84 protein-coding genes and 15 pseudogenes (1 of these 99 cut by a window edge) are annotated in these 115,343 nt (G+C 70.7%); 43 read left to right on the top strand and 56 right to left on the bottom strand.

What is annotated here, in order from left to right; all coding sequences use genetic code 11:
• Window positions 1–888, top strand: a protein-coding gene (locus FRAQA3DRAFT_RS11145) for an IS3 family transposase (RefSeq protein ID WP_232292108.1) (it extends 281 nt beyond the left edge of the window). Within the gene, window positions 1–888 belong to an annotated coding region that runs on past the window's edge; the region does not span the whole gene.
• A gap of 274 nt (window positions 889–1,162) precedes the next feature.
• Here the strand turns inward: FRAQA3DRAFT_RS11145 and groL are convergent.
• The 4 genes from groL to FRAQA3DRAFT_RS11125 all read right to left on the bottom strand — a co-directional run bounded on the left by groL (window position 1,163) and on the right by FRAQA3DRAFT_RS11125 (window position 4,450).
• Window positions 1,163–2,791: a chaperonin GroEL gene (gene groL / locus FRAQA3DRAFT_RS11140; protein WP_009739146.1), complete on the bottom strand. Its 1,629-nt coding sequence runs from the start codon at window positions 2,789–2,791 to the stop codon at window positions 1,163–1,165.
• Between the two features lie 178 nt (window positions 2,792–2,969).
• The gene (locus FRAQA3DRAFT_RS11135) at window positions 2,970–3,368 is read right to left on the bottom strand and encodes a hypothetical protein (protein ID WP_157467291.1); all 399 of its coding nucleotides are present in this window, start codon (window positions 3,366–3,368) and stop codon (window positions 2,970–2,972) included.
• 27 nt (window positions 3,369–3,395) lie between these two features.
• Complete coding sequence (locus tag FRAQA3DRAFT_RS11130) at window positions 3,396–3,740, bottom strand: hypothetical protein (RefSeq protein ID WP_198287074.1); 345 nt, start codon at window positions 3,738–3,740, stop codon at window positions 3,396–3,398.
• 113 nt (window positions 3,741–3,853) lie between these two features.
• Window positions 3,854–4,450 carry a TetR/AcrR family transcriptional regulator gene (locus FRAQA3DRAFT_RS11125; RefSeq protein ID WP_009739143.1) on the bottom strand — a complete coding sequence of 199 codons (597 nt, stop codon included), beginning with the start codon at window positions 4,448–4,450 and terminating at the stop codon, window positions 3,854–3,856.
• Between the two features lie 128 nt (window positions 4,451–4,578).
• Here FRAQA3DRAFT_RS11125 and FRAQA3DRAFT_RS11120 point away from each other — a divergent pair, with 128 nt between their 5' ends.
• Window positions 4,579–5,367 (top strand): SDR family oxidoreductase, encoded by a 789-nt coding sequence (locus FRAQA3DRAFT_RS11120; protein ID WP_009739142.1) that lies wholly within the window; start codon window positions 4,579–4,581, stop codon window positions 5,365–5,367.
• A gap of 36 nt (window positions 5,368–5,403) precedes the next feature.
• Window positions 5,404–5,676: pseudogene (locus FRAQA3DRAFT_RS11115) on the top strand (transposase family protein); the annotation flags it as partial.
• Window positions 5,677–5,761: 85 nt separating this feature from the next.
• Here FRAQA3DRAFT_RS11115 and FRAQA3DRAFT_RS31515 read toward each other — a convergent pair.
• Window positions 5,762–7,438: a serine/threonine-protein kinase gene (locus FRAQA3DRAFT_RS31515; RefSeq protein WP_009739141.1), complete on the bottom strand. Its 1,677-nt coding sequence runs from the start codon at window positions 7,436–7,438 to the stop codon at window positions 5,762–5,764.
• A gap of 148 nt (window positions 7,439–7,586) precedes the next feature.
• Window positions 7,587–9,278, bottom strand: coding sequence for a serine/threonine-protein kinase (locus FRAQA3DRAFT_RS31510; RefSeq protein WP_009739140.1), 1,692 nt, complete (start codon window positions 9,276–9,278; stop codon window positions 7,587–7,589).
• A gap of 360 nt (window positions 9,279–9,638) precedes the next feature.
• Between FRAQA3DRAFT_RS31510 and FRAQA3DRAFT_RS11100 the strand changes: the two genes are divergently transcribed.
• Window positions 9,639–10,361 carry a hypothetical protein gene (locus FRAQA3DRAFT_RS11100; RefSeq protein WP_009739139.1) on the top strand — a complete coding sequence of 241 codons (723 nt, stop codon included), beginning with the start codon at window positions 9,639–9,641 and terminating at the stop codon, window positions 10,359–10,361.
• 480 nt (window positions 10,362–10,841) lie between these two features.
• Here the strand turns inward: FRAQA3DRAFT_RS11100 and FRAQA3DRAFT_RS11095 are convergent.
• Window positions 10,842–11,321 (bottom strand): annotated as a pseudogene (locus FRAQA3DRAFT_RS11095) (IS6 family transposase); the annotation flags it as partial.
• A 63-nt stretch (window positions 11,322–11,384) separates the two neighbouring features.
• Window positions 11,385–12,734, bottom strand: coding sequence for an MFS transporter (locus tag FRAQA3DRAFT_RS11090; protein WP_009739138.1), 1,350 nt, complete (start codon window positions 12,732–12,734; stop codon window positions 11,385–11,387).
• Window positions 12,735–12,879: 145 nt separating this feature from the next.
• On the opposite strand from FRAQA3DRAFT_RS11090, the gene FRAQA3DRAFT_RS11085 reads away from it, so the two are divergent.
• The gene (locus tag FRAQA3DRAFT_RS11085) at window positions 12,880–13,200 is read left to right on the top strand and encodes a helix-turn-helix transcriptional regulator (RefSeq protein ID WP_009739137.1); all 321 of its coding nucleotides are present in this window, start codon (window positions 12,880–12,882) and stop codon (window positions 13,198–13,200) included.
• A gap of 7 nt (window positions 13,201–13,207) precedes the next feature.
• Here FRAQA3DRAFT_RS11085 and FRAQA3DRAFT_RS38695 read toward each other — a convergent pair.
• The 4 genes and pseudogenes from FRAQA3DRAFT_RS38695 to FRAQA3DRAFT_RS34905 form a co-directional block, all read right to left on the bottom strand.
• Window positions 13,208–14,233 (bottom strand): annotated as a pseudogene (locus FRAQA3DRAFT_RS38695) (IS630 family transposase).
• Window positions 14,234–14,432: 199 nt separating this feature from the next.
• Entirely contained in the window at window positions 14,433–15,575 is a 1,143-nt protein-coding gene (locus FRAQA3DRAFT_RS32980; RefSeq protein WP_255347008.1) for an aldehyde dehydrogenase family protein, read from the bottom strand.
• Between the two features lie 71 nt (window positions 15,576–15,646).
• Window positions 15,647–16,015: pseudogene (locus FRAQA3DRAFT_RS38060) on the bottom strand (aldehyde dehydrogenase family protein); the annotation flags it as partial.
• Between the two features lie 102 nt (window positions 16,016–16,117).
• Window positions 16,118–16,321 carry a hypothetical protein gene (locus tag FRAQA3DRAFT_RS34905; protein WP_157467289.1) on the bottom strand — a complete coding sequence of 68 codons (204 nt, stop codon included), beginning with the start codon at window positions 16,319–16,321 and terminating at the stop codon, window positions 16,118–16,120.
• A gap of 87 nt (window positions 16,322–16,408) precedes the next feature.
• Between FRAQA3DRAFT_RS34905 and FRAQA3DRAFT_RS38690 the strand changes: the two genes are divergently transcribed.
• A complete protein-coding gene (locus FRAQA3DRAFT_RS38690; protein WP_369809411.1) occupies window positions 16,409–16,978 on the top strand; it encodes an effector-associated domain EAD1-containing protein in 570 nt (189 codons plus the stop codon).
• Here the strand turns inward: FRAQA3DRAFT_RS38690 and FRAQA3DRAFT_RS11065 are convergent.
• The 3 genes and pseudogenes from FRAQA3DRAFT_RS11065 to FRAQA3DRAFT_RS11055 all read right to left on the bottom strand — a co-directional run bounded on the left by FRAQA3DRAFT_RS11065 (window position 16,915) and on the right by FRAQA3DRAFT_RS11055 (window position 19,614).
• Entirely contained in the window at window positions 16,915–17,910 is a 996-nt protein-coding gene (locus tag FRAQA3DRAFT_RS11065) for an HAF repeat-containing protein (protein WP_035920864.1), read from the bottom strand. The genes FRAQA3DRAFT_RS38690 and FRAQA3DRAFT_RS11065 overlap by 64 nt on opposite strands.
• A gap of 1,021 nt (window positions 17,911–18,931) precedes the next feature.
• Window positions 18,932–19,090: pseudogene (locus FRAQA3DRAFT_RS32975) on the bottom strand (IS6 family transposase); the annotation flags it as partial.
• A gap of 47 nt (window positions 19,091–19,137) precedes the next feature.
• Window positions 19,138–19,614 carry a MarR family winged helix-turn-helix transcriptional regulator gene (locus tag FRAQA3DRAFT_RS11055; protein WP_009739134.1) on the bottom strand — a complete coding sequence of 159 codons (477 nt, stop codon included), beginning with the start codon at window positions 19,612–19,614 and terminating at the stop codon, window positions 19,138–19,140.
• 156 nt (window positions 19,615–19,770) lie between these two features.
• Between FRAQA3DRAFT_RS11055 and FRAQA3DRAFT_RS11050 the strand changes: the two genes are divergently transcribed.
• Window positions 19,771–20,025 carry a hypothetical protein gene (locus FRAQA3DRAFT_RS11050; protein ID WP_009739133.1) on the top strand — a complete coding sequence of 85 codons (255 nt, stop codon included), beginning with the start codon at window positions 19,771–19,773 and terminating at the stop codon, window positions 20,023–20,025.
• Window positions 20,026–20,658: 633 nt separating this feature from the next.
• On the opposite strand, the gene FRAQA3DRAFT_RS11045 is transcribed toward FRAQA3DRAFT_RS11050, so the two are convergent.
• Together FRAQA3DRAFT_RS11045 and FRAQA3DRAFT_RS11040 are read right to left on the bottom strand one after the other, a co-directional pair.
• The gene (locus FRAQA3DRAFT_RS11045; protein WP_009739132.1) at window positions 20,659–21,066 is read right to left on the bottom strand and encodes a type II toxin-antitoxin system VapC family toxin; all 408 of its coding nucleotides are present in this window, start codon (window positions 21,064–21,066) and stop codon (window positions 20,659–20,661) included.
• Complete coding sequence (locus FRAQA3DRAFT_RS11040) at window positions 21,063–21,299, bottom strand: AbrB/MazE/SpoVT family DNA-binding domain-containing protein (RefSeq protein WP_035922747.1); 237 nt, start codon at window positions 21,297–21,299, stop codon at window positions 21,063–21,065. Before FRAQA3DRAFT_RS11040 ends, FRAQA3DRAFT_RS11045 begins: the two co-directional genes overlap by 4 nt.
• Before the next feature lie 209 nt (window positions 21,300–21,508).
• Here FRAQA3DRAFT_RS11040 and FRAQA3DRAFT_RS34900 point away from each other — a divergent pair, with 209 nt between their 5' ends.
• On the top strand, window positions 21,509–21,667 hold the full coding sequence (locus FRAQA3DRAFT_RS34900) for a hypothetical protein (protein WP_009739130.1): 159 nt from the start codon (window positions 21,509–21,511) through the stop codon (window positions 21,665–21,667).
• 59 nt (window positions 21,668–21,726) lie between these two features.
• Window positions 21,727–22,194, top strand: a pseudogene (locus FRAQA3DRAFT_RS11035) (IS1380 family transposase); the annotation flags it as partial.
• Between the two features lie 171 nt (window positions 22,195–22,365).
• Here the strand turns inward: FRAQA3DRAFT_RS11035 and FRAQA3DRAFT_RS11030 are convergent.
• Window positions 22,366–23,127, bottom strand: coding sequence for a hypothetical protein (locus FRAQA3DRAFT_RS11030; RefSeq protein ID WP_009739129.1), 762 nt, complete (start codon window positions 23,125–23,127; stop codon window positions 22,366–22,368).
• A 360-nt stretch (window positions 23,128–23,487) separates the two neighbouring features.
• Here FRAQA3DRAFT_RS11030 and FRAQA3DRAFT_RS11025 point away from each other — a divergent pair, with 360 nt between their 5' ends.
• On the top strand, window positions 23,488–24,444 hold the full coding sequence (locus tag FRAQA3DRAFT_RS11025; protein ID WP_198287073.1) for an epimerase: 957 nt from the start codon (window positions 23,488–23,490) through the stop codon (window positions 24,442–24,444).
• Window positions 24,445–24,518: 74 nt separating this feature from the next.
• On the opposite strand, the pseudogene FRAQA3DRAFT_RS35955 reads toward FRAQA3DRAFT_RS11025, so the two are convergent.
• A pseudogene (locus tag FRAQA3DRAFT_RS35955) lies at window positions 24,519–24,605 on the bottom strand (IS6 family transposase); the annotation flags it as partial.
• Here FRAQA3DRAFT_RS35955 and FRAQA3DRAFT_RS31500 point away from each other — a divergent pair.
• The 4 genes from FRAQA3DRAFT_RS31500 to FRAQA3DRAFT_RS31485 all read left to right on the top strand — a co-directional run bounded on the left by FRAQA3DRAFT_RS31500 (window position 24,604) and on the right by FRAQA3DRAFT_RS31485 (window position 33,728).
• Window positions 24,604–29,751 carry an NB-ARC domain-containing protein gene (locus FRAQA3DRAFT_RS31500; RefSeq protein ID WP_083873577.1) on the top strand — a complete coding sequence of 1,716 codons (5,148 nt, stop codon included), beginning with the start codon at window positions 24,604–24,606 and terminating at the stop codon, window positions 29,749–29,751. The pseudogene FRAQA3DRAFT_RS35955 and the gene FRAQA3DRAFT_RS31500 overlap by 2 nt on opposite strands.
• A 362-nt stretch (window positions 29,752–30,113) precedes the next feature.
• Window positions 30,114–30,536: a hypothetical protein gene (locus tag FRAQA3DRAFT_RS31495; RefSeq protein WP_157467287.1), complete on the top strand. Its 423-nt coding sequence runs from the start codon at window positions 30,114–30,116 to the stop codon at window positions 30,534–30,536.
• A gap of 12 nt (window positions 30,537–30,548) precedes the next feature.
• On the top strand, window positions 30,549–31,271 hold the full coding sequence (locus tag FRAQA3DRAFT_RS31490) for a hypothetical protein (RefSeq protein ID WP_009739125.1): 723 nt from the start codon (window positions 30,549–30,551) through the stop codon (window positions 31,269–31,271).
• 504 nt (window positions 31,272–31,775) lie between these two features.
• Window positions 31,776–33,728 (top strand): BTAD domain-containing putative transcriptional regulator, encoded by a 1,953-nt coding sequence (locus FRAQA3DRAFT_RS31485; RefSeq protein ID WP_198287072.1) that lies wholly within the window; start codon window positions 31,776–31,778, stop codon window positions 33,726–33,728.
• A gap of 49 nt (window positions 33,729–33,777) precedes the next feature.
• On the opposite strand, the gene FRAQA3DRAFT_RS11005 is transcribed toward FRAQA3DRAFT_RS31485, so the two are convergent.
• Window positions 33,778–35,307, bottom strand: a complete 1,530-nt coding sequence (locus FRAQA3DRAFT_RS11005; RefSeq protein WP_009739123.1) for an aspartate aminotransferase family protein — start codon at window positions 35,305–35,307, stop codon at window positions 33,778–33,780.
• Window positions 35,308–35,492: 185 nt separating this feature from the next.
• Here FRAQA3DRAFT_RS11005 and FRAQA3DRAFT_RS11000 point away from each other — a divergent pair, with 185 nt between their 5' ends.
• The 11 genes and pseudogenes from FRAQA3DRAFT_RS11000 to FRAQA3DRAFT_RS10955 all read left to right on the top strand — a co-directional run bounded on the left by FRAQA3DRAFT_RS11000 (window position 35,493) and on the right by FRAQA3DRAFT_RS10955 (window position 45,215).
• The gene (locus FRAQA3DRAFT_RS11000) at window positions 35,493–36,020 is read left to right on the top strand and encodes a flavin reductase family protein (RefSeq protein WP_009739122.1); all 528 of its coding nucleotides are present in this window, start codon (window positions 35,493–35,495) and stop codon (window positions 36,018–36,020) included.
• A 37-nt stretch (window positions 36,021–36,057) separates the two neighbouring features.
• Window positions 36,058–36,837: pseudogene (locus FRAQA3DRAFT_RS10995) on the top strand (polyketide synthase); the annotation flags it as partial.
• A complete protein-coding gene (locus tag FRAQA3DRAFT_RS10990; protein WP_232292106.1) occupies window positions 36,824–37,834 on the top strand; it encodes a thioester reductase domain-containing protein in 1,011 nt (336 codons plus the stop codon). The pseudogene FRAQA3DRAFT_RS10995 and the gene FRAQA3DRAFT_RS10990, both read left to right, overlap by 14 nt.
• Window positions 37,835–37,990: 156 nt before the next feature.
• Window positions 37,991–38,755, top strand: a complete 765-nt coding sequence (locus tag FRAQA3DRAFT_RS10985) for an SDR family oxidoreductase (protein WP_009739119.1) — start codon at window positions 37,991–37,993, stop codon at window positions 38,753–38,755.
• A gap of 27 nt (window positions 38,756–38,782) precedes the next feature.
• Window positions 38,783–39,781, top strand: a complete 999-nt coding sequence (locus FRAQA3DRAFT_RS10980) for a cytochrome P450 (RefSeq protein ID WP_009739118.1) — start codon at window positions 38,783–38,785, stop codon at window positions 39,779–39,781.
• A gap of 1 nt (window position 39,782) precedes the next feature.
• A complete protein-coding gene (locus FRAQA3DRAFT_RS10975) occupies window positions 39,783–40,154 on the top strand; it encodes a nuclear transport factor 2 family protein (protein WP_009739117.1) in 372 nt (123 codons plus the stop codon).
• 29 nt (window positions 40,155–40,183) lie between these two features.
• Window positions 40,184–40,378 (top strand): annotated as a pseudogene (locus FRAQA3DRAFT_RS38685) (acyl-CoA dehydrogenase); the annotation flags it as partial.
• Between the two features lie 32 nt (window positions 40,379–40,410).
• On the top strand, window positions 40,411–41,343 hold the full coding sequence (locus FRAQA3DRAFT_RS35945) for an acyl-CoA dehydrogenase family protein (protein WP_232292003.1): 933 nt from the start codon (window positions 40,411–40,413) through the stop codon (window positions 41,341–41,343).
• Window positions 41,344–41,456: 113 nt separating this feature from the next.
• On the top strand, window positions 41,457–43,019 hold the full coding sequence (locus tag FRAQA3DRAFT_RS10965; protein WP_009739116.1) for a GMC family oxidoreductase: 1,563 nt from the start codon (window positions 41,457–41,459) through the stop codon (window positions 43,017–43,019).
• 35 nt (window positions 43,020–43,054) lie between these two features.
• Window positions 43,055–44,239 carry an MFS transporter gene (locus FRAQA3DRAFT_RS10960; RefSeq protein ID WP_198287069.1) on the top strand — a complete coding sequence of 395 codons (1,185 nt, stop codon included), beginning with the start codon at window positions 43,055–43,057 and terminating at the stop codon, window positions 44,237–44,239.
• A 94-nt stretch (window positions 44,240–44,333) separates the two neighbouring features.
• Complete coding sequence (locus FRAQA3DRAFT_RS10955; RefSeq protein ID WP_009739114.1) at window positions 44,334–45,215, top strand: acyl-CoA dehydrogenase family protein; 882 nt, start codon at window positions 44,334–44,336, stop codon at window positions 45,213–45,215.
• A 377-nt stretch (window positions 45,216–45,592) separates the two neighbouring features.
• Here the strand turns inward: FRAQA3DRAFT_RS10955 and FRAQA3DRAFT_RS31480 are convergent, their stop codons facing one another.
• The 3 genes from FRAQA3DRAFT_RS31480 to FRAQA3DRAFT_RS10940 form a co-directional block, all read right to left on the bottom strand.
• Window positions 45,593–46,072: a nuclear transport factor 2 family protein gene (locus FRAQA3DRAFT_RS31480; RefSeq protein WP_009739113.1), complete on the bottom strand. Its 480-nt coding sequence runs from the start codon at window positions 46,070–46,072 to the stop codon at window positions 45,593–45,595.
• A gap of 97 nt (window positions 46,073–46,169) precedes the next feature.
• Window positions 46,170–47,048, bottom strand: a complete 879-nt coding sequence (locus FRAQA3DRAFT_RS10945) for a haloalkane dehalogenase (RefSeq protein ID WP_009739112.1) — start codon at window positions 47,046–47,048, stop codon at window positions 46,170–46,172.
• 33 nt (window positions 47,049–47,081) lie between these two features.
• Complete coding sequence (locus FRAQA3DRAFT_RS10940) at window positions 47,082–47,507, bottom strand: hypothetical protein (RefSeq protein ID WP_009739111.1); 426 nt, start codon at window positions 47,505–47,507, stop codon at window positions 47,082–47,084.
• 109 nt (window positions 47,508–47,616) lie between these two features.
• Here FRAQA3DRAFT_RS10940 and FRAQA3DRAFT_RS10935 point away from each other — a divergent pair, with 109 nt between their 5' ends.
• Both FRAQA3DRAFT_RS10935 and FRAQA3DRAFT_RS37085 read left to right on the top strand, forming a co-directional pair.
• Window positions 47,617–48,102, top strand: coding sequence for a MarR family winged helix-turn-helix transcriptional regulator (locus FRAQA3DRAFT_RS10935; protein WP_035920860.1), 486 nt, complete (start codon window positions 47,617–47,619; stop codon window positions 48,100–48,102).
• Between the two features lie 174 nt (window positions 48,103–48,276).
• Window positions 48,277–48,450, top strand: a pseudogene (locus tag FRAQA3DRAFT_RS37085) (IS6 family transposase); the annotation flags it as partial.
• Between the two features lie 67 nt (window positions 48,451–48,517).
• Here the strand turns inward: FRAQA3DRAFT_RS37085 and FRAQA3DRAFT_RS10930 are convergent.
• The 18 genes from FRAQA3DRAFT_RS10930 to FRAQA3DRAFT_RS31465 form a co-directional block, all read right to left on the bottom strand.
• Window positions 48,518–55,357: a Rhs family protein gene (locus FRAQA3DRAFT_RS10930; RefSeq protein ID WP_009739109.1), complete on the bottom strand. Its 6,840-nt coding sequence runs from the start codon at window positions 55,355–55,357 to the stop codon at window positions 48,518–48,520.
• Complete coding sequence (locus tag FRAQA3DRAFT_RS10925; protein WP_009739108.1) at window positions 55,354–58,656, bottom strand: hypothetical protein; 3,303 nt, start codon at window positions 58,654–58,656, stop codon at window positions 55,354–55,356. Before FRAQA3DRAFT_RS10925 ends, FRAQA3DRAFT_RS10930 begins: the two co-directional genes overlap by 4 nt.
• Window positions 58,656–60,371 (bottom strand): hypothetical protein, encoded by a 1,716-nt coding sequence (locus FRAQA3DRAFT_RS10920; RefSeq protein ID WP_009739107.1) that lies wholly within the window; start codon window positions 60,369–60,371, stop codon window positions 58,656–58,658. Before FRAQA3DRAFT_RS10920 ends, FRAQA3DRAFT_RS10925 begins: the two co-directional genes overlap by 1 nt.
• Complete coding sequence (locus FRAQA3DRAFT_RS10915) at window positions 60,368–61,219, bottom strand: hypothetical protein (RefSeq protein WP_009739106.1); 852 nt, start codon at window positions 61,217–61,219, stop codon at window positions 60,368–60,370. The genes FRAQA3DRAFT_RS10920 and FRAQA3DRAFT_RS10915 overlap by 4 nt, the downstream gene beginning before the upstream one ends.
• Window positions 61,216–62,916 (bottom strand): hypothetical protein, encoded by a 1,701-nt coding sequence (locus FRAQA3DRAFT_RS10910; protein WP_009739105.1) that lies wholly within the window; start codon window positions 62,914–62,916, stop codon window positions 61,216–61,218. The genes FRAQA3DRAFT_RS10915 and FRAQA3DRAFT_RS10910 overlap by 4 nt, the downstream gene beginning before the upstream one ends.
• A 9-nt stretch (window positions 62,917–62,925) precedes the next feature.
• Complete coding sequence (locus FRAQA3DRAFT_RS10905) at window positions 62,926–63,882, bottom strand: hypothetical protein (RefSeq protein WP_009739104.1); 957 nt, start codon at window positions 63,880–63,882, stop codon at window positions 62,926–62,928.
• Between the two features lie 61 nt (window positions 63,883–63,943).
• Complete coding sequence (locus tag FRAQA3DRAFT_RS10900; RefSeq protein WP_009739103.1) at window positions 63,944–64,489, bottom strand: hypothetical protein; 546 nt, start codon at window positions 64,487–64,489, stop codon at window positions 63,944–63,946.
• A gap of 3 nt (window positions 64,490–64,492) precedes the next feature.
• A complete protein-coding gene (locus tag FRAQA3DRAFT_RS10895; RefSeq protein ID WP_009739102.1) occupies window positions 64,493–65,743 on the bottom strand; it encodes a hypothetical protein in 1,251 nt (416 codons plus the stop codon).
• Window positions 65,740–67,449, bottom strand: coding sequence for a baseplate J/gp47 family protein (locus FRAQA3DRAFT_RS10890; RefSeq protein WP_009739101.1), 1,710 nt, complete (start codon window positions 67,447–67,449; stop codon window positions 65,740–65,742). The genes FRAQA3DRAFT_RS10895 and FRAQA3DRAFT_RS10890 overlap by 4 nt, the downstream gene beginning before the upstream one ends.
• Before the next feature lies 1 nt (window position 67,450).
• The gene (locus FRAQA3DRAFT_RS10885) at window positions 67,451–67,963 is read right to left on the bottom strand and encodes a hypothetical protein (RefSeq protein ID WP_009739100.1); all 513 of its coding nucleotides are present in this window, start codon (window positions 67,961–67,963) and stop codon (window positions 67,451–67,453) included.
• The gene (locus FRAQA3DRAFT_RS10880) at window positions 67,960–68,361 is read right to left on the bottom strand and encodes a PAAR domain-containing protein (RefSeq protein WP_009739099.1); all 402 of its coding nucleotides are present in this window, start codon (window positions 68,359–68,361) and stop codon (window positions 67,960–67,962) included. The genes FRAQA3DRAFT_RS10885 and FRAQA3DRAFT_RS10880 overlap by 4 nt, the downstream gene beginning before the upstream one ends.
• Before the next feature lies 1 nt (window position 68,362).
• Window positions 68,363–69,052 carry a phage baseplate assembly protein V gene (locus FRAQA3DRAFT_RS31475; protein WP_009739098.1) on the bottom strand — a complete coding sequence of 230 codons (690 nt, stop codon included), beginning with the start codon at window positions 69,050–69,052 and terminating at the stop codon, window positions 68,363–68,365.
• The gene (locus FRAQA3DRAFT_RS31470; RefSeq protein WP_009739097.1) at window positions 69,049–70,068 is read right to left on the bottom strand and encodes a hypothetical protein; all 1,020 of its coding nucleotides are present in this window, start codon (window positions 70,066–70,068) and stop codon (window positions 69,049–69,051) included. The genes FRAQA3DRAFT_RS31475 and FRAQA3DRAFT_RS31470 overlap by 4 nt, the downstream gene beginning before the upstream one ends.
• Before the next feature lie 12 nt (window positions 70,069–70,080).
• Entirely contained in the window at window positions 70,081–70,770 is a 690-nt protein-coding gene (locus FRAQA3DRAFT_RS10865) for a hypothetical protein (RefSeq protein ID WP_035920856.1), read from the bottom strand.
• Window positions 70,767–71,552, bottom strand: a complete 786-nt coding sequence (locus tag FRAQA3DRAFT_RS10860; RefSeq protein ID WP_009739095.1) for a hypothetical protein — start codon at window positions 71,550–71,552, stop codon at window positions 70,767–70,769. The genes FRAQA3DRAFT_RS10865 and FRAQA3DRAFT_RS10860 overlap by 4 nt, the downstream gene beginning before the upstream one ends.
• A gap of 4 nt (window positions 71,553–71,556) precedes the next feature.
• Window positions 71,557–72,105, bottom strand: coding sequence for a hypothetical protein (locus tag FRAQA3DRAFT_RS10855; protein WP_009739094.1), 549 nt, complete (start codon window positions 72,103–72,105; stop codon window positions 71,557–71,559).
• Entirely contained in the window at window positions 72,102–72,494 is a 393-nt protein-coding gene (locus tag FRAQA3DRAFT_RS10850) for a hypothetical protein (RefSeq protein WP_009739093.1), read from the bottom strand. Before FRAQA3DRAFT_RS10850 ends, FRAQA3DRAFT_RS10855 begins: the two co-directional genes overlap by 4 nt.
• Window positions 72,495–72,508: 14 nt before the next feature.
• Window positions 72,509–74,800, bottom strand: a complete 2,292-nt coding sequence (locus FRAQA3DRAFT_RS31465) for a phage tail sheath C-terminal domain-containing protein (protein ID WP_009739092.1) — start codon at window positions 74,798–74,800, stop codon at window positions 72,509–72,511.
• A gap of 305 nt (window positions 74,801–75,105) precedes the next feature.
• Between FRAQA3DRAFT_RS31465 and FRAQA3DRAFT_RS10840 the strand changes: the two genes are divergently transcribed.
• The 3 genes and pseudogenes from FRAQA3DRAFT_RS10840 (at window position 75,106) to FRAQA3DRAFT_RS10830 (ending at window position 78,140) form a co-directional block, all read left to right on the top strand.
• Entirely contained in the window at window positions 75,106–75,363 is a 258-nt protein-coding gene (locus tag FRAQA3DRAFT_RS10840; RefSeq protein ID WP_009739091.1) for a hypothetical protein, read from the top strand.
• 105 nt (window positions 75,364–75,468) lie between these two features.
• A complete protein-coding gene (locus tag FRAQA3DRAFT_RS10835) occupies window positions 75,469–76,269 on the top strand; it encodes a bacterial transcriptional activator domain-containing protein (protein WP_198287068.1) in 801 nt (266 codons plus the stop codon).
• Window positions 76,270–76,743: 474 nt separating this feature from the next.
• Window positions 76,744–78,140: pseudogene (locus FRAQA3DRAFT_RS10830) on the top strand (NF041680 family putative transposase).
• Window positions 78,141–78,149: 9 nt separating this feature from the next.
• Here FRAQA3DRAFT_RS10830 and FRAQA3DRAFT_RS10825 read toward each other — a convergent pair.
• Window positions 78,150–79,124, bottom strand: coding sequence for a YafY family protein (locus tag FRAQA3DRAFT_RS10825; RefSeq protein ID WP_009739088.1), 975 nt, complete (start codon window positions 79,122–79,124; stop codon window positions 78,150–78,152).
• A gap of 82 nt (window positions 79,125–79,206) precedes the next feature.
• On the opposite strand from FRAQA3DRAFT_RS10825, the gene FRAQA3DRAFT_RS10820 reads away from it, so the two are divergent.
• Window positions 79,207–79,608 (top strand): RidA family protein, encoded by a 402-nt coding sequence (locus FRAQA3DRAFT_RS10820; protein ID WP_009739087.1) that lies wholly within the window; start codon window positions 79,207–79,209, stop codon window positions 79,606–79,608.
• Between the two features lie 554 nt (window positions 79,609–80,162).
• Here FRAQA3DRAFT_RS10820 and FRAQA3DRAFT_RS10815 read toward each other — a convergent pair.
• Window positions 80,163–81,023 (bottom strand): NAD(P)-dependent oxidoreductase, encoded by an 861-nt coding sequence (locus FRAQA3DRAFT_RS10815; protein ID WP_009739086.1) that lies wholly within the window; start codon window positions 81,021–81,023, stop codon window positions 80,163–80,165.
• Between the two features lie 85 nt (window positions 81,024–81,108).
• Here FRAQA3DRAFT_RS10815 and FRAQA3DRAFT_RS10810 point away from each other — a divergent pair, with 85 nt between their 5' ends.
• Window positions 81,109–81,690: a TetR/AcrR family transcriptional regulator gene (locus FRAQA3DRAFT_RS10810; RefSeq protein WP_009739085.1), complete on the top strand. Its 582-nt coding sequence runs from the start codon at window positions 81,109–81,111 to the stop codon at window positions 81,688–81,690.
• 177 nt (window positions 81,691–81,867) lie between these two features.
• Here the strand turns inward: FRAQA3DRAFT_RS10810 and FRAQA3DRAFT_RS10805 are convergent.
• From FRAQA3DRAFT_RS10805 to FRAQA3DRAFT_RS10775, 7 genes and pseudogenes are all read right to left on the bottom strand, one after another.
• Window positions 81,868–82,005 (bottom strand): annotated as a pseudogene (locus FRAQA3DRAFT_RS10805) (IS5/IS1182 family transposase); the annotation flags it as partial.
• A gap of 44 nt (window positions 82,006–82,049) precedes the next feature.
• Window positions 82,050–83,357 carry a hemopexin gene (locus FRAQA3DRAFT_RS10800; RefSeq protein WP_009739084.1) on the bottom strand — a complete coding sequence of 436 codons (1,308 nt, stop codon included), beginning with the start codon at window positions 83,355–83,357 and terminating at the stop codon, window positions 82,050–82,052.
• A gap of 123 nt (window positions 83,358–83,480) precedes the next feature.
• Window positions 83,481–86,567: a hypothetical protein gene (locus tag FRAQA3DRAFT_RS10795; RefSeq protein WP_009739083.1), complete on the bottom strand. Its 3,087-nt coding sequence runs from the start codon at window positions 86,565–86,567 to the stop codon at window positions 83,481–83,483.
• A complete protein-coding gene (locus tag FRAQA3DRAFT_RS10790) occupies window positions 86,564–91,855 on the bottom strand; it encodes a hypothetical protein (protein ID WP_009739082.1) in 5,292 nt (1,763 codons plus the stop codon). Before FRAQA3DRAFT_RS10790 ends, FRAQA3DRAFT_RS10795 begins: the two co-directional genes overlap by 4 nt.
• Window positions 91,856–93,135: 1,280 nt before the next feature.
• Window positions 93,136–94,071, bottom strand: a complete 936-nt coding sequence (locus tag FRAQA3DRAFT_RS10785; RefSeq protein WP_009739081.1) for a hypothetical protein — start codon at window positions 94,069–94,071, stop codon at window positions 93,136–93,138.
• Window positions 94,072–94,075: 4 nt separating this feature from the next.
• The gene (locus FRAQA3DRAFT_RS37080) at window positions 94,076–95,986 is read right to left on the bottom strand and encodes a hypothetical protein (protein ID WP_232292002.1); all 1,911 of its coding nucleotides are present in this window, start codon (window positions 95,984–95,986) and stop codon (window positions 94,076–94,078) included.
• Between the two features lie 154 nt (window positions 95,987–96,140).
• Complete coding sequence (locus FRAQA3DRAFT_RS10775) at window positions 96,141–96,620, bottom strand: hypothetical protein (protein WP_035920847.1); 480 nt, start codon at window positions 96,618–96,620, stop codon at window positions 96,141–96,143.
• Between the two features lie 360 nt (window positions 96,621–96,980).
• Between FRAQA3DRAFT_RS10775 and FRAQA3DRAFT_RS38680 the strand changes: the two genes are divergently transcribed.
• Window positions 96,981–97,355, top strand: coding sequence for an SDR family NAD(P)-dependent oxidoreductase (locus tag FRAQA3DRAFT_RS38680; protein WP_009739078.1), 375 nt, complete (start codon window positions 96,981–96,983; stop codon window positions 97,353–97,355).
• A 131-nt stretch (window positions 97,356–97,486) separates the two neighbouring features.
• Here FRAQA3DRAFT_RS38680 and FRAQA3DRAFT_RS10765 read toward each other — a convergent pair whose 3' ends face one another.
• Entirely contained in the window at window positions 97,487–98,371 is an 885-nt protein-coding gene (locus FRAQA3DRAFT_RS10765) for a LysR family transcriptional regulator (protein WP_009739077.1), read from the bottom strand.
• A gap of 140 nt (window positions 98,372–98,511) precedes the next feature.
• On the opposite strand from FRAQA3DRAFT_RS10765, the gene FRAQA3DRAFT_RS10760 reads away from it, so the two are divergent.
• From FRAQA3DRAFT_RS10760 to FRAQA3DRAFT_RS10720, 8 genes are all read left to right on the top strand, one after another.
• Window positions 98,512–99,480, top strand: coding sequence for a hypothetical protein (locus tag FRAQA3DRAFT_RS10760; protein ID WP_009739076.1), 969 nt, complete (start codon window positions 98,512–98,514; stop codon window positions 99,478–99,480).
• Complete coding sequence (locus FRAQA3DRAFT_RS10755; RefSeq protein WP_009739075.1) at window positions 99,477–100,880, top strand: phosphotransferase family protein; 1,404 nt, start codon at window positions 99,477–99,479, stop codon at window positions 100,878–100,880. Before FRAQA3DRAFT_RS10760 ends, FRAQA3DRAFT_RS10755 begins: the two co-directional genes overlap by 4 nt.
• A 164-nt stretch (window positions 100,881–101,044) precedes the next feature.
• The gene (locus FRAQA3DRAFT_RS10750; protein WP_009739074.1) at window positions 101,045–102,253 is read left to right on the top strand and encodes a cytochrome P450; all 1,209 of its coding nucleotides are present in this window, start codon (window positions 101,045–101,047) and stop codon (window positions 102,251–102,253) included.
• 3 nt (window positions 102,254–102,256) lie between these two features.
• Complete coding sequence (locus FRAQA3DRAFT_RS10745) at window positions 102,257–103,729, top strand: aldehyde dehydrogenase family protein (protein WP_009739073.1); 1,473 nt, start codon at window positions 102,257–102,259, stop codon at window positions 103,727–103,729.
• Window positions 103,730–103,909: 180 nt separating this feature from the next.
• Window positions 103,910–104,176 (top strand): hypothetical protein, encoded by a 267-nt coding sequence (locus tag FRAQA3DRAFT_RS32955; RefSeq protein ID WP_157467285.1) that lies wholly within the window; start codon window positions 103,910–103,912, stop codon window positions 104,174–104,176.
• A 135-nt stretch (window positions 104,177–104,311) separates the two neighbouring features.
• On the top strand, window positions 104,312–104,536 hold the full coding sequence (locus FRAQA3DRAFT_RS35940) for a hypothetical protein (RefSeq protein ID WP_035920841.1): 225 nt from the start codon (window positions 104,312–104,314) through the stop codon (window positions 104,534–104,536).
• 1,143 nt (window positions 104,537–105,679) lie between these two features.
• Window positions 105,680–107,374: a cytochrome c oxidase subunit I gene (gene ctaD / locus FRAQA3DRAFT_RS10730; protein WP_035922727.1), complete on the top strand. Its 1,695-nt coding sequence runs from the start codon at window positions 105,680–105,682 to the stop codon at window positions 107,372–107,374.
• Window positions 107,375–107,774: 400 nt separating this feature from the next.
• Window positions 107,775–108,170, top strand: a complete 396-nt coding sequence (locus FRAQA3DRAFT_RS10720) for an MmcQ/YjbR family DNA-binding protein (RefSeq protein WP_009739070.1) — start codon at window positions 107,775–107,777, stop codon at window positions 108,168–108,170.
• Window positions 108,171–108,410: 240 nt separating this feature from the next.
• Here FRAQA3DRAFT_RS10720 and FRAQA3DRAFT_RS10715 read toward each other — a convergent pair whose 3' ends face one another.
• The 3 genes from FRAQA3DRAFT_RS10715 to FRAQA3DRAFT_RS10705 all read right to left on the bottom strand — a co-directional run bounded on the left by FRAQA3DRAFT_RS10715 (window position 108,411) and on the right by FRAQA3DRAFT_RS10705 (window position 112,182).
• Window positions 108,411–109,361: a glutathione S-transferase C-terminal domain-containing protein gene (locus FRAQA3DRAFT_RS10715; RefSeq protein WP_009739069.1), complete on the bottom strand. Its 951-nt coding sequence runs from the start codon at window positions 109,359–109,361 to the stop codon at window positions 108,411–108,413.
• A gap of 222 nt (window positions 109,362–109,583) precedes the next feature.
• Window positions 109,584–110,372, bottom strand: coding sequence for a TauD/TfdA family dioxygenase (locus FRAQA3DRAFT_RS10710; RefSeq protein ID WP_009739068.1), 789 nt, complete (start codon window positions 110,370–110,372; stop codon window positions 109,584–109,586).
• A gap of 616 nt (window positions 110,373–110,988) precedes the next feature.
• Entirely contained in the window at window positions 110,989–112,182 is a 1,194-nt protein-coding gene (locus FRAQA3DRAFT_RS10705) for an NADH:flavin oxidoreductase (RefSeq protein WP_009739067.1), read from the bottom strand.
• A gap of 322 nt (window positions 112,183–112,504) precedes the next feature.
• Between FRAQA3DRAFT_RS10705 and FRAQA3DRAFT_RS10700 the strand changes: the two are divergent.
• Window positions 112,505–112,690 (top strand): annotated as a pseudogene (locus tag FRAQA3DRAFT_RS10700) (response regulator transcription factor); the annotation flags it as partial.
• Between the two features lie 131 nt (window positions 112,691–112,821).
• On the opposite strand, the gene FRAQA3DRAFT_RS10695 reads toward FRAQA3DRAFT_RS10700, so the two are convergent.
• Together FRAQA3DRAFT_RS10695 and FRAQA3DRAFT_RS10690 are read right to left on the bottom strand one after the other, a co-directional pair.
• Window positions 112,822–113,370: a hypothetical protein gene (locus tag FRAQA3DRAFT_RS10695; protein ID WP_157467281.1), complete on the bottom strand. Its 549-nt coding sequence runs from the start codon at window positions 113,368–113,370 to the stop codon at window positions 112,822–112,824.
• Between the two features lie 304 nt (window positions 113,371–113,674).
• A pseudogene (locus tag FRAQA3DRAFT_RS10690) lies at window positions 113,675–114,792 on the bottom strand (IS4 family transposase).
• A 146-nt stretch (window positions 114,793–114,938) separates the two neighbouring features.
• On the opposite strand from FRAQA3DRAFT_RS10690, the pseudogene FRAQA3DRAFT_RS38675 reads away from it, so the two are divergent.
• Window positions 114,939–115,301, top strand: a pseudogene (locus FRAQA3DRAFT_RS38675) (cytochrome P450).
• Window positions 115,302–115,343: the final 42 nt, after the last annotated feature.

The following is a 115,343-nucleotide window of genomic DNA, read 5'->3' as shown; positions in this document are numbered from 1 at the left end:
CGGTCAGAAATGAAGTTCGCTCTGATCGATGCGGAGAAAACACACCACTCTGTCTCCGTTCTGGCCCGCGTGCTCGGTGTGTCACGCGAGGGCTACTACGCCTGGCGTCGCCGCGGCGGGCAGTCCGCCCGGACCGCGGCCGACCAGACACTGACCACGAAGATCACAGCGGTGCATGCCGCGTCCCGGGCCACCTACGGCGCACCGCGGGTGCGCGCCGACCTGGCCGCCGCCGGCGTGCACGTCAGCCGCAAGAGAGTCGCCCGGCTCATGAAACAGGCTGGCCTGCAAGGAGTTCACCGCCGCCGACGCGTCAGCCTGACCCGGTCCGACCGCGCAGCGCACCTGCCACCCGACCTGGTCAACCGTGACTTCACCGCCCCGGCCCCGAACCAGGTCTGGACCGCCGACGTCACCTACGTCCCGACCGACCAGGGCTGGCTCTACCTGGCGGTCGTCCTCGATCTGTACTCGCGGCGGATCGTGGGCTGGTCGATGTCCGCCGAGCAGAAAACCCCACTCGTCGCCGACGCGCTGAAAATGGCACTGAGCCACCGTCGCCCAGCACCAGGAGTGATCCACCACTCCGATCAAGGAACGCAATATTTGTCTCGGGAGTTCGCAAAGATCTGCCGCCGCCACCAGGTGAAGCGCTCCGTCGGATCCGCCGGCGACTGTTACGACAATGCGGTCACCGAGTCGTTCTTCGCAACTCTCGAATGTGAACTCCTCGATCGCACCACCTTCGCCACACACGATCAGGCCCGGGCCGCCATCTTCGACTTCATCGAGGGCTTCTACAACCGGCGACGCCGTCACTCCACCAACGGATACCTCAGCCCCCACGAGCACGAAGCCCTTTTCTACGAGTACGATAACGCAGCATAATCGTTCAAAGTCCTAGGTGTGAACGAAACCGGGGCAGCTTCAACCCGGCGAACTCCGACACCGGCGCTGGCGGAGTGACCGTACCTCGACCCATTGTTCGATCATGACTGGTCGGCAGCTTCGCGATGGCGGACTTCACCAATGCAACAGTGCCCGCTAATACAACAGTGCCGTGTCGTTTCCTCCGGATGCAACAGCGCCGGTCCCGGTGCGTGGCCCGGACCGCCCGCGGGCCCAACGATGTCAGGGCCTGCGGGCGGTCCGACGCGACGGCTCAGAAACCCTGACTGCGCATGGCGGCGTCCACGTTGGCGGCGTCGGCCGCCGCATATTCCGGGGTGTTCGCCACCACGGCCTCGGTGGTGAGGAACAGGCCGGCGATTGACGCGGCGTTCTGCAGCGCGGAGCGGGTGACCTTGGCCGGGTCGATGATGCCGGTGGCGATCAGGTCGACGTACTCGCCGGTGGCCGCGTTCAGACCGTGGCCGGTCGGGAGGTTGCGGACCTTGTCGACCACGACGCCGCCCTCGAGACCGCTGTTGAAGGCGATCTGCTTGATGGGCGCCTCGAGCGCGAGCCGGACGATGTTCGCCCCGGTCGCCTCGTCACCGGACAGGTCCAGCTTCTCGAAGGCGGTGATCGACGCCTGGAGCAGCGCGACGCCGCCACCGGCGACGATGCCCTCCTCGACGGCGGCCTTCGCGTTGGACACCGCGTCCTCGATGCGGTGCTTCTTCTCCTTGAGCTCGACCTCGGTGGCCGCGCCGACCTTGATGACGGCGACGCCGCCGGCCAGCTTCGCGAGGCGCTCCTGGAGCTTCTCGCGGTCGTAGTCCGAGTCGGACTTCTCGATCTCGTTGCGGATCTGGCTGACCCGACCGGCGATCTGGTCGGGGTCGCCCGAGCCCTCGACGACGGTGGTCTCGTCCTTGGTGACGACGACCTTCCGCGCGCGGCCGAGCAGGTCGAGCGAGGTGCTCTCGAGCTTGAGACCGACGTCCTCGGAGATGACCTGGCCGCCGGTGAGGATGGCGATGTCGCCCAGGATCGCCTTGCGGCGGTCCCCGAAGCCGGGGGCCTTCACCGCGACACTCTTGAAGGTGCCGCGGATCTTGTTGACGACCAGGGTCGCCAGGGCCTCGCCCTCGACGTCCTCGGAGATGATGACCAGCGGCTTGCTGGTCTGCATGACCTTCTCCAGCAGCGGGAGCAGGTCCTTCACCGCGGCGATCTTGCTGTTGACGATCAGGATGTACGGGTCGTCGAGGACGGCCTCCTGACGGTCGGCGTCCGTGACGAAGTACGGCGAGATGTAGCCCTTGTCGAAGCGCATGCCCTCGGTGAGCTCCAGCTCCAGACCGAAGGTGTTGCTCTCCTCGACGGTGACGACGCCTTCCTTGCCGACCTTGTCGAGGGCCTCGGCGATGAGACCGCCGATGGCCGGGTCGCCGGCGGAGATCGACGCCGTGGAGGCGATCTGCTCCTTGGTCTCGACCTCCTTGGCCTGCTTCGACAGCTCCTCGGAGACGCGCTCGACCGCGACCTCGATGCCCTTCTTCAGGCCGAGGGGGTTGGCGCCGGCGGCCACGTTGCGCAGACCCTCGCGCACCAGGGCCTGAGCCAGGATGGTCGCGGTCGTGGTGCCGTCACCCGCGACGTCGTTGGTCTTCTTCGCGACTTCCTTGACGAGCTCCGCACCGATCCGTTCGTAGGAGTTCTCCAGCTCGATCTCTCTGGCGATACTCACACCGTCGTTGGTGATCGTGGGGAGACCGAACTTGTTCGCCAGTACGACGTTGCGACCCTTCGGACCGAGCGTGACCTTGACGGCATCGGCCAGCTGGTTCATGCCGCGCTCCAGGCCGCGCCGAGCCTCCTCATCGAAGGCGATCATCTTTGGCATGCGTGATGGGTCCTCTCAGGGGGGCAAGCCTGCGCGGAGAGGTACCAGTCATCGATGGGGTGCCCGGCACCGCGGACGGTGCTCGGCGTTCATGCAGGCACCCGTCGCACCGAGGATTGGCACTCGACCTCGCTGAGTGCCAGCCACTGTATAGCCCGCAGAACCTCCGAAAACGAGGTCACCACCACGTCGGAGCCGCATCCGCCGTCATTCCACCCTGAAGTGGGGTCCTCGACACCATGACCAGCCAGGCCAACGGCAGCAGTGTGGACCATGCGAGTGTGACGAGGTCGCGGGTGGTTTCGTGGCCGCTGGTGAAGCGGACGATCAGGTGGGCGGCGCCGCCGATGGCGGTCGGCCCGAACCCACGCCCCCATGAGGCGAACCGGCGGTCAGGTGCCTTATGCTCCGGCTCGACCTGGCCCAGGAGCTCCGGCTGCTGGAGATCGAGACCAACACCCGCCAGCGACTCGGGGAGGCCCAGCGAATGCAGTGGCTTGGCGAGGCCGCCGGCCTGCGGGAGAGCTTGAGACACCTCGCCGACAAGAAACAGCAGGCCGAGCGGATGCGAGCCCAAGCCGGTCACAGCGAGGCCGGAGTCGCATCACTCGGCTAAGCGATCCCCCTCGGCGATGATCTTCTGAGCCTTCAGTCGGTCGTACTCGGCCACCGCGGCCGACAGGTGGTCGAAGTACTCCTTCCAGACAACGGGGCGTTGCCACTCCTGAGCTGCCGGCGTCAGCCTGCCCTCGTCCAGCCCGGCCACCCAGCACGTCGGCATCCGCTCGGACACGATCTCGAACATGGCTGCGTCCCACATGCCGGGGGTATCGATGGGCTCTCTGCTTTCAACCCGATCCGGGAGGCGGAACAGCGCCCGAGTTCGTTCGGCGAACACCTCCAGAACCGGGTAGTCCTCGCCCACTCTGATGGCCGGATGCTCGCTCACAACCGCCAACGTCGCAAGATTTATGATCTTGATGCATTGGGCGATCACTTGTGCAGCCTACGCAGGCCCAAACCCCCACTCGGCTCATCGGGGTGCGCAGTGCAAAGAACTCGTCAAGAGCTGAGGAAGCTGCCCTGTCGACCCACGCCACGCAACAATGTGTCGACCACGAGGGTTGCCCGTTCATCGACATCGCCGGCTTCGTCCGAGCGATTCTGGGCGGCCTCGTGAATGAGGGCGTAATAGACGCGGCGAGCCCACGCCAGGTCGGTGTCAGGGCGTAGCACACCGGCTTCCAGTGCGCGCTGGAACAGGCGGTCGCACTGATCGAGCACATCGGCATGTGCTCGTGCCACGTCGGGGTCCTCCGGTGTGGTCCTGCTCATTGCGAACCCCCATCCGATCTTGACCCGGAGAACGTTGGCGGTCGCTTGATAGAGGGCGACCAGTGGTGGAGCGGTGTCGGGATGGGCGCTCGTCACGGCTTCGTGGAACTGCCGCGTTGCCCAGGCTGTCAGGGCGTCCACGAGGGCCTCGCGGCTGGTGAACCGGCGGTGCACGGTCGTTCGAGCGACGCCCGCCGCCTCCGCGATCTGCTCCACAGTGGCCGCCGGATTGGAGCTGAGGACACGCTCGGCGGCTTCCAGGATTGCCCTCACGGTCCGCTCCGCGTCCGCGCGCAGTGGCCGCTGTTGACTCTTCTGATCCACGAGGCTCCCTCTCCAACCCGCCGAGATACTACTGGACGGTCGCCATTCATCCGTAACATGCAACATAAATGTTGCATGTTGTAGTGTTAACGCATCGAGTAAGACTCATCTATGGAGAGGGGTGCTCCGTGGACCTGCAGCTGACCAGCAAGGCCGCTGTCGTGACCGGCGCGAGCCGGGGGATCGGCTTGGCCATCGTCTCCGCACTGGTGAGCGAGGGCATGCGGGTGGTGGCCGCGGCACGGACGATCACACCGGAGCTCAAGGCCACCGGCGCGATCGGCGTGTCCGAGGACCTCTCGAAAGCCGACGGCCCTGCCCGGCTCGTCGCCCAGGCCGAAGCCGAGCTCGGCGGGCTGGATCTCCTGGTCAACAACGTCGGCGGCGGCGATGCCGGGGAGGGCCAGACGGGCGGCTTCCTCACCTTCACTGACCAGCAGTGGTACGACGCGTTCGACCTGAATTTCCTCGCCTCGGTCCGCACTACCCGGGCCGCGCTGCCGCACCTCACCAACAGCCGCGGCGCCATCGTCAATATCTCCTCCAACGGAGCCAGGACCCCGCATGCGGGCCCCATGACCTACACCACCGCCAAGGCTGCACTGACCGCGTTCGGCAAGGCGCTGGCCGAGGAGTTCGGCCCCCAGGGCGTGCGCGTCAACACCGTCTCGCCCGGTCCCGTCCGCACGGACATGTGGGAAAGCCCCGACGGCTACGGAGCCGAGCTGGCCAGGTCGATGGGCCTGGAACAGGAACAGCTCCTGGCCCATCTCCCGACCGCCATGGGCATGGTCACCGGCAGGCTCGTAAGCCCCGACGAGGTCGCCGCCCTCGTCGCCTACCTCGCCTCGCCCCTCGCCGGCAGCACCACCGGGGCGGACCACATCATCGACGGAGGCGCGATAAAGACAGTGTGACCACAGGGGCGGTGCCGGCCAGATCCCGCATGCGGGCTGCCCATCGACCGGATCGCCGCCGACGGGCCGTTCTACTCTGGCAAGCACAAGAAGCATGGGATGAACGTGCAGCTTCTTGCCGACCCCGCCGGCCGGCTGCTGTGGGCCTCACCCGCCCTGCCCGGCGCGGTCCATGACATCCGCGCCGGCGGCCTCGCCGCACTCAAGACCTGGCGCCTGCTACGCAAGATCCGCTGCTCCACCACCCGCATCACCAGCCTCGTCCAGGCCGTCCTCACCCTCCGCCTTGACGCCACAGACCGAGGTTGAAAAAAGGCTTACTGGCTGTTGCATTGAGTAAAGCTCAACGAGATGACTGTAAGTTTTCTCGCGAACAAACTCGCCGGTAGCCCATTCAGGAACGGTCGAGCACGGCCGCGCAGTTGGGGGTGCACAGCATGTCGACCCCGGGGCGGTTGTCCATCAGCGCCTCGGTCGACGGCGTGGTGATGCCGAGGAAGGGCTCGGTCGCGTCATGGCCGTCGAAGATGTTGCTCCCGATCGCGCCGCCGGTCCAGGTACGGGAGTTGATCTGGCGCGGATCATAGGTGAACCAGAAGTAGACGTAGTTGGCCGCGTAGTCGTAGCACTCGCCGACCAGACCGCGGCCGTGGTCGTGGCACCAGTCGGCGAGTGCCCACCAGGCGCCGAGCAGCGGGGCCTGGTAAACGGCGCCGCTGGTCGTCCCGTACTGCAGGTCCTGGATTCTCCACATCCAGCGCTTGGCGCCGGTATCCATCGCGTAGAGGAACATCTGCACGCCTGGTGCGAGCTGGTCGGGGCTGACGGTGGCCGCGGGGGATCGCACGGCGGCGGCCGGAGCGGCCGTGTCTGAGGCCGGCGATGCCGGGGTTGTGGCTGCCGGTTCCCCGGCATCGTGCGCGGCGGTGGTCGTGGTAGGTCGGGTGAGGTGAAGGGTCGTGGCGACCAGAGCCACGGCGATCACGACTGAAATGGCGATCGCGGTAACGGGGCCGGCGACACGCAAGCCAGGCGGCCGTTGCCTGCCGCCACCGGAGGGCGCCGGCGGTGTTGCGGCCATCTCGATGATGGTGGGCGGGGCGGTCTGCTGTGGGATGGTGCCTCCGGGCGCTGGGGCCCGCAGCGGGGTTGCGCCGGCTTCGGTGGGAGCCAGCGCGGGCAGCCAAGGCCGGGAAGCGCCGCGGGTTGGTGCGGGCGTCCAGTTCGTGGCGAGCATTCGGGTGACCGCGGGTTCGAGGTCCTCGTCGGCCGTCAGCTGGGTACGGTCGGTCTCGTCGAGCAGGGCACGCAGCAGGTGGCGGATGTCGGGGCGCTGCTGTGGGTCCTTGGCCAGGGCGGCGGTGAGCGACGGGAGCAGTGTTGTCGGTACGCCGTCGAGGTCAGCCGGGTCGTTGAGGACACGGCTCATCACGGTCTGGGCGCCACCGTTGCCGAATGGTGAGCGTCCGGTGGCCGCGAAGGCGACCGTGGCTGCCCATGCGAATACATCTGTCGCCCCGGTCGCCGTGTCGCCGCGGACCTGTTCGGGACTCATGAACGCGGGGCTGCCGATCGCTTCCCCAAAGCGGGTCAGCACCGTGACATCGGCAGCCGCAGCGATGCCGAAGTCGACGACCTTGGGCCGCAGTGGAGTGAGGAGCACGTTGGACGGCTTCAGGTCACGGTGCACCACGCCGACGCTGTGGATCGCGACCAGCGCCTCGGCGAGCCCGACGGCCAGCGCCCGGACGACCGTCTCGTCCATCGGGCCGTTCCGGCGCACGTGGTCCATCAGGTTCGGGCCGTCGAGGTACTCGGTCGCGAGGTACGGCGGGTCGGCGTCAGCGTCGGCGGCGACGATGCGGGCAGTGCAGGTGCCGGATACCCGGCGCACCAGCTGGATCTCCCGCTTGAACCTGGCGCGGTACTCCGTGTCTGCGGCGTACTCCGGTTTGATGACCTTCACGGCAACCCGGGCACCGTCGAGAACTCCCTCGTAGACGGCGCCCATCCCGCCGGCGCCGATCTGGCGAAGGATCTCAATCGGTCCCAGCCGCGTTGGCGGCTTCATACGTTCTCTTCGCTCCTTATCCTGTCGTGCGGGCTGTCTCCCGTACTCGCGGGCTGCCATCTGGCGCGTAGGGGCAGGATGCCGACGGTGCTCGGCCGCTGGGGACGGCGGCCTGCGCCCGTTCGCCGCCGCTGTGGTGGGGGCGGGGTCAGCCGCGGCTGTAGCTGAAGCCCCCGCAGTCGAAGTAGCTCGGCAGGTTGTCGTCGGTGTGGAGCGCCCAGATCACGGTGTAGCTGCCGACCTCCGGCTCGACCGGTTCGCCGGTGAAATCGGATGGAAAGTAGACCTCGTTCCAGTCGGAGTTCTGAAGCGCGAACTGGTCATAGAAGGCGTGGCCGGATGGGGTGACGATGGTGATGAGGACGGGGGTCGAGCCTGCCCCTGTCGTGGCCTTCGGGTCGCGGGTCTTGATGGGGGCGGCCTGGGCTTCGTCGACCGGCGCGTTGTAGTCGAGGACGCTGGTGAGAATGTCGCTGGTGGTCTTCATGGGGGGCACGTTCGCTGATGTGGGGGCGCAGACGCCTGTGGCATTGTCGTAGTGGTAGGGCGGAGTCACGGGAATACCGTTCGCCTGGGTGGCGACCGCCGTGGGACTTGGCAAGCTGGCGGTCGTGACCTGACCTGCCGGGCCGGTGGGCGCGAACTGCGTGGGTGGCGGCGCGGAGACCTTGGCCACGTGGTTGTTCTGAGCGCGCACCACAACGATGGACACGCTCGCGATCACAGCGATGACGACAATGCTGACGGCGAGTGCCCAGAGCCACCGGCCCGTTGGGGCCGGACGTCCCGGCGCAGGCGGCGAGGTCGGTGGGACGGCCGGGACGAACCTGCTCGGGCCGGGAGCGGCCGTTCCGTAACCCGGGGTCGGGCCGGGGCTGTGGGAGGTGGGATCGGTCAGCGGGGCGGTGGCGAGTGCCGACGTCGCGCCCGCGGCGATGCTGACCAGGGCCGGTTCGGCCGGGGCTACGGCACTGGCGGGCAGCCGCCACGCGTTGGCCAGAATCTGGGTCGCCGCCCGCTCGGGATCGTCGGCGTCGGCGGTGAGCCGCGTGAGCAGGTCGGCGGCGGTGGGACGCGCCGCCGGGTCGCGGTGGAGCGCCGCGGTGACAAGGGGTGCCAGCGTGTCCGGGAGCGCGGAGGTGTCCGGTGTCTCGTGCAGGACCCGGTACAGCAGGGCATCTGGGCGGCCGGTGCCGAACGGTGGCTTGCCCGATGCCGAGTAGAGGACGGTGAGTGCCCAGGCGAACACGTCGGTCGGTGGTCCGACCGGCACGTCGGTGAGGACCTGTTCGGGTGCGAGGTAGCCCGGGCTGCCGACGACGAGGCCGGAGCGGGTCGCGGAGGTGGCATCAACCGCGGCGGCGATGCCGAAGTCGATGACACGTGGTCCGGTCGGGGAGATCAGCACGTTTGCTGGCTTGAGGTCTCGATGGACGAGGCCGGCACGGTGGATCGCGGCCAGTGCTTCGGCGAGCCCGAGCGCGAGCGTCGAGAGCATCTCCGCGGTCAGCGGCCCGTCGCCCCTGACCAGGTCGTGCAGACTCGGGCCGGCAACGTACTCGGTGGCCAGCCACGGCTGGTCGGATTCGGCGTCCCAGGCGACGACGGCGGCGGTGCACTGGCCCTTGACGGCTTGGCAGGCGGCGACCTCGCGGCGAAAGCGGGCCCGGAACTCCGGGTCGCCGGCGATCTCGTCCCGCACGAGCTTCAGGGCGACGGGTCGGCCCGCACCGTCGGCGGCGAGGTAGACGACGCCCATACCGCCGGCGCCGAGACGGGCGGAGATCTTGAACCCGCCGATGTCGGCCGGGTCGGATGGCCGTAGCGGCCCGAGTGCCATGTGTTACCCCCGAGGTTCCCTTGCGCACGCGACAAGCAAACGTATCGGCACACACCGATGGCTTTGCGGCTCGCTGGAACGCACCGTCCCACCACAGTCGTTTATTGCCATCCGGTGGCCTGGGGTTGGGTTGATTCTGGCTTTCCAGGCTGCAGATGGGCGCGCTGTTCCGCCTGCCGACAGTGCGCCGAGCTGGTGCCGCACCCGCACGGTCCGCGTCAATGCCAGCGGCATGTGCTGGCGGAGCGCTGGGCGTTGCGATGTTGCCGGCCCTCGCCTGGTGACGTGACAACGGTATGCGAGGAGGGCCCGTCCTATGGTCGGCGATACGGGGGAAGTGTGGGGAAGTGCGGGGGATGGATGGTGTCGGCGCTGCTGGCGTTCGGGCTGTTGGCGGGCTGTGGTGGGGCTGACGCCGCGAGCTCGTCGCAGTCGCAGCCCGCGCCTGCGGGGACGTCGAGTGGTGCGGCTGGGAAGCTGGTGGCGGGCAGGATCGGTTTCGGGGTTGCCCGCTCCGGTGCTGGTTCTGGGCTGCCGGACTATGTCTGGGCGGTCACGATGGTCAGCAACAACACCGACCTCATCACCGGCCTTACCGCGTCGTTCTCCGTGTATGACCAGGCCGCGGCGGTCATTGGGCAGTCGTCGACGTCGGCTCCGATCATGCGGGCCGGCAGCAGCATGGCGGTGGGGACGTCCATCGAGGTTCCTGCCGGATCGCAGATCAGTCGGGTGGTCGCGACCGTGAGTCCGTTGGAGAATCTGGCGCAGAAGGACGATCATCCGGAGTCGAAGTTCACCGCCGTGGGAGTGCATCTCCAGCAAGGGACGGGATCCGGTAGCAGTCAGGTCCTCGGCGAGATCGTCGGCGGGTATCAACAGCCGGTACATCAGGTCTACGTCAGCGTTGTCTGCAGCGTTGTCTGCTTCGACGCGGCCGGGACCATCATCGGTGGGGGAGAGCACTATGTCGATGCCATCAATCCGGGCCAGCGGGTGGGATTCTCCACCGACGGCCTGATTGTTTCCGGTACGCCAGCACGGTGCGAGGCCTTCCCCTCTCTGTCCGGCGCCTCCGGCTAGGCGCCCGGGCGGTATGGGGATGGTCCAGCCCCACGAGGGGCTGGACCTCGGCGTCGAAGTCCCCCATCAGCCTCTCGCCATCCGCCCGCTGGCCAGTCGCGGATGGATCTGAGCGGCCCGACCGTCCGCATGGTCAAGATAGTCAATCATGTCGACCTAGCCATACGGCAACAATTTGGATCATGAAACGAGGGGCGATGACCTCGCCGCCGGCCGCCGGGTGAAACAAGCGGCTGGACCCGCAGATCTCTGCTGTCTATGCGATGTCCTCCTCGCTCGCGGTCACCGGTCACCTGCCGGCCGAAGGGCGGGAAAGCGCGTGCGCTGGTTAAGGGCGTGTGCATAGTGACCTAGTCCCCCCTCGGACACTCTAGGAAATCAAACAGCTACCTAAGGTGGCTGTTTTTAGTATGAGTTCTTCCGGCGGCGCTGTTGCCTTGCGAGCTGCCGGGGCATGCCGGGCCCTCGAAGGCGCGGTGCTCAGACAGCGTGGGCGAGTTCGGTGAACGCGGCTACCAGCCGTAGGTGCGGGTTGGTGTCGACGGCGAGTTCGTCGTGGCCGCTACGGATGTTCTGGATCAGGGCGTGCCCGGCGCTGATCGTCTGTGCGGAACGCAGCCGTTTCAGCCCTCGCATCGGCCGGAGTCGGGCCTTCAACCGGCTGTGATCGGCTTCGATCCGGTTGTTCTTCCGGGCGGCATCGACGTGGCAGGCTTCGGGAAGCGGTTCGTCGAGGACGCGTGGGTGGACGGGTGCCTTGTCGGTGGTGACTTCGACCGGCCGGCGGCCGTGCGCCAAGGCCCGGCCGAAGAACCGGCGGGCGGCGGCCTGGTCGCGTCGGGCGCTGGCCAGGACGTCGATGACCTGGCCATGCTGGTCCACGGCCCGGTACAGGTAGGTCCACCGGCCGGCGACCTTCACGTAGGTCTCGTCGATGAACCACCTGTCTCCAGGTCGGTTGGAGAGCTGGTACCGGATGCGCGAGCGCCAGCGCGACCGGCTCTCTCGATCACAAGGTCGTCGTCACCGTCCGGACTCACGCTGCCGAGCAGTGCAAGCGGCTGCAGACCCGGCGGCCGTGGAAGGGCTTGAGTCCATCAGCGGTCGCGGCTGCCCGGGCGCTGGTCCTGCTGGCGCTGGTCCTGCTGGCGCTGGGCCCGTAGGCGCTGTGTCCACTGGCGTTGCGGCGGTCCGGGGTCGTCGTTCCGGGGCGGTGGTGGCGATGAGGGCGAGCCCTGCTGCGGCGAGTACGGCGGCCGCGGCCGGAATCGTGGACGCCCCGGCCACGTCGAGGGTCACGCCGCCGAGCGCGGCGCCGAGGGCGCTGCCGATGTAGATCGCTGATCCGTTGAGCCCGAGGGCGACGGTGGCGACGTCCGGGGCGACGACGAAAAGCCGGTGCTGCTGCGGCGTGATCGACAGTCCCTGGAAGGCGCCGACGGCGAGGAGGACGGCCAGCGCCGCGCCGTACTCCTCGCGCGCCGGCACCAGCAGGGCGAACGACACGGCGAGCCCGGCGACGGCGACCAGCAGCACTCCCAGCGCGCCGCGACCGTCGACCAGGCGACCCACCAGCCGGTTGCCAACCAGGCTGCCCAGCCCGAACGCGAGCAGTATCACCACGAGCCGGCCCTCCGTGCCGTCCATGCCCAGGACGACCGGCAGATAGGAGATCAGCAGGAACGGCGGCGCGAGCACCACGATCGTCGCGAGTAGAACCATGAGCACCGCGGGCCGGGTCAGCACGCCCAGCCGGGCGCGCATGCTCGTCGGGGGGACGTGGGCCCGGGGTAGCAGGGGCACGCAGAACGCGGTGAGCGCCGCGAGCGCCGTGATGACCCACAGCACCGCTCGCCAGCCGAACCACTGTCCGGCCAGGACACCGAAGGGAACCCCGAGCACCGTCGAGAGCGAGGTACCCGCGGTGACGGCGGCCAGCGCGCGGCCGCGACGCTCGCTGCCGGCGAGCATGCCGGCCATGACGTAGGCGTTGGACTGGAACGCCGCGGCACCGAGGGCCGCGGCGACCCGACCGGCGGCCATCACGGCGTAGGAGGGGGCGAGCGCCTGGCCGGCCATCCCGAGAAGAAACAACGCCAGCCCGCCGCCGAGCAGCAGGCGCCGGTCCCAGTGGCCGGTGAGGGTCGCGAGCACTGGCGACCCGACCGCGTAGGTGATGGAAAAGATCGTGGTGAGCTGGCCGGCGGTGGACATGCTCACGGACAGGTCGTCGGCAATCGCGGGCAGCAGGCCGGCGAGCACGAACCCGTCGACGCCCAGCGTGAACGTGCCGGCCGCCAGCACACCGAGCTGCCAGCCGCGCAGTCCGCCCTCGCTCCCAGGCTCATAGTTCGATCCTTGTCGAATCGTCACAGCGTGAGGCTAGGGGTAAGTTCGATGGGTGTCAAAGCATCGGGATGGGCGAAGCGCGCTGGGCGGTCGACGAGGTGGTCGGCGAACCGACCGGTTGAGCGGTCGGTTGAGTGGTCGGTTGAGAGGCTGAGCCGGGCAGCACGCCGTGTCTCGACAGCTCCCTCAGCCGAGCCGTGACTCGATCAACCTGGTCACGCTCCTTGCCGCCCTGGCCGATCCGGTCCGGCTCACGCTGATGCAGGCGATGTACTCCCGGACCGGCCCGGTCGACTGCTCCGTGATCGCCGAGGGGGTCGAGGTCGGCGCCCCGACCGTCTCCCACCACTACCGCGTGCTGCGCGAGGCCGGCCTGACCACGACCACGGTCGAGGGTCGCCGCCGCGTCGTCACCATCCGCTACGAAGACCTTGACGTCCGCTTCCCCGGCCTCCTCACCGCCGTCCTCACCCCGACCGCGAACATCTAGTGCCGCATCAGGCTACGTTCGCCCTGGCGACGACGGCGCGTAGTTTCTGGTCGCGTGCGTGGCGGTTCCGCCAGCCGAGGTAGCGGCGGATCATGCTGGCCTGGGCGCGGTGGTTGCGGTGGTCGGTGCCGTCCAACGCGAAGTAACGCAGCGCGGTGAACTGGGCCTCGATGCGGTTGAGTCAGGAACTGTTCGTCGGGGTGTAGGCGATCTCGACGTTGTTCGCCGCCGCCCACGCCCCGACCCGCCCATCGACCCGGGTCGACAGATGGGGTGCGTAGTCGTCGCCGACGATCGCGATCCGCACGTCGGGTGGGTACAGGCCGCGCAGGTAGCGGCAGAAGGTCAGGAACACGGTGCGGTTCTTCGTGGTCCTCACATGCCCGTACATCCAGTCCTTGCCCAGGTCGTAGGCGGCCAGCAGATGCCGCATCCCTGCGTGCGGGTGTACGTCGCCCGCTGCCGGCGCCGCGGACCTCGCTTCGGGTCGGTCTTGACACCCCCGACCCCGGCCCACTGCCGGCCAGGCCGTGGCATCAGGTTGAGTGGCCCGAACTCGTCGACGCCGAACACCACCGTCGGCTCGCCGGGTTCGGGCACGACCTGACCGTCGATGATCGCGTACAGGTGCTCGACGCGGGCCTTCTTCGGCTCGTACTCCGGATCCGAGCTGGTCTTCCACGTCTTCACCCGTTGAAACGACACGCCCTCCTCACGGAGCTCCGACCCGCAGGCCCTCATGGCTGATGTCGTCGACCATCCCCTCCGCGACCAGGAACTCCGCCAGCTTGGACAGGCTCCAGGTCGACAATGGCAGCCCGTGCTCCGAGGGCCGCGACTTCGCGATCTTCTTGATCTCCCGGCGTTCCGCCACGGTGAACTTCCTGGGCCGCCCGCCTGCGTACTTCGGGTAGAGGGAGGTGAACCCGTCGGCGTTGAAGTTATGGATCACGTCGCGGACCCGGTCCTCGGACGTGAACGTCACCTGCGCGATCTTCGCCACCGGTATCCGCTGCGCGGACAGCAGGACCATCTGCGCCCGCCGCCACGTCACCACCGACCCGGTACCGCGACGTACGATCCGTAGCAATCGAGTCCGGTTGTCGGGTCCGTGTTCAGTGGCGGGTCCAGACGACAGCCAGGGCGATGGCAGACACGCCTCCGACCGCGCAGACCAATGCCCACGGGTAGCCACTCCCGCCGCTGGCCAGGTCGATGACCGTGCCACCGCGTCAGAACGTTTCCATCGCCAGAGCGGACAAGGCGGTTGCGCGTAGGTCGAGAGAGCGTTGCCGCTCGTCACCGGCCACTCGCATGAGGGCCGCGACGTCGCTGCGGCCGCCGGACACCACAAATGTGACGACACCGATTACCAAGTAAAAGACAGCCATTGCAAGCGCCAGCGGCCGGTCGCCGCCCAGCCAGGCTCCGAGCGTGATGGCGCCGCCGCCGATGATCAGGACAGCGGTGGTGGCCAGTCGGCCCAGCCGGTTTGTCCGTGTCGGCTGTGGCGTGTGTGTCGGTGGGGTGCTGAAGCCGCCGAAGGGTCCGTGTGGGCTGAGTCCGCCGGTGCCGCCGTTGAGGGACACCATGCCTGCGCGGATCTGGCCCCCGATGCGGTAGGCCCGCGTCGGATCACCTGACCAGACTCCGCCGCCGAGTCCGAAGTCGCTGTCGTTCGCCAGCCGGACAGCCTCGTCGTCGTCCCGGAACGGGATGACGACGGTGACCGGCCCGAAGAACTCGCGCTGCGCGATCGTCATCGAGTTCTCGACCCCGACGAACACGGTCGGTTCGACGAAGAAGCCCGTCGGCGGGTGGGTCGGGCGGCCGCCGCCGTAGGCGAGCTGCGCTCCTTCGTCGAGGCCGGCGCGGATGAGCGTCTCCACCTTGTCCCGCTGTGCGGCGCTGATGAGCGGGCCCATGGTCACCGTCGGGTCGGCCGGGTCGGCCGGGTCGCCGATCTTGACATGGTCCATGGCCCCCTTCAGACCCGCGACGAGGTCGTCGTGGATCGATTCGTGCACGAGGGTCCGGGTCAGCATCGAACAGCCCTGACCGCAGTTCAGCGTGAAGTTCATGACGACGTCGGGAATCACCTTGGTCGGATCGGCGTCCTCGCAGACGATGTTCGCCGACTTGCCGCCCAGTTCGAGCACGACCTTCTTGAGCGTGTCCGCCGCCTGTTTCACGATCTTGCGACCGACCGTGTCGGAGCCGGTGAAACTGACGATGTCCACCGCTGGGTGCGAGGTGAGCAGTTCACCGGCCGCCGGCGTGCCGATGACGACGTTGAACACTCCCGGTGGCAGGCCCGCCTCCTCGGCGATCTCCGCGACCAGGAACGCCGACAGGGGAGTGTAAGGCGACGGCATGAGCACGGCCTCGTGCACCCGGCGGCCAACGCCGGTGCGAGCTTGAACGCGGCCAGGAAGAACGGCGCGTTGTACGGCGTGATGATCGAAGCCACGCCGTAGGGCTCGCGGCGCACGACGCCCTGGCCGACGCCGAGCGGGGTCTCGTAGGGCAGCATCGGCTCGTCGAACTCGAACGAGAGCAGCACCCGCTCGGCCATGTCCTCGAAGTGCTCGATCGGCACGTCGACGAAGACCGACTCGGCGAGCATCCGAGCTCGACCCACCTCGGCGACGTCGAGGTCGACGAGCTCGGCCTGACGTCGCCGCATGACCTCGGCCATCCGCATCAGTAAGCGGGACCGTTCGGACGGTTTCATTCTGGGCCAAGGGCCGTCGTCGAACGCCTCGCGCGCGGCCATGATCGCCCGGGTGACGTCTCCCGCGGACGCCTGTGGCACCACCCCCCATGACCTGTTCGGTCGCGGGGTTGATCGCTGTCAGGGTCTCGGTGGAGTCGCTGTCCACCCAGCGGCCGCCGACGTACAGCCGATCTCGGGTGATCACGAAGAGACCATGGTGGGAAGAACGACAGCGGCCACCTGGGTCTTCGGTCCAGCGGTGATCATCTGGGTGCGGCCGTTGACGCCGATCACCTGCAACGGCACGTAGATCACTCCTTTGAGGGAAGAACCCACCATTTCACTCCGGCGCTGTCCAGCTTGGCGTCGACGGCGTGATCGGGCCAGCCTGACGGAGTCCGCCACCACCGCAATCCTTTGAGGCGGTGGATGATGTCCGTGTCGGCCGGCGGCGGGACGCGACCGGAGTGACGGCGCGCTGGGCGAGACGGGGTGGTGCGGCTGGTGGACGGTTTGTCGGACGGTGAGGTCCGCGCGCTGGCGAGTGCCTTTCCGGACAAGGTCTCGGCCCGGCATGTTCTGGTGGCGGCGGGCCTGGAGGTTGGTCGGCACCCCGTTCTGAACCTGCACACCGCCGAGGAGATGTGGCGGGAGATGTGGCGGGAGGTCTCGGCGCTTCTGGAGAACGGTGCCCTGTTGGACGATCGGCGGGCACTGTTCGTGGCTGTGAGGTGCTGCCCGACCAGCAGCACGCCGGTCCTGCTCTGGCCGCATGCAACAGAGCCCTGTGGGGCGAGAACCGAGGCGAACCCTCCTCCAGCCAGGCCGAATCGTCGACGGGGCGAACCTAGCCTGATGTGGTACCAGCTACAGCGGCAATGTTGCACGGCCGCAGCTCGCCTCGGTCCCGGCCGCTACGTCGAACGGCCGGGACCGAGGGTTCTGTTCGGCTTCTTGCGGCAGCTACCCGGCGGGTCGCTTACGCTGGCAGCCGGCTGTCAGGGGTTCCACCGAGCCGCGTGCCGCTGTCCGTCCGGCAGCAGGGCCGCGCCCACGATCTGACCTCGGTTGTTGACGGCGCTGGCGTAGCTGTCGGCTCCGCCGAGTGCGCCGAGGAACTCGACCCGCCCGTTGTTCCAGCGGAAGCCGCGGGACCGCGTGTTGTCGGACGTGTTCCCAACGACCAGGCCGTCGTCGGTCACGTCGACCGCATCGGACCAGCCCGTGCCGTCAGGGTTGATCTCCGTGAGCCTCCCGCCTTGCCAGTGGAAGGCGTGGCGCTGGTCGGAGCTCTCGAGGTAGCCGATGACGTCCCCGCGGTTGCTGATCGCGGTTGCCTCGCCGGTCCGGTCGCTGATCACGAGGGCCCGACCGCGGCTCCAGATCGTCGGGTTGTACTGGAGGCCGGCGTCGGTACGCCCGACGACGTCGCCGCGGTCATTCACATCGCTGGCGTAGGCCTTGTCGGCTCCGGGCGGCAGCGGCAGCACCGTCCACTGACCGTCGGTCCACAGCGCGGCGCGCGACCCCCCGTTGTCGGCTTCGAGCGTTCCGGCGATCTGACCCCGCTCGTTGACTCCCGTGGCGATCGAGACGGCGTAGCCGGCAGGCGGGGTCAGCGTGCGCAGGTGCCCGCGGAACCAGGTCATGGCCACGGTCCGGAGGTTGGACATGGGATATCTCGTGCCCACGACGAGACCGGACTCGTTCTGGTCGGACGGCAGGAAGGGCAGGCCGACCAGGGCGCCGCCGGGCGGGATCACGAAGCCATTGGTCCTGCTGACGGGCCCCTCGATGCCCGTGATCTGCCCGGCCTGATTGATGGACCTGACGACGTTTGCCCCGTCCGGGAGCCGCTCTATCCGTCCGCCGCGCCAGTGGATCCCGTGGGGCCACGCGCGGTCGGACTCCTGTCCCAGTCCGATGACCTCGCCCCGGCTGTTGATGTCCACCGCACCGGTCGTCGGCAGGTCGGGCAGGGCCCCGAGGTCCACCGCCGGCACCTTCCTCGGCGAGGGCGTCGCGGCCTGGGCGGCAGTGCCCAGGCCTACCGCGCCGGTCGCGACGGCCAGAGCGGCTACGGCTGCAAGACGAGTGGCTGCGCGGACGCGCACAGCGGAGGGTGCTACGGGCATCATTGTCTCCTTCGTCGCGAGACGCCCGGCCCGTCTCAGGGAAGGGAGGTCCCGCATTGGCTGGCAACATTGGCTGGCCAGCATTGTGTGGCGGCCCGGCGCGGGACCCGAGGCCACGTTTGATGTCGGTTCGCTGACACGCCGCACAGCAGTCTCAAAACGTCCGTCAGTGCCCTCGCGCGTATTCGCGTAACGGGCGGTATGCGGCTGACACCGCGCGTTCGCGTAGAGCTGGGACGAGCGCCGGTTTTTGCAGCAGCGGACGCCGGCCGACCCGAGCTGATGACGAATTTGATCGCTTCGTCCCTGTCTTGGATTTTCTGGGTGTCCGGTGTCGCCGGACACTCGCGGGATCACCTCGGGCGGGGGGCTGGGTGAGTAACGGACCGGACCCGCGGCCGGAGTTCGCGGCTGTTTGCCGTGACATTGATCGATCAAGGCGGAGGGCTGGGCCTGACGTGTAGTAACGCCGGCGGACAAGCGCGTACGTCAGCGGCCTTCCACGCACGAAGACGCACGTCTACGGACGCTGAAATGACGGTCAGTTCGGCCTGAAGAACGGACGGTCGGAGGTTCGGCCCCGCAAGTGCTGGCGCACGGCCTCGGCGCTGCTCCCAGCCGATCCGGAGGGGCCGTCACTTGATCGCGATGATCGTATCCGGTGCGGCCGGTGGTGCTCCGCTCAGTAGCGGGCCTCTTCCCGCCGCGCACATTCGAGGAGCGTACCTGGAGCTATGGCGGCGCTGCCCGGGTCGGGCTTGCGCTGCCTGGGAACACCCGCCACGGTTGAACCAGTGCCATTGTCGCCGTCGTCGATGTGCTGTCCGGCAGTGTTGTGTTCGGAGGAAGCGAGGCATGCCAGTAGCCCGGTGATCGGCGGTCAGACGGCGGCGAGTTCGGTGAACGCGGCGGCTGGCCGAAGCTGTGGGTCGATGTCGATGGCAAGTTCGTAATGGCCGCGGCGGATGTTCTGGACCAGAGCGTGCCCGGTGCTGATCGTCTGGACGGACCGCAGCCGTTTCAACACTCTCGTTCGCCGTCAACGAACGGCACGCCAAGTGCCGCTACCAATCCATTCTGTGGGCGTCAGCGGGCCGGTACCTGGCGGGCGGCCTCGATGATCCGGGTGAGTGCGCCGTGCAGGTCCTGCAGATCGGTGACCTCTACGCCCAGCCGATCGACGACGGCGCGGGGGATCTTCAGTGCTTCCTGCCGCAACGCGCTGCCGGCCGGGGTGAGTTCGAGGGTCAGCAAGCGTTCGTCGGTGGCGGCCCGGCGCCGGGTCACGTAGCCGGCCGACTCCAGCCGCTTGAGCAGCGGGGAGAGCGTGGCCGAGTCCAGGAGCAGGGCGGCGCCGAGGTCCTTCACCGAGCGCGGCGAGCGTTCCCAGAGGGCCAGCATCACCAGGTACTGGGGATGGGTGAGACCGAGGGGCTCCAGCAGCGGCCGGTACACCCCGATCACCAGCCGGGACGCGACCGACAGGGCGAAGCACACCTGTCGGTCCAGCGCGAGGGGATCCTCCCCGAGGTCCTCGCCGATGCTTGCGTCGTCCTCGATCACGGGCCGGTCCCTCCCTTCGTGGCGTGCGTCATGGTCCAGGATACCTGGCACGTCAGCGAAGCAATCGCGTACGATTCTTGTGTGCACGAACTAATCGGGCGCCAGGGTTCGGCCGGCTACGCGACACGCGTGGCGGCCGATGAGGGAGGGCGACGGATGAAGCGTCAGGACAGCACCGTCGGCGCGGCGGGTGGGACGGGCGTGGCGGCGGACCGGCCCAGCCGTTTCTACCGTTTCCTGTTGAGCTTCATGGGGCCGGCGCAGCTCGGTTCGCTCGACGCGCCGGCGCGCCCGGTGCCCCCGCGGGTGGACGTCTGCCGCAGCTGCGGGCAGCCCCGGGACGCCCACGAGCTCGAGCGGCTTGCCGACCGCACCGCCTCGCGCTGCCCCGCGGGGCCCGCGCGGTCCTAGGGTGGGGTTGACGACTGTTGCCGATCCAGTGCCTGGTAGCGCCGGATAGTGATCCATGATCATGGTGTGAACCTGAAGGAGTGGGTAGCTGCGAACGGGGCGTGGTGGTGTCGGTGACGACCGGGCGGGGCCTGGTCGATGATGTCCGGGTGGGAGATCGTGAGGGCGGTGGCCGCCGGCCGGACCCGGAGGTCGAGCCGAAGGCGCGGCGGCGGTCGTTCTCGCCGGCGTACAAGCCGCGGATCCTGGCCGAGTATGAGGCGGCGACGTCGCCGGGGGCGAAGGGTACGATCCTGCGCCGGGAGAGGTTGTATGAAGGTCGCCGGCCGCTGGATCTACCTACTCCGGGCCGTCGACCAGCACGGACAGGTCAGCGGCGTCCTTGCTATGAGGCCATAGCGGCGCAATCGATGATCCCCGGCTCCGCTCAGCAGCGCGTACAGCCTGTCGCCGGCCCAGACGTCGCCGGTGCTGGCGCGGGCGAGTAGCTCGCGGATGGTCGGCCGGGCGGCGAGCTGAAGAGCGGTTCCGCCGTCGCCGGCATCGGCCTGAGCGTGCAGGACGGCGTTCGCACCGTCGCGGTCTCCGGCCGCGGTCAAAACGGGGACGAGGCGGGCGGAAGCACGAGGTGCTTCACCCGACCAGAATCACCGTGACTCCGACCGCGTCGTAGGTCCCGCGCGCGCGTGCGTCCCTCGTCGCGAGGGCCAGGCCGTGCTCCTTGGCGGCGAGCGCAACCAGTCCGTCATACACGGCGCCGCCGGCGATGCCGAGTTGGCTCAGGGTCGTGTGGACCTTCTGGACAGGCGAGCCGCTTAACGCCAGCGGCGCCGTGAACCTCGCATCAAGCAGGTGTGCGGCGTCCGGCCCGGACAGCCGCGTGTTGCCCGGCAGTCTGGTGAGTACCGAGTAGGTCTCCGCCAGGGTGTGCCCACTCAGCGTGAGTTCCTGTCCGTCCCACCATCGCACTACGTCCGCGTGATGCTGATGTGAGCGGACAAGGAGAGGAATGGCAACGCTCGTGTCGACCGCGATGGTCACGTGCGACCCGCGTCGATAAGGCCGAACAGCACATCGTCATCGACAGGCGTGTCGCCGGCCGACACGAGCACGCCGTTCTCCTCGACGAGGCGCGCGGTCCTGCCCGTGGGTACGACCTGCACACCAGCCTCGTAAGGCGAGATGTCCATCTTCGTACCCGGGAGCAGGCCCAGGGCGTCCCGGATGGACTTGGGCAGCACGATCCGGCCTGCCTGGTCCACAACAGCTTCCAGGGGAGAGCGATACCATTCTGATCTCATCGACGCGCTTCGCGAGCCGTCCGGCGTGGGGCTCCAGAACCCCGATTCGGGTGATGACCTGCACGTTTGCGGGTGGCAGCGGGGCCTGCGTCAGGCAGGCTGGTGGGTCAACGTGTGGTCCCTGTCCTACGGCCTGGCGCGCGGCGCCTCATGGCGCTCCGGGTGCGTGAACCAGGTGCGGGATGGAGCGCAGCGGCCTGGCCATCTATGACGACCGGCTCGCGGTCGCGGATACCGAAGTCACAGCGATCGACCCGTATGGCAGCTCGCGCCGCCGGTCGTCGGAACGCGGGGCCATCGCGTGGGTGGTACCGACATGCGTCCTCGACCATACCGTGTGACCTGCGCGAATGAGCTCGTCAGACAGGGCGGCCGGTGGTGGGGTAATGGTTCGAGTCTCCCCGGGATACGCGTCATCGCCTGCAAGGAACGCCCCCACCCCGGCGCGCAGCTACGCATCACCGACGTCGACGGCAACCGGATCACCGCGTTCGTCACCAACACCGCCCGCGGCCAGCTCGCCAACCTCGAACTGCGCCACCGCCGCCGTGCCCGCTGCGAGGACTGCATCCGCGGCGCCAAGGACACCGGCCTGACCAACCTGCCGCTGCACGACTTCGCCCAGAACCAGCTCTGGTGCCAGATCGTCGCGCTCGCGCTCGACCTGATCGCCTGGAGCCAGCTGCTCGCCCTACCCGACCACCCGGCGCGACGGTGGGAACCGAAACGGCTACGCCACCGGCTGTTCTGGCTGGCGGGCCGGCTTGCCCACCACGCCCGCACCACCGTCCTGCACCTCGCCGCCCACCACCCCTGGGCCGGGCTGGCCCTCCAGTCGATCACCACACCGCGCGCACTGCCCGCCCCGGATAACCCGCGGCCACAGACCTCCCACCCCGTCAACCAGGAGAATCAGCCTGGACGTGGACCGAGCGCCCATCTCGCGCGACAGCGGGGCACTCCACCACGGCCACCCCCAGACCGAGCGGCACAACTCAACATCAACAAGAGTGGGAGACCGGCCCGCGATCACATCTGATCAAGGCGCGAAAGATCTGGGCCAGGCGCCTGGGTCCCTGAGAACCGCCCGCCCGACAACGAACAGTCCGCGCTGCGGAATGGCGAAATCGCGAAGGAATGCCTGGGCGGGAATCGGTCCCGGTTCGCCAAGGTGCGCACCGCGGACCGTCGCGGTGCTGTCGCTCACGACCCACAGGCGCAATGGATTGGCCACGAATCGCTGCCCGTTCGGTGCGAGACCGGTCAGCCGTACCCGGCCCGCCCCGAGCGCGGCGCCAGCGAGCCGCGACGTGACCTCGAGCAGCGGGCGGGAACGCCAGGCGCGATCCGGCAGGGCGGAACCCAGGGCGCTGAAGAGCCGGGTCACCGGTGTCGCCGCGACCGTCACCGTCCAGTCGAGATCGCCGTCGTCGGCGGTGACACGCAACGTCCGCGGACCTGCCCAGTCGATGTGGATCGGGCCCTCGCGCACATCGTCGACGGCCGAGCCGAAGTAGCGGGTACAGGCCAGCTCGGCGGGCTGGTCCTGGTAGAAGGTCCAGCGGCCGTCGGGGTCGCGATGCCAGACCGACCGATAGCCGGGGCCGACCGAGGACTCCGGAAACCGGCGCAGACCGAGGACGTGCCCGGAACGGAACGGAAGGCCCATGACCCCGTAGCCCGCGAACCGATCCTCGCCCGCCGGATGCCGCGGATCCAGCCGACCCACCGCGTTCGTCCGGTCTGGCCGATCTTCCCTCCGGCGTTCGAGGTCGTCGACGACGTCGCGAGGCTCGCGCATGGCTGGACTCTGCCACGGCGCACGGCGGCCACGTGTGCCGTGACCAAATCAGGACAGCCTAATCAGGACAGCCTACCGCCGAGACTTTCCTGGCCCGCGGGACGAAACCAGGATCTGCTCAGCCTGGTCGGGTGGCCCGGGGGATCGCACCCCCGGGCCACCCGACCAGGGGTCTCTGCCGTGACCACGAAAGTGAGAATTGTCTGCCTGCTTTCCCTTCGGGGGTGCGCTTGCCCTCGGTAAGGATTGGAGCCACCTCGGCATCGGGCCGGAAGGTGGTGGCGGTACGGAGTATCGCGTAGTGGAATGTGTGCCATGAGATTGCTCGTTCTGGGGGGTACCGCCTGGCTCGGTCGGGCTGTGGCCGAGGCGGCGCGCGACGCGGGTGACAGTGTGGTGTGCCTGGCTCGTGGGGAGTCGGGTGACGCCGCCGAGGGTGTGCGGCTGGTTCGTGGTGATCGTCGTGATCCGGCCGTTTACGATCTCCTGCCGGGCGAGTTCGATGCGGCGGTGGATGTGTCTCGCCAGCCTGGGCAGGTGCGTAGCGCGGCTGTGGCGCTGGAGCCGCGCTGCTCGCACTTCATCTTCGTGTCCACCGGCAATGTGTACGCCGACCCGTCCGCACTGCGGAAAACTGTCGACGCGCCCCTGCTGGAGCCGCTTGACGGCGACGTCATGGCCACCATGGCCGACTACGGTCCCGCGAAGGTAGCTTGTGAGCAGGCGGTGACCGACGTGTTCGGGCCGTCCCGTCTGTTGATCGCTCGCTCCGGTCTGATCGGCGGACCGGGTGACTGGTCCGGGCGAACCACCTACTGGCCGGGTCGCTTCGCGGCCCCGTCGAATCCGCAGGGGCGGGTACTCGTCCCCGCCGTCCCGGACCTCATGACGCAGGTCATCGACGTGCGCGATCTCGCGCTCTGGCTTGTCGACTCCGCTCGTCAGCACCGTACCGGCACGGTGAACGCGACCGGCGACGCGATCTCCTTCGAGGCGCACATCGCTCTCACCCGCGAGATCACCGGCCACCGCGGCCCCCTCGTGTGGGCTGAACCCGGCTGGCTCGACGGACACGGTGTGAAAACCTGGTCCGGGCCGAGATCGCTGCCCTTGTGGCTGCGGCAACCCGGCTACTCCGGGTTCAATGATCTCGACAACACCGCGGCGCGCGCTCTGGGTCTGGTCAGCCGGCCGCTGGCGGAAACACTGCTCGACGGACTCCGCGCACTGCCTGCGCAACCGGTAGCTGGTCTCACCGACGACGAAGAACGCTCCCTGCTCGACGCCTGGGACGCTCAGAAGGCCACCCGAGGTTAAGTGGTCTGGCCGGTAAGGACTCTGTCGCGTTCGGAGGGCGCGGCGCAGGCCAATGATCTCGTCGGCCGGGGTCGGACGGCGTGGGCGAGTTCGGTGAACGCGGCTGCCAGCCGCAGCCGCGGGTCGACGTCGGTACCGAGCTCGTAGTGGTCGCGGACGATGGCCGTCGGTCGCCTCGCAGCGCCGGCGCCGCCCGCGGGTGTCCGGCTGGCGACAGGCGCGGCCTGTAATGCTCTGATTACTTCCCAGTCGGTCGAAGGGGATGATGGGAACTGGATGGCTTCGCTGTTTGTGGAGGCATCCGGCGACCTTGACTCGCCGCAGAGCCGCCGGTGTCTGCAGCCGGTAGTCGTGGGTCAGGCTGGTGGGGAGGTGCGGATGAGCCGGGTCGGGGTGCCGGCTGGTCTGCCCCCGCACGCGCAGCCGTTGGATGAGGCGGATCCGCGTCAGCTCGGATCGCATCGTCTGCTGGCGAGGCTGGGGGCCGGCGGCATGGGATCGGTATATCTCGCGAGCGACGGTGGGGCGGGGTGGGTCGCAGTGAAGATGCTGCATCCGCATCTCGCCCGGGACGAACACCGCCGGGCCAGGTTCGCGCGGGAGGTGGAGCTCGCGCGGCGAGTGCGCAGCCCGTACACGCCAGCGGTTCTCGACGCCGACGTGGCGGCCCGTTTGCCCTATCTGGTGACCGTCTTCATCGACGGTCCGACGTTGGCCGACGAGGTGGCCGACCGCGGACCGATGGCGACGGAGGAGTTGACGCAGCTCGCGGTGAACGTGCTGGCCGCGCTGCTCGCGTTCCACCGGGCCGGTGTGGTGCACCGTGACCTGAAACCGGCGAACATCATCCTGTCGCGGACCGGGCCACGCGTCATCGATCTGGGTGTGTCCCGGAGGATGGACGACCCTGCGTCGGGGTCGTTGACGGCAACTGGCCCGCAGCCCGGCACGCCGGTATTGATGGCGCCTGAGCAGTGGTCGGGCGAACAGGTGACGAGAGCGACAGACGTGTTCGCGTGGGCGGGTGTGGTCGTCTACGCGGCGACGGGACGGTATCCGTTCGAGGGGCGGACGCTGAGGGAGCTACGGGAGACGGTACTGCGCGGGGCGCCAGCGCTCGACGACGTGGACGCGACGCTGCGCCGGTTGGTGGCGCCGGCCCTGGCGAAGCGACCGGCGGACCGGCCGACCGTGCCCGAGCTACTTGTCCAGCTGCTGAATCTGCCCGGCCGCGCCAGGGCCGACCAGATCCCGGATGTTCAAGCTGGGGATGACGATGCGGCCGGGGATCAGCCCCGGTATATCCCACCGACCACCATCCCTGTCATCGCAACCGGCCCCGTCCCGACCCGGAGCGCGCAGACTCGCGAGGTACCCCAGCCGCCCGACGCCACGCCGCCGCCACCGCAGCCTCGCCCGTCGCCGCGGTCTGACGTGGGGCAGCAGCCCGCTGGCGGTACACGCTCAGGGGTGTCGGTGGCATGGTCGGGGGTACCGGCAGTGCCGGATCGTTTCGTGGTGCGTTCGACGCTCACGACGGCGGTGGAGTCGGCACTGTGTCGCCCGGCCCGGGACGGGCGGATGCCGGTGGCGGCGTTGGTGGGCATGGCCGGCGCCGGGAAGTCAACGCTGGCGCGGGCGGTGGCCGTAAATCCGGCGGTCCGCGCCCGGTTTCCGGACGGCGCGGTGTGGATCGACGTCGGCCCGGAGGCGGACCTGGTGGCTTGTCTCGCCCAGCTCGCTGAGGCGGTCGGCTGGGCGGAGCCGATCAGCGACATCCGCCGCGCCGGCAGGGCGTTGCGTCGCCTGCTGCACGACAGCGCCCTGCTGATCGTCGCGGATAACGTGTGGGACGCCGATGCAGTTGCCGCGTTGGAGGTCGGTGGGCCGGGCTGCGGCCTGCTGGTCACCAGCCGCAGCGTCGAGGTCGTCGACGACGACGCCGTCACCATCTCGGTGGGCGCCCTGGCCGACGAGGATGCTCGCCGCCTGCTGGCCCGCTATGCCCGCTGCGCGAACGGGGTGCTGCCGGTGCAGGCGGAGCCGGTGCTGTCCGCGTGCGGCGGTCTGGCGTTGGCGTTGGCGGTCGCGGGCGGGATGGTCGCGCAGGGACGGCGGTGGTCCAGTGTGGCCGCCAGGCTCGCCCGCGCGGACCTCGACCGACTGGCGCACCGCTTTGCCGGCTATCCGCACCCGGACCTGCTACGGGCGCTGGACGCCAGTGTCGGCACACTGTCGGCGGCCAGCCGCGACCGCTTCCGGGACCTGGCGGTTTTTGAAGGCCACGGCCGGGTGCCGATCGTGGTGGTGGCCCGGTGGTGGCGGTCCACCGCCGGGATGGACGACCTTGACACCGAAGATCTGATCATCCTGCTGGGTGGCCGGTCATTGGTCCAGTTCGACCCGCACGCCCGCACGCTCACCGTGCACGACCTGCTGTTTGCCTACATCCGAGCCGATGTGGGCGCCGACGGAGTCCGCGCGCTGCACGGCCGGTTTGCCACCATCCTCATGGACACCTGGGGTGGTCTGCCGGCCGGTCTGCCCGGCCTGCGCCAAGGTGAGGCGGCGGTCGAGCCGGTGACGCAGTACGGGTTGACGCACCTCGTCCCCCACCTGGCCGCGGCAGGCCGCGGCGACCTCGTCCACCAGGTTCTCGCCGCCGAACACCGCCAGGTCAACGAACGATCCGAGAATGTCTGGTACACCGCCCACGACCGGGCCGGCCTGGTCCTCGCCTATCTGGCGGACGTCCGGCTGGCGTGGCGGCTGGCCGAACAGACCACCGACGATGTGCTCGCCAGCGGCGTGCCCGCGGCCACGATCGGCCTGGAGTTGCGCTACCTGCTGATCGTCTCTTCGGTCGTCAGCGTGGCCAACCGGGCTTCGCCCCGGCTACTCGCCGCCGCCGTCGCGGAGGGTGTCATATCGCCCAGCCGAGCCCTCGCCCCGCTGCGGGCCATCCCGAACAGTCGGGTGCGATCGCAGGTCCTGGCCGACGCGGTGCAGCATCTGCCCGCCGATCTTCTCCGGGACGTGCTCCCCATCGCCCGTACGATCAGCGATCCGCAGTACCGGGCGCTCGCCCTCGCGGATCTCGCCGCGTATCTGCCGGACGACGATCGGCACGCGGTCCTCGCCGAGGCGCTCGCAGGAATCACCGCGATCAAAAATTCGGCGATCCGTGGCGGCACGATCGCCGGCCTCGCGCCGCGGCTTCCCGCCGATCTCGCCACCGAGGCACTTGCCCTCGCCCATGCCCTGGACGAACCTCAGGCACGGTGGCAGGCCCTCACGGCACTCCTCCCGCGACTGCCCGCGGACACCTGGCGATCAGCCTTTGAACAGGCCCGCACCGCGGCCAGGACGATTGCCGATCCCGATGACCGCGCCCACGCACTCGCCCACATGCTGTCCCGCATTCCCGACGATCTTCCTGGCGATCACGTGGGCACTCTACTCCCCGAGGCACTCACTGCGGCCCGGGCGATCAGGGACCACCGCTATCAGGCGATGGCGGCAGTATCGCTCGCGCCGTATCTACCCGCCGACCAGCGCCGAGCCGCGATCCTCGATGCGCTGGCCATGGCCGTGGAATCCCCGCGGCGCGGCTTCGGGCAGTCCATCGCCTACAGCCTCGCGGAGATGGCACCGCGTTTACCCGCCACCGAAAGGCGGTCGCTGCTGCGCGAGGCGCTGGACAGGATCCTCACCATCGGCTCGTGGGGAGAGCGGTCCTCGGCGCTGGCCGTGTTGGCGCCCGCCCTGCCCGCCGACCTACTCCACGACGCCCACGCCGCAGCCATGACGATGCCCTCGTGGTACAGGAACCGGGCGCTGGCCGGCATCATCGCGTGCCTGCCCGCCGACCGGCTCGCCGCAGCCCTGACCGCCGCGGTCACGCCCGGCCGGGAAAGCATCGATCCTCATCACCTCGCCGAGATCCTGCACGAGGTGGGCGCACGCTTGGCCGACGAGCAGCTCACCACGATCCTGGCCGCCGCCGATTCGATCAGCGACCGAGCCGGACGCGCCGCGGTTCTGGCCGCGCTCGCACCACGCCTCCCCGCCGACCGGCGCGGGCCCGTCCTGGCCGACGCCCTGACCGCCGCCGCGACGATCAACGACTCGTCTGATCAACGCGACACCATCGTCGCGCTCGCGCGACACCTACCCGCAGAGTTGGCCGCGGCCCTCCTGCCCGCCGCCCACGCGATCAGCGGACCGTCCGACCGAGCATCAGCGCTGGCCGCCGTCGCACCACACCTGCCCGCCGGCGACCGGGATCCGATCCTGACCGAGGCGCTGGACGCGATCCGCGCCGACACCGACGCCCCCTACTCCCAAGAGCAGGCACTCACCGCGCTCGCCCCGTCTCTACCTCCCAGCCTGCGTGCCCAAGCCCTCACGATCGCGCATGCGGTGGCCGACTCCACCGATCGCCTGCTGGCACTGGTCGCTCTCACCAAACACGCAGGCACCAATTCCCGGCAGGAGATCCTCGATCAGGCCCTCATCACCGCCAGCATGATCGACAGGCCGAGCGAGCGGGTCTCCGCCCTGGTCACCGTCGCGCGACAGCTTTCCGTCCACGAGGCGCGGCCGGCCTTCACCGCCGCCCTCAGCGCGGCCGAAACAATCGACGACCCGGACCTGCGCGCCATCGCCCTGATGGACCTGGCCCGCTATCTCCCCACCGACTTCCTCGACGACGTGCTGACCATCACCCGTAAACATTGCCTCCCCGCCGCATCCGGCGGCCGCCGCTTCGAGATCCTCGCAGCAATCGCACCACGTCTGTCACCCGAAAAAGCCGGCACGGTCTTCGCCGAAACACTCACCGAAATCCGTGAAGGCGGAAACTTCCCGTTCCTGCAGGCCACCTGCCTAGCAGGACTGGCGCCGCTCCTACCATCACGTCTCCTCGGAGAAGCCGTGGCCGCGGCCCGGTCACTCCACTCGCCGGAAAGCGCGGCCTGGGCGCTGGCTTCCCTCGCACCCCACCTACCCGAGAGCGAACATCACGGCACGTTGGCGGAAGCGATCGAACTGGTCGAGGAAGCCCTGGACATCCATATCGAGGTCTGCCGCGGCGCGGTGGCGGTTGCCTTCTGCGCCGACCGCCTGCTCGCGACCCACTGGCCTGGCCGCTGGCGCCACGCCGCCAACCTCAGCGCTGACGGCGGACGACAGGCCGCACTGCACCTGCTGAAAACCGTCCCAGCACAACTACACAAGTCCGGAGGCTCTGAGGCCGTCCAGCACCTGGCGACCGCACTCCACGACACGTTCCGCTGGTGGCCGTAAGAAGCGGGCCTACGGGGCGATCCCGCGACGGGAGTGCCGTCGTGATCGGGCCTTGGGCCCAGCGGGCGGCGGGCAGCCACCGGCGCCTCGACCCATCACCTGATCATGCCTGGCCATCAGCAGGAAGGCGAGGACGCTCCAGGACCGGGATCGATACTCGGGAGGTGCCCACGATGTCGGCGCCCCGGTCCCGCAGGGTGCGCTGGCTTCTCGTTGCATTGTCGGCGCTGACTGCGATGGTTGTCGCGGTTACGGGGCGTGTTCTGTTCGTGGTCGGTGATGGTTCGCCGGATGACGTCGGCGTGGTGCGGGGTGAGCTTTCTTTTCTGGGTTCGGCGTTGGATCACGGGGCGGGGGAGAGGATGCAGCGTCTTTTCCCCGAGGGGTACTTCTTTTCCAACGTGCTGTATGGGTTGGCGCTGACCGATCTCGCGGCGGGCGGCCACGGCGACCCGGGGAAGGCCCGGGCGGAGGCGGCCCGCGTGCTGGGCCGCCTGGCGTCGCCGGCGGGCACCGCGGTGTTCGAGCGGGGTCTGTCGCCCGAGTACGGCGTCTTCTACGCGGGCTGGTCGCTGCTGCTGCGGGCGCAGTCCGCGGCCCTGGCAGCGCGCGGCGGCGGGGACCTGGCGGTGCCGGCTGGCTGGCCTCCGTCGGCGTCGGGTGGGGGCCTGCCCGGCGGGGAGCGGGCTGGTCTGGCGGCGGCGGACCGGATGGCGGAGGCGGTGCGCGCGGCGCTCGACGCCGGGGCCTCGCCGTTCCTGCCGGCCTATCCGGGGCGCTCGTGACCGGTCGACACCGTGGTGGCCGTGGCGGCGTTGCGGCGCGCCGACCTGGCGACGGGCGCCGACCACAGCGCTCTGATCGCCCGCTGGGTCGACCGGGCGCGGGCGCGAGCGGATCCCGGCACGGGGCTGCTCCCGCACGAGACCGATCCGGTCACCGGCCGGAGGGTGAGCGGTGCGCGGGGCAGTTCCCAGAGCCTGATCCAGAGGTTCTGGCCGCTGCTCGATCCCGCCGGCGCGCCCACGTCGTACCGGCGGTTCCGGTCGGTGTTCGTCACTCGCCGCTTCGGGGTTGTCGGGGTCCGCGAGTATCCGGCCGGTGTGGCGGGTGGTGGGGATGTGGACTCCGGGCCGTTGCTCGCCGGCCTGTCGATGTCGGCGACCGCGGTCGCGATCGGCGCGGCGAGGTCGAACGGTGACGTCGCGGTGGCGGTGTCGTTGACCCATGAGGCCGACGTGTTCGGCGTGCCGGTGCGGTGGTGGGGTACGCGGCGCCATCTCCTGGGCGCGGTCCCCATCGCCGACGCGTTCCTCGCGTGGGCGCGGGCCACGCCGTATCCACCGCCAGGGTCGGCCACCGGTACCAGTGCTGCAGGGTGCGACGCCGCCGGGGCCGCGGGTCGATCGAGACCTGTCCGCCGGCCTTGCCGTCCGGCGCGCCGATCCGCACTATCGCCGCAACCGGTGCATCTCGCGTACCCTGCCCACCCGACAGGTGTCCTCAAGAAGGTGTCCTGAAAGATCAAAGACGCTCACGTGGCATTGGGTCGACGCTGTGAGGATCGGCATGCGCGACGAGGGTCCGCGTTCTCCGCCCGCACCTGCTCGATCATCGCTGCGGCCAACGCCGCGGGCTGCTCCTTACTGCTCCGCGGCGACCCTGGACTCGTCCGGCACTTCGCGATCATCAAGATCAGCCAGTCCAGGTCAAGTCGAAACCCGGATGGGAACTGGCCGGCTACGGGAAGTCCCTCCTTCGTTGGCGGGGTGATATTATGGTAACCATGCCTGATTCTTCGGGCTATCCTTCTTGGGGTGGTGGAGATGCCGTTCCGGGTCTTGGGTCCGCTTGAGTGGAGTCAGAACAACCTGCCGATTCGAGTCGGCGGGATAACGAAGCGCGCGACATTGGGTCTTCTACTGTTGCAGGCAAATCGCGTGGTCTCCGCATCCCGGCTGGTCGACGCATTGTGGTCCGGTCAGGATCCGCCAAATTCCGCGCGTAAGATGATACAGAACGCGGTGTGGAACCTGCGTGGAAGCCTGGCGTCGGCGTACCGGCCGGGGTCCGAGGTGTCGCTGGAGACCCGGTCACCAGGATATGTGCTCAATATCGACCCGGGCGAGATCGACGTGTTCCAGTTCCATGACCTGGCGGCGAGGGGGCACCAGGCGCTCGCCGACCATGCGCCCCGCCAGGCGCTCGAACTGTTGCGCGACGCAGTGGCGTTGTGGCGCGGCCCGGTACTGGCCGACCTCGTCGAGGCCGGCATTGTCTGGCCGGAGCTGGCGCCGATCGAGAGCGCGCGCCTCGTCGCGATGGAGGACCGGTTTGACGCCGAGCTGCAATGCGGTGGGCAGTACACCGTGCTCGGCGACCTGGAGTCGCTGGTCGAAGCCGAGCCGTTCCGGGAACGCCTGGTCGCGCAACTCATGCTCGCGCTCTACCGTTGTGGAAGGCAGGCGGACGCGCTGAGCGTCTACGCACGGTTCCGCGCCGCCTTGGTCGAGCAGTTGGGTCTCGACCCCGGCCGGGAGCTGCAGGTGCTGCAGCAGTCGATCCTTGCGCAGTCCGCGAACCTCGAGTTGCCCGGCCAGCCGTCGGGACCGCCGGTCCGGAGGGAGAGCGCGCTGCTGGAGGCGGGCAGGGCGCGGGCCGCGCCGGCGACAGCGGCCGAGTCGCTGCCCCGGTGGCCGACCGGCGAGTCGGTTGCCGCGGACCCGATCGCGTTGCGACAGGCCAGTGCCCTGATGGTCCAGGTCAAGATACGCCCAACCCTCGGCGCCGACGACGGAAGCGCGGACGACTTGCTGGCGGACGTCGAATGGATCGTCCGCAGCGAGGTGGAGCGGGTCGGCGGCACCATGGCGGCCTCGATCGGCGCGATCCACCTGGCGCTGTTCACCGCCGACAGCCGGCGCGATGTGCACGCCGAGCACGCGGTGCTGGTGGCGATGGCGATCAGGAACCGCGTCGAGGCGGATCCGCGCGGGCACCACATCGTGCTCCAGGCGGCGGTCTCCACCGGTAGGACGATCGCGCGCCCACCGGACGAGCAGGACCTCTACCCCGCGTACTCGAGCGCGGCGCCACCGGTCAACAGCGCGCTGGTGGTGGAGTGCCAGGTCCTGGTCTCGCACGGCGAGGGTGGCGAGATCTTCGTGTGCGACCGGACCCGACTGGCGGCGTCCGGGGTGATCGCGTTCGAGCGCACCCGTGTCCCCCACGTCGGCTGGCGGGTGGCGGGTCTGCGAGGTGCGGTGCTGCACGCGGCTGGGGAGCGGGAGTTCGAGTTCGAGTTGGTGGTGCTGCAGAGCCTGCTGTCACGGGTGATCCACCGGCGCAGGCCGCACCTGGTGTCGGTGCTGGGTTTGCCGCGCAACGGCAAACCCTGCTTCATGGCGACGTTCGAGTCCCGCGTGCGGAGCCAGACCGGGCACGGCCTGAAGCCGTTGCAGGTGCTGCGTACCCGGGCGTTCGCCGGCGTACGAGGGCTGCGCACGGAGATTCTGCTGGCGTGTTGCGGGGTCCAGCCCGCCGATCCGCCGGGGCTGGTCAGGGAGAAGCTGGCCAGGACGGTCCGCGAGGTGATGGACGCCTCCGAGCACCGTATGGAGCGGGCGGTGGCGGGCCTGACCCAGCTGCTGGTGGAGCAGAGCGACGACAGCCAGTGCACGCAGGACCGGGGGGCGGCCACGGTACGCGAGTGGACCGAGGTGGTCACTCGGATCGTGCACGACCAGCCGATGGTGGTGTTCATCGACGAGCTGCACCTGGCCGATGACAACCTGCTGAACTTCGTGGAGGGCCTGCCCGGGGCCCTCGACACGGTGCCGCTGATGGTGGTCGTCACCGCCGGTCGTCCGGAGCTGCTGCAACGCCGTCCGGACTGGGGCGGCGGTGAACCCCACTCGACCACACTCACGCTCGACGTCGAGCCGACCGCGGGCTGCCTCCAGCTCAGCCACCGGTGAGTCCGGCCCGTCCCGGGTCGTGGCGCGCCCGGGACGGGCCGGACGGAGCTCAGAGCGTGGTGAGTTCGTCTCCCCGCTGCTCACGCAGCAGGGCGCAGGGGGTGCGCATCGCCGAGTCCAGCCGGCCGATCTCCGCGTCCGTCAGGTGGATCGAGGGCTCGAACCGCATGGTGTGCGTTGCGCTCGCCGTGGGGAACACCCGAATCCGATGCTGCCGGTACAGGTATCCGGCGATCACGTAGCAGAACACCCCCGCCTGGGCCGCCTCGCGGATCTGGTCGGCCGGTGCGTGCGACTGGTCCTGGAACTCCAGGCCCAGCATCAGGCCCCGGCCGCGGACGTCCTTGACCACATCGGGGAAGTCGACTCGGAGGCCGTCCAGCGCGAGTTTGAGCCGGTCTCCGCGTTCGCGGGCGGTGGCGTAGGCGGCACCACCGTCCGCTTCCAGCATCTCCAGCACGGTGTGGGCGATATGACAGGAGAACGCATCCTTCGCGAACGTGGAGCTGTGCAGGAACTCGAACTCCGGGCGGTAGGTCGACGTGCGCGTCAGCATCACCGCGGTCTTCGCCAGACCACCGCCCAGGCTCTTGCCCTGCGTGTAGTAATCGCCGCGGAGGCCGATCGCGGTACTGGCAAGGAACGTGCCCGTCCGACCCATCCCCGACTGGATCTCGTCGACGATCACCGGGCACCCGATCGTCGCGCAGGTCCGCTGGACCTCGGCCGCGAACTCCTCGGTGACCATCCTGATGCCACCCTCACCCTGGATCGGCTCCACGAGGAACGCGGTGAAGACCGGTAGCGGCCGCTCGGCCACCAACAGCGCGTCCTGCTCGACCACCAGGCTCCGCAGGAAGGCCTGCTCGGCGACGACGATGCGCTTCAGGGCGTCCCCGTCGTTCAGGGGGATGAACCGTGCCGTGCGGCTCAGTGCCTGGAACGGTGTGCGGAAGCCCTCGTTGTGGGTCAGCTGGCTGCTGGCCACGAGCTTCCCGTGGAACGATCCCTCCACCGCCAGCACCACCGGCGGCGTGGCCATCGCCGCGAGGTTGTGTGCGGCGACGTCCGCCGCGAGTCCGTCGAACTCGGCCGGGTCCCCGCGGTACGCCGCGCGAGCCGCGGTGATCTCGGCCGCGATCTGCTCGCCGAGTGTGGCGGCCCTGAGCACCCGATCGAGCTCGGCGTGCTTGATCGCCACCTCTACCGCCTCGGCCCCGCTGTTGGCGAAGATCGCGGAGTACGGCTCGTCGGTGCCGAGCTCGCGGCCGATGATGGTGTTGAGGAGGCGGGCCACGTCGTTGGCGTAAGGATGGCGAGAGAACTGGGCGTGGACCGGGACCTGCTCGGCCAGCAGGGTCTGTGCGCGTGCCACGATCCGCGGGTTGTTGTGCCCGAAGATCAACGAACCGTACCCCCCGACGTAGTCCAGAACCGGGATCTCCTCGGCACCCTCCTGGGCGTAAAGGGTATTGCCCTCGGCCCGGACGTACACGGCGTCCAGTCCGATGGTGGACAGCCAGCCCCGCATGGTCGGTTCAGTGAGCTCGAGCTCGGCTTCGGCGGTGGGTGAACTCATCTGCTGGTCCCATCTCTGCCGGGGTCGGTGTGCCCCGCATATTTTCGGGTTGGGGTCATGGGCCGGTAACCATCCGCCCGGTCCGGCGGGTTACCGGCCGGAGAGTGGGTGTGGCCGGGCCAGGGATAAGGTCGCCCCCGGGCCAGGGGTTGCGAGATTTTGTCGAGAGAATCGGAAGGAATTCAATGACTGACGACTCACCAGTCATGGAACTGCTCGTCGAGCAGGCGGTGACGCCGGCGTCGATGCGTTCTGTGTCGTCCCGGTTTGCCACCGGGGTGATCGTGCTCACCGTGGGTGGCGACCACGTCCACGGGATGACCGCCAACGCGTTCAGCTCGGTCTCGCTCGAACCTCCGACGGTGCTGTGCTGCATCGCCCAGAGCGCGGTGATGCACCGCGCGCTGACCACGGAGCGCCGGTTCGGTGTTTCGATCCTGGCGTCCGGCCAGCGCGATCAGGCCGCGTTCTTCGCCGACAAGTTCCGCCCGCTGGGGCCCACCCAGTTCGATGGCGTGGACTGGCAGGCGGGACCGCGCACAGGCGTGCCCCTCCTCCTGGGCGCCGTGGCCTGGCTTGAATGCGAGGTTGTCGACATGCACGCGGCCTGCGACCACACCGTCTTCCTCGGCTCGGTGGAGAGCCTGAGTCGCGGATCCACCGACGACGCGCTGCTGTACTTCGGCGGCGGCTACCGGCGGATCGCGGCCTGAACGCGACGCGGCGGGTCAGGCTGGCGTGTCGACCGCGATGGCGAGTCTTTACAGCCAGTCAACCGCGGAACCGATTGCGGTCGTGGGGATGTCCTGCAGGTTGCCCGGGACGCCGGATCCGGCCGCGCTCTGGGACCTGCTGGCCGGCGGCGGCCACGTCATCGCACAGGCGTCGCCGCGGGAGTCGGTCTCGCCGCTGCCCGCGGCCGGGACCGGAGCCGCCAGGTGGGGCGGGTTCCTGGCCGAGGCGGGCGACTTCGATGCCGCGTTCTTCGGGATCTCGCCCCGCGAGGCCGTCACGATGGACCCGCAGCAGCGCCTGCTGCTGGAACTGTCCTGGGAGGCGCTCGAGGACGCCGGTATCGTCGCCCGCACGCTGGCGGGTAGCCCGACGGCGGTGTTCGCCGGCACGATGCGGGACGAATACACGAGCCTGGTCTACCGGCACGGCGACGTGATCGGCCAGCACACCAACACCGGTGTGCATCGGGGCATGGTGGCCAACCGGGTGTCGTACGCGTTGGGGCTGACGGGGCCGAGCCTGACCGTCGACACCGCGCAGTCCTCGTCCCTGGTGGCTGTGCACCTGGCGTGCGAGAGCCTGCGCACCGGCGAGTCGACACTGGCGATCGCCGCCGGGGTGAACCTCAATATTCTCGCCGAGGGCGCGCTGACCGGGGAGAGGTTCGGTGGTCTGTCGCCGGACGGCCGGTGCTACACCTTCGACGCCCGCGCCAACGGATACGTGCGCGGCGAGGGCGGCGCCGTGGTGGTCCTCAAGCCACTGGACCGAGCGGTCGCCGATCGGGACCGACTGCCTGGTCCGGGGCGACGGCGAGGCCGCGGCGGCCGACCGGCTGTGGGCCAACCTCCGGTGGTACGGGCTGGATGACGACGTCGACACCACTCGGCTGTCGGTGATCGCGGGCGACCTCGCCGAGCCCGCGCTCGGCCTGTCCGAGGCGGCCTTCGACGCGCTCGCACGGAACATCGACGTGGTCTACCACGCAGGGGCGACGGTGAACTGGCTGCTGCCGTACGCGTCGGTCAGGCCCGCGAACGTCGGTGGCACGCGGGAGATCCTGCGCCTGGCGGCTCGCCACCGCACCGTGCCGGTGCACTACGTGTCCTCCACGGGCGTGTTCCCGCAGGTGCCCACCTCGGCGCCGCTGGCTGTGGCGGACCCGATCGGCCCAGCGGAGGCACTGCTCAACGGCTACGTGCAGAGCAAGTACGTCGCCGAGCACGTCGTCGCGCTGGCGCGGGAGCGTGGGATGCCGGTGTCGGTCTACCGGGTCGACCTGATCGCGGGCGACGCGATCAGGGGAGCCGGGCAGACCAGGGATTTCCTGTGGCTGAGCCTCAAGGGACTGCTGCAGGCCGGCGCGGTGCCCGCCCACCTGCCGGGCACGTTCCACCTGCTGCCGGTGGACTACGTCGGTGCAGCGATCGTCGCCCTGTCCGGTGAGCCCGCCAACGCGGGCCGCACGTTCCACCTCTACAACGACAGCGGGATGCCGTTCGGTGAGTTCGTCCGGCTGCTCCGAGAGCACGGCTACGAGCTCCCGGCGCTGGACAGGGCGGTCTGGAGCGGCCGGGTGCGGGCCGACCGGGACAACGCGCTGATCCCGCTGCTGGACGCGTTCGAGCTGATGTGCTCGGGAGCAGGACAGTTCTACCCGCCCATCGACACCAGCGAGACCCGGACGGCACTTGCCGGCACGGGAATCGCCTGCCCGCCGATGACCGACGATCTCATCCGATCCTATATCCGGTTCTTCGTGCGCACCGGGTACTTTCCGCCACCTCGTTAACACATCGCGGTAATAGCGCGGTCACCGCCGGGTCGGAGCGCGCGATGACCGCCGGGTGCTGGCAGAAAGTAAGGCCCGATTCCGGGTTGGACTAGCGTTCGTCGTGCGGCGCCTCGGGCCATTTCTCGGCCACCATCTTGCTGGGAGGACAAGCGAATGGGCAAGTATTCGGGTAGAAGAGCAGTGGTCACCGGAGGAACGCACGGGATGGGCCGGGCCGTCGTCGACGAGCTGCTCGCCGGCGGCGCCGAGGTGGTGCTCACCGGTCTCAACGCGGACAACATCGACAAGGCCCGGGCCGAGCTCGGTGACGCAGCGCACATGATCCGTTCGGATGCGGCGGACCTGGCGCAGATCGACGAGCTGGCCAAGATCGTGGAGGACCGGCTGGGGACGGTGGACTTCGTGCACGTCAACGTGGGCCACGCGGTACTCGAGCCCTTCGCGCAGGTGACGCCCGAGTCCTACGACAGGACCTTCGACGTGAACGCCAGGGGCGCGTTCTTCACCGTGCAGAGGCTCGCGCCGCTCCTGCGCGACGGTGGTTCGTTCGTGTTCACCACGTCGGTTGCCAACGACACCGGCAACGTCGGCATGACGCACTACGCCGGGGCGAAGGCCGCGGTCCGTGCGTTCGTCAAGGGATTCGCCACGGAGTTGCTACCGCGTGGCATCCGGGTGAACGCCGTCAAACCCGGATTCATCGACACCCCGTCGATGGGTATCGCCGGTATCGCCGAGGCCGACCGTGCCGCTTTCACCGCCGTCGGTGACGCGATCACGCCGATGAAGAGGCACGGAACCATGGCGGAGGTCGCGCAGGCGGTGCTGTTCCTGGGGTTCGACGCCACCTTCACCACCGGCAGCGAGTTCACCGTGGACGGCGGCCTCGGTCACGGCTTGGCCGCGACCCCGAGCTGACGGAGCTATCCGTTGGGAGACAATCAGATGGAAATCCACACCTGCCCGTACGCGATCGACCCGACCGGCCGTGACGTGCACGCCGAGGCCGCCATGCTGCGCGCGCGCGGCCACGCGACCCAGGTACAGCTCCCCGGGGGCGTCATCGCGTGGATGATCACCGGCTACACCCTGATCAAGCGCCTGCTGACCGACCCACGTGTCTCTCGCGACAGCTACCAGCACTGGCCGGCCTGGGAGAACGGCGAGGGCGAGCTGGCGAAGACCTGGTCGCTGGCGATCTGGGTGGCCGACCGCAACATGATGACCGCCTACGGCACGGAGCACTCGCGGCTGCGGAAGCTGGTCGTGAAGGCCTTCAACGCCCGCAGCACCGCCGTCCTGCGCCCGCGTGTCGAACAGATCACCGCCGACCTCCTCGACGACATGGCCGAGGCCGGACGGTACGGCAGGCCGGTCGACCTGCGGGCTTCGTTTGCGTATGCGCTGCCGACCCAGGTGATCAGCGAGTTGCTGGGCATCCCCGAGGACCTGCGTCCCACGCTGCTGCGCCTGGTCCACGGCATCTTCGACACCACGCTGACGCCCGAGGAGGCGGAGGCCAACGTCGTGGCGCTGTACGACACCATGGCCACGCTGCTGGAGATCAAGCGCGCCGACCCCGGCGAGGACCTCACCACGTCACTGATCACCGTCCGGGAGGGCGGGGACGGGCTGACCGAGCGCGAGCTGATCGACACCCTGCTGCTGGCGTTCACCGCCGGGCATGAGACCACGGTCAACCTGCTCGACCACGCCGTCTACGCCATGCTCACCCAGCCTGACCAGCTCGCCATGGTCCGTTCCGGCGAGGCGACCTGGGAGGACGTCACGGAGGAGACCCTGCGCTGGCAGGCGCCGCTGGTCAACATGCCGCTGCGGTTCGCCGTGGAGGACATAGAGATCGACGACGACGTGACCATCCCCGCGGGCGACCCGATCCTGGTGTCGTTCGGCGCCGCCGGCCGTACTGCGAGAAGAGGCTGACATGGACACGTTGGAGCCGTCGACCGATGCGATCGAGACCGTTGCGCTCTACGAACGGGCCTTCAACTCGGGTGACGCCGATGCGGTGAACCTGCTCGACACCCCGGACGCGGTGTCGACCTGGGAGCCGGACAACCCCGTCGCGGGCGCCGAGCGCGCCGCGGAGATGGTCGAGTTCCTTCAGCTGCGGCCGCGGATGACCACGGTCCTCAAGGAGTCGTACGTGACCGACGACGCCGCGCTGATGGTAGTCGACTGGATCATCGAGACCGAGGACCAGAAGTTCCACGGCACCGGCGTGGACGTGCTGCGCAAGATCCCCGACGGGACGTGGCGGTTCGCCATCGACAACCCCAACCGCCGGCTCGGCTGAGCCGCGGATCTCGGACGAACGGAGGAAACATGGTTACCAACGGCGCCGCCGGACAGGTCCTCGACGCGGTCCGGGACCTCGTCCCGCGGCTGCGCGACAACGGGCAGGAAGCCGACAGGCGGGGCTGGGTGCCTGCCGACAACATCGAGCTGTTGACGAAGGCGGGCGCCTTCTCCGTGACCGTGCCGGCCCGGTTCGGTGGACTGGACCTGCCGGTGCCCGACCAGTGCGCGATGATCGCCGAGATCTCCCGCGGGTGCTCGGCGACCGGCTGGCTCGCGGTGGTGTACGTGTCCAACACCTGGGCGCGACGCTCTTTCCCGAAGACGTCCAGAAGGAGGTCTTCACGAGCGACTCGGTGCGGGTCACCGGCGTGTTCTCCCCGACAGGGACGCTGCGTCCCGTCGAGGGTGGCTACCGGCTCGACGGCTCCTGGCGGTTCAACACGGGCTGCCGGGCGGCCGACTGGAACGTCACGGTCGCGATGTTGGAGGGCACCGACGAGGTGCTCGTGGCCATGGTGCCCGCGAACGAGCTGACGGTGCTGGACGACTGGGACACCTCGTCCGCGTCGGGCACCGGCAGTGCGTCCACCGTGGCCGAGGACGTGTTCGTCCCGGCGCACAGGGTGATCCGGTTCGGTGACGCGCTGGGCTCGGCCGTTCCCGGCCGGTTGGCCGCGCCGGAGCGCACCTACGGCCTGATCAGCCTGAGCGTCACCCAGTCCGCGGCGGCCTGCGTCGGCATGGCCAAGGGGGCGCTGGAGCTGTTCCTGGAGCGCCTGCCCGGGCGCGGGATCACCTACACCGGGTGGAGCGAGCAGAGCGAGTCACCGCTGACCCAGATCCAGGTAGCCAGGGCGGAGTCCAGGATCGCCGCTGCGGAAGCGCTGGTGGGCAAGCTCGCCCGGCTGCTGCAGGATCGGGCCGACGCCGGGGAGCTGCCGTCCGTGGCCGAGAGGGCCACCGTCCGCGCCCACGGCTCGTACGCGATCCAGCTCGCCAAGGAGGCTGTCGACGAGCTGTTCGAGGCCAGCGGAGCCTCGGCGATCCAGCGATCGGTGCACATCCAGCGGTTCCACCGGGACCTGCGCGCGTACTCCATGCACGGACTGTTGCTGCTGACCACCAGCCTGGAGGTCCACGGCCGGATGCTCGTCGGTCTGGACGCCGGTACGCCAATCCTCTGAACGAACGAGCGGAATTGTGCGTGATGCACACCTTTGGTACCAGCGCGATTACCGGAGGGTGACCACTGGTTGGTACGCACGGACGTGGGGGCCGGGTGGAGAGGGTGGAAGTGGTGGAAGATGCGTTCGACTTCGTCATCGTCGGGGCCGGCTCGGCCGGGTGCGCTCTTGCCGGGCGGCTTTCCGCCGACCCGGACGTGCGTGTGGCTCTGGTCGAGGCGGGTGGCCCGGACCGCCATCCGGCGATCCAGGCGCCGATGGACCTGTTCGGGCTGTTCGGTTCCGAGCTGGACTGGGCGTTCACCACCGAGCCACAGCGAGGGCTCGGTGGTCGTGCCGTGCCGTGGCCCCGAGGCAGGACGCTCGGCGGCTCGTCGACGATCAACTTCCAGATGTGGGTCCCGGGCCACCGGGAGGACTTCGGCCCGTGGGGCGAGCACTGGACCTGGGAGGCGGTCGAACCGTACTTCCGTGCCGCCGAGCGGTGGGCCGGTGATCCGGCGCAGGGCTACGGCTTCGGCACCGGAGGTCCCCTGTGGATCTCGCCGCCGCGTGACCCGGACCCCCACACCGCGACGTTCCTCGCCGCATGCGCGGAACTAGGGCTGAAGGAGATCGGCGGCGGCCTCGGTGGGGGCGACCCGACCGGCGCGACGGTGACCCCGCTCAACCAGCTGCGTGGAGCGCGCTGGAGTGCGGCGGACGGGTATCTCCGGCCGGTGCTGGACCGGCCCAACCTCCAGGTCGTCACCGGGGCCCAGGTCCACCGGGTGAACATCGAGCGAGGCCGGGCCACCGGGGTGTCTCTCGGTGACCGCACGCTGCACGCCGCCCGGGAGGTCGTGCTGAGCGCCGGTGCCGTCGGCTCCCCGCATCTGCTGCTGTTGTCCGGGATCGGGGCGGCGGACGAGCTCCACGAGGTGGGGATCGACGTGCTGGTCGAGCTGCCCGGTGTGGGCCGCAACCTGCGCGACCACATGTCGGTGTCGCCCACGATGAGCGCCACCGGCGAGTTCCGCCTGGTCGGCGCCGACACCGATGCCAACCGGCTGCGGTACGCCGAGCAGCGTCTCGGCCCGCTGACGTCCAACCTGGCGGAGGCCGTCTGCTTTCTGCGCGCCGACGGCGGTCCCGGCGCGCCGGACGTCGAGATCATCTTCACCCCCGTCGGATTCGGGCCCGAGGGTCCCGTGCCGGGGATCGGGTTCACCGTCATCCCGTTGCAGCCGGAGAGCCACGGCCGCCTCGGGCTGAGGAGCGCCGACCCACTCGACCCGCCGTGGATCGATCCGGCGTATCTCGATGCCGGCGCCGACCTGCGCATGTTCGTTCGTGCCCTGCGGCACGCCGAGCGGCTCTTCGAGACCGACCCGTTCCGGCCGATGGTGGGCGGACCGCTGCCGCCGTGGCCCGGACAGGTCGACGACGACGCACTGGCGAGGGTCGTCCGCGACCAGGCCACGACGATGTTCCACCCGGTCGGCACCTGCCGGCTGGGTCCGGCCGGCGACGAGCAGGCCGTCGTCGACCCGTCTCTGCGGGTCCGCGGGGTCGAGCGTCTGCGGGTGGTCGACGCCTCGGTCATCCCGTCCCTCCCACGTGGCCACACCCATGCGGTCGTGGCCATGCTCGCCGAACGAGCCGCCGGGTTCATCACCGAAGACGCCCGGGCCTGATCCGGACCCCCGGGACACACGGAAGATGTGAGGAATTGACCGCCGAAGGCTTGATGTTCAAGCTACTGCTACCTCTGGCGTTGGGCACCTTCGCGGTGGGAACCGACGGGTTCGTCATCGCGGGCCTCCTGCCGCAGATCTCCGCCGACCTGGGCGTCGGCGTCTCCGCGGCCGGCCAGTTGATCACGGTGTTCGCCCTGGCGTTCGCCGTGTCGGCGCCGATCCTCGGCGCTATGACGAGCTCGATGGACCTGCGCACCGTACTGCTGCTGGCCCTGGCGACCTTCGTGGTCGGCAACGCCGGGACCGCGATCGGCACGACGTACGGCATGGTGGTGGGCGCCAGAATCGTCACGGCCGTCGGCGCCGGACTGATCGGTGCCGCGGCCTTCAGCGCTGCCGCGGCCATCGCGCCCGAGGAACGGCGCGGGCGTGCGCTGGCGTTCGTCATGGGCGGCCTGACGCTGGCGATCGCGTTCGGCCTCCCGGCCGGCACGCTGATCGGCGGAGCGGACTGGCGGCTGACACTGTGGGCCGTCGCCGGGCTCGGTGTCGTGGCGGCTGTGGGCATCGCGATCTCACTGCCGAGGATCTCGCTGCCCGTGGACTCGCTGCGCGCCCGCCTGGCGCCGCTGCGGGAAACGTGGGTGTTCGAGATGTTGATCGTGACCGTGATGACCCTGGCGGGCACCCACGTCCTCTACACCTACATCAGCTCCGCACTGGAGGGCGCCACGGCGGGTTCGGTCGGAGTGCTGACCGTGATCCTGCTCGCCTGGGGTGTCGGCAACATGATCGGCAACATCGCGGCAGGACGCCTGGCCGACCGCTATCCGCCACAGTGGGTCGTGGCCGGCGGCCTGGCGGCGGCGGCGGTCGTGCTCGCCATCAGCCCCCTGGTCATCGGCACGTTCGTGACCGCGACGATCTGGGTGGTCCTGTGGGGCGTCTGCGTGTCGCTGCCGGTCGTCCCGCAGCAGAGCAGGCTGGTGACGCACGCGCCGAGTGCCTCGGCCGTGCTGCTCGGGTTGAACTCGTCGTCGATCTACGTCGGCATCGCGCTCGGAGGCGCGCTGGGCGGGCTGTTGCAGGAGCGGGTGACGCCGGACCGGCTCGGCCTGGTGGCCGCGGGCGTCAGCGTGGTCGCGCTGCTGCTGAACCTCGGCACGATCCGCCACGCCACGTCGGGAGCGCCGTCCGTCTCACGGGCCGCCGGCTGATCCCGCCGGTTACCGCGGCAAGACCGGCGGGAATCCGGGCCGCCGCAAGCTGGGATCAGCCGATGTAAGGCGACCGAGCTCGTAAGGGAGCAGCATGACAACGGCCGAACTCGAGCCCGCCCACGTGGTGGACGCGGTAAAGGACATTGTGCCCACTCTTCGGGAGAACGGGCACCTGGCGGAGGACCAGCGCTGGATACCGGATGAGAATCTGCAGCTGCTGGACAAGGCCGGCGTGTTCCGGATGGCGACGGAACGTCGGCACGGTGGCCTCGACGCCTCGCTGGCCCACCAGAACTCCTTGCTGAAGGAGATCTCCCGGGGCTGCGGCTCCACGGGCTGGGTCAGTTCGGTGTGGCTGGCCAGCTCGTGGGTCGCCCGCGGCCACAACGAGCAGACCAAGCAGGAGGTTTACGCCTCGCCTTCGGTCCGTGTCTCCGGGGTGTTCACCCCCACGGCGACACTCACCCCGGTCGGCGGGGGTTACCTGCTCAACGGGTTCTGGAAGTTCAACACCGGCTGCCGGGGCGCGGACTGGAACGGCGTCAGCGCCCTGCTTACCTTGCCGGACGGAACAACTGAGCAGATGGCGCTGATCGCGCCGATGTCCCAGTTCGAGATCGCCGACGACTGGAAGGTCTCGTCGGTCGCGGCGACCGGTAGCTCCACCACCACCGCGAAGGACATCTTCGTGCCCGCTCACCGGGTGCAGAAGCTGAGCGTGGTGACAGAAGGCGTGGAGAGTCGGTCCGAGCCGGGCACCACCGGGCGGAACTACGGGCTCGGCGAGTTCGTGGTGGCGCAGTCGGTGTCGGTCTACGTCGGGATAGCACAGGACCCGTCGGTGCTCTGCGAGCTGAAGCCGTCGGAGCCGGTGGCGTTGGCGGTGGCCACCTCGGCTGGGGCGCTCGCGGTCCGTCGGTTTGTCTCGATCAGGTGCTCGTCCTGGGAGCCATCGATGATTGGCTTCACGTAAAGATCCTTCCTGTGTGCAGCCAGCCGTGTTCGACTGCCTTTCTCCGTCGGATCACGAGGCGGGGTGTGACCGCCGTGCCGGCTGCCAAGCTCCGGGCCCAGAGCCCGATCACGTCGATGGGCTGGCTTTGTCGCGTCGGCGCGCGAGGGGCATCTGCGAGGAGGAGGCCGGTCGAACGAAGCGTGGCCATGGTCGATGCGGCGCAACGCCGCCGAGCAGGATCGGGCGGCGGCCGGGTATCAGCCGGCCGCCCCAGCCAGGGGACGGCCTTCGACTCGCTCTTTCAGGGTGAGCAGGACGGCAGGCCAGCTGCTGCGTAGCTCGCGCGACGGGTCAGGCGATGGCTGCTTCTGCCGTTGGCACCGACCCTGTGGTGTTCACCCCGCGGGTCGGTTGATCGTCCAGACCGGTGTGCTGGTCAGGTTGGTGAGGCGCCATCCCGCGCGGGTGCGGCGCAGGGCGAGGTCGTAGACCTCCCCGAGGACGAAGGGAGTCGGATCGGCCGGTCCGGTCCGGGCGAAGCTCACCAGTAGGTTCGCCCGGACGACGGCGCGGTCGTGGCCGTGGCGGTCGATCAGAAGGTTCGTGACGATGCGCTGGATCTCCGCATCGACCGAGTGCCGCCGGCGGGCCTGCTCGACGATGGCGTCGTGCCCGGTCGCGGTGCCACCGGGGGTCGTCACGGTCGCGTCCGTGCTGAACAGGTCGCGGAGGCCGTCGAAGTCGCGCGAGTCCAGGCAGCGGGCGAGGCGCGAGATCAGATCCGTGATCCGGGCACGGTCCACGAGTTCATCGACGAGTTCCCGGACGTCGGGCGGATCTGCTCTCTGCCGGGTCGAGTCAAATGTGGCTGGCATGTTGTTTCCCTCCATTCCACGGGTCGCCTGACGCTGGCGGCCGGGTGACGGGCCAGCGCCCCGGGCCGTGGGGGTGCCGCGGGGGGCTGGCCCGATGTCACCGGGTTGTCGGCTGTGGCTTGGTGAGACCGAGTCGAGTCAGCCAGTTGGCGATGGCGTGGCCGATGGCGTCGGGCTGATCTTCCGGGGCGTGGTGGCCGGCGGGCCCGATGCTTTCGACCTCGAGCGCGGCGATGTTGTCGCGGGCCCACTGTTCGATGTCGTCGGTGACCAGGCCGGCGGGTTCGATGGTGAGCAGGAGCTTCGGCACCTCCGGGGTGTCGGCCAGCCACTTGTCGTAAGCGGTGACGCGGTCGTGCACGTCGGCGGGCTCGCCTTCCACGGGGTACTCGCGGCCCCACTGCAGCAGCGGCCGACGGGAGGCGGGGTCCGGGTAGGGCGAGCGATAGACGGCCAGGTCCTCGCCGGAGATGCCGGGGTTGGTGGCGCGCAACGCGACCTCGATGAACCAGTTCTCTTCCAGGACCATCTGCTCGCCGGTACCCGGGGTGCGGATCGCCTGGAACAGCCCGTCGACCGGCGGTGGGTAGTCCGCCCAGGTCAGCGGCCGCAGAAACGTCTCTGACAGCACAATCCCGCGGGTGCGACCGGGATGCCGGGCGGCCCAGTCCTGGGCGAGAGCACCTCCCCAGTCGTGGCCGACCAGCACGAGCTCGTCCAGGCCCAGCGCGTCGATGAAGGCGTCGAGGTAACGGGCGTGGTCGACGAACCGGTAGTCGATGTCGGGCCTGCCGGAAGCGCCCATCCCGATCAGTTCCGGCGCCAGGGTCCGGGCCTGGCCGGCGACGTGCGGGGTCACGTTGCGCCACAGATGGGAGGTGGTCGGGTTGCCGTGCAGGAACAACACGGGCGGCCCGCCGACGCCGCTGTCGTGACAGGCGATGTGGGAGTCGAGAACCTTGACGGTAGGCCTGATCGGTTTCTCCTCGAGTGGTGAGGCGTGCTGGGACTACGCGGCGTTGAGACGGTCTGTGATGATCGTCAGCACGCGGGCCGCTGTGGCCAGGTCCTCGGACGGGATGTCGGCGTAGGCCGGCACGATGACCGCGTCGATCGCGGCGCGGATCTGGCTGTACCGCGACCGCCCGGCCTCGGTGAGCGCGACCCGGGACGCCTCGGCGGCCAGGAGCCCCGCGGCGACCAGCTCGGCGATCGCGTCCCGCGCCACGACCTGGTCGACCTTCAGCGCGCCGGCTATCCGGTCGGCCAACTGATCGGTCTCGACGGCGCCACCGGCTGTGACCGTCATCACCAATGCCACCCACTGGTTCTTCGTGGTGCCCGTGGGAGCCAGGACGCGGGCGAGGACGGGTTTGTGGGCGTTCTCGGCCTGCCCGACGATCTGGGGGGTGAGGATCTGGACGGTGGTGGTCATGACTTCACCCAATTCGTTCGGATGATTAACGTTTAGAAATCTAACGTTAGGGAGGCGAACGATAGACTGTCCATCGTTAGGGCGGCGACGAATTTGTTAGGCTGGTCACATGCGAGCACCGGATGACGCGACGGCTGCGGGCCGGTTCGCCGCTATGCCGAGCTGGTTGATGACGCAGACCGCCCAGCAGGCTCACCGGCTGGTGTCGGACGGCCTGGCCGCGGTCGGTGCCCGCGGCTACCACTACCGGGCGCTGGCCTGGCTGGACGAGCTCGGCCCCACCAGCCAGGCCGACCTGGGCCGCCGCAGCGGCATCCACCTCAGCGACCTGGTGGCAACCATCAACGAACTGGCCGACCAGCAGCTCGTCGAACGCACCCCCGACCCGGCCGACCGGCGACGCAACATCATCACCATCACCCCCGCCGGGCGCCGTCAGCTGCGACGGCTGGAGAAGCAACTGACCCGCGTCCAGGACGAACTACTCGCGGCCCTGACCCCTGACGAACGTGATCAACTGACCCTGCTCCTGCGCCGGGTCCTCGACCACCACACCGACGCACGGCCGAGCACGCCCTTGCTGCCGAACGCCTGACCGCCAGGTCGGCACAGTTGCGTTGGCGAGGTCCGCCGTCTCGGCCAGCGGTCAGTCATGATCGAATGATGCGCCGACGTCGTGTCCGTCCACCGACTCCGACCACGTCACCGTCTACCGGTGGGTGCAGAGGTTCACGCCACTGCTCGTCGATGCCGCCCGACCCTGCCGCCTGAAAGCAGACTCCGGCACCTGCGCGGGCTGAGACGCCTACGCTCCGCCCAGACGATCAGCGCCGGGCCTGCCCTCGTCCAGAACATCCGCCGCGGTCACTGCGAACCTGCCACCGACCCCGACCCGTTGCTGCGGCTGTCGGCGGCCTTCACCGAACTCGCTCTGGCGCTCTGATCACGGCATCAGCCGGGGACCGCCCTGGCCCGTCCCACTCAATGCGACAGTGCCGACCCGCGCCAGGTCAGCCGATCGCCATCGAGGATCGCGCCGGTTGGCCCTTCCATAGGGCCCGGACGAGGAACGGCGTTCCCGGTGGCGCCCCCGCCCCGGCCGCGACCCGCAGCTCACCCGCGGCCGTCACCGACACGGTCACACCTGCCACCGGGACATCCGCCCCCGATGGCAGGGTGACATCGGCGGCGACCAGAGCCGCCCCGTCCGACGGGACGACGGTGAGCAGCACCGTGGCTCCTGGACCCACCAGGGCCGGGCCGGACAGGGTTGCCGCCGGCTGGACGTCGAAGGACGTGACGACGTCCCGCGTCGCCCCGCCGCCCGCCGGGTTCGGGTCGGCGAACCGGAACGTGACCCGCAACGTCACCGACTGCTCCGGCGGCTGCGGATCGACCGCGATCTGATACCGGTTCAGGTTCCCCGCCGGCGACGGCCCGGTGACGACCGGCAGCGGCGGCGCACCGACGGGAGGCGGTCCGGCGAAGGCGACCGTCGGCAGGGCCGACGTCGTCACCGGCAGCAGCGCCGAGAGGGCGGCACCCGGCCGCACGGGCGCACCGGGGCTCGCCACCGGGGACGTCGGGTCGGGACCGTTCCGGAGCGTGATGGTGTCGGTGACGGTGACGCCGAACCGCCGCACCGGGATGGCGATCGGCTGGGCCAGGTACGTGCCGAACCGGGCGAAACAGGGGTCGTCGGGCCGATAAACCCTGACCACCTCGACGGTTTCGGTCGTGCCCGTGATGATGCGGGCCCGCAGGCTGAGGTCCGCGGTCTGGTTGACGACGGTGCCCGCCTGGGGGTCGAGCAGCCGCAACCGGTAGGTCCCGCCGTTCCCGCCGGTCACGTCGACCGGCAGTTCCTGGGTGAGGAACAGCGTGAGCGCCGCGGCCGCACCGGGCGGCTGCCACGGCAGGTTCGTGCCGCCCGCGGTGACGGTCAGCGCGCCGACCTGGACCGTGCGGGTGTGGTACTGGGCGCCTGCCCCCTGCGCGGCGGTGTCGATGCCGGTCGGCTTCGCGACGCCGACCCGCCACGCTCCCGCCTGGCAGGCCACGAAGTAGACACCGCTGTTGCGGGCCACATCGGCCCGGGTGGGAATCTGCAGCAGGGGTGAGGGGCGAAACCCCGCGACCGCGCCGGTGGTCGAGCTCTGCGCCAGTTCCGCCGGGTATTCCAACCCGGTCACCAGCCCGGTCGGGGGCGTGAACCGCCAGCGATCGTCCCACGGCGTGACCGGCGACGCCGCGCTGATCAGTGCCGGGTTCTGCGTCGCCGTGTGCGTGCCCGAGGCGTACACCGGCCTGACCGGCGAACCCCCGATGGCCTCGATGCTGGCGAACACGTCATTCCAGCGCCAGGACTCCCAGGTCCACATCCGCAGCAGCTCGCCTTCGAAAATTCCGTAGCTTCCCGGCTCATCACCATGGCCGCCCTCGGACGCGGCGAACCGCGGGTCGCCGCTGCGGGTGATGGTCGAGTAGAGATCGCCACCGTTCCAGGAGGCGGACTGCTCCAGCCCGCTGTTCGAGTCCCGACCGAAAATGCTTGTCCACCAGACGTATCCGAACAGCGGCGTCCAGGTGCGGTTCGACACCGCGTAGCGGACGCCGCGCGCGATCCAGGCCAGCACGGTCTTGAACGTCGAGCCGTCCGCCGGCTGCGTGAACTCGGTGCCGAGGGTGAAGGCCCGCCATGGGTCGAAGAGGTACCGGGTGACGCGGCGGATCCGGATCGGGGTCTCGTAGAAGCCGGTGTCGAACCATTGCGTGGCGGGGTCGTCGTCGTCACGCAGCCGAGACAGCCGCAGCGTGTCGGGGTCGGCGCCGTCGAGATCGATCGCGTCGGCCAGCCTGTACCGCGGCGGGGCACCGTCGAGCGCGGTGGTCACCCGGGTGGTCAGCGAGTGTCTGGTCCCGGTCGAGCCGGTCCACTTCAGCACCAGGACGTCGAGCGGGCGGAACCCGGGCGCGTCACCGGGAACCGAGATCACGTCCGCGGCACCGGCTTCCAGCGTGGCCGGCCGGTAGGTGCGCAGGTCCCAGACGTCGTCCGGGTCCTTGCCCTGGCCGCGCCACAGCCGGATCCGGGCGCCACCCGGGTAGCGCGGGACGGCGTCGCGCACCGTCACGTCGGCGCCGAGCAGGCCGGTGACGACGGTCCGGGTGGAGTCGTCCCGCGCGGCGTCACTGTCGACGATCACCTCGCCGCCGACGTCCAGGTGCAGCTTGGCCAACGCCGCCTCGTCGGCGGCGTGCAGGGTGACCCGCCCGGCGTCCGTCACCGTGACGTCCACGCTGGAGGTCAGCTTGAAGTCCATGAGGCGCCCGGCCCGCCAGAACAGGCCGATCAGGCCCTCCCAGATCAGACCCGTCGAGAACTCCATGATGTGCGCGTTCGTGAGAAGGTCCAGAATCCTGAAGATCTTGAGCCAGGCATCGCCCTGGGGCTCGGTGTGATGCAGGGTCCGGGCCCGCGCCGTTGCCTCGCCGAGCCCGTCCGGGGGCAGGTTGCGCACCCAGAACTTCCCCCCGTCGCCCTGGTCGACGGCGATGATCACGGTCCGCCACGCCCTGCCGTCGAGCTCGAACTCGACCACCTCGCCGACGCCCAGCCGGAACTGCCCGGTCGGCGCCGTGAGCCGGAAGCCCGCCGGGCGGGGCCGGTCGCCGGTGGTCTCCTCCGGCAGCGGCCTCACCGTCTCGAACGGCGACGACTCGAAGGACCCGGACCCACCGCGCAGGTCCCACAGCGCGTCGCCGACGATGCCAAGCGGCAGGCCGAGGAACATCGGCCCCCACCTCGACGCCTGGATCGTGTGCCGCAACTCGTGCTCGCGCAGGGCCTGCCGGGCGGTGAGGATCCACGCTTCGTTCTCGGGTTCGGCCGGGAGCATGAGGGCTTGTTCCTTGGGCGTGACCGCGCTCTGCGCGATCGGGGCCAGGGCATCGAGGACCACCGTCGGGCCACCCGCCGGGGTCGGCGCGGCCTGGTCGTCGATCCGGATCTCGTCACCGATCAGATGCCAGCGCGCGCTGATCCGATCCGACGCCGACGACGCCGCCAGCCGCACGTAGCCGGCCAGCGGTCCCGGCGGCAGCGTCGAGGAGCGGACCGAGAGCGCGTTCACGGCGTCGACCCGCGCGACGAACACGGTGCCGTTGATCTCCAGCCCGACGGCACCCGTCAGCGCGCCGGTGCCGGTGATCCAGACGTGCTGGGAGACCAGCGTCCCCGGTGCCGCGGGCCGTGGAACCTGCGCGAGCACCGTGGAGATGCGGGCGGGGTCCGTCACCTCGCGGGCCAGGGGCGGCCAGATCGGTGCCAGTCGCCGCACTGTCCCGATCGCGCCGGCGACTCCTGGGATGACGCCCGGCCCGTTGCGCAGCGCCAGCCGCCCGCCGTCCGGGGCGGCGTCGAGGACCCATTCCTGCGTGGTGCCGCCGATCGAGATCTGCACGATGTCGCCGGCCACCCAGTCCGGCAGCAACGCCGGGTTGGTGATGCCTGTCGTGCCGGTGAGCCGGACGGTGGTGTCAACCCGGACGGCGTCGTAGAGCCGTTCCCCGTTCACCAAGGCGCAGACGCGGCGGACGTGGTCCCCGGGCGCGCCGACCAGTCGGTCGAGGGTCACTGTGATCGCGAGATCGGCCACGGACACGACGTCCGTCCGGGTGCCCTGGACGGCGAGCAGGTCGCCGGCGGCCAGCGTGGGGTCCGGTGAGGGCCGGGTGAACTCGTGGTCACCGACCCGGACCAGGCCGGCCACCGCGGGCACCGCCGCCGGAACCGTGACCGCGCGCAGCCGAAGCAGGGCGTCCGACGCGATCGTCGCCGCACCGTCCCCCGCCGTGAACCGGACGATCTCCAGCGGGCCGGACAGCGCGCCGTCGTGCGTGCGGGCGCCGGCCGGGAAGGTGAAGCGCTCGACGTTCCACGGGCCGGCGCCGCCCACCGGGTTCGCGATGGTCAGGTGGAGGGCGCGGGTCTCGGCCCCGGTCACGGTCGCGAGCGCGCCGCCCACGTCGAGACCCACCACGTTGGCGCCGAGCGACGCGTTGACGGCCAGGTTCGTCACGGCGTCACCCGCGCCTGGCGGGACGTTCGCCGCCAGGGTGCCCCGCGATGGCCCGGCGGTCACAATGTCGACCAGGGGGTCGCCGGCGCCCGGCAGGCCGAGGGCCGTCGGGGTTGCGTCGAGGGTGAGCAGATCCTGGTGGTTCAGATCGTCGTCCGCCACCGCCGTCACGCGCGCAAGCCGGACGCCACCACCGCGGGCAAGCAGCAGCACCACACCCTGACCCACGGCGTTGTCGGCGACCCGCAGCCGCTCGTCCGGCTCCAGTGCGGCCGCGACCCGCACCGGCGCCCCCAACGCGACCACGGCCGACCCGGCGGTCAGCGTCACCTGCGCGTTCACCGGCAGATGGCTCTCGACCGCGTCGACCGGCGCCAGGGCGACGCCGTCCAACCGGGCGATGCTGTTCGGCGTCCAGGCCACCGCCGAGTCCGGCAACTGCAGGCGCGTGGTGTCCCCGGACAGGGAGCCGAGGCTCTGCGCGCCGGCCGGATCCAGGCTCGCCCACTGGGCCCGGTAGTCGCCCGGCACCGGCAGGGTGACGGTCTGGTTGCCGGGCTGCACGGACATCTCGGTCGCCGTCCTGGGGGTGCCGGCACCGTTGACCTGGACCGCGGTCACCATCGTCAGCACGCCCCCGAGCCGGATCACGTCGCCGTCCGCCGTCGCCGCGTCCGTGCCGGAGTAGGTGAACACCTGGGCGGTGGTGCGCAGGGTCACCAGCGCGCAGGCCGCCCCGGGAGCGCATTCCTGGACGGCCGTCGCCCGCGAGTGCATCGCGATCGGACCGGCTGCCGGTGCCGCCGGGTCGGTGCCCGGCAGGCTGACGCCGGCGCTCCTGATCTGCCGGAAGACGTGCAGGTTCCCGCCGGTCAGGAGCCGCTCGCGGCCGCTGCCGAGGATCGCCTCGTGGTCGGTACCGCCGGCGACGTCGTACTGCCTGGTCGCCGCCGCTCGCGTGTCGATCCCGTCCGCGACCATCGTCCACGCGTCGACGGCGTCGGCGGCTCTGCTGTCGCCGCGGCTGATCCGCAGCAGCGACCCCGGCCGCTGCTGCGCGTAGGGGGTTGACGGCTGCAGACTCGCGACGTTGCCGAGTGTCTCCCACTCCCGCCTGCGCCCCCAGATCGCGTTCTGGAACGTGAACGTACGGTTGGACGACATCCAGCCGGCCATCAGCTCAGCCCCGATGTCCTGCCGCTTGGACTCCTCGAAGCTGTAGTTCGACGGCAGCCAGAACTCCCACCACGAGTCGTAGGCGCCGCGCGGGTCGAAGCCCGCCGCCGGGAGCCAGGCGAGGATCGACGCGAACGACAGGTTCACGAACGGGTGGATCCAGAGCCAGTTGATCGTGTGTGCCGGAAGATGCCAGGTCAGGCCGCCGAAGATCTGCCACAGCACCGTGCCGGCGGAAATCGCGCCGTTCGGGTCGACACGGCGGACCGGGTCGAACCCGCACACGGCGTACGGCGTCGTCCGGTCGTCGCGCTCGTGCGGCAGCGGGCCGTCCAGACCAAGCAGCAGCCGCCGCCGATCGTCCGCGGCGTCGTCGCCGTGGTACGGATCCGCCGAAAGGAACTGCCAGGTGGCCGGATCCGCGTCCCGCTGGGTCAGGTGCACGTAGCCGGTGCGCTCGTCGGCGAGGTGGAACCACAGCGCCGGGTGGTCGGCCGACCGGTACTCTCCGTACGGCGTGGCCGGCAGGTCGCGCACGTCACCCGCCGCGTCGATCAAGCCCACCGGGACGCCGCTGGGCGCGGTCACGTACACGGCCGCTGGTGGGGCGCCGCTCGCCGGTCCGTCGAACGCCGCCAGGCACCTGTGCCGGTCCCAGACGAAGGTGCGCAGGGCCCGGCCGCCGGCGTCGGTGACGGACCAGAGCCGCCCCTGCAGGTCCCGATGCTCGAGCCGGACGTCGGTGCCGGCGGCTCCCTCCAGCGTCCGCCGCACCCGACGACCGAAGCCGTCGTATCCGTAGCGGACCGTCCATCCCTCGTCGGCGACGGCGACGAGCCGGTCGAGCCCGTCCCACTCCAGGCGGCGGACACCGGACGGTCCGGTCTCGCGCACCCGGCGGCCGGCCTCGTCGTAGCCGTACGTCGTCCGGCCGCTCGTGTCCCGGCGCACCCGGACCCGGCCGTCCGCGCTGTGGTGCAGCTCGACCCGCCCGTCCGGGGTGTCGACCGCGGCCAGCTCCCGGCCGGCGAACGCGTACCGGGTGGCGCCAAGCCAGGGATGGCGGTGCTCGACGACCCGGCCCTCGGCGTCGAACCGATAGCTGTCGCGGCCGAGCGTGAGGGTGCCCCCTTCGGCGCGCGCCGCCCACTCGAGTCGGGACCTCTGGCGCGGCCCGGCGGCGAACAGACCCTCGGGGCCGTGCCCGACGTCCCCACTCGCCCACCGCAGCACCCGGGCCGTGGCGCCGTCCGCGCGCCGAGCGACGACCCGGTCACCGACCAGCACCAGGCAGACCTGGCCCTGCGGGTCCCGTTCGATCCGGACCGGCTGCGGCGTGCCCGGCACCGTCCACTCCTCCGCGTCGCCCGCCCGGCGCTGCGCCAGGAGGTGACCGTCGCGCAGCAGCTCAGTGCGGTACTCGTCCTGCCGCAGGCTGGTCGCACCGGCGGGGTCGTCGATGACGGTCCAGCCACCCTCGTCGTCCCGGCGGTGGTGCCGCACGCCGTCCCCTTCGAGCGCGACAGCGCGGCCATCGCCGTCCCGGACGACGGTGAGCTCCGTGAGCGGTGGGGCCTGGGCGGGGATCGTCATCGGACGGACACCCCCACGTCGATGGTCACCGAGACGTCGGCGCTCGAGCCGAGCGAGCGGAGCAGATCCGCCAGCTTGTCGAGGACGACGTCCACGGCCGCGGACAGCTCCGTGAGGATCTCGGCCGCCGCGTCGGTGATCACCGTGACACTCGCCTCGATGTCGAGGCCGGCGAGCTGCTCACCGAGCTCGCCGAGCTGGTCGGCGAGCGGACGCAGCCGCCGTCCGGGGGCCAGGCCGGCGACGCGCTCGGCGAGGCCGTCGAGATCGGACAGGTCGCCGAGCAGCACCACCGGGTCGAGGGCTCGCAGCGCGTCGGCGACGACCACCAGCGCCTCGGCCACCCGCCCGGCCAGCGCCACCGGTGACCACGCCTCGATCCGGCCGCGGACGGCGAGGAACAGCGGGCGCAGGTCGCGGCCGATCTCGGCCGGGTGCATCCGGTCCAGCTCCTGTCGGAACAGCAGGAGCAGACGGGCCAGCCGCTCCATGATCGCCGACGGGCCGAGGGTGACCAGGCGCGCCTCGATGTCCGCCCGCAGGCTCTCCAGCGCCTGGGCGAGGGCGTCGCCGACGGCGAGCAGTCGTTCGGCCGCCTCCTGCGCCAGGGCGTCGAGGGCGGCGGCCACCGGTTCCGGGTCGAGCTGGGTGAGGAAGGCGTCGATCGGCCCGCGACCGGTGACCTCCTCGGCCAGCGCCCCGGGGATCGCGGCGAGGACACCGGAGCAGAACGCGGACAGCTGCCCGCCGATCGCGACCAGGTCGCCGGTGCAGTCATCCACCCGCGCCCTCAGCGCCCGGGCCGCCGTCGTCCGGGCATCGAAGAGGACGGCCGGGGACAGCGCGACGTCCAGGCCGTGCCGGGCCGACGCGCGGTCCCAGGCCGCACGCAGCCGCACCGCCGGTGGCAGCGATGCCTCCAACCGCGCCGGCGCCAGCGCCCGGTCGAACGCGGTCACGAGGCGGCCGTGCAGGTCCTCGGGCACCGCGCGGACCGCGAGCCCCACGGTCAGCGCGTGCAGCTCCCGGAACACCGGTACCAGGACGGCGTCGTCGACGGGCGCCAACGCGACCCGGACCCGGTCCAGCACGGCCCCGAGAGCGCGGATCCCATCGCCGGGGCGGAACAGCGCCGCCGGCCGGTCGGCGGGCGGCGCCGGGTCGCCCGGCACGGCCGGCGGCGGGGTGCCGCCGGCCGGTGGCGTCTTCGCCTCACTGGCGAGCCGGCGCGCCGCCGTCGTCACGACCTCCTGTAACGGCGCGCCGGCGGCCTCGAACCCGGAGAGCATCCGGTCGCCGACCCCCTGCAGGTCGACGCCGCCGAGCTTGCCGAGCAGATCGTCGTAGACACCGGCCACCGGCGCCAGCAGCCGGATGGGGTCGAGCCGGTCCAGCCGCGCCAGGACCTCCTGGAACACCTCCTCGGCGCCGGACACATGCGGGCGCGGATCGAGCGACTCGACCGTCCCGGCGGCGTCGCTGAGGGCGTGCGAGACCCCCGACAGCAGCGACACCGGGTCGAAGTCCGCCAGCGCCCTCGACACCCGGAGCACGGGCGCGTCCAGCTCGGCGATGAGGGCGAGCGGCAGCGCGTCCCGCAGCAGGGCGGCGACGTCCGCGAGCAGGTCGGTGACGTCGTCCGGCAGCTCGATCCTCAGGTCGGCCACGGCCTGGGACGCGGGCTCCGTCAGGATCGCCTTCAGGTCGACGCTCGCCAGCGCGTCCGCGGCCTGCTCGAGCACGGGCCGCAGCGCGTCCGGGACGACGCCGCCGCCGAGCAGGCCCTGCACGGCATCGGCCAGCTCGGTGACGGCGTCGACGCCGCGTTGCGCGGCCCCGGGCAGGTCGATCTCGCCGCGCAGCCTGACCACCGCGTCGATCTCGCCCGTGAAGCCCGAGACGGCGGCCCGCACCCGGGCGAGCACGGGCGTCACCGCGCCGACCGCGGTGTCGAGCGCCCCGGTGACGTCGTCCAGCAGTCGCTCGAGCTCGCCGACGGCGTCCCGCACGTCGGAGACCACGCCGCCGACGGCGGCCCGCACCCGGCCGACGACGTCCCCCTGCACCACGGAGCGTAGCTGCGCGACCGCGTCCTCGACGGCCCGCGGGACCGCGTCGATGCCGAGGCCGTCGATCCGGTCGATCACGTCGTCCACCGACTGGACCAGCCCGGCCCGGAAGGCATGCGTCGGCAGCTGCGACAACAGCTCCCTGACCCGTTCCTCGGCCGAATCCAGCAGCACCGGAATGCCGCCGAGCGTGGCTTCCACGAACGCGTGCGCCTGGGCGGCGAACCGGCCAACGCCGTCCAGGATCGCCTGGTCGCCGGCCGCTGCCATGATGGCCCGGACCTGGCCGATGTCGGCGGCGAGGTCACGGGTAAGCGCGTCGATCCGGACAGCCGGGACGGCGGGCAGCAGGCCGAGCTGGCGGCGCAGCTCGGCGGTCCAGGTGCCACAGCCGAACCCGTCCAGCCAGGCGTCGAGGCCGGTGACCTGGGCGTCGAGCGCGGCGGAGGCCGCGTCTCGCGCGCGGGCCAGGTCCGCGAGCGCCTGGGGCGTGGGCGTTGCCAGCGAGGCGACGGCGTCCAGCGCGACGGACCAGCCGTCGAGCGCGGCGAGCAACGCATCCGGTGCGGGGACGCGGTCGAGGCGGGCGTCGAACAGGTCCAGGTGCGCGCGTAGCTGCCGCAGCGCCGGCAGCGGCAGGGGAAGCAGCAGCGGGGCGAGTGCCTCGAGGACGGCGGCGGCGTCACCGGTCAGCACCAGCCCGTCGACCGCGTCCACGGCGGCACGCAGTTTCCCGACCGGCGCGAGCCGGTTCGGCAGATCCACGTTGTCCAGCACCAGATTGACGACGTCGCCGAACGACCCGCCGATGATCGAGGGCAGCGGTGAGCCGGTCAGGCCGAACCCGCCGCCGGCCGAGGCCGAGCCGAGGTCGAACGGCGCGACGCCCGGCGCGGTCAGGGCGATGACCCGCTCGGCGACCCGGCCCACGACCTCGAGGGTGTCGAGCAGGTCGCCGAGCTTGCCGAGGGGCCCGAGATCCAGCTCGCCGGCGAGCTGGCTCAACGCCTCCTCCAACGGCCCGAGCAGGGTCTCCGGCGAGGCCAACAGACCGCTGCCGAGGTCCGCCAGCGCGATGCCGAGATCGCCGGTGGCCAGGGTGGCGGCGTCGCCGCTGACGAGAGCGTTGAGCACGGCGTCGGTGTCGAGGTGGGCCAGCAGCGTGCCCTTGGCCGCACCTACGGGCGTGCTCAGGTCGAGGGAGACGCGCACGTCGGCGGCGAGATTCATCAGGCCCTCCCCAGCGACAGCGTGGCGGTCCAGGAGACACGCAGGTCGACGACCTCGAGCCGCAGGTCACGGGCGCAGTCCAGGTGCGCGGCCGCCGCGGTGGGCAGGGCCTGGCGCAGTTCGGCCGGCCAGGTGACGACGGAGTCGAAGGCGGCGCCGGGTTCGGGCAGCAACGCTGAGGTGACGGTGCCGATCCGGGCGAGCAGCGGCGGGACGGCGCCACCCGGATCGTCGACGAACAGCGCCAGGGCGGGGGACCGGCCCTGCGCCGGATACCAGCTGCGCCCGCCGTCCTCGCTCGTCATCGTCTCGCCCGGCGGATCCCCGTCGGCCCACAGCAGACGGCCCGCATTCGTGCGGGCCACGATCCAGCAGCCCGCCGCCGGCACGGCGCCCGGCCGCAACGGCGGGATCTCGACGGTCCACCAGGCGGGCACCGCGTGCGTGTTCACGGCGGTGACCCCGCCCGGGGCGAGCACCGGACCCGGGCCGCCCGCGTCGGCGCGCAGCTCCACCACCAGCTCGCCGGCGACCGCCGCGGCCAGAACCCCGACCCGGACCAGCGGCCGCGCCTCCAGCGCCGTGGCGTCCAGCCGCCGGGCGACGTACCGGGTGTCGGTGACGACGGTGCCCGTGCGGGCTGGGTCGGCCAGCGGCGACGGTGACGCCGCGGTGCGCCGGACCGGGCCGGCGCTGCCCGTCAGCCGTGCGGTCGCGGTGGCGGCGACCGGGTCGCCGACGACGCCCGCGGCCAGGACACCTCCGGCACCGGCCAGCGCGACCCGGGCCGGGTCGTCCTGGTACCGCCCGCGGGTGCGGGCGGCACCGCGAGTGGACAACACCAGCCGCACCTTCGCGGCCACGGCACACGTGAGCGAGGCGTCGACGGTGACAGGCCCGGGAGCGGAAGCCGCCTTGTCCAGCAGGGCGCCGAGCACCGGCACCAGCTCGACCGCGTCCGGGGCCGTGAGCGGCGGGTCGTGCTGCCAGGCGAGGACCGGTGAGCTCGCCGGCCCGACCGTGAGCCGCAGCCCACGCGGCGGCGCCGAGCGCACGACCTCGGCCCGGGCGCTCACCGTGACGGGGGCGAGGTGCAGCGGGTCGTCCCCGGTGCAGAACCGTAGCTCCACCCGGCCGCCACGGACCGGCGCCCCGCAGTCCAGGGTGATCTGAGCCGGGGTGCCCCTGGTACTGCCGCAGGGCAGCTGGTCCCCGTAGAGCCGGGCCGCATCCGGCGGCCCGAAGCCCGGGAACCCGCGCGTCGGCGGCGTGGCCTGGGCACCGCGAGGCCCGGCCGACAGCACCGCCCGGACCGACGTGCGCGCCTGCGGATCACCGTCCTGACGCGGCGTTTCGACCCGCACGTCGCCGTCGGCGAAGGCGTACAGCGTGTCGCCGTGACGGGGCAGGGAGAGGTCGAAGATCCGGACCCGGCGTACCTCCTGGTCGATGTCGAGGTCGGCCGCGAGCACCTTGCCGATCGTCGGCGGGACCGGCACCGCCACCTCGTGATCGAGCGGCTTGATCGTCAGCGACACCAGGTCGAGGTCGACACCGAGCCGGGTCGTGCCGGTGGCGTCGGCGACGGGGGCGGCGGCGGTCAAGGTGAGGCGCAGCGGGACCGTGCCGCCCTCGGCCGGGAACTCCACGTCGACCGGCGCACCTGTCGACAGGGCGGGGAAGCGGCCCGCCGGCGGGAACGTCCGCACCGTCATGGCACCACCTCTACCGGCACGGCGCCCAGGGCCAGCGGCTCCGCGCCGTCCGGGGCGAGGGTGAAGCGCAACTCGTCCCGGCCGCCGGTGGCACCCGCCGTGTAGGTGACGACGGCGCGGTCACCCGTCAGCGGTACCGTCGCGGCCGCCACCGACCCGGCCGCCGCGTCCCCCACCGGGACGACGGTCACGGTGGCCTCTCGCGGCAGCGGCGCCGGGTCGCCCGGCGCGCGCGGGTGCAGGACGAGCGATCGCAGATCGACGTCCACCCCGATCTGCGCCTGCGCGCCGGGACGCACCCTGATCGGTTCCTCGCCGGCCAGCGCGCCGCTCAGCCGGATCAGCACGGGGCCGATCGTGTCCCCGGCCCGCGGTGCGACGGTACGCGGCCAGACCAGCGCGTCGACATCGAGGTCGATCCGGTGGTACTGCCGCTCGTCCGCGGCGGACGACTCGGGCGTCGTCCAGCCGACGGGCCGTACCTCGACCACGCGATAGCCCTCGGTCAGGTCGTCGGCCGGGAACCCGGATCCGGTGGCGACCGGGGCGTCCTCGCAGCGCCACCACAGCACGGTGGCCGCCTCCAGAGCGTCGGCCCGGCCACTGCCCCCAGCCGCGGCGGCGACCGAGAGGACGGCGCGCACGGTCACGCTGCTGACCCGTTGCGGCGTCCTGGGAAGCAACTCGGTCGGCAGGTGGGTGGCGAACTGCGGGCGCGGCGTCACCCCGGACACCGAGACCGCCGCCGCGATCGAATGCCCGCCGACGGTGACCACGCCGGTGCCGACGGTCAACGCGGGCGTCGACAGCAGCGTGGCCAGGCGTTGCTCGATCCGCGCGACACTCACCCGTCACCTCCCGGCCTGATCAAGCCGCCTCCTGGTTCGATCAAGCCACCTCCGGGTTCGATCAGGCCGCCGCCCGCGAGTCCGGGCCGCAGGTGCGTCCCGCCGACGCGCCGGCTCGCGTCGTTCAGCCGGCCGTCCAGGCCGCGCAGCTGCCCACGCAGGTCGACGATGTCGGACTCGACGGCGGCCACGGCGTCTTGCGCGACGACCCGGACCCGAGCCTCCAGCTCGCCGCGGATCGCGGCGGTGCGTGCCTCCACGGCCGAGGCCACCGCGGAGTCCCGCTCGGCCCGCGACGCCTGCGCGGCCAGGTCGATCCGGCTACCGAGATCGGTGGTCACCCGCTGCGCGGCGGCGTCGATCGCGCCTGCGCGCTCGAGCCTTTCGCGGCGGGCCTGCGCGTCGATCAGCCCCTCCAGCCGGCGACTCTCGGCCGCGGCCGCGTCGGCGCGCTCGCGCCGCAGCGTCGCCCCGAGCTCGGCCTGGCCGCGGCGGTTGCTCTCCACCCCGGCGACGACGTCGTCGATCCGGCCGCCGAGATCGACGCGGGCCTGGGTCAGCAGGGTGCCGACCTCGTCCCTGGAGATGCCTGCCGAGCGCGCCGCGTCGACCCGCGTGTCGAGCCGCGCCTCGAGGTCGGCCAGGTCCTGCGGCGCCACCCGGGGGCCGAGCCGCGCGATCCGGCCGTCGACGAGCTGGGCCGTCTGCGCGCGCAGCTCGTCCCGGGTGGCGGCCAGCCGCTCGTCGGCCGCGCGCGCCGCGACGTCCGACAGCTGGGCGGTGAGGCCGGCCACCTGGCTACCGACGACCCGGATGACCTCGGCGTCGAGGCTGCCGCGCAGGTCGGCCAGCGCCCGCGCGACGGAGATCGCCGAGCCGCGGCGGATTTCCTCCTTGGCCGCGAGCACCTCGGCCCGCAAGTCGTTGGTCACCGTGGTGCGGATCGGACCGGGGTCCACGACGAAGGTGTCGAAGCGCGAGTCGAGGATCGTCCGGAGCTCGTCGTCGGTGACCGCACGGTCGGAGATCTCGGTGAGCCGGCGGCTGAACCCGGCGAAGGCCGTCACCTGACCCTCACCGTCGCGCCAGGCGTCCCGGAACGCCGTCAGCTCGGTGACGTTCGCTCGCAGCTGGGCGAGGTCGAGCCCGTTGAGCTGCTGGCGGAGGACGAGCACGTCCGCAACGTCGGCGCGGACGTTGCCGAGCAGGGTCCGCAGGTCGCCGACCTCGGCCCTGAGCCCGGTGGTGCCGGCGACCCGCTGGTCGACCAGCCGCAGGTCGCTCCCCTGGCGGGACACGTCGTTCTCCGTGCGGTGCAGCGAAGCCAGCAGCGCCTCGAGCCGGGCCTCCAGCGCGTCCAGCCGTTCGGTCACGGCCGACAGCCGCCGGTCGAGCGAGAACCGGCCGATGGTCTGCTCCGGGTCCGCGAACGGGCCGGACCGCAGCAGGTTGCGCACGTCCGGCGCGAGCTCCTCCATGCTCACCGAGCCGGGGGGCAGTTCCCCCGCGGCTCCGGCCGCCGGACCCGGCGTCCCGGCGTCCCCGGCGGCGGACAGCCGGACCACCATGCCGAGGGCTGCGACGAGCGCGTTCCAGTCGTCGGCGCGCAGGGGGCTGCCCGGCGCGCGGCCCCCCAACGTCGAAAGCGAGTCGAGGACGGCGGCGATCACAGCCGCGCGCTCCTCCTCGGCGGCCACGGCCGGCCTCTACGCGCCGAAGGCGCGGTAGAGCAGCGCCCCCGACGTCTTGGCGTTGACCTTGCCGTACTGGTCGATCTCGCCGCCGACCGTGCGTGGTGCGGCGACCGAGGCCTCCTCGGTGGCGACCACGAGCGTGCTCTTGAACAGCTCGTTGTCCTCCAGCGGCGTGGGGTCGGGCTGCGCGTCGCGCAGGTCGCCCATCGCCCTGAGGATGGTGGCGTACGCGGTTTTCTTCCGTGCCCCCCAGATCAGGGTGTCCGAATCGGAGTAGGACTTCAGCGTCCCGACGGACTCGGCCACCGCGGCCCGCACGGCGTCGGGCACGGTCCCCGCCGCGGCGAACGTGTCGTTCACCTGGCGCTCGATCGCCAGCGTCTGCAGGGTCCGCTGGATCCGCGCGAGCTGGGCGCCGAACTGGTCGGTGAACCGCCGGACGTTGCCGTTGACCTCGTCGATCTTCTCTTCCAGCTCGTGGTGATCGTGCCCTTGCGGCGCCACCAGCCGGGTCAGCTCCGCGACCGCGCCGGCGAGGTCGCCAAGCGCGCCGACGACGGCGTTCCAGTCCTCGCTTCGGATCGGGTCGCCGGGTTTCTTCCCACCTGCCGGGCCGACGAGGTCGCGGGCCGAGACGGCGGCGTCGCGGACCGGGGTGAGATCTGTATCCGGCGTCCTACGCACCGGGGTGTCGCGGAACAGGTCCTCGGGCAGCGGCAGCGTGATGCGGGTCGGCAGCCCCTCGAACAACCGCACCCGGCGCATGTCGACGAGTTCGCCCACGACGTTCGGGTGCAGCACCCGGACCTGGTAGGCGCCAGTGGGCAGCCCACGCACCATCGCGGACCCGTCGAGGAACGGCGTCACCGTCCGCTTCTCGCCCGTGGTCTCGCTGATGATCTCCAGCGTGACGTCACGCCGGGCCGGCGCGTGTCCGCTGACCTGGATATTGAAGGCACCGGTCGCCATGGTGATCCTTCCGGGGTGGTCGAGGTCGGGGAGATGTCGGGGTGGTCGGGATCGGGGACAGTCAGTCGGGGTCGCCGAACGGGAAGGCAACCTCCCAGTACAGGGAAAGCTCCTGCTCGGGGCGCTTGACGACGGGCTCGAAGGCCACCCGGTTGTAGAGCCGGCGGGTGCCGTCCTCGGCATGGTGCAGCAGGGCCGCCTCCGCCACCGGGCCGCGCAGCGCGGTGCCCGGGTCGCCGGCCGGGAGCACGGCGCGGGCGGTGACGAGGATCCGCCTCCGCTCGGCGTCCAGGGCCACGGTGAACGCCTCGGGGGCCAGCTCGACGTCCCGCGGCCCGGTCAGCTCGCCGGTGTCCGGGGCGGACGGCGACAGCTCGGTGGTCGCGAAGGGCGGCACCTCGGGCGCCGGGTCGGCCCCGACGGTCATCCGGTTCACCGGACCGGCGCCGACGGTGCCGCGAAACAGGTCGGCGACGAGCTGGGCGCCGCCGGCGAGCACCGCGTTGTGCGCCCGGCGCCGGGCGATCGCCGTCCCGGTGGGGTCGTGCAGCTCGACCACCAGCCAGGCGCCGGACCGGAAAACTCGGGGGTTCCCATCTGATCGCATCCCTCACTCCAGTCGCGAGTGATCCATCGGAGTGCCGTCCAGCAGCGCCCCGAACTCCGGAACCGGGCTGCCGGCCGCTGGCGCGCCGTCCACGAGGAGAAGGCCCTCGCCGACCGTCACCCGGTCCCGCAACGGCATGACCTCGCGCAGCGGGACCAGGTCCGTGCGCGCCCGCACGCCCGCCGCGCGCAGCTCCTCCACACCCTGCGCGGCCAGCAGGCCGAGCCGCTCCCGGGCCTGCTCGCGGTCGGGCCACAGCGGCCGGTCCGCGGCGAGCACACCCGCGGGGACGTGGACGTCGAAACTCGCCGGGGCAGGGGAGGTCCAGAAGAACTCGCCCCACAGCGGCGGCGGCTGGTACATCAGTGCGTCGTCCCACCCGTCCTGGTCGAACCGACCCTGGCGGAGCGCCTCGCGCGCCACCGCGAACATCACCGCGTCCAGCTCCGGCCGGTCGAACAGGCCGGCAGTCACGTACCACACCGTGGTCGTCCCGACCGGCAGCCTCAACGGTTCCGCCGGGCGTCGCAGCTGCGCCGCGGTCAGGCTCTTCCCCGGCTCGAAGTCCGCGACGCTGAACAGCATGGCGGTGCGGTCCGCGCCATCGAGGTCGGCGGTCAGCGCCTTCGCCTCGGCGTCCCAGCGCAGGTGCAGCCGCGACCCGGCCGGGATCACTCCCGCCCAGCCCAGCAGGTAGCCGGTGCCCGGGACGGCGAGCACGGGCGTAGCCGCGCGGGTTCCCGGCAGCGCCACCAGGTTGGCCTCCAGGACGGTGGGATCGAGGCCGTCGTTGGTGGCGGTGAAACGGTCGAGCGGGGTCATCGGACCGACGACGGTGCGCCCGGTGAGCGGCGGGTTCTCCACCAGGACGGCGCGCGCCCCACCCGCCGCCGCCGCAACGTCCAGGCCCAGGCTCAGGCGGCCGGCCCGCAGCAGGTCCTCGACGTAGCCGAGGATCGGCCCGGCGGTGACGGCCCCGGCCAACCGGGCGCGGGCGATCGCGACCAGCCGGACGCGGAACAGAGCGGTGTTTTCCCAGTCCTCCAGTCGCCGGTCGAGCAGCGCACCGAGCTTGCCGATGTCGGCGCGGTCGACGGCGGTCGGCAGCCAGTGCGCGCGTTGGACCGCGAGCCGCTCGTCGTCCACCTTCTCGAGCGGCAGGGCCATCTGGTCCAGCAGCCGGGTGAGCAGCGTGCCGGGGCGGGTGTCGTACATCGCAGGCAGCCGGGAGGCCATCGCGTCGGTGCGGGTCACGACCGCGCCCCCAGCTCGACGCCGGCCAGCTTCGGGCGTTCCCGGGCGTCCACCGGCCGGGACGGCGAGCCGAGCACGAGCTGCTCGAAGCGGCCGTCGCGCTCCAGCACGACGGCGACCTCCTCGAGCACCAGCGCGTAGGCGGTGTCGTCCCGGACCGCCGCGGCGAACGCGGTGAAGTCCAGCAGGGTCGCCGCCGCGAGCCAGGCCAGGGTCCGGGTCCGGATCGCGTCCGTCGCGGCGGCGAGCGTCGTGGTGCCGATCAGCTGCACCGGCCCGATCACCCGCACCTGCAGCCGGACCTGCGGACCGGGCGCCCCGACGTCGGTGTACCGCGGCGGCGGCAACGCGATCGGCGTGACCGGGTGCGCGGACTTCCCGGCCGGCAGCGCGACCTCGGCCCGGCCTGCCTCGCCGTCGAGGGTGAAGGTGAGGTCGAGGTCGGCGATACGGTCGTCGGCGAGCGCCAGGGCGGCGACGCGCGGCGCGGCCAGCCGGCCACCGGGCGGCAGTTCGGAGATCGCGGTCGTGAGCCGCCGGGTCAGCCCGGCGCGGACGTCCTCCAGCTCGGCCACCGGCCGATTGCCGCCGGTCAGGACGAGCCGGGTGACGTCGACGACGACCTCGACCTGGGCCGCGGACTGCCAGACTATCCGGATGCCGGCGGGGCGCAGCCGCTCGATCGTGGCCGCCACCGCCGCCACGGCGTCCGGGTCGTCCGGATCGGTGAGAGCGACGTCCACGGCGATGGTGCCGGGCTTGCCGTCGGGGAACTCCGTGACCTGGACGCCGGTCACGCCGTCCAGGCCGCCGAGGCCGTGCGTGAGCGCGTCCAGCGTGCCGAGGCCGACGCCGTGGAAGGCGCGCCGGGCGCGGGCACGCAGGGCGTCGTCCTCCTCCGGGCCGGTCGGCTGGAAGGTGGGCGCCTCGTTGGTGACGCGATCGACGCCGGCCAGCGACAGCGCCGGCCGCTCCAGCTCGCCCACCCCCACGAGCGGCGTCGTCCGGGCCTCGCCGGCGACGCCGACCTCCACGGACGACTCACCGGCCCGCAGCGTCGCCTCCCGAGTGGTGAGGTAGCGCGCCCCCTGCGCGGACATCACGACGGTGCCGACCGGGACCGTGACGAGCCCGGCCGTGCCGGGACGCCGCAGGAGGCGGACCTTGCCGACCGGGACGTCGGCCTGCCGGCGCTCGATGCCGAGCAGGGCCACGACCCGGTCCAGAGCCCGGCCCTCGGCGGTGTCCACGAACGCCGAGTCGTAGACGATCTGTAGCTGGGCCTCGGCGTCGGCGATCTCCCGGGCCAGCGTCTCCAGCAGCGTGCGGGTCACGGAGCCCACGCCGAGGTCGGTGAGCGGCACCGCCGGGACGTCGCGCGGCCAGTAACTCACCCGCAGCACCGACCCACCGGCCGGGCGCGGGCGGCGGGGGCGAAACCGCAGGGCGTCGAGCTCCTCGGGCCTCCCGGTGGAGCTGACCAGTTCCCAGTCGGCGTCGGTGAACCGCCACGGCGTCGTCGAGCCGTCCGGCGCCTCGACCACACCGGACACGAGCGAAAGCCGCCGCACCGGCCGGCGGGGCAGGAAGAACAGGTGCCCGTCCGGGACGACGCCGGGCACGGTGAGCACGTCGCCGACGACTCCCTGCGTCACCGCGACGAGGACCTCGGCGACGATGTCGGGGTAGGTGCGCGCGGTGAACACGTCACAGCTCCACGGCGACGGTCAGGCCGATCGGCTCGCCTACGGGTTCGCCGTCCAGCAGGGGTTGGACGATGGCGGTGAAGCCGAGCGTGCCCGGACCGGAGGTCGCCGGGTCGTCGAAGACCAGGTCGACGAGCTGGGCGCGGCTCTCCTGGGCCATCGCCGCCAGGACGTGACGCCGGGCGAGGAACCGGGCGACGGGGTCGTTGGCCCGGCCGACGAGCTCGCCGAGGCGGGAGCCGTAGCCGGGGTGTCCGAGCGGGGCGAGCGTGCCGAGCGGCGTGAGCAGCCGGAGGATCAGCGACTGCGCCAGGTTCTGGCGGCCGGTGAGCGTGGCGAGATCAGTCGGGTCGGGTGCGTGCGAACCGTCCGGCAGGACGGCGGCGACCACCCTGCTGCCGCGGCGCGACAGGACGGTCCCGAGATCGTGGGCGCCCCACTCGTCGGCCGCGAACAGGGCGGTCAGCGCGAGGTCGGTGCCGAGGCGCCGCTGCGCGCTCGTCCGCTCAGTCATCCGACCATCACCGTCCCGGCTGCGAGGACCGTACCGGCCGGCAGGTCGGCCGGGTCGTTGCACGTGATGGCTACGTCGCCGTTGCGGGCGGCGGCCTTCCCGCCGATCGTCACGGTCGCCGAGCCGACCTGCACCGTGGCCTTGTCCGACGGCGGCCGTTGGAACGACGCTCCGGGGGGCGTCGGGACGTGCGCCGGGGTGTTCGACGCGGTAGAGCCCACGACCGCGGCGGCCTGCCCGCCGATCGTCACGGTGCTGACCAGGCCACCGTCCAGCACGCCGCTGAAGCTGTGCGGCAGGGGCAGCGGGGTGACGCCGGACGGCGAGGGAACCATCACGATGTGCGTGTCGACGGCCACCACCCGGTTGTCCTTCGCGGCCGCGGGCTGCCCGGCCATCTCAGTTCAGCTCCACGGTCTGGCCCTTGACGGTCACCTGGGTGTCGCCGGCGATCTTCACCGTCCGGCCCTTGAGTGTCAGGGTCCCGCTCGCCTGGACGGTGACGTCGCCGTTGCCGTCGAGGTCGACCTGGCAGTCGGCGACCTTGAGCGTCGCGCGGCCGGGTCCGCCACCCGGCTGCCGCAACGACAGGCGGGCGTCGCCGACGGTGACGACCACCTCGGCGGGCGCGATCCGCACCTGGACCGGGACGTCGCCGTCCAGGCCGATCGTGAGGAGGCGACCGGACGCCGATGGCGCGGTTGCGACGACGTCCAGGCGCGCCGTCGAGTCACTCTCGCCCGCGGGCAGCCGGACGACGCTCTCCTGCGCGGCGTGCTCCGGCGGCTCGAGGCCGTCGTGGTAGAGCCGGCCGATGACGATCGGCGCGTGCAGGTCGCCGCCGGCGAAGATCACGGCCACCAGGTCGCCGACCCGCGGGAGGGACGCGGCGCCGGTGACCCCGACGGCGACCGGGACACGGGGCAGCACCAGACCGGTGTCGCGCAGCTCCACCCCGCAGGCGTGGTCGGCGCCGGGATCGCCGGTCGCCGCGGAGTAGACGGAGCGGACGATGCCGATCTCGCAGACCCGCAGCCGCGCCACCTCGTGCCGGGCCAGTGCCGTGACCGCCTCTGCCAGTCTGGTCACAACAGACCTCCAACAGCTCCCGCGGGGTTGCCGAGCAGGCTGCCGAGCTGGCCGAGCAGGTCGGAGCCAGCGCCGGCCCGAGCCACGATCCGAGTCCGGGCGCCCGCCGCGTCCACCCGATGCTCGACTCTCCTGACCTGCAGCAACGACAGCGGGACCGGTGCGTCCCGGACCTCCACGAGGTCGCCGGGGCCGAGGGCCGGCAGCAGGAACGTCAGGAGCTCGATCGGACGGCGGCGGGTCGCCTCGCGGGTCATCCAGCTCGTGGTGGCAACCCTGGTGACATCGGTGGCCCGCAGGCCGGGGCGGTACCGGACGGCGACGGGCGCGGCGGGCGGCGCGCCGGTGGCGGTGAACCGGAAGGCGCCGGGACGGTCGTCGGCCGGCCCGGGTCCCTCGCCCGCGTCGGCCACACCGGAGGCCGGCAGCGGAGCATCGGTCGAGCCGGCGGCGAGCACCTCGCGGCCCCAGCGCAGCGCGGCATCGACCGACGACGCGTCCCGGGCTCGGAGGGTGACGTCGCCGTCGGCGGTCACGTACGCGTCGGCGCCTGACCAGGCGGCGAGGCGGGCGATGTGCTCCCAGCCGGTGGTGGCGCCGTCGGCGACGTACGCCGGCAGGGTCGGCCCGTCGTCCAGCGTGGCGGTGCTCGCGCCGGCTTCCCCGGCGAGCGCGCCCACCACACCGCCCGCGGTCTGTCCCTCGTAGGTGATCGCGGGCCGGTAGTGCGCCAGCGCCCAGGACGCGTCACCGGCATGCACGTCCACCCCGGCCGGGCCGTGCCGAAGCGCCGTGATCGTCCCGGTGAACACGGTGGCCGAACCGGCCGCGACGTCGCCACTGTCGAGATCGAGGCGGACGTCGTCGCCGACGGCGGCAGGCAGGCCGCCGACGTAGGGCAACCGCACCCGCAGCCGCCCGACACCGGGTGCGACGGCCCGCTCGCAGCGCACGTGCACGGCGTGGGAGGTGAACTCCCGGCCCCCGAGGACGAGGGTGTGGCCCAGCGTCAACATCGTGCGCGCCCCCTAGCCCTCGAAGAACGCCGAGACGACGGCGGCGACGGCCCCGCTCGCGCGGTCCGCCAGCTGCCCGAGCTTGCCGATCTCATCCGCCAGCGGCTGCACCGGACTGCCGACCGCCAGGCCGCCGGCGGCTGCGGCCAGGCTCTGCAGGGTGTCGACCGCATCCATCGCGGCGTCGACGGCCCCGGCCACATCACCCGCGAGGTCGGCGATGTCGCCGAGCACCGACGGGTCGATGCCGAGATCGGGCAGGCCCAGGTCCGACCGGCCGAGGTCGCCGAAGCCCAGGTCACCGAAGCCCAGCCCGAGGCCGACGGTGGCGGGCTCGGGCAGCTCGGGGGACTCCACCAGGCGCAGGCGATAGGCGTAATGGTCGACGTGCCCGGCGATCTGGCCCGCCACGAACCGCTCGACCACGACGTGTCCCAGGTCCAGCGCCGTGACGATGTCCGCGGTGAACACCTGCTCGTCCCCACTCCTGGCCAGATCCTGCAGGGCGGCGAGGTCGTCCTTGGCGGTGTCGCCGTACAGGACGCCCTCCAGCTCGATCACGTGCGAGCCGCGGCCGTGCCGCTGCACCAGGCGGCCGGGCAGGTTCTCGACCGGCATCAGCGCGAACCCGCCGTCGACCTCATGCCGGATCCGCTGCACGGCCCGCAGGGCGACGTCGCCGATCATCGGGACGGCCCTCACGGTTCCAGCTCCAGCACGCCGAGCACGCGCGCCTCGTCCTCGAGCACGCCGGCGAGCAGGTCGGCGAGGTCACCGACGGCGATCGGATCCGGGCCGGCGGGAACAGAGAGACCCGGCGACGTGCGGAGGACGTCGGGCACACCGGTCGTGGTGCCCGTACCCGGTTCGGAGGTCGGTGGCAGCAGGGGCGCGAGGGCAGCCTCGACGTCGGTGACGGGAGCCAGTTCGTCCCGCCACGCGGTCGGGGCGATCATCGGAGCGCGACCGGGGGCCGCCGGGGTCGAGACCGCCGGTACCGAGACCGCCGGCGGAACCGTCACCGTGGTTCTCGTCGCCGTATCAAAGCGAAGCGATCGCCGTGGACCCCGGCCCGGCGCCGAGCCTTCGCCGCTGCCACCATCGAGCACGGCGGACGGCGTGAGCTCGGGGGCGCGCACGGGTGTCGTCGGCGCATGCCCAGCCCCCGCCGGTCCTTCCCGGCCGAATTCCTCCCGGCCGAACGCGCCGAGCGTCCACGGCTCGGGCTCGCCCGCCGAGACGACCGGGCCGGGCCGGGCAGTGGCTGCGACCTGGGCTCCCTTCGCCGCAGGTCGTTCCCATCCCGACATGGCGGCGACCGGTGCACCGGCCGGTTCGGCGACCGGGTCCGGGTGCTCGACCGAGGACGCCGGGGCTCGATCTTCGGGTACCGGCCCGCGATCGGCCGGTACCGGCGGGACCATCGGCGCGGCCAGGGCCCGCAGCCATGCCTCCACCTCGGCTCTGGCCACCCGGGCACTCATGTGCTCAGTCCTCCAACCGGAACGAGCGGAACGTCGGGTCGTCCGTCGCCCGCGGTGCCGCCGCGACAGGCCCGGCGCTGCTCGGGACGGCGGCGAACCAGTGGTCGACGTCGGCGGCCGGCGCACCGTCGATGTCCCCGGGCCGCCAGCCGGTCGCCGCGGCGAGCGTCACCGTCTGCGTCGCCGGGTCGACACCCGGAGTCGGCGCCGGCGTGCGCGCGCCTGCCGTGGCGCTCCAGGCCAACGCGGCCAGCCCGACGACCTCGCGGTCCTGCGTTTCGGTGGGCACGGGCCGGACGAGCACGGCCAGGGCCGCGGCGGCCAGGGCCGCGACGTCCAGCTCGCCATCCGCCGTGAGGTGGGCGACCAGCAGTCTGCGGCGCTCGCGGAACGTCCAGGCGCGCAGCCGGTATCCGACCCCCCGCCAGGTCACCTCGGCGGCCACGTCGGTCGTGGGATCGGCCGTGACGAGGCGCAGCGGCAACATCTCGTCGCCGAGCCGTAGCGCACCCGGCTCGACGCGGACGCTGTCGAACGTGACGGGAGTCGTCATACCTTCGAGTCCTCCTCGCGCACCCGGGTGGCGGAGAACTGGTAGACGGTTTCGCTGTGGCCGCCTTCGGCGAGCGCCACCTGCTTGGACTCCAGCCAGCACTCGTCGAAGGCGACCGTTCGCTGGGCGCCGCCGTGCCGCAGCGTGGCGACCACCTGGAATTCGGCCGGGGTGGTGAGCAGGCTGTCGAGGACGACGGCGGTCGAGGCGACACGCAGCCGGCCGGTGACCGAACGTGCACCGTAATAGACGGCGATGCGCTCGTCGCTGCCGATCGCGGTGACCTCGCGGCGGTCACGGGTCGAGCGGTACTCGATCCCCCGGACACCCTCGATCAGGTCGTTGCCGACCCGCACCTCGGAGTCTCGGGCGGAGAAGACCAGGGGCATGACGCTCCTTTCCCTCACATCGCCTTGACGCGGAGCCTGGCGTAGACGTAATCGACGGCCCGGACCGGCCTGACCGCGAGATCGATGCGCACGATGCCCTGGGCAAAGTCGAGCGGGGTCGCGTAGACCCGGCTTTCGAACGCCGGGTCCCTGCCGTCCGCGCTCGGCACGATCGCGCCGTCCCGCTCCAGTCGCAGTAGGAACGACGTCACCTGCTGCCCGAGCGCGGTCCGGTTCGCCTCGTCGTTCAGCTCGCCGATGAAGCCCTCGGCGATCCGCTTCACATCGCGGACGACCTGGTCGGCCGTGCGGGTGACGTTGATCTGCCACCCGTTCGTCGCGACGCCCTTGACCACGATCACGCCCCTGGTGGGGTGCTGCTGGACGACGAGCACGTTGCCGGCGACCGGGTCGACCAGGCGCCGCAGCTCGGACTCGCGGAAGTGCCCGGGCGAGGTCCGCAGCTGCGGCACGCCCTTGAACGTCGGTGAGCGGAACACGTCGAGGCGACCGACCAGCCCGGCCACGGCGGCATGAGTGCCGTATGGCGCGCAGAGGACGAACCGCGGCGACCGGACGGAGTTCGCGTGGTCGAGTATCTCGGCCACCTGATCCTCCGCGGGCCCCACGGAACCGAAGGCGATCGCCGGCACGCCGCGGTCGGCGGTGGCCTCGGCGAACGCCCGCAGCGCCCCGTCGACCTGCCGGACGTCGAGCGCATCGTTGTCGAAGACCTGGAGGGACGCGGCCAGCAGGTCGATGCGCTCGTCGGCGGCCAGCGCGTCGATGGCTGCCAGGTAGGCGGCGGTCGGCGGTGGCGCGCTGGCGCTGAGCGGCCTGCGGCCTGCGGTGGCGGCGGGCAGTTCCGTCACCCCGGCGCGGGTGTACAGGTCGAACGCGCGGATCCGCTCGGACTCGGCACCCAGGACGGCGACCAGGTACCGGTCGCTGTCCGGGTCGGTGGTGAGGTCCTCGTGCCGCTCCAGTGTGGTGCCGTCGGCGTTGTCCAGGGAGAGTCGGAAGCCGCTGGACGTCGTGGTCAGGCGGAGCACCCAGCCGGCCGGATCCACGTCCGGCGCGGCACCGATCTCGGCGACGTCGCGGTCGGCGGCGTCGGCCAGACGGACGACTGGTTCCCGGCCGCGGCCGCCGGTGAGGAAGCCGGAGTTCTCGGCGGCGGTGTCCAGCGCCGCCCCGGTCGAGGCGAGGATCGTCGCGTCGACGAACGCGTTGCCTGCTAGCCCGGCCACCACCTCGTCGACCGTCAGCCGGTCCTCGGACAGCACGTCGTCGGCACCGGCCACGCGGACCACCAACGTGCGGGTGGCCGCCAGCGGGGTGGTGGCCGCGGCCGGCAGCGCCCCGCCGTCGATCGCCTGGCCGCGGACGAACTCCGAGCCGCCCAGCGCCGCGACGACAGCTCCGACGGAGGCCAGATCGGCGTACACCTCATCCTGCGTCCCACGGATGACGGTCACCGTCACGGTGTTCGGCACCGAACCCGCCGCGACGGTCACCGTGGGCGTGATGAGGCTGACCTCGCGCGAAGTCACCCGGATCGTCGGAGCGGCGGCGGCGTCGGTGAGGACGGCGGCGGCACGCCCGGCCAGCACCTGGGCGGAGATCTGGTTGCCGCGCTCGCCCGCGTTCCTGGCCGTCAGGCGAAGGGTCGGCGCGTTGCCCGCGGTCAGCACGCGCTGGGCTCTGGCCGGCTGCCGGTTGGCGAAGGCACCGCCGTCCCGGACGACGGTGGGCTCGGCGTTCAGCAGCGCCGCGTCGAGCGCGACGAGCGTGGTGGAATCCAGGTTGATCACCTGAAAGAGATCCCGTTCGGGAATACGCGGGTCGAGGACCAGGTTGCGGTGCACCTCCGCGACGACGCCCGCCACGTAGACCGTGACGTCCACGGCCCTGACGCTGCGGCCGTCGGCGCTCAGCACCTCGTCGACGCGCACCTCGACCTGATCGGCCCAGGGGCCTGCCGAACGGGCCCGCAGTTCGACGACGTCGTCGCCGTCGCGGTCCTTGAGCCGCAGCTTCCCGGTTCCGGCCGCGGCATCGTCCACCGCCGAGACCACGACCTCGGACGCACCGTTGCGAAGGGCGTCGGCCAGCTCCGGCATCGACGAGAGGGTGCCCGGGCCGAGCAGCGTGGCGATCTCCGTCGTGGACGTCAGCCCGACGAGGCCGTTCGGCCGCCGGTCGACGACGCCGACCAGCCCGAGGATGCCGGCGGGCGACGGCGGCGGAGGGACCGGGTCGAACGTGGCCTCGACCCGGACACCGGGCACAACGAGCGCGGTCATTCGAACCTCCTTCGGGTCGTTCACGCGGTGTCAACGGTCGGCCGTGCCCTACGAGCCGCGGGCGGATCGGTCACGTGGCCTGCGCCCGCCAAGGCAGTCCTGCGCCCGCCAAGGCAGTACGGTGCGCGCACCGGCGTCTCCAGGACGTCACACGGCCATCAGCCTCGGTCCGGATTCGTTGACGTGTCGTTGACGGTGATCGATGCACAGTGCGCCAAGGGCCCCGATGCCGTGTCGCCGATCAGGACCCGGGTATCTCGCCGCCGGGCACGCGTGCGGCGCACGCCGAGAACCCGGGAGGATTCATGACTTTCGACACCGATCCTCACGGCGAACGCGGCGACTGGTACGGCATGGGGGACGAGGGGGATGTCGGCGTGCGCAGCGAGGTGCTGCTGATCCGGGTTTGGCGGGTCAGCGGCCAGGCCGGTCGGATGACCGCCCGTTTGCTCTGCGCGGGCGAGAGAAACGATTGGACCGCGACCTCAATGGGCGCCACGACCGATCCCACGGAGCTCAGCCACCTGGTCGACGTCTGGCTGCAGGACTTCTTGCGCGGATGATAGCGACAGTATTCAGGTCACGCTGCGCACAGCTATGGCATGGTCTTATACTCGATCACAGCGAGCTGCTCGATGGGGGTTTCCGTGGCCTCAACGACCTCGGGCTTGACCCCTGGCCCGACATCCACCCGCCGTTCGACGGGTACCGCACCCACCCGCCTGTTCCTGCTTGACGGCTTCCGATTGGTCCACGACGGGGAATCCGCGGGCGTTCCCCGAGGCCTGCAGCGCCTCATCGCCGTCATCGGTCTGCACCCCGGCTGTAGTCGCAGCTACCTGACCGGCCTCCTCTGGCCTGACATCCCGGAGGAACGCGCGCTCTCCCGGTTCCGCACCGGCCTGTGGCGACTACGGAAGTACCCCTGCCGCATAATGATCGCCGATGGCGACTCCGTCCGGCTCGATCCGGGCATCGTCGTCGACGTCGACGACCTGGTGCGGGTAGCGACCGACGTGCGCGCCGACGGCGATCTGCGCCTCGCCTTCAAGGTGTTGACCGCGGGCCGCGACGACCTGCTGCCCGGCTGGTACGACGACTGGGTGCTGCTGGATCGGGAGCGGCTGCGCCAGCTGCGACTACACGCCCTGGAACGCATCGCTCACGCGCATGTCCGCGCGGGCGAGTTCGGGGAGGCTCTGCAGGCGTCCATCGAGGCGCTGCGCACCGAGCCGCTCAGGGAGACCCCGCACCGGCTGCTGGTGCAGATCCACTTGGCGGAGGGAAACACGTTCGAGGCGCTGCAGGCATTCTACAGCTACCGGGAACTCATGCGCCGGGACCTGCACCTGGAACCCTCGACCGCGATGTACGACCTGGTCGAACCAATTCTGAAGCCGCTTAGGGACGGCGGGCGGTCACGCCGGACAGTCGGAACGTCGACCACAGTTCGCTCCGGGTCCGTGTGAAGTTGCCCCGATTCCGTTCACACCTAGAATCGTTGTGATAATTGTTTCTGGGAGGAACGCGGGCGTCACAATCGAAACCGCTGTCCACGGACGATCCCCGCCGGAAGACGGTGGACCTGCTCCGGACCGGCCGCTCACCCCAAGGCTCCGGCGTGTCGACGATGTGACCGGTCGATCCCTTGGCCGGTGGTGATCGCGACGCTCCTCGGGTCGGAGGGTCGGGACACGGTTGGGGCCACGTGTCGCCGACAGCGGAGCAGGCACGCCGCCCGTAGATCACGGAGGTGTCTGAGCTTGTCGTTCAACCTCTGGATGTTACTCTGCGTAGTAGCTGCTGGTGGTGTGGGGTGGACCGGCGTGTCGCCGTGACGTGAAGCGACCTTCTGTTGATCCTGGTTTCTCGCCCAAGACACCGTGATCAGACAGAAGGTCGTGGAGGACGGCTTGGCCCACGATGTCCCTGCCGTCGAGCACCTGGAGGTGCTGTGTCGGTTCCGGGAGGAGCTCTACGACTGTCTGACCCGGCGGGCGGATGCCCTGTTCGAGCTCGCCGACGCCGTGCTGTGCGCGGACGGCCCGGTCCGTGACCTGGTCGGCCTGTCGCTGGCACCGGAGCATCGCCGGGGGCACGGCGCGCTGTACGACGCGGTGAACCACGGCCGGGTGGAGGTGGACCGGCTGCGACGGTCGCTGGCCGGGCTGGGGCTCCCACGGGCCGCCGACGGTCGCATCGTCCTGGGCGTGGACGTCAGCCCCTGGCTGCGTCCGGACGCGGCCACCAGCCCGGGCCGGCTGTTCTGCCACACCTACGGCCGAGGAAGAGGCAACGCCCAGCTGATCCCGGGCTGGCCCTACTCGTTCGTCGCCGCCCTCGAACCGGGCCGCACCTCGTGGACGGCGCCGCTCGACGCGGTCCGCCTCGGCCCCGACGACGACCTCACCACAGTGACCACCACCCAGGTACGTGAGGTCGTCGACCGGCTCGCTGCCGCCGGCCACCACACCGCCGGCACCCCGAACATCCTCGTCGTGTTCGACGCCGGCTACGACGTCACCCGCCTGGCCTGGCTGCTGGCCGATCTGCCCGTCGACCTCGTCGGCCGGCTGCGTTCCGACCGCGTCTTCCACCTGCCCGTTCCGCCCCGCCCGCCACGCGCCTGCGGCCGGCCACCTCGCCATGGTCCCGAGCTGCGCCTGGCCTACCCGGCCAGCCTGCCCACCCCGGCCGTGACCACGACCACCGCCACCAGCCGGTACGGCACCGCGGCCGCCACCGCGTGGGACCGGGCCCACTCCCGGCTGACCCGCCGCGCCGCCTGGGAGCGCCACACCGTCCAGCTTCCGATCATCGAGGGCACCCTGATCCGTCTCGTCGTCGACCACCTCCCGGGCGAACGGAACCCGAAACCGGTCTGGCTGTGGTCCTCCACCGTCGACGCGAGCGCCACCGACGTCGACCGCGCCTGGCGGGCGTTCCTCCGAAGATTCGATCGTGAACACATCTTTCGGCTGTTCAAGCAGACCCTCGGCTGGACCGCCCCGAAGATCCGTGACCCTCACGCGGCGGACCGCTGGACCTGGCTCGTCCTCGCCGCCTACCCCAACTCCGGGTTGCCCGCACGCTCACCGCGGACCTGCGCCGCCCCTGGGAACGACCCGCCGAACCCACAAGGCTGACTCCAGCCCGTGCCCGCAGAGGATTCCGGAACCTCCGCCCGAAGACACCACTTCCGGCCCGCGCACCGAAACCCACCCGACCCGGCCCCGGCCGCCCACCCGGCCACGCCAACCGACGACAGGCAATCATCCAACCGGTCGGGAAGACCATGGACAGGCCAACAGTCACAGGATCCGAAGGGCAGGCAAGTTAAACGACAAGCTCAGGATGACACTCCGTAGCAGGTGGCGATCGCGACGGCGCGGTTGCGCAGGGAGGTGCGCAACCACTGCGGAGCCAGGGCTTCCGCGTTCGTGGCGAGCTGCCACAGCGCCCATTCGGCGTGTCTCGGATCTTGGAAGGTCACCTCCAGCCGCAGCCAGCCGTCTGCGTCGGCTTCTTCGGCGCAGACGGCCAGCACGGTGCCCACCAGGTCCTCCCGCCGCGCTGGGTTCACCCGTACCAGCACGGCGACTTGGTCGCCGCCGGTCCGAAACTGCGTGCTGCGTTCCTGCCAGGCCCGGTCCAGATCGACCAGGTCCGGTCGCTGTGCGGGTTCGGGGAGTTCCTCGGCGGCCAAGACCCGGGACAGCCGGTAGGTGCGGTCCGCGCCAGATCTCGTGGCCAGCAAGTAGCCCTGGTCGCGTACGGTGACCAGGCCGATCGGGTCCACCGTGCGCCACTTCGGGGTCTGGTCCGCAGCCGCGTAGTGGATGCGCAGCTTGTGTCCGGCGAACACCGCGCGCCGGACCTCGGCCACTATTGTGTCGGGCACCTCCTCAGCGACCAGCCGGCGCGAGAGGAGGTCGGTCTCCGGGTCGATGAGCAGTCGCTGGGCCGCGCCGGCCGCAATGTCCCGGTGGCTTTCGGGTAGCGCGTCAACCACCTTGAGCATGGCCGAAGCGAGCGCCGAGCCGAGACCGAATACCTGCGCGCCGCGCCGCGATCCGGCTACCAGCAGGGCGAGCGCTTCGTCGTGGTTCAGTCCGGTGAGCTCGGCCTGGAAACCGGGCAACAACGCGAAACCGCCGTGCCGGCCGCGTTCGGCGTAGACCGGGACGCCGGCCGCGGACAGCGCCTCGATGTCGCGCAGCACGGTGCGGGTGGACACCTCCAGCTCGCGGGCCAGCGTGACCGCGGACAGCCGACCGCGCTGGCGCAGCAGCAGCACCAGCGATACCAACCGGTCGGCGCGCATACGAGAACTTTACAGCAATACACGACACAAGATGTCGTGTATTGCTGGGAGGCTTGTCTCACGCACACGATTGGAGACCCACATGGCACACGCCATTGTCAATCCGGACGGTTTGCACGACCCGGTCCCGTTCGGCTACAGCCACACCGCCACCGTCCTTGCAGGTACGGAACTGGTGCTCATCGCGGGTCAGTACGGATCGGGCCCAGACGGCGCGGTTGTCTCGACCGACTTCACCGAGCAGGTGAAGCAGACGTTCCGCAACATCGGCGTCGCTCTTGCCGCCCATGGGCTCGACCTCAGCCACGTCGTCCAGCTCAGGACGTATGTGGTGGACCATGACGTCAGCAAGCTTGGGCCAATCGCCGGGGCCGTGCAGGAGGGCTGGGGTACGAAACCGCCCACGCAAACCCTCATCGGTGTCGCGAGCCTGGCTGCCCCTGACGTGCTGTTCGAGGTCGAGGCCCTCGCCGCCCGGCCCTGACTCGCCGCCGCCCGCAGCCGGCTGTTCAACCCGACGCGGGCGGCGGTTCAGTAACGGGGTGGCGTAGCAGTGTGAACGGGCGCCACCGGACACGATGGTCCGGGCACCACGTCGCTCTGGTGACGGACCGCCTCGTAGGCGAGCGCACGCGGCTCGCCTACGAGGCGTCGACGGATTCCACCGAACTTGGGTCATCGCGGTATCAGGGTGTCGAGCCTGCGCGAAGACCAGATCGCCGCGATCTGGAGCCGGCCAGATTCGAGCCGGTGTCGCTTTCAGGGACGTAAGACGCCGGTTCCTCGCGTACTCCTCTCCGTCACGCTCGCCGGACCCGCCCCATCTGGCGGTACTGGAAAGTCCCGGCTTGGTCAGGGCTGCTCCCACCCTGACCGGCACCCTGGACCAGGCTGCCCTCAGCTCCACCCGCCCTACCGCGACAGGACAGGCGGTGAAGGTCTCTCACCTCCACTCGAGCCACAACGCCTCACGGCGCAAACCGAATGTGCGACAGAGCCAGGAAACCGACAGTCCCGCCTCACGCTGCCCTGGAGCTCCTATGGCTTCAGGAGCCTGGTCAGGCTGGTGAGGCTGTCCTGGCCGTGGCCGGCGGTTATGCCGCGCCGGAAGAGGTCCAGCATCGCCGCCGGGACCGAACCGTCCACGCCAGCCTCCTGCGCGGTGTGCAGCACGTGCTCGAGACTCGCCACGCCCATGGCCAGGTTGTCCACGTCGCCCTTGTGGTCGCCGGCGTCGATGCGCGGGGCGTAGAACTCCAGGAAGTACCGAAAGTCCATGGTCTTCACGGCGTGGGGCAGGAACTCCCGCGCCGAGATGCCGTTGGCCTGCGCCACCGCCTGACCGTGCAGGTAACCGACCAGTCCGGTCCAGAACATGTCGATCCCGATCTGGTAGTAGAGCGCGGCCCGGCCCGGGTCCTCGCCGAGGTAGTCGATACCGGTCAGGACCTCCAGGTCCGTGCGGTGGGCCTCGATCGCCTCCCTCGGGCCGCTGTAGTAGGTCATGGCTTCCGGAGTGCCGATGGCCGGTGGCGGCACCTGCACCCCACCGGTGATCTGCACGGCGCCGCGGGCGGAGATCCACCCTGCCGCCTCGCGAGCCCGGGCGGGAGAGTCGGAGGTGAGGTTGGCCACGGTCCGGCCGGCCAGGGCGGTGGGGGCCTGCTCGAGGATCGCGTACACGGCGCGGTAGTCGGTCAGGCTCAGCACCACCAGATCGTTGGCATTGAGCGCGGCCTCCACCGTGTCCGCTCGACGAGCACCGTGGGCGACCAGCCCGTCGGCCTTGCCCGGCGTGCGGTTCCACACGGTGACCTCGTAGCCCTGGTCCAGGTAGGTGTTGGCCATCGCGTGCCCCATTGGCCCGAGGCCGATCACGGTTACGGAGGTGTCAGTCATGGATCTCCTGTCCGGACTAAAAAGAACGTTCTACTCGGCGTGTCCACCCTACTAGAACGAACGCTCTACTCGCTAGGATGGTGACATGAGGACCAAGCACGAGATCGGCACCAGGGAGAGGATCGTCCAGGCCACATCCCGCCTCATGCAACGACAGGGTTGCGAGGCGACCGGCCTCAAGCAGATCTCACAGGAGGCCCATGCCACGCTCGGCTCGGTCTACCACTTCTTCCCTGGCGGCAAGACCGAGCTGACGATCGCGGCCATTGCGTACGGGGACAGGGAGTTCTCCGAGTTCCTGCGGGCCGCGCTGGAGCGGGTGGACGATCCGGCAGAGGCGATCACCGCGTGCGCCGACCGGCTGGCGGAGGAACTACGCGACTCCGGATGGTTGGACGGCTGTCCCGTCACCACCACCGCGCTGGAAAGCGCGGGTCGCGTCCCGGACATCCAGCGCGCCGCCGAACAGGCGTTCGCGAACTGGCGTGGCCTGGTCGACGACAAGCTCCGCCGTTCCGGCTTCCCCGAGGACGTGGCGCGCGACCTCGCGCACACGGTGATCAACACATTGGAAGGCGCGGAGATGTCCGCCCAGGTGTCGCAGAGCGAGACGCCCTTGCATCTCGCGGGCAGGCATCTGGCCCGGCTCGTCAACTCCTATCGCTGACCCTGCCGGCGTCGCCGGCGCGGGCACGTGCTGAGCTGATCGGACTTCCGCCGCCGTCACCAGGCCACCGCCATGCGCTGCCACTACCAACGCCGCGTCGCGGTTCACCGAGAACCCCGGCGAGCAAGCAGAACCAAGACAGCGACCACAAAGAAATCACTGCGGCTGTAGTACTAAGACGGTGTGTGCGCCCTTCACCGACTGGGAGTCGATCACGCCGGCGGTGGGTTCGGTGTCGCGACCCTCCTGCTCGCGCGCCCTGTCCCGTAACGCGTCGTGGATCTTCGCGGTGATGCCCGTGTCGTGCCAGCGGGCACCGGAGTCAACTCGGTGCGGGGAGGGCGCCGCGGCCGGGTCCGTCACTCCTGCGGCCGCCCCGCGCCATAGCGGGCGTCGGCGCCGGTGCCGATTTCGACGGCGAACGCGGCATACGAAGAGGGATTCTCCAGCGCGTCGGCGGTGCTGATGGTGTGGTAGGCGGGTAGCTGGATATGTGTCGTCGGGTCGACCGCCGGTGACCAGTCGTGTCCGTTGATCGTCGCGCCTGACCATTCCGGCACGTCGACCCGCGAGGTGCCGATGGTGTCGAAGAGGGTCGCGTGAACCGCCTCGTGGATGAGAGATGCCGAGCGGGCGTGCGGTCCGTTTCGTGTGGAGAACAGGTCGCCGACCTCCGTGCGGGTGTTCGGCGGCGGGTAGGTGTGGGCGGGGAACTCATCAATGACCGCCCAGGCGAACCGTGCCGGGATCGCCTCCAGGATCACGCGCGCCGCCGTCAGCCGGGTGACGAACGTGACCAGGCTCGCGGCGTCCGGTGACGTCGTCATGATGTGGTGTCCGAACGCGGTTGTCAGCGCCGGCGTCGGGATCCCCGCGTCGAGCGCGGCGATGCTGGCATTCAGCCAGGCCACTGCCTCGTCCACGGCCTCGCCGCTGTCGACCAGGGGCAGCAGCCCCTTCCAGTTCGTGACGGCGTCCGCGGGCACGCTCTCGACAAAGTCGACGGTCTCGCTGTTGAAGTCGTAACGCAGGTAGCGCGGCGCGCTGACGACATGACCGCCGGCCGGGACGAGGGCACCGTGGTCGTCGACCGTGGCCTTCACCCGCTTGAACAGCCACACCTTGGTGTGCCAGGCCCCGCGGCCGGTGATCGCCCCGTCGAAGTCTCCGGCCAGGAGCGGGTCGTCGACGTGCCAGTGCGGCGCGATCGGGCGGGGTGCCGGGTAGGAGACGGCGTCCCTGAGCCAGTCGTACCGCTGGTACTCGTTGCCGCGGAAGAAGTAGGCGAATCCTGACTTCACCCCGCCGCCGGTGAACACCGCGTCGATGTGGGTCCACGAGGCGGGCAACGACCACGGCCCCGCGATGTCGCGCGGCTCGCCGTCCGGGGTGAGCGTGTCGGCGCGCAACCGCAGGTACTTCCCACCGGCGAAGACGTAGACGAAGTCCGCGTAGGCCCCCTGCCCGGCGAGCACGCCGTCGAGGTCACGGTCGAACGGCGCCGGCCAACCCAGCGACGAGATCCGTCGAGGCTGACCCGAGCCGACCACACGGTCGGGGTCGGCGCCGAAGTCGTGGTCGACGGCCCAGCCGCGGCTGAACACGGTGACGATGTCACCGGCTCCGGGTAGGACGACCGAGCCGTCGATGCGGGCGCTGGAAGCCATGACATTCCTTTCCTGCCTGAGCGAGGCTTCGTGACGAGCGAGTGGCTGGTGCTGGCGATACAGCTGTTCGGCGTCCCTGGCTGCGCGCGGACGAGATGGGCCATCGGCGTCGGCTGTGGTCGGCTAGGCGCGTGTCGCCGGGCCGCGCCGCCCGATCGGGTCGACGACGACGAGGTCGTAGTGCGCGCCAGCGGGGATCGGAGCTGGGTCGGTCCAGGCGAGGTCGGGGTCGAGGACGGCCACGACGGCCCGCCGCTCCGATGCGGTGCCGGGCGTGCCGCGGTAGATCTCCAGGTGGTAGGGCGTACTCGCCGTGGGATGGGCGGTGGGCAAGCCGCTCAGTGTGAGCTCGATGGAGCCGTCAGCGGTCGCGGTGACGGCCGGCGCGGGGGGCGGGGCGGGGTCGGCTGGTGGGATGGGCAGCGACTCGGCCGCCAGGGAGGGCTCGCTCCAAAGCCCCTCGGAACTGTCTCCGACCGCGCTCCAGACCGGCTCCACGCCGCCGTCGGCGGGCAGCGCGACCGTCCCGGGCGGGAGGGCTGGTTCGGCCGGGTAACGCGCCTCGGCGTACCAGACCGTGCGGACGAAGGGGATGAGCTCGGCGGCCGGCACCGTCACCGTCGCTGTCCAGCCGCCGTCGGCGTCGGGGCCGGTCAGGTTCCCGCTGGTCCACACGGGGGCGAAGTGGCGGGCGAGGCCGCGGCGGGTGCGGCGCAGGCGGTACTCCGGCGCGCCGCCCGGTGCGGCGGCGAGCGGCTCGGGGCGCAGGCCGCGGGCGCGCACCGTCAGGGTGAGGCCGCCTGCGGGGTCGGTGACCGCGTCGAGCAGGGGCGGCGGCGGTCGGTCGATGCTGGGGACGGCGACCGGGACCAGGCCGCAGGTCTGGAAGGCGGCCTCCGCCCCGCCGGCGGTGAGCGGCACGACGCGGACGAGCTGGACGCCGCGCAGCCCGCCGGGGATGCGGGTGGCGAAGGGGACGAAACCGTCGCCGGCGGGGGTGCCCGTGATCTCTCCGAGGAAGGTGAAGGCCCCTTTGGCGGTGAGGTTGGCGCTGGCGGGGTGGATCACCTTAGCCTGTGCGGCCCGGACCGGGGTGTCGGCCAGCGAGATACCGAGTTCGCCGGCAAGGCGGCGGGCGTCGCCGAGGTAGATCCGGTAGCGGGCGGCGCCGGGGCGCGGCGGCCAGCGGAGGGCGAGCTCGGCCTGGCCGGTCGCGTCCCGCTGGCCAGTCCACAGGAGCATTGGCGAGGTGGGGATTGCCCGCGGCGCGCGGGCGTCGTACGCGGCGCAGTCGGTCGTGGACGGTACCGACGCGGTGCCGGCGGCGTCGCGGTACGTGGAGACGACCTGCACACCGCGCTGTTCGCCGACCTCGAACGGGTTCGGTGCCGGCTCGAGGACGACCGTGTCACCCGGGGTGACCGGCCTGGGTGGGAGTGCAACCCCGTCCACGCTGACCCGCAGCTCCGTGACCGGCAGGCCGCCGGGGGACGCATGGGCGGGGTCCGGCACGGCGTAGCGGAGGTGGAGGGTACCGGGCACGCGCGGTCCGCTCGTGCCGTCGTCCGGGTCGGCGTGGAAGGTCGCCTCCACCACCGGCGGGGGCGGCGCGGGCCGGTCGGGCGAGGGCAGGGCGAGATCGGAGCCGCCGGACCACTGGCCGAACTCGTCGGCCACCCAGACCCGCCAGCTCGCGCCGGCCGGGCCGGCCGGAACGGCGCGGTCCTCAAGGACGCGGCTGTGGCTGTCATCACTGGCCCGGTTCGGCACCAGCGGCAGGGCGCGGGTGACATAGCCCTGCCCCGGCGGTGGCTCGAGGCGGTGCAGCGCGACGGGACCACTCGGCGCCATCCGGGCGAAGCCGACCATGCCGGGTGCCGGCCGTGCGCCGAGGGAGATCCGCTGCCGCCAGCTTTCCCCGCCGGTGCGGCCGGGTTCGCCCTGGGGGTTCCAGGCGCCGGGCTCGGCGGCGGTGAGCTGGAAGGGGTCGGGCGGGTCCGGTGGGGCGTCACCGGCGGCGACCGCCACCGCGACCAGCGGCACACTGGACCATGGGCCGCTCTCGCGGTCACCGGGCCGTCCGGGGAGGTCGGCCAGGAGGTCCCGCGCGTCCGGGAAGACGCTGTGCAGCAGCCCGTCGAGCCGGCCGGCGAGCTGGGAGCGGCGTCCGAGCACGTCGTCGAGGGTCAGTGGGCGCGCTCCGCTCGGCCGGAGGACGGCGCGGCCCCGCTGGATGGCCCAGCGGCTGGCGATGACCCAGACGTTGGCCCGTTCCACCGGCCTGGTGGCGCCGAACGGGACGGCGGTGACGAGGCCGAGGTAGCGGGCGATCTGAGGGTCGACGGCCATCGTCAGCAGCGACGGGGTCACGGCGGCACTGGCCGTGACCGGCTGGTTGCCAGGGGCCGGAGCGGTATCGCTGAACGTGGCGTGGACTGGTGAGAGGTCGCGGTCGCTCCAGCCCCGGGCGAGCCACGGGTCGACGAGCTCCGGCGCGATCCGATCCATGATCCGCGCGGTCTCGTCGCCGGGGTCGGTGTCGTCGGGGAGTGCGCCCGTCGGGTTGTCGGGCGGGCTGAGCCGGCGCGGCGCGGCCAGGCCGACGCGCTCCTTCGCCGCGGCCAGCGGGTCGTTCGGCCCGGGGGCATACCAGTAGCCGGCGGCGAGCGGCAGCCCGAAGGTGAGGTCCGGTTCCCGCTCGATGACCTGTTCGATGGCCAGGACCGACCGCGGCAGGGCCCGGGTCGTGCCGATCGTCCCGGCACCGGATGCCCGCAGGCGGACGACGCCCGTGTGGCCGAACCGGAACGGCTCGCGACGGCGGGTGGCGATGACGTGGGCGCCGCCACCCGCCGTCTCGGCGGTGTCCAGCAGGTCGAGACGCAGGCCGCGGTTGTCGACGTCGACCTCGATCCAGACGTAGGGGTTCGCCGCGGAGACGCCGAACAGGGAGCCCTCGGCGAACCCGCCCACCCGCTCCAGGTCGAAGGGGACGGCCAGAGAGTTACCCGCGGCGTCGCGCCACCGGATCGGCGGCTCGCCCGCGTCGTGGCCGTGCTCCAGCCTCCAGGCGGCGAACGGGTGCAGCGGGAAGCCGACCAACGGGCTGAGCCGGACCCGGAGGTGGAACCCCGCCGCCAGCCACGGCACGCCGTCGGCGGCGACGGCGCTCGCCCGGAACAGCGCTGGCTGTGCGACATCTGGTCTCATGGCAGATCCTCCGCGAAGCCTGGAGTCGGCGACACCGGGCACTCGAGCGCCGTCGTGACCGGCACCGTGGCGGCCTCCAGCGGGATGTCCTGGAGGGTCAGGGCGAGAAGGAGCGGGGCGGCCGGCACGAGGGGGAAGTCGGTCAGGAACAGCAGCCGGTCGCCGGAGGTGGAGCGGATCATCCCCTCGAACACCTGCCCGTCGCAGGAGAGCCCGTCCACCCGCAGCCGGCCGCCGAAGTCGGCGAGGCCGAGCGTGTCCGCCCGGTGGATGGGTTCGGGAGCCTCGAGCAGCACGCCGTGGAGCACCCAGACGCCACCGTCGTCCGTCCAGAGCGCGGTCGCGCGAGCCAGCCGGGCATGGGGGAGCCGGCCGAGTCCGAGCCTGGTGAGGGCGCGTTCGACGGCGCCGTCGGCGGTCGTGTCGCCGGCGGTCACCGGAATCCGGTCGACCCGTAGGTCGCCAGCGACGCCGCCGCCCCCCGCGTGGCGGGTGACGAAGCCGAGGTCGGCGAGCAGGTCGCGTGGGCTGGCGTAGCGGGAGGTGCCGAAGATCCCGCCGCGGATCGCGGCGCCTCCCGACCGCCCGGAGCCGGCGGAGTCGAGGAAGGGAAAGGCCAGGGACAGCTCGTAGTCGGACAGCGGGCGCAGCGTGGGCCGCCCGCCGAGCGTCGCGCCCGGCGACGGGTACGGGCAGGCGCCTGCCGCGGACGTCGCCTCGTGGAAGCGCAGATCCGCCTTCGGCAGCAGGGCCGAGACGGCGGCCTGCCAGATGTTGGTGGCCGGGAAGGTCTGCTCCTCGAACGGGTCGGGTTCCCCCTTCGTCGGGTCGGTACGCCGGACGCGCACCAGGGTGTCGTGGTCGTAGACGGCGGCGAGGTCCGGCACGTGGTTGACGTCGAGCTGGACGCCGACCGGGTCGTCGCGGAACCAGTGGCCGGTCCGGTCGGCCGGCGTCCAGGACAGGACGTAGCGTTCCAGGTAGGCAGGGTCGAAGTTGTCCACCTTCCGGAGGACCGCCGGGGCGGCGACGTAGGTCTCGTAGTGCTCCAGGGCGGCGGCGACGCCGGTCCCCTGGAGGTACTGCACGCCGTTGCTCAGCGCGGGTCCGGACATGTCCGGAGTGCGCAACCAGTAGCTGTCCGTGTGGGTGTGCACGTCGCCGTTCTTGCCGTCGCGCCGGCTCTGGCCGGAGAGGCCGACATCAATGCGGTAGACGGTGTTGGGGCGCAGCATCCGCCGTGGCGTGACCGTGGGGGCCTTGGCGGCGACGGCCTGGCCGGCCTTGTTGGTCGCCGCGGTGGCGGTGTCCGCCGCGTCCCTCGCCCGCCCGCAGATGCCGCGGACACCGAGCACCCGCGGCGCGAGGGCGGCGTGGTACTCCAGCGCGATGGCGGTGTAGGGACCACCGGCGATCCCGTAGCCGCGGACGAAGGCGTCGTCCGAGACGGGCTCGTCGCCCAGGACGGGTAACGGGACCGACCCACCCGGGCCGATCAGGCTGACCTCCATCCGGCGGTCGGCGTAGTCCGGCGGCCAGCGCGGCAGGCTCAGGCCGAGGTGTGGGTCGAGCAACGGCTCGGAGAAGGTGAGGACGACCCTGACCGGCAGCTCGGCGATTCCCGGGGCGCTCTCGTGCGGCTCGAGGTCGAGGGGCAGACCGACCACGTGGGGGAGGGTGAAGCCGCCGGTGAAGGCACGGCCGATCCCTCGTAGCGGGGCGTCGAACGCCGTGGGCGCTCCGAGCCGCAGGGGGAACGTCACCGGGAAGAACCCGGTGGCCGAGTTGTCGACGGGGATTCCCCACCACTCGGCGGTGACGTGGACGTCGAACCCCGAGGCGTAGGGGCCGGGCGCGGGTTCCGTCGGCAACCGCCACGGCCGGCCTGGGCCGGGCCGGTCGGCGAGGCTCCCGAGCGCCCAGCCAGGTTCGGCGACGAACCGCTCGTGACAGCGGCGGACGATACCGGGGACGGGGTCGTGCGGAGCGTTGACGGCGCCGTCGGCCAGCTTGCGTATCCAGAGGGCTGACTCCCAGGTGAGCAGCGCCAGCTCCCGCGCGCCCGGTTCTCCGGGCGCGCCCGTGACGGGCTCCTGCCAGGCAGCCTCCAGCGGCCCGGCTTCCGGTGTCGCGGCCCCGGTGGCCGGGTCGATCGCGGTGAGGGTGATCGAGGTGAGGGTGTAGGTGTAGCTGAGGCGCTCGTTACCGATGATGCCGCTGCCGACCGGTACCGCGGTCCAGTCGATCTTCTCGGTAAACGGGCCTGGTAGCAGGCCGTTGGCCGGGCCGTGCGTGAACTGCAGGAGAGGGATCACGTCCGGCCAGACGACCGGGAGTTTCTCGAGCGGCGGCTGGGTCGGCGCGCGGACGGCGTCGGCCAGCCTGGTGTAGCGGTGGTCGGCGAGGACAACCGACTCGAGCGGCCAGTCGTCCGGGTCGGGGATCGCCTCGCTCGGATTGCCGATCCTGATGGTGACGCAGCCCTCGAGGCTGAAGAAGAACAGGTCGACCTCGCCGCAGACCTGAAATCTCACCCAGGGCTCGCCGAGATCGGGGGCGATGAGGAAGTCGATCGCGGCGCTGGCGCCGATGGAGACGGGACCGAGGTGCAGGCTGCCGGAGAGGTGGCCGGTCCCGGCGAGCAGCAGGGGATGGGTGCCGAGCGCGAGGATGACGGACGCGGAGACGTCGACGTGGATGAGCGGGATGCCGTAGACGGCGGTGAAGCCGGCGCCGAAGCCGAGCGAGAAGCCGTTCGGCGAGAGCGTCGAGTGAGGGCCGCCGAGTTCGGGGATGCCGGCCCCCTCGACCATGAAGAAGGCCCAGGCATTGGCGGTAAGGATGCCCGGGAGCACCTTAGCCTGGATGGGGCCGGGGCCGCGATCATGCCAGCCGTCCGAGCCGAGCCGGACGTACCAGCGCTCCGGATGATCTGTCTCCGCTGTCGGAAAGTGTGCGCCGAACGGCACGTCGACGGTGAACAGGACGGGCACCTCGTAGTGGCCGCGGGCGGCGATGGTGACGCCGTCCTTGGCGACGGTGAGCACGCCGACGAAGCCGCCGCCGGCGGCGGGCGGTCCCAGGTCGTCGTCGGTCTTCACCCGCGGGTACAGCACGCGGCCCTGAAGGCTCGCGCGAACGGCGGTGTCCGGCAGACCGATGACCACGACGCCCTTGGCGCTGAAGGTGAAGCCCAGGTCCGGGGCGGTGCCGACCACCACGCCGAGGCCGAAGACACTCCCGCCGGGGGCACCGATGTACGCCTCGGTGTCGAAAGGGTCCAGTTCGAGCTGGAACAGGACGGGGTCCTTGCCCGGTCCGGGGACGGGCAGAGCGGCATTGACGCCGAAGACACCTCCCAGCCCGTAGAGCCCGAGGCCGCTGTTGGCGAAGGGGATCGGCCCGGCCAGGTCCGCCCCCAGCGAGAAGATCAGCGCGGTGACGCCGTTGCCGAGGTCGGAGTAGGTGAGACTGGCGAAGGCGCCGACGTCGAGCGGGACGACCGTGGCGGCGAGGGCGACGTCCAGCCGGTCGGGGCCGAGCGTCGCCTTGCCGCTGGCCGTGAACAGCCCCGGCATGTTGAGAGCGGCGTCGAGCCCACGCACCTCGGGGCGCAGCGCGCCGTTGCGGCCGAGCGTGACGCGGACCGTCGCCCCGCTGACCCGGACCGGGCCAAGGTCGACCGCGAACCGCAGATCGATCTCGAACCACTGCGAGCCATGACCGGAGCGGCTGCCGAGCACGTCGAAGAGGTCCTTGAGCGTGCCGGGCGACTGGACCTGCCAGCCGCCGGGGTCCTCCACGTCGACGTCGGCCTCACCGAACGAGAGGTGGAAGCGGTCCAGGCCGGACTGGGCGAAGTCGACCAGCAGCCGGACGTTGCGATAGCGCAGGCGCATGGGCACGCTGGGCTTCATCCCGATGCTCATGAAGCCGAGGTCGATGGGCCTGACCACGACGTCGACGCTGTAGTCGACACGGAGGGCGACCCTGGTGCCGGCGGAGCCGAGCCCGGCGTCCACCTCGACCGCGTGGAGGACGACCGTGCCGTCGTCGAGGAACGCGCTGAGGCCGGCGGCGGCGACCAGCAGCATGTGCAGCGTCGCGCCGAAGCCGTCGTACTCGCTCTGCTGCGGTGTGGGCGGGGCGGCATCGGCGATGAAGGCGGTCGCGAGGGCCGCGGCGGTAACGACCACCCTGCCGGCAGGGTCCTGGCCCCGCACGCAAAGCAGCCCTTGGTCGCCACCGGCCTCGACCACCAGGCCGAAGTCGAACTCGCTCGTGCCGGGCCTGCGCGCGAAGCGGCCGGTCACGCGCAGCGGGCGGCCGCCGAGCAGCTCGATGGTTCCGACGCCCGGCGGGCCGGCGGCCTCGTCCAGGTTCCAGGTGGTGCGGATCTCGACCGTGGCCGGCAGCGCGGAGGCCAGGGAGGTCGCGCCGGGGTCGTCCCACACGAGGGTGACGTCGAAGGCCGGGCGCGACCCGTCGGCCGGGACGTGCGCCTCCGTGCGTCCATAGAGGCCGCCCGGCATGCCGAGGTCGAACTCGACCGGGATCGGGCCGCTCCCGACCAGCGGAGTCTGCGCCGGCAGGAAGAGCTCGGCCGCGCGGATCGCCACGCCCTCCCAGCCCGGCGCCGCGGACCGTGCCGGGCCGCCGACCCCGCCGGACACCGGCGCGGGCGCGTCCGTGGGCGAGGAGTCGACCGTCAGACCGCCGGGGAGGTGAAGGCCGAAGCCCTGACCGCCCAGCAGGAAGGCGGCTGGCGCGGTACCGACGGTCAGGACGCCCCGCGCGGCGGCGTCGACAGCGACGATGCCCTGCCGCGCGGGGCGCTCGACGCTGCCCTCGATACGGATCGCCAAAGGGTCGGCGCCGTTGAGAGTGAGCGCGACCCTGCCGCCGGCCGGCGCCGCGACGATCGCACGCCTGCCGGAGGCATCGACCTGGATTGCGGCCGGCACGCAGGCGGCCGGGAGCTTCAGCAGGCCGTCGGCGGGCTTGAGGTCGAGCTGGAAGCCGGTAGGCGTGGCCGCCGGGCCGGTCAGCCGAAGGTCGAACGGGATCGCGGGACCGAGCGGGTCGATGGTGAGTTCGGCGAAGCCGCCGGCCGAATCGTCGCCGGCGGCCTGGACATCGCCGGAGAGTGGCACGGCGGCAGGCCCGGCAGGCGGCGACAGATCCGTCGAGAGGTGCTCGAGGAGCCGCCGGATTTCGACCGGCAGGACAATGCGGTCCAGGGCGTCGGGTAGTAACTGTCCCAGGAACCCGAGCATGGAAACGGCCATGAGCCCGCCCTTTCTGGGCAGCCGGTCCCGCGTCTGAGGGGCCGGCGGTTGAGATGTTCTAACCAGTCGAGGACGAGGCCAGTTTGTGGACGGGAAGTCGTTAGCGGTGTCTGCCCGGCTTCATAACGCTGCTTCTACTCGGAGGCGTGGTGCGCTGTGTGGCGGTAGTCCCGAGGGGGATGCCGCGGGCGGCCCGGAAGGCGTGGCTGAAGTCGGACAGGTGGGAGCACCCCCAGCGCGTTGGCTACGGGCGCCCAGTGAGCCATCGCGCACCAGGCCTCGAAGCGTTCCGCCACGGGCAGGTTCTTGCTTCGGAACACCGTCTCGATCATCGAATTTGCACCGAGATCCCCCGCTGGTTCAGCTCTCTCATTCCGATCTGAGCAGACAGCGACAGTAAACCTGACACCGGGGTTGTCCGAGCGTGGTTCGAGGGTGAGTGTGGCGTCGGCTTGCGGATAGGAGAGGAGGATGCGGTCAGCTCGGCGCGGCGCTAGAATCACCGGTTCCGGCACACCCGGTACGGCGGGCCGCGTCGCCCCTCCCTCGGCCAGCGGGAGCACGACGGCCAAGGCGATGTTCGTTCCCCGCCGCTGGTACTGGTCCCGCTCCCCGCGGACCGTAACGGACAGCAGCAGATGGCCGCGCGGTCGGATACCCGCAGCAGGCTGCACGCACACGCCGCTGGCCAGCCACCCTGGTCCTCTCCGGCGCCGGTCCCGCCCCTGAAGGAATGGGCAGAATGCTGCGAGCAAACCCTGGGACAAGACGCTGAGAAGGTCGCACATGTAGGGGCCAGGCACAGATGAGCAACCGGCCGCGTACATGAACAGTAAATGAGCAGTGGTCAGGTGTCTTGGAGCATTCGCTGCCGGCGGTCACGCTCGGTGGTGTGGTCTTGGTCGTGTCCCGTTGGCTCTGGGTGCGGCGGGGCGGGGTTCGCGGCTCGTAGCGTTGCGTCCCGCGAGGTGATGGTTTCCGATGAATCGCCATGTCGATGGTCCGGTGGGGGAGAGCGCGCCGGCGGGGGAGGGCGCGCCGGCGGGGGAGGGCACGCCGGCGGGGGAGGGCGCGCCGGTGGGGGAGTGCGCGCCGGCCGGGGAGACGGTCGTTCTGCTGCGGTTGGCCGATGGCGAGGTCCGTCGGCCGTTGGATGGATTGCGTGCGGCTGAGGTGGTTGCCGGTGTGCCGTGGCGGGTGGCCCGTGGCGTTCGTGAGCAGCGGCATGGTGTGCGGAAACTGCGCAGGCTTCTCGGACGCTGTGCTGTCTGGACTGCTGGTCAGGGGGGTGGGGTGAAGGTGGGGATGGCGTTGTCGGAGCCGCGCCACAGGTACGCGGTGAGCTGCTGGCCGGCGGCCTTCTCGTCGGCCGGCCTGGCGGGTAGGGGCCAGCGGAGTTGGGTGTAGAGGGTGGTGCGGTGCTGGTCGTAGGCGGTTTCGATCAGCTCGCCGAAGGTCTGCGCGCGGGCGGGGATGACCCAGGTGACCGTCAAGGCGGCCACGGCCAGGCCGGTGGGGATGGCGAGCAGGGTGAAGGGCGCGAAGGCGGTGAACAGCAGGGCCCAGAGGGCGGTGGTGGTGGCGGTGTCGAGGGCGGTGCGGGCGGCGAGGAGGTCGGTGCGGAGGGTGTCGGGGAGGGCGGGCCAGAGGCGGGGCCAGCAGATGACGGTGTCGAGGCCGTATTTGTCGGTGGGGCGGCGTTCGGCGGCGCGCAGGATGTTGCCGATGGGGGTGGGGAGGAAGTAGCCGGGGGTGGCGGGGGAGGGGTGGCGTCGGCGGCGTCGTTCGAGGCGGGTGTAGACGGCCAGCTGCCGGCTGGTCGGGACTGCGGGGGGTTGGACGGCGGCGTAGGCGGTCTGCCAGGCCTGCTGGTCAGCGGCGGCACGGGTGGCGGCGCGAGCGGCGAGCCGGTGGCGCAGCGGGTCGGCCCAGGCCGGCCAGTAGCCCTCGAGCAGGCGCAGGGCGGAGGGGGCGGCCTGGTTCACCACCACCGCGGAGGCGGCGACGGTGAGCAGCCCGGTGAGGATGGCCAGGACCTGGACAGCGGGGGTTTGCCGGTCCAGCCAGGCGGTGTGGGGGGCGAGGGTGTGCAGGCCGCCGTGGTGGTGGGTCCAGGCGGCGAGTCCGGCGAGCCAGAAGACGAGGGCGGGGGTGGTGAGGGCGGCCCAGCGGTCGGCGAGTTTGCTGCCGATGGCTTTCCAGAACTCGTCGAGCATGCGCTTAGCTTCGAGCCAGGGCGACCTGGTGGGTGGGGCAGTCGGGGATGGGAGCGGCGACATCAGGTCGGTACCAGGTGTAGTCGCCGTGGGGGCAGGTGTAACGGTCGGCTCCCGCGGGACCGGGGTCTCCGGCGAGGCCGACGCCTGGACGGCCGGGCTGGTTGTCGGGTTGCTGGTCGGGGGGCCGGTAGTGGGGGGCGTCGGCGAGGACGTCGTGGAGGAACCGGCGGGTGTGGGGGTGGGCGTCGAGCAGGGCCCGGAGCTGGTGGGCGCGGGCGGCGGGTTCGGCAGGGGTGGTGAGGATGCCGGCGATGCGTCGGTCGAGGTCGGCGGCGTCGCCGGCGGTGAACCAGTCGGTCAGGTAGGGGCGGATCACCTGGGCGGCGATGCGGATGCCCTGGTCGGTGTCGGTGTTGGTCATGAGGGGTTCTCCCTGGCAGGGGTCAGGCGCCGGTGTGCAGGTGTGAGGCCCACAGCGAGGGGAAGCGGGGCCGGTAGTCACGGAGGTCCAGGACGGCGTGGTGGACGGCGTGGGCGGGGCTGTGGCCGGCGGACAGGGCGGTGTAGATGTTGTCGGCGAGGGTGACGGCGTAGCGGTCGTTGAGGAGCCGGCCCTGGGAGGGATCGGTCGGGTTGGCGGCGCCGTGGCAGGCGAAGCGCGCCCACCGGCCCGTGGGGAGCGCGGCCAGGACCGCCGGGCGGGTGGCCTGCGGGCCGGTGAGCAGGTCGACCTGGTCGGGGAAACGCTCGAGTAGGTGGGTGGTTGCGGCTTGGGCGCCGGGCAGGTCGGTGGCGTCGGGGGCATGGCGATGGCGACCAGCCGCCCCCCGCCGGTAAGGCTGACCTGGTCTTCCGGATGGGTGGGGCGGGTGTGGGTGAGGGCGTGCAGGGTGGGGGTGGTGGCGGAGATGATCCGGTCGATCACCACCGACCCGTTGTCGGCGGCAGCGTGGAGTTCGCTGATCAGCGGGGGGCGCAGGAATCGTTCAAATCCGGCCTGCCCGCGGATCTGGTCGATCACGGCTTCGAACGCCACACCGGCCGCCTGCCGCCGTCCGCTCTCATTGCTGTCACCGGCTGTGAGGGTACTTCCGGGACCGATTGAAGGGTCCGCCTGGTCCAGTTCGTCGCGCAGGCGGGTGAACGCCTCGGCCAGGGTGGGATGCTGGCCGGCGAGAGCGGTCAGGTCGGTGCGGGTGTCCAACGCCTGCCCGAGCAACACCCCCCGGCCCGCCTCGAACAGCTCCACCCCCCGCTCGGCCAGTCCGGTGTGGATGCAGCACACCGCCGCGTCCGCGCCGAGATTCCCTAGTTCGGCGAGGAGATGTTCCTGATCATCGCGGTCCAGGCTGCGAGGAGCGAGCTGGCCCACCAGCTCGGCCGCGCGGGTGAACCCGGCTACCGCCTCCTCCCACCGCTCCCCGCCCGCGGCTGCCCGCCCCCAGCCGACAGCCGCCCGCACCCGCATCCGCGGCGAGACACCCACCACCTCCACTGCCTCTTGCCCGGCGGTGACGGCGGCATCGAGGTCGGCGAGCTGTCCGCTGCGCTCGAACCGCGCCTGCAGGGCGAGGGCGAGGTCGAGGTCGAACAGCATCATGGCTCGGCCAGGGTGATAGCCGGGAGTGGCATCCACCACCTGGTGGAGCAGGTCGATTGCGGTGTTCAGCGCGGCGGGGCCACCGGTACGCAGGGTCTTCTCCAGGAGGTCGACGGCCCCGTCAGCTCCGGCCTGGGCAGGGTCGGACGTGCTGGGTCTGTCCTCGTTGAAGAAGGTGCGTATCTGGTCGGGGACCGCGTCGGGGAGTGCCTGGTACACCGGGGCGAACAGATCCAGAGCGGCGGCGAGATCGTCCTGATCCTCCCCTGGGTCCAGGACCAGGTAACGCTCCCAGTGCAACCATCCCGCCACAGAAGCGATCTGCAGGCACGATCGCCTCCGGCGGGAACCGGAACCCGGCGAACTCCGACACCAGCACCGGCGAACGGAGCGCATCTCGACCCATCACCTGATCATGCCTGGCCGTCGGCGCGGCATCCCGCCACAGCCGGACGCAACAGAGCCGTCAGGGGTTGGTTGTGGGGCAGGTTCGTGCCGTGGTCCAGACGGTAACGCCGTTGCGGTTGGTGTCCGAGAGCCGGGTCAACCACTGCCCGTCGCGGTAGAAGGCGTGGACAGGCAGGCTGACACCCAGGACCTTGACGATCGCCAGGGCGGTCGTGGGGTCCTCAAGCCGGATGTCGTTGATCTCATACGGTGCGCCCTGCGGGCTGTCGGCGTTACACGTCCGCTGGTAGGCGACGTAGTCCCCGCGGTCGATGAGGGCCTGGTCTTCGGGGACGAGCAGGTCCCAGGCGCCGGCGTGGTCGCCGGCGGCTCCGCGGCCGATCGCCTTGTCGAGCAGCTCTCGCGCGGCCTCGACCGTCTGCGGTTGGGGCGCGACCGCTGCGACAGAGGTGCTGGGAGCGCTCGACGAGCGCCCGACGGTGGGCACGGTGGGCACGGAGGCGGCATCGCTGCCGCCGCATGCCGCCAGCAGCGGCATCACGATGATGCCAACCGCAGCCCCGCACACCAGCCCCCGCAGCCAGCGGCACCGCCGTGGCCGTACTCGTTCCCCTGTCATCGCAGCCCCCCACCCTGATGCGGAACCTAACATCCTTCCGCGCACCGCCCAGCCCCGACTCCCGATTGCGCCCGCCGACGCCGCGTAGGCGCGCTGGGCGGGGGCGTGACCTTCCAGGGCGACGGCCAGCCAGGGCGACGGCCAGGCTTCGCACGCAGGAACAGGTCACCACGGGCGCCGGGTTGACTGTCCAGCAGCGGTCCGGCGCCTCGCGGGGGTGCGGCCGGCTGGGCCTTGGCTCGCGTCAGACGCCTCCCCGCCGGATGAGAAGAAAAAAACATGGAACTCGGCCTTTCGGGCGCGACCGTGGTTGTCACCGGCGGGACCGCCGGCATGGGCCGTGCGGCGGCGCTGTGTTTCGCGGCGGACGGTGCCCGGGCCGCTGTACTCGCACGTTCGGCGAAGGCACTGGCGGAGGTCACCACCGAGCTGCGGTCGGCCGGAAGCCCTGACCCGATCGGAATGTCGGTCGACCTGTCACGGCCCGATCAGGTCGAGCGGGCATTCGAAGAACTCGGCCGACGCTGGGGAAGTCTGAACGCGTTGATGAACACCGTCGGACCCGGCATTCCCGTCACTGGTGGTTTCGCGGTGCCAGCGCAGCACGGTGGTGGGGGTGACGAAGAACGAACCCCGGCGGGCCCGGGGGACTAACCGGGACAGGGCTGCAAGGATCACCCGGTCCGTCGGTTCCAGCGTCGGACGGTGGACCTGCCGTCGCAACACTGCCACCTGGTGTCGCAGGACGAGGAGCTCGACCTCCTTCGGTGCTGGGCGACATCCGGTCAAAATGTGCTGGTGGTCAGCAGACCGAGGGTTTTCGTGGTCGCAACGACGTTGCGGACGGCGGGACTGATCTCGTCGGCTCGCCAGACCAGAAGCTGATCTAACTGAAACCACGAGGCGGGGTCCGCGAGCGGGACCGCGACGACGGCCCGGTGCCGGTATCTCGGCACCGCCCGTGAGGCCGTGAGGACGATCCCCTCGCCGGTCTCGACGCGGGTGGCGAGTTCGTCGCGCCCCCAGATCGGCAGGCGGCGAACGGTGATATCGATTCCCGCGGTCCGCCAGAAGGTGGTGGGATCAGGGCCGGTCAGAATGAAGGTCTCACCGTCCAGGTCCGGGAGGCCGATCTCGGATCGACCGGCGAGTGGGTGCGACGCGGGGACGAAGATCGTGTCCAGCATGAGGACGTCGAAGCGGTAGAGCTCGAGCCCTGCGGGCACGTCTCCCCAGCACATGCCGAGGGATGTCCTCCCGGCCAGAACCGACGCCGCGATCTCGCCGTTCGGCCTCTCCCGATAGTCGAGCCTCAGCTGCGGATGCCGGGACTGCAGCGACCGTACGAGCAACGACACGACGTCGAAGTGGTTGCTGGCGTGGAACAGCCCGACGGTTCCGGCGGCGCCGCTCCTCGTGTCGGCGACGACGGCGCGAAAGGTCTCGATGCTGGCGAGCACGAGCCGGGCCTGGTCGAGCAGGGGCCGGGCCTCCGGGGTGAGGGCCACACGGCGGCTGGTTCGGTCGAACAGCCGGATGCCGATGCTGGCCTCGAAGTCCTGCAGACGCTTGCTGACGCTGGAGGTGCTCATGCCCAGCCGGGCGGCGGCCCGCCCGAAGTGCAGCTCGTCGGCGAGGGCGACGAGCACCTCGAGCTGATCGATTTCCACCCGGAGGATCGTCCACGATCGGGAAACGGTGCGTCAACGGGAAGGCTCTTGATCCGCGGCCCGGACGGGGTGGAAGCTCTCGTGGTCCCGCGATGAAGGAAGCGGGTGACGAAGGGAGCGGGATGACGAAGGGAGTGAATATGGACGACGACCAGGACCGTTTCATCCCCGCCGACGACGGCCTGCATACTTCCTCGACCGACTATTACGAGACCGAGACCTTCTGGTTCTCGTTCTTCGTTCCGGACCGGGCGATCGGGGCCTGGCTCTATGCGGCGGTCAAACATAATGCCGGCGGAACGGGCGGCGGTTGTTGGATCTGGGACGCCGCCGGCAGCGCGCCGTGGGACATACCCTTCTACGAGCAGTTCGGGCACCTGAAGGCCCCGAGACAGACCTCGTCGGGCCGCCTGGAGTTTCCGACCGGGTTGACAGTCGAGGTTCGCGAGCCCGCCCTGTCCTATCGCCTCGGCTATGACGACCGGAACCGGTGCCGCATCGAGCTGCGCTTCGATGCCCTCGAACCTCCGGTACCGCTGCGCCGCGGGGCCCCGCCGTATCCGAAGGCCGCGCATTACGACCAGACCGGGCATGTGACCGGCCACCTGCTGCTCGACGGTGAACGTATCGACGTCGACTGCTACGCCATGCGGGACCGTTCATGGGGGCGCCGGACGGAGCGTGGTTACCGGCGCGTCGGCTACACCTGGGCCGCCTCGCCCGACCTGAGCCTGCTCACGTACACGTCTCCGGAAGCCCGTGCGGGCGGCGTGATCCCGGAGAATGTGCATTCCGGCTATCTTCGCCGCGACGGCAGGGTCGCCCGGATCGTCGGTGGCCATCGCACGGTACACCGCGATCCGAAACATGGTTGGATAACCGGCATCGATCTGGAGGTCGTCGATGACGACGGCCGGGCCCTGGCCGGACGGGCCGAGCCCGCCAGCCGAATGATCCTTCCTGGCGCGACGACGTTGTGTGTCAACACCTCGCTGGTCTGGAATCTTGACGGCCGCACTGTCTACGGCGAGGACCAGGACGTCTGTCCGATCCATGAGTGGCAGTATCTCCGAAGCGCGACGCGGAGCCGGTCCGGGAGTGCGGGATGAGCGCTCTCGAACTTCCTGCCAAGATCCTGGAGTGGATCGAGAAAGCAGCCGGATCTCCTGTGCTGAAAGCCGACCGGATACCGGGCGGTGGTACCCGTCAGGGCTGGCTCGTCGACGTTGCCGCCGCTGCCGCCGGCGACGGTTCCGGGAAGCTGTTCCTGCGGTACAGCCCTGAGCGACTGCCCGACCGCGGCGCCTTCCATCGCCTGGCCACCGAGGCCGAGGTGCTGCGGGCCCTGCGCGGCGCGGGGGTCGCCGTCCCGGCGGTGTGTGCGGTCCATCCCGTCGAGGAGGCGGTCCTGCTCGAGCGGGTCCCGGGAGAAACGTGGTTCTACCGCATCCGCGACCCCGACGAGCAGGTGCGGGTGGCGCAGGACTTCATCCGGAGCCTGGCCAAGGTCCACCGCCTTGATCCGGCCGACCTGGGCGTGCCCGGTCTCGGGCCCGTCCGATCGGCGCGGGAACACGCCCTGGAGCGCATCGCCGAGATCCGCCGGCGCGGCACGGCCCCGGACGGGTCGATCGATCCCCTGGTCCGCCTCTCGGCCGACTGGCTGGAATCCCATGTGCCTGACTATGACGGCCCCGTGGTCCTGGTCCAGGGCGACACCGGGCCCGGGAACTTCCTGTACCAGGATGGTCGGGTCACCGCGGTGCTGGACTGGGAGCTCTGCCATTTCGGCGACCCCATGGACGACATCGCGTGGTTGTCGCTGCGGACGGTGCAGGACACCTTCACGCACCTGCCCGACCGCCTTGCGGAATACGAGAAGCTGTCCGGTCACGCGATCGATGTGGACCGGGTCCGCTACTACCGGGTCTTCGCGGAGACGACGATGGCGACCCTCACCCCGAACGAGGGCGCCCGGGCCCCGGCAGCGGAAGACGGATCAGGAGGAGCGGACAAGGACGTCGGCAACCACCTGCTGTATGCCCAGCTGCATCGCCGGCTGTGGCTGGAGGCATTGAACGCCGTGATGGGCCTAGGACTGAAGAAACCGGTCATGCCCGAGCCGGTCGATTCGTCCGACTGGCAACCTCTGTACGGGGACGTGCTGGCCATGTTGCGCACGATCACGCCCCGGATGGGCGACGCGCTGGCCGTCCAGTGGTCGAAGGGGATAGCCCGGCTGGTCCGGTACCTGCGGGAGCTGGATGCCTGCGGCCGGGCGGGCAACGAGCTCGAACGGTCGGACATCGCTTCGCTTCTCGGGTTCACGCCTTTGTCCCTGCCGGCCGGGCGCGACGCTCTCGCGCGGGCGAACGCCGCCGGCCGGGTCAGCGATGTGGATTTCACGCGATACCTGTGGAACCGGGTGATGCGGGACGACCACCTGATGCGCCATGCGTCCGGCGCACTGCATTCCCGCACCTGGCCGCCGCTCACCAACCCGTCCTGAGCGGGTAACCCGCCACCTTGGCTGAGGACGTCCGTGCCGGCGAGGTCGTTCGTTGCCTGGCCAGCACCAGTGGGCCATGCCGTCACCATTGAGGGCTACTCCACATGTGACCCAGGTCCTATAGTTAGCCGATTCGGTGGCCATCTGAGGAAAAGGGATTCATCATGACCGAGAGAGAAGCCGACGTCCGCGCCTGCCCAGTCGTGGACTATGCCTTAGCACCGCCACCCGGCCCGGCCTTATCCCTGTTCCAACGCATGGACGGCCATCAGGCGACCGGCCGTCCCGCCGTGCGCACGGACGAGGCCGGCGGCTACTGGATCTTCACGGATCAATCGGTGATCCTCGACGGCCTCCAGCGTCCCGATCTCTGGTCGAACTCGGTGATCGTCCCCACCGAGTCCGATCCGCCCTACCGGTGGATCCCGATCATGCTTGACCCGCCGGAGCACACGAAATGGCGGCATCTGCTGGGATCATATTTCTCGCCCGGCCGGACGAAGGGTATGAAGGCCGACCAGCACCGACTCGCCGTCGAACTCATCGAGGGCCTACGCGGTCGGGGGGAGTGTGACTTCGTGCGCGACTTCGCGCAGGTGTTCCCCAGCATCATCTTTCTGGAGATCATGGGGATGCCGCGGGAGAAGCTCGACGAGTTCATGCAGTGGGAGCACATGATCCTGCATGAGAACAACGACAGCGACCCCGACGGCTCGGTGCGCCTCGGCGGTATGCAGGCCGTCCAGACCTATTTCGCCGGGCTCGTCGCCGAGCGCCGGGCGAACCCCGACCCCCGGGCCCAGGACATCGTCAGCGCCGCGATTTCCTGGGAGATCGACGGGGAGCCGGTGACCGACGCGGACGTGCTCAACTGCCTTCTGCTGCTGTTCATGGCCGGTCTCGACACCGTCGCCGGCCAGTCGTCGTATGCCCTCCTGCACCTTGCCACGCACCCGGCGGACCGGGCCAGGATCGTGGCCGAGCCCGCACTGGTCCCGCACGCCGTGGAGGAGCTCCTACGGGCCTATCCGATCGTGCAGACCGCCCGTAAGGCCACCCGGGACGCGGAGTTCCACGGCTGTCCGATCAAGAAGGGCGACATGGCAGCCTTCCCGCTCTCCGCGGCCGGCCGGGACGACGAAGCCTATCCCCAGGCCAAGCGGGTCGATTTCGATCGCGAGACGATCCGTCACCTTTCCTTCGGCGGCGGCCCGCACCGTTGTCTCGGCTCCCACCTGGCCCGCCAGGAGATGATCGTGCTGCTCCAGGAGTGGCACCGCCTCATTCCCGACTACGAGCTTGTGCAGGTTCCGCTCGAACACGGCGGCGGGGTGTGGGGCCTGGAGTCCCTGCGCCTGCGGTGGGAGATCTGACGCATGACCGAGAACCTTTCCTACCGGCTCTACCTCGACGGGACATGGACCGACGGTGAGGGCACGCAGCAGATCGAGGTTCGGAACCCGGCGACCGAGGAGATCATCGGCCGGGTGCCGCAGGCGACCCGCGCCGACGTGGTCCGCGCGATCGAGGCCGCCCGGCGGGCGTTCGACGACGGACCATGGCCGCGGATGGGACCTCGGGAACGCGCCGAGATCATGCTGCGCATGGCGTCCGTGCTGGAACGGCGGACGGCCGAGATCGTCGATCTGAACGTCGTCGAGGCGGGGTCGGTCCGCTGGCTGGCCGAATCCGTCCAGGTCGGCATCCCGATCGCGCACTTTCGCGACATGGCCGAGCGGGTGATGCCCTCCTTCGCCTGGGAGAAGCCGCTCATGCCGTTCGTCGGCGCCGGAATCGGCCAGGGCGTACTGCGCCGCGAGCCGTTCGGCGTCGTCGGACTCATCTCCGCCTACAACTTCCCCTTCTTCCTCAGCATGATGAAGCTTGCGCCCGCCCTCGCCGCCGGGTGCACCGCCGTGCTGAAGCCCGCTCCCACGACACCGCTCGAGTCCTTCCTGATCGCCGAGATCGCCGACGAGGCCGGGCTTCCTCCCGGCGTGCTCAACGTCGTCACCGGTGACCTCGAGGCGGGGCAGGAACTGACCAGCAACCCGATGGTCGACCTCGTCAGCTTCACCGGCTCGGACAACGTCGGCCGGATGGTCTACGGCCAGGCCGCGCCCACCCTGAAGAAGGTCGTGCTGGAGCTCGGCGGCAAGTCGGCGAACATCATCTGCAACGACGCCGACCTTGACCTCGCCGTGGGCGACGTTCTGGGCGGCATCACCGTCCACGCCGGGCAGGGCTGCTCCCTGCTGACCCGCACCCTCGTACACCGCTCCCGCCACGACGAGCTCGTCGAGAAGGTCACCGCCGCCCTGGCCCAGGTCAAGGTCGGCAACCCCGCCGAATCCGACACCGCCATGGGCCCGCTCATCAGCGAGGCGCAGCGGGGCAAGGTGGAGAAGCTCATCCGTACCGGTGAGGAGGAGGGCGGCCGGATCGTCTTCGGCGGTGGGCGGCCCGCCGGGCTCGACAAGGGGTATTTCGTCGAGCCGACGCTGTTCACCGGGGTCGGTAATGCCATGACCATCGCGCGCACGGAATTCTTCGGCCCGGTCGGAGTGATCATCCCGTTCGACGACGACGCCCACGCCGTGCGGATCGCCAACGACAGTCCCTATGGTCTGGCCGCGGCCGCGTGGGCGAACGATCCGGTCCGCGCGTACGGCCTCGCGAAGCAGCTCCGCGCCGGGTTCGTCACGATCAACGGAGGCGGCGGCGGCCTCAGCCCGTACACCGCCTTCGGCGGCTACAAACAGAGCGGGCTGGGCCGTGAATGGGGCGAGCACGGACTCGACGAGTTCCTCCAGACAAAGTCGGTCGTCTGGGGCGTGGCCCGCGGCTGACCGGCCGTCCCGCCGGCACCGAGGAGGAGCCGTGACCACAACAGACCCCCTCACCCGGGATGTCTGAACCGATTCGGTCGAATCTTTCGCGCTCGCGACCCGGACGTGGCCTGTTTTGTTCTCTCTGGGTACGACCAGAGCCCGCAGAATCCGCTCGCCAGACCTGGTCGGAGGGACATCGTGACGTCGTTCACCAGCGACCGGTCCTTTCTCTGGTCAGGGAGGTTCCCCGGAGTGCTGGGGGTGATGGCCGAATACGCGCGCGAGCGCCACATCGCCAGCGTCGACCTTGCCGTGATCGACGCAGGATCGGTGACCGGGACGGTCAAGGCCCTGGGCCAACCGGTGTCCGACAAGGCCGGCGTCGAACTCCGGCTCACCGCGATTGCGCCCGGTAGACGGTCCGGAAGAGTTCGGTCCACAGCCTCTCCAGTGGAGATGAGATGACAATCCATGCGGCCGAGCCGCCGGTCCCACCAGCCCCGATCGACCCCAGCGGAGTATGGTTCTTCAACTGGGTCATCCCCTTGCTGGGCGGTCTGGTCATCGTCCTGGCGATCACCGACACCATCAGGCGGCGGCTTGACCTGGGGCCTTCTGTTCCTGGCGACCAGCATGCTCGTCTACTGGATGGTGCATGCTTTCATCTGGCTCGATTACGAGGTCACCATACCGAGGTGGAAGTTCGAGCTCGCTCGCTTCGGAACCTGGTTCGTGGTCTTCCAGGTCACCTTCTTCGGCATGCTGGTCATTCCGCTGGTCGCGATGCGCGCGTCGACGGGCCATGACAGCGTTTACGTCCCGTAGACCCGGAGGAACTGATGGGTAGGAGCCCGATCGACGACGACCCGGTCCACGCGAAGATGCTGCCGCCGACGGACCGGGGCACGCTGATCAGGGAATCCGTATCGGTCCTCGCCTGGTGCCTGGTGCCTGGGACTGACGGCGGCTCTCTTCGTGCTGGTCTACCTGCTGACCTGAACCGCTGGTCGAGGTCGGCGGGCCGATCCGCCGCGCGCGTGCCGGCGGTGGTCGCTGGGCGACTGGACAGCTCGATGACCTGCTCACCGGCGCCGACACCGTCCTCGACGGCAAGATCCTCGACCGGATCGACGCCATCGTCGCCTCTCGTGATCCAGCTACGCCGCCGGCTCCTCGCGCTCTCACGCGGCGGCCGCGCCTACGCGATCGCGCACCTGCGCGCCACCTCGCCCAACGACACTCGTTGACCCTGCGAAACCGCGCAACGCGCAGGACGACCGTCGAGGCATGACCGCCCCACGGTCCAGGCCGGCGCGGCGACGCGCACACCCGCACCTGCGCGCCGAGTGCCCGCAACCGCAGCCGAGTCCCACCGGCGGTTCGACGTCCCGCGAGACCCGCGGGTCCGCCCCGCGAACTGGCGTAGGGGGTCGGCCCGCCCGGTACCGAGCCCCCAGCACCGCCAGCGGCCCACCGCGCCGCAAGTCTGGGTAGATTATTCACCCAGCGCCGCTACCCGGAGATTTTCGTGGCCCAGCGTTGTGTCTGTGCGCGGCTGCGTTGCGACCAGGGCAGGCGCTGCTACGCCTGGCCGGTGCGGTTCCCATCGAAACCCACGATGAATGGCAGCTCACCGACCGGTGCTACCTGTCCGTCGGTCGAAAAATGATTAGGCCAATGGTGGATCCGCCTGGCGGGACTTTGTGCGCCCGTGCCGGGTGCCGGAGTTCCTTCGAATTCGGGACGTCGGACCGGGCCGCGACGACCGGTGCGCGGATAACCTGACCAGCGCCGGCAGGTTCCTCGGCCGGTGCGCCGAGCCGTGCGGCGCGGGGCCGGCTATCCGCCGGGCCCGTCCCCGCCGACGGTGACGACACATTCATTGTGGACTGCCCGGCGGCGGTCATGAAACCCGACGCCGGGACCGCGCACCACCGCCGGCAGCGGCAACACCATTGGGAGCGGAATGTGACACTGGTGCACGATACGCCGGCCGGGCATACGGACCCGCCGGTGGGCGAGGCCCCACCCAGGGCTGTGAAGACCCTGTTGCAGTACGTGCGGACGACGTCGCACAAGGACATCGCGCTGCTGTACTTCATAGTCTCGCTACTGTTCTTCGCGTTCGCTGGAGTCCTGGCGATGTTCATGCGGGCCGAGCTCACCAAGCCGGGCCTGCAGTACATTTCGAACGAGCAGTACAACCAGCTGTTCACGATGCACGGCACGCTGATGCTGCTGATGTTCGCGACGCCGATCGCGTTCGCGTTCGCGAACTATCTGGTCCCGCTGCAGATCGGCGCGCCGGACGTGGCCTTTCCACGGCTGAACGCGTTGTCGTTCTGGTTTTGGTTTTTCGGCAGCCTGACGGTCACCGCGGGCTTCCTCACGCCGAACGGCGCCGCCTCCTTCGGCTGGTTCGCCTATGCGCCGCTGTCGAACGCCGCCTACTCGCCGGGCGTCGGCAGTGACCTGTGGGTGGTGGGCCTGACCGTCTCCGGTCTGGGTACCATCCTGGGCGCGGTCAACTTCATCACGACGATCCTGTGCCTGCGGGCGCCCGGTATGACGATGTTCCGGCTACCGATCTTCTGCTGGAACCTGCTGGTGACCTCGATCCTGGTGCTCATCGCCTTCCCGGTGCTCGCGGCCGCGCTGATCGCCCTGGAGGCCGACCGGCGGTTCGGCACGCACGTCTTCGACGCGAGCAACGGCGGCGCCATCCTCTGGCAACACCTGTTCTGGTTCTTCGGGCATCCCGAGGTGTACATCATCGCCCTGCCCTTCTTCGGGATCATCACGGAGATCATCCCGGTGTTCTCCCGCAAGCCGTTGTTCGGCTACAAGGGACTGGTCTACGCGACCATCGGCATCGGGGCGCTGGCGATCGCCGTGTGGGCGCATCACATGTACGTCACCGGCGCGGCGCTGCTGCCGTTCTTCGCCTTCCTGACGTTTCTCATCGCGGTGCCCACCGGGGTCAAGTTCTTCAACTGGATCGGCACGATGTGGCGCGGGGAGATCACCTTCGAGGCGCCGATGTTGTTCGCCGTCGGCTTCCTGGTGACGTTCCTGTTCGGTGGTCTGACCGGTGTCCTGCTGGCCAGCCCCCCGGTCGACTTCCACGTGTCGGACAGCTACTTCGTCGTCGGCCACTTCCACTACGTCGTCGCCGGCCTGCTGTTCGCCGGTTTCGGCGGGGTGTACTTCTGGTTCCCGAAGGTCACCGGCCGGATGATGAACGAGCGGCTCGCGAAGATTCACTTCTGGACGATGTTCGTCGGCTTCCACGCGACCTTCCTGGTGGATCACTGGCTCGGCGTCAGGGGCATGCCGCGCCGATACGCCGACTACACTCCGGAGGACGGCTTCACCACGCTGAACACCATCGCCACCGCTGGCAGCTTCGTGCTTGCGCTGTCGACCCTGCCGTTCCTGTACAACCTGTGGTTGTCGTACCGGAAGGGGCAGATCGTGACGGTGGACGACCCATGGGGGTACGGCAACTCGCTGGAATGGGCGACGTCCTGCCCACCGCCGCGGCACAACTTCCGGTCGCTGCCGCGGATCCGCTCCGAGCGTCCCGCGTTCGACCTGCATCACTCGACGCTCGCGGCGGGCGAGGCGATCGAGCACCGCGCCGCCCCGGAGCTGAGTACCTGAGAAACACGGCTCACGTGAGCGGGTGAACCGCCTCGGGTTCTTTGCGAACCCGGGGCGGTTCAGAACGGTGTTCCATGCGTCGAGCAGCGGCGGCAGTTCCCGAAACGACAGCAGGCCCGGGATGTAGGGAAACGCCGCCCGGCCCACCGCCGTCGCCGAGGCGATGACCTCCCAGGCCGGCGCGGCGATGAGGGAAACGCCGCCCGGCCCACCGCCGTCGCCGAGGCGATGACCTCCCAGGCCGGCGCGGCGATGACGGATCGCCACGCGCGGGAGGAGCGCGTCCACAAGTTTGTGCGTGGACAGCGCCGGGTGACCGCTGTAGATGCCCTTCGTCCGCAGTTCGGCTTCCGGCGGGTAGCCTCTTCGTATACGGAGGGCACGCTGTGGGAGGACCGCGATGGCTGACGCCGACGACGTGCGCCGGTTGGCGCTGGCTCTGCCTCACGTGGTGGAGATCGAGAGCGACGGCTTTGACTTCCGGGTGGCCAACAAGGGGTTCGTCTGGTCCTATCCCGAGCGCATGCCGGGGAAGCCGCGCCTGATCCGAACCGATATCGCGGTGCTGTTCGTCGGCGATGAGGCCGAAAAACAGGCTCTCCTGCTCGGCGAACCCGACATTTTCTTCACCACGCCTGGTTACGATGGATGGCCCCTGGTGATGGTGCGCCTGGCGGAGGTAGCGGTCGAACGTCTGGGGGAGCTCGTAACCGACGCGTGGCGGATGCGTGCACCGGACGCGCTCGTCAGTAACCTCGACGAGGCCAGCGAGTCGTCCAGCGCTGGGCTGAACTAGGGTCTGTTTTGAAAGTGGATGTTGTGTGCTGCTAGCGGTCGGCTGGCGTCATATCGTCTGGATGATCTGTTGTGTGGCGCGGGGTGATCTGACGAACGGCGGTGGGCTGTGCTCGAGCCGCCGCTGCTTGCGGGGGCGGACGAGAGGAAGCCGGGCCGGCCGGCGACATGAACCCGCCGGAACCTGGGGCGCCGGGATGGTGGCCGCTGGAGCACCGTCCCGGCGTTCGTCCCGATGCGCCTACGCGTCGTCGCTGGGCGCGGTCTCCCAGGCGGTCAGGACGGCGGTCGGCTCCGAGAAGGTGGAGAAGTCGGTCGTCGCGTGGAAGGCGGGGAGCTGGTAGAGGGTGCGGGCGTAGGACCACAGGTGCGGGTAGTCCGACAGTGGCGGCAGGGTCGCCAGGTCGTGGCGGCGGCCGCGGTAGCGGACCAGGGAGACCCACAGGCGCACGTCGGCCTCCGTCAGCTGGCCGCCCACCAGGTACGGGGCGTCGGCGAGCCGGGTGTCGAGCGTCGCGAACGCGTCGAGCAGCGTCGCGCGGACCGCCTCGTCGTGCGCCGCCCGGTGCACCCCGTGGTTCACCGCCGGGCCGATCCAGGAGTCGAGCTGCGCGATCTCGGCGCGCAGGTGCTCGGGGTAGGTGTCGGCGCCGTTCGACCAGCGGCCGAACTGGGTGGCCAGGTCGATCCCCAAGCCGCTGAAGTCGTTGGACACGACCTGACCGGTCTTGCGGTCCCACAGCGTCGGGACGGAGACGTGGCCGTCGAAGCCCGGCTCAGTCAGCTCGTAGGCGTCGCGCAGCAGGGTGAAGCCGTTGACCGGGTCCGGGCCGTAGGTCTCGCGGAACGCCCAGCCGCGGGCGTCGCGGGTGCCGTCGACGTAGGAGACGCTGACGACGTCCTCGAGCCCGTGGAGCGCACGCTCGAGGGTGACGCGGTGTGCCCACGGGCAGAACCAGCCGGCGTAGATGTGGTAGCGGCCCGGCTCGGCCGGGAATCCGCTCGACCCGTCCGCGGTGATCCGCCCGGTGAACCGGTACAGCGGCCGGGTGTCCGCGGGGTCCCGTCTGATCGTGTACTCGCCGTAGGTCGCCACGTCGGTCGGGCTGGCATACCCCGGCCTCGCGGTCCCGGAGACGGCGGTGGTCCCGGAGACGGCGGTGGTCTGGGAGACGGCGGCAGCCTGGGACATGCGCGTCCTCCTCGGGTCGCTGTGGGAGGGGCCACGCCGATCGCGGGCCCGTCCTCTCCAAGGCCGACGAGCTTTCCGCTATTCCGATCGAGTGGGTAGAGATGCCGTTGCAGTGACACCCGATCCGGTCGACCCTGCGTCACCTCGGCCGGCGACGATGCCGGGCCCGCCGCCCGGACGCCCCAGATCGGCCGGGCGCGGGCGGACGTGCCTCGTCGCGGGTCAGCCGCCGATGACCTTGCGATAGACGCGCGGACCGTCGTAGTCGTTGACCGCGTAGTGCCAGGTGGCCTGGTTGTCCCAGATCACGAAGTCCCCGGGCTTCCAGCCGAAGCCGACGGTGTAGTTGGGCGAGGATGCATGCGCCAGCAGGAACGGCAGCAGGGCCTCACCCTCGGCCGGGCTGACGCCGGTCAGCCTGAGCGCCGAGGAACTGAGGAAGAGCCCCTTGCGACCGGTGTGGCGGTGTGTGCGCACAACCGGGTGCTCGACGGTCTCGGTCACCGGCGGCCGGTTGTAGGTCCCGTCGCCCGGGTCGGCGCTGTACACGGCGCTGACTGACTCCAGCAGCTGCTTGAACGGCTCGGACAGGCCGTCATAGGCCGCCTGCAGATCGGCCCACAGCGTGTGCCCGCCGATCTCCGGCACCACCTGGTAGGTCAGCGACTCGATGTGGAACGGTGGATTCCGCCACGTGCCGCCGACGTGCCACGTCGAGGCGCCCCCTGCCTTCTCCAGGTTGAAGACGTACACCAGCCGGTTGTCCTCGTGGCGGTACAGCCACTTGGGGTGGTCGAAGGGCTCGTCGAAGATCCGTACTGCCTGCACGTGCGCGTCGGGCGAGAGGTCCTGGTTGCGGAACACGAGGACCTTGTGCTTCCAGAAGGCCTCGCGCAGGGCTTCGGCGGTGGCGTCATCGACGCCGCCAGCCAGATCGACGCCGATGACCTCGGCGCCGAGGACGGGGCTGGCCGGGCGGATGTCGTACGGCGCGGTACGGGTAGCGGTCACCGTGACCCCCTCAAGGTGGGATGTAATGTCTGCCAAATGGGTCAAGGTCGTCGACCGTGCGCCACGGCACAGCCGGCGCTGTCTGGTGCGGTAAGACCCGCGCGTCCCGTGCCCGCGACCGGCACGCGGACCTTGCTGGATCGCGTTCCGAATGGGGCGTGGCGAAGGCCGGTCCGCCGATCGGGCAGGAAATGCCGCACGGCCGAGGAGAGGCAAGGAACGCGGGACCGCGTTTCCCGTGAACCCGCCGGTCATCGCGGTCAATATCGCCGCAAAGGCCGGCCGCGCCAGGCCACCGGCGGGTCTGTCAGGTCAACAGAGCGCCGCTGTGACGCGCCCGAAGGCAATGCGGCCAGAAACGTGCCCTCGGAACGAGGTCATGGTGGTGGGAGGGAGGCTGGCGCGCTTCTGCCGACAGATCACCGACATCCGGACCTCCCGCGTACGAGCCGCCAGGGCACAGTCGGACATTAGCTCTGGCACACGAAAACCGCAATCCCCACCGGCTCTATAGACATTGCTCTGGCATGATTGTGTAACATTCTCGCGACAGAGCCACGGCATCCCACGGTCCGGTGGCGCGGGTGGAGAAAGCCCGGCGCCCGGCCGCTGATCGTCAGGTCAGGCGGGACTCGTCAGCCTTGTCGTAGGTCCGGATCTCTGCCAGGCGGCGGTCGCGCAGCTTGGTGGTCCAGGCGGGTTCGGAGAGCAGGACGCGGCCGAGGCCGACCAGGTCGAACTCGCCACGGTCGAACAGCTCCAGCAGCGGGGCGAGGCTCAGTGTCGCTGCCGCGCCCTCGTCGTCGCCGCGGAAGGCCGTCGGCACGCCGATCGAGCCGATCGCGATGGTGGGCAGGCCGGTGAGGTCCTTGGCCCAGCCGGCCAGGGTGCGCGGGGAACCGTCGAACGCCGGCAGCCAGTAACGGCGGGTGGAGGCGTGCAGCGCGGTGGCGCCGGCGTCCACGAGTGGGGTGAGCAGCGCCTCGAGCTCAGCGGGGGTCTCGGCGATCCGGGCGTCGTAGTCGCCGCCCTTCCACTGGGAGAACCGGTAGATCACCGGGAAGTCCGGTTCCACCTCGCCACGGACCGCGGCGACGACCTCGGCCCCGAGCCGGGCCCGGTTGGCCAGGCTGCCGCCGTAGCCGTCGGCACGGCGGTTGGTCCGCGGCCAGAAGAACTGGTCCAGCAGATAGCCATGCGCCCCGTGCAGCTCGACGCCGTCGAACCCGGCCCGGCGCGCGTCGGCCGCGGCGCGCGCGAAGGAGGCAACCAGCTCGTCGATCTCCGCGGTGCTCGCCTCGTCGCCGACCACCGTTCCGTCGGGCCGCAGGCCCGACGGGGAGAACACCGCCGCCTCCGGGTGCGGCGGGGCACCCGCCGCGCGGCCGGCCCCGAGATGCCACAGCTGCGGGACGATCCGCCCGCCCACCGCGTGCACGGCGTCGACGACCCGGCGCCAGCCGGCGAGCGGCTCCTCGCCGTAGAACCGCGGAACCCGGTCGCTGGACCCGGCGGAGGGATGATCCACATAGGTGCCCTCGGTCACGATCAGGCCGACGTGCGCCGCCCGCCGCGCGTAGTAGCCGGCCACGTCCTCGCCCGGCACGCCGCCGGGGGAGAATCGACGGGTCATCGGCGCCATCACGAAGCGGTTGGCAAGCTCGACGCCGGACAGTGAGAACGGCGTGAACAGCGGCGTCGCGTCCGCCCCGTCCAGCAGGCGCTCGCTGCTCAACGGGGACGCGGCCGCCGCAGCACTCGAAGACGCCGCAGCACTCGAAGACGCCGCAGCACTCGGAGACACAGTCATATCGCGTTCAATCCGGGCGTCGCCGCAGATGTTCCGTCAAGGCCTGTGCTGTTCGCGCTGCCGAAGGCGGGCCTCGCCGCCAGCCCGGTAAGCGCCTCGGCCTGGACACCGACGGCCGGCCGGAGCCGCGCCGCCGCGCCACGTTCCTCGGCGCGGTGGCCTGCTTGCGGAGCATGGCCATGCCGTCTGTGTCGCCTTGGCGGACGGGGGCGAGTGTCGTTCCCGCGGCGGCGTTCGGGGAGCTCCACCTGGCCGTACCAGCTGCGCGCTTCCTGTTCTCCTTCCTGCCCGCCTCGTCGCAGCTGCCGGTAGGTGTAAGCCGTTGACCAGATGGCTGCTCGACGGCGAACCCGACATCGACGTCGTCGGCGAGGCGGAGGACGGCAGGCAGGCTGTCGCCCTCGCCCGGCAGCGAGCTGCCACCGTGGTACTCATGGACATCCGCATGCCGGTGATGGACGGACTGGAGGCCACCCGCCAGCTGTCCGGGGCAGGTGTGCAGGACCCGCCGGAACGCGACGCCCCAGGCCGAAGCCCTCAAGCCGGAGCCCGAGGAGGGAGTGCGTGCCGCACCTGAACGGGAACACCAGTCGACGATCGCGGGCCAGTCGGGGCCCAGCCACCAGTGCCGGCTGGTCGTCAGCGTCCAGGACGCCAGGAACAGCAGCACCGCGTGCATACCGACCCGATCGGTGATGCCCGATCGGTGATGGCAGCCCACCGGCGCCACCACGTCCGCACCGAACGCTGGTACCGCTGCAGGCTGGGGCGGTCCAGGGCGATCTCGGTGAGCCGCCGCCCATCGGGCATTGGACGATCCGGGTCCGTCAGGGCATCCGCGATGGCCGGGAACGCGATGGCCGGGAATACGTCTCCGGCACCGTGAAGGGCGGTTTTCCCGGCCGGCTCAGAGCCAGGCAGGTGCGCGGCCAGAAGGTCGCGCGCGAGGCGGGTGGTGGCCGCGTTCGCGTGCATCATCTCCACGTCGCCGAGCCGGCTGTCGGGGCCAGCATGCCAGTCCTCGATCGGACCGTCACGCCACGGCATCCGGGCTACCGCAACCGCCGCGAGATCGATCAAAGCCGCGAAGTTGTCGGGATCAACGCCGACGCGGTCCATGAGCTGACCGCGATCCCTGAGCTGACCGCGGTCCCTGAGCTGACCGCGATCCATGAGCTGACGGAGCATGTCCGGATCGAACTGGCCGCCCGTCCCAGGCGGCACGGAAAAGTTGGACGATGCCCCTTGCCTCCGGCGCCGCCCGTGCCCTGGCGTCTGTGGTTCGAGCCCAATGCCGCTTAGTTAGGCGGTCCGCGCCAGTATGATCTTGGAAGGAGTTGTGAGGCGGGTCTCGCCGTCTGTTGGTCGTTTAGCGCGGTAGCCGTTGTCACGGGTTCGTCGAACAGCGCGCGGGTAGGCGCGGTGACGGCGATCAGGTGTCGGACGTTCAAGAATTTCGATGTAGGTCTGTCGGAGGGCGTTCGCGTGGCGCTCAGGGGGAAAAATCCGCCTGGTCGGTGACCTGGCGGCGGATGACGCGTAGCGTTCTCATGAACGAGAGCCGGTCGGGGTCGACGTCGGTTTCATCGGCGGCTTCGACCATGAGGGTTCGTAGGGCGTAGTGGCTGAGTAGGAGCACTCATATTTCCTGCTCGACGAGCCCGGGGAGTTTGGAGCGCAGGACACGTTTTTCGCCGCGTTGATGGGTTTTGATCTCGTCGAAGGTGTTCTCGATTTCCCAGCGTTCATGGTAGGCGGTTGCGAGTTCGATTGCGGCGGCGTCGGTATGGTCGAGGATAGTAGTAACCAGGCAGACGAGTTCTCCGGTTCCGTTTCCGCCGTGGCCTTCTATCGAATATTCGACGACCCGGACTGCTCGCGCTTTGGCGGGGTCTGGTGGCTTTCCTGATCGGGCCGCAGTGACGAGGGGGCCGCGTCTGGCCACAGGAATTTTCGGGTCGACCAGCAGGGACAGGTAGGAGCCGTCGGGTAGCGCTTTGATGACTGGTAGCGTAAGCAGTGAGTTCACTCGCCAGAGCAGGTCCGCGCCGGTGGCAAGTGCCTGGTGCCATAGTGTGAAACTGTAGAAATTACGGTCGGCGGTCAGCAGCATCCCTGGTTCACAGCCGTCGAGCAGTGGTGCTGCCAATGACCGTTCATCGCTGTTACACCCCCGATGGCAGCAGCGACGACAGCATGCGTACCGCATTCCGCTATCGCGACGACCTGCACCTGGGGGTAGGCGGCGGATTTCGGCCCGTTCGTAGATCTGCCGAACCTGGCCGCGTTCTCGGCGGTGTCCGCGACATCGAGGAAGAAGCCGTCGACGGCCATGAGCCGGCGCGACCCGAGCCACCGCAGCGTTCCGACGAGTCGACGCATCACCTCCTCATAGTCATCATCGAAGAACAGGCACATCGCCATCGTGAAATAGACAACGACTCTCGCGGGCAGCAGCCTCGTCCGCTTTTCGGTCCGCCTCGTCTCGGCGAGCACCTCGTCGATCACGTCCCGCGGAACAATCCGCGCGAGAACGCCAATCGAGATCCTATCCGTCAACCGGTCACCGCCGACCGCGGGCAGTTCGCATGCGTCAGAAAGGCGCGCCACGCTCGCATTCTATCGACCCAGGGATCAACCATCGACCGGTGGCCGTTGGACATACACCAACGTACATACGGAGACCTGTGGTCAAATCCTGGCAGACCATTGGCGTGTCAGAATTGACCCTGCATCGATTCAGCTAATCGAGCGGCATTGGGTACGAACCGGGAGACCAGCTGTGGGCAAGCGGCCATCTGCTGCACACAGATCCCGAGGTCTACCCGGATCCCGACGTCTTCCGCCCGGAACGCTTCCTCGACATGCGGCCCGGTGCGTACACGTAGATTCCGTTCGGCGGCGGCCACACCCGCTGCCTCGGCGATCGGATCGCGATCGTCGAGACAAAGGAGGTGCTCCGGGAGGTGCTTTCGACGTGTGAGCTGCACCGCCCGAACCCGCGCCCGGAGGCGCCGACAAGCCGGACGGTGACGATGACCCCCAAGCCTGGCGCGCGGCTGCGCCTCACTCCGCGCACGAAACGCCCTCGGCCCGTCGCCGAACCGGTGGCCGGCTGACCCCCACCAGGACTTGCGCGGCCGTATAATCGCCGGTGAACA

It is taken from the genome of Frankia sp. QA3, assembly GCF_000262465.1.
Lineage (GTDB): Bacteria > Actinomycetota > Actinomycetes > Frankiales > Frankiaceae > Frankia.
The sequence above is the reverse complement of the archived record's forward strand: the minus strand, read 5'-3'. Positions and strand labels throughout refer to the sequence as shown.

Bases quoted from the DNA above. Each gene is read 5' to 3' on its own strand.
- groL (WP_009739146.1), bottom strand. From the start codon at position 2,791: ATGCCAAAGATGATCGCCTTCGATGAGGAGGCTCGGCGCGGCCTGGAG.
- FRAQA3DRAFT_RS31515 (WP_009739141.1), bottom strand. From the start codon at position 7,438: ATGAAGCCGCCAACGCGGCTGGGACCGATTGAGATCCTTCGCCAGATC.
- FRAQA3DRAFT_RS31510 (WP_009739140.1), bottom strand. From the start codon at position 9,278: ATGGCACTCGGGCCGCTACGGCCATCCGACCCGGCCGACATCGGCGGG.
- FRAQA3DRAFT_RS11100 (WP_009739139.1), top strand. From the start codon at position 9,639: ATGGTGTCGGCGCTGCTGGCGTTCGGGCTGTTGGCGGGCTGTGGTGGG.
- FRAQA3DRAFT_RS32980 (WP_255347008.1), bottom strand. From the start codon at position 15,575: ATGCCGTCGCCTTACACTCCCCTGTCGGCGTTCCTGGTCGCGGAGATC.
- FRAQA3DRAFT_RS11050 (WP_009739133.1), top strand. From the start codon at position 19,771: ATGAAGCGTCAGGACAGCACCGTCGGCGCGGCGGGTGGGACGGGCGTG.
- FRAQA3DRAFT_RS34900 (WP_009739130.1), top strand. From the start codon at position 21,509: ATGGAGCGCAGCGGCCTGGCCATCTATGACGACCGGCTCGCGGTCGCG.
- FRAQA3DRAFT_RS11030 (WP_009739129.1), bottom strand. From the start codon at position 23,127: ATGCGCGAGCCTCGCGACGTCGTCGACGACCTCGAACGCCGGAGGGAA.
- FRAQA3DRAFT_RS31500 (WP_083873577.1), top strand. From the start codon at position 24,604: ATGGCCGTCGGTCGCCTCGCAGCGCCGGCGCCGCCCGCGGGTGTCCGG.
- FRAQA3DRAFT_RS31495 (WP_157467287.1), top strand. From the start codon at position 30,114: ATGCAGCGTCTTTTCCCCGAGGGGTACTTCTTTTCCAACGTGCTGTAT.
- FRAQA3DRAFT_RS11005 (WP_009739123.1), bottom strand. From the start codon at position 35,307: ATGAGTTCACCCACCGCCGAAGCCGAGCTCGAGCTCACTGAACCGACC.
- FRAQA3DRAFT_RS11000 (WP_009739122.1), top strand. From the start codon at position 35,493: ATGACTGACGACTCACCAGTCATGGAACTGCTCGTCGAGCAGGCGGTG.
- FRAQA3DRAFT_RS10985 (WP_009739119.1), top strand. From the start codon at position 37,991: ATGGGCAAGTATTCGGGTAGAAGAGCAGTGGTCACCGGAGGAACGCAC.
- FRAQA3DRAFT_RS10980 (WP_009739118.1), top strand. From the start codon at position 38,783: ATGGAAATCCACACCTGCCCGTACGCGATCGACCCGACCGGCCGTGAC.
- FRAQA3DRAFT_RS10975 (WP_009739117.1), top strand. From the start codon at position 39,783: ATGGACACGTTGGAGCCGTCGACCGATGCGATCGAGACCGTTGCGCTC.
- FRAQA3DRAFT_RS10955 (WP_009739114.1), top strand. From the start codon at position 44,334: ATGACAACGGCCGAACTCGAGCCCGCCCACGTGGTGGACGCGGTAAAG.
- FRAQA3DRAFT_RS31480 (WP_009739113.1), bottom strand. From the start codon at position 46,072: ATGCCAGCCACATTTGACTCGACCCGGCAGAGAGCAGATCCGCCCGAC.
- FRAQA3DRAFT_RS10940 (WP_009739111.1), bottom strand. From the start codon at position 47,507: ATGACCACCACCGTCCAGATCCTCACCCCCCAGATCGTCGGGCAGGCC.
- FRAQA3DRAFT_RS10935 (WP_035920860.1), top strand. From the start codon at position 47,617: ATGCGAGCACCGGATGACGCGACGGCTGCGGGCCGGTTCGCCGCTATG.
- FRAQA3DRAFT_RS10930 (WP_009739109.1), bottom strand. From the start codon at position 55,357: ATGACGATCCCCGCCCAGGCCCCACCGCTCACGGAGCTCACCGTCGTC.
- FRAQA3DRAFT_RS10925 (WP_009739108.1), bottom strand. From the start codon at position 58,656: ATGAATCTCGCCGCCGACGTGCGCGTCTCCCTCGACCTGAGCACGCCC.
- FRAQA3DRAFT_RS10920 (WP_009739107.1), bottom strand. From the start codon at position 60,371: ATGACGGTGCGGACGTTCCCGCCGGCGGGCCGCTTCCCCGCCCTGTCG.
- FRAQA3DRAFT_RS10905 (WP_009739104.1), bottom strand. From the start codon at position 63,882: ATGGCGACCGGTGCCTTCAATATCCAGGTCAGCGGACACGCGCCGGCC.
- FRAQA3DRAFT_RS10900 (WP_009739103.1), bottom strand. From the start codon at position 64,489: ATGCGATCAGATGGGAACCCCCGAGTTTTCCGGTCCGGCGCCTGGCTG.
- FRAQA3DRAFT_RS10885 (WP_009739100.1), bottom strand. From the start codon at position 67,963: ATGACTGAGCGGACGAGCGCGCAGCGGCGCCTCGGCACCGACCTCGCG.
- FRAQA3DRAFT_RS10880 (WP_009739099.1), bottom strand. From the start codon at position 68,361: ATGGCCGGGCAGCCCGCGGCCGCGAAGGACAACCGGGTGGTGGCCGTC.
- FRAQA3DRAFT_RS31470 (WP_009739097.1), bottom strand. From the start codon at position 70,068: ATGTTGACGCTGGGCCACACCCTCGTCCTCGGGGGCCGGGAGTTCACC.
- FRAQA3DRAFT_RS10860 (WP_009739095.1), bottom strand. From the start codon at position 71,552: ATGAGTGCCCGGGTGGCCAGAGCCGAGGTGGAGGCATGGCTGCGGGCC.
- FRAQA3DRAFT_RS10855 (WP_009739094.1), bottom strand. From the start codon at position 72,105: ATGACGACTCCCGTCACGTTCGACAGCGTCCGCGTCGAGCCGGGTGCG.
- FRAQA3DRAFT_RS10850 (WP_009739093.1), bottom strand. From the start codon at position 72,494: ATGCCCCTGGTCTTCTCCGCCCGAGACTCCGAGGTGCGGGTCGGCAAC.
- FRAQA3DRAFT_RS31465 (WP_009739092.1), bottom strand. From the start codon at position 74,800: ATGACCGCGCTCGTTGTGCCCGGTGTCCGGGTCGAGGCCACGTTCGAC.
- FRAQA3DRAFT_RS10840 (WP_009739091.1), top strand. From the start codon at position 75,106: ATGACTTTCGACACCGATCCTCACGGCGAACGCGGCGACTGGTACGGC.
- FRAQA3DRAFT_RS10825 (WP_009739088.1), bottom strand. From the start codon at position 79,124: ATGCGCGCCGACCGGTTGGTATCGCTGGTGCTGCTGCTGCGCCAGCGC.
- FRAQA3DRAFT_RS10820 (WP_009739087.1), top strand. From the start codon at position 79,207: ATGGCACACGCCATTGTCAATCCGGACGGTTTGCACGACCCGGTCCCG.
- FRAQA3DRAFT_RS10815 (WP_009739086.1), bottom strand. From the start codon at position 81,023: ATGACTGACACCTCCGTAACCGTGATCGGCCTCGGGCCAATGGGGCAC.
- FRAQA3DRAFT_RS10810 (WP_009739085.1), top strand. From the start codon at position 81,109: ATGAGGACCAAGCACGAGATCGGCACCAGGGAGAGGATCGTCCAGGCC.
- FRAQA3DRAFT_RS10800 (WP_009739084.1), bottom strand. From the start codon at position 83,357: ATGGCTTCCAGCGCCCGCATCGACGGCTCGGTCGTCCTACCCGGAGCC.
- FRAQA3DRAFT_RS10795 (WP_009739083.1), bottom strand. From the start codon at position 86,567: ATGAGACCAGATGTCGCACAGCCAGCGCTGTTCCGGGCGAGCGCCGTC.
- FRAQA3DRAFT_RS10790 (WP_009739082.1), bottom strand. From the start codon at position 91,855: ATGGCCGTTTCCATGCTCGGGTTCCTGGGACAGTTACTACCCGACGCC.
- FRAQA3DRAFT_RS10785 (WP_009739081.1), bottom strand. From the start codon at position 94,071: ATGCTCGACGAGTTCTGGAAAGCCATCGGCAGCAAACTCGCCGACCGC.
- FRAQA3DRAFT_RS10775 (WP_035920847.1), bottom strand. From the start codon at position 96,620: ATGCCGCTGCTGGCGGCATGCGGCGGCAGCGATGCCGCCTCCGTGCCC.
- FRAQA3DRAFT_RS38680 (WP_009739078.1), top strand. From the start codon at position 96,981: ATGGAACTCGGCCTTTCGGGCGCGACCGTGGTTGTCACCGGCGGGACC.
- FRAQA3DRAFT_RS10760 (WP_009739076.1), top strand. From the start codon at position 98,512: ATGGACGACGACCAGGACCGTTTCATCCCCGCCGACGACGGCCTGCAT.
- FRAQA3DRAFT_RS10755 (WP_009739075.1), top strand. From the start codon at position 99,477: ATGAGCGCTCTCGAACTTCCTGCCAAGATCCTGGAGTGGATCGAGAAA.
- FRAQA3DRAFT_RS10750 (WP_009739074.1), top strand. From the start codon at position 101,045: ATGACCGAGAGAGAAGCCGACGTCCGCGCCTGCCCAGTCGTGGACTAT.
- FRAQA3DRAFT_RS10745 (WP_009739073.1), top strand. From the start codon at position 102,257: ATGACCGAGAACCTTTCCTACCGGCTCTACCTCGACGGGACATGGACC.
- FRAQA3DRAFT_RS10720 (WP_009739070.1), top strand. From the start codon at position 107,775: ATGGCTGACGCCGACGACGTGCGCCGGTTGGCGCTGGCTCTGCCTCAC.
- FRAQA3DRAFT_RS10715 (WP_009739069.1), bottom strand. From the start codon at position 109,361: ATGTCCCAGGCTGCCGCCGTCTCCCAGACCACCGCCGTCTCCGGGACC.
- FRAQA3DRAFT_RS10705 (WP_009739067.1), bottom strand. From the start codon at position 112,182: ATGACTGTGTCTCCGAGTGCTGCGGCGTCTTCGAGTGCTGCGGCGTCT.
- FRAQA3DRAFT_RS10695 (WP_157467281.1), bottom strand. From the start codon at position 113,370: ATGCTCCGTCAGCTCATGGATCGCGGTCAGCTCAGGGACCGCGGTCAG.